General features: G+C 71.6%; 95 protein-coding genes, 2 tRNA genes, 3 pseudogenes and 1 riboswitch (2 of these 101 cut by a window edge). Of the genes and pseudogenes, 37 read left to right on the top strand and 63 right to left on the bottom strand.

What is annotated here, in order from left to right; translation table 11 throughout:
* Window positions 1-1,093, bottom strand: partial view of a 4-hydroxybenzoate 3-monooxygenase gene (locus ACZ7DL_RS06550; protein WP_470771879.1) — the 5' portion only. Its footprint begins 107 nt before the window's first position; 1,093 of the gene's 1,200 nt are visible here — the first part of the coding sequence; it begins with the start codon at window positions 1,091-1,093; its stop codon lies off the left edge, out of view.
* Between the two features lie 38 nt (window positions 1,094-1,131).
* Between ACZ7DL_RS06550 and ACZ7DL_RS06545 the strand changes: the two are divergent.
* Window positions 1,132-1,311, top strand: a pseudogene (locus ACZ7DL_RS06545) (HD domain-containing protein); the annotation flags it as partial.
* Window positions 1,312-1,335: 24 nt separating this feature from the next.
* On the opposite strand, the gene ACZ7DL_RS06540 reads toward ACZ7DL_RS06545, so the two are convergent.
* Window positions 1,336-1,419, bottom strand: a tRNA-Leu gene (locus ACZ7DL_RS06540).
* Between the two features lie 390 nt (window positions 1,420-1,809).
* Here ACZ7DL_RS06540 and ACZ7DL_RS06535 point away from each other — a divergent pair.
* Window positions 1,810-2,580, top strand: a complete 771-nt coding sequence (locus ACZ7DL_RS06535) for an ABC transporter ATP-binding protein (protein WP_470771878.1) — start codon at window positions 1,810-1,812, stop codon at window positions 2,578-2,580.
* Window positions 2,580-5,108: an ABC transporter permease gene (locus ACZ7DL_RS06530; protein WP_470771876.1), complete on the top strand. Its 2,529-nt coding sequence runs from the start codon at window positions 2,580-2,582 to the stop codon at window positions 5,106-5,108. Before ACZ7DL_RS06535 ends, ACZ7DL_RS06530 begins: the two co-directional genes overlap by 1 nt.
* A 73-nt stretch (window positions 5,109-5,181) precedes the next feature.
* Here the strand turns inward: ACZ7DL_RS06530 and ACZ7DL_RS06525 are convergent, their stop codons facing one another.
* From ACZ7DL_RS06525 to ACZ7DL_RS06460, 14 genes are all read right to left on the bottom strand, one after another.
* Window positions 5,182-6,474 (bottom strand): class I SAM-dependent methyltransferase, encoded by a 1,293-nt coding sequence (locus ACZ7DL_RS06525; RefSeq protein ID WP_470771874.1) that lies wholly within the window; start codon window positions 6,472-6,474, stop codon window positions 5,182-5,184.
* Between the two features lie 220 nt (window positions 6,475-6,694).
* Complete coding sequence (locus ACZ7DL_RS06520) at window positions 6,695-8,074, bottom strand: NAD(P)/FAD-dependent oxidoreductase (protein WP_470771871.1); 1,380 nt, start codon at window positions 8,072-8,074, stop codon at window positions 6,695-6,697.
* 445 nt (window positions 8,075-8,519) lie between these two features.
* Entirely contained in the window at window positions 8,520-9,512 is a 993-nt protein-coding gene (locus ACZ7DL_RS06515) for a Ppx/GppA phosphatase family protein (protein WP_470771870.1), read from the bottom strand.
* Window positions 9,509-10,045, bottom strand: a complete 537-nt coding sequence (locus tag ACZ7DL_RS06510; protein ID WP_470771869.1) for a DUF501 domain-containing protein — start codon at window positions 10,043-10,045, stop codon at window positions 9,509-9,511. The genes ACZ7DL_RS06515 and ACZ7DL_RS06510 overlap by 4 nt, the downstream gene beginning before the upstream one ends.
* A 48-nt stretch (window positions 10,046-10,093) precedes the next feature.
* Window positions 10,094-10,570: an FtsB family cell division protein gene (locus ACZ7DL_RS06505; RefSeq protein ID WP_470771868.1), complete on the bottom strand. Its 477-nt coding sequence runs from the start codon at window positions 10,568-10,570 to the stop codon at window positions 10,094-10,096.
* 99 nt (window positions 10,571-10,669) lie between these two features.
* Complete coding sequence (gene eno / locus ACZ7DL_RS06500; RefSeq protein WP_470771866.1) at window positions 10,670-11,950, bottom strand: phosphopyruvate hydratase; 1,281 nt, start codon at window positions 11,948-11,950, stop codon at window positions 10,670-10,672.
* A 305-nt stretch (window positions 11,951-12,255) separates the two neighbouring features.
* A complete protein-coding gene (locus tag ACZ7DL_RS06495) occupies window positions 12,256-12,939 on the bottom strand; it encodes a transglycosylase family protein (RefSeq protein WP_470771863.1) in 684 nt (227 codons plus the stop codon).
* A 4-nt stretch (window positions 12,940-12,943) separates the two neighbouring features.
* Window positions 12,944-13,119: riboswitch (cyclic di-AMP (ydaO/yuaA leader) on the bottom strand.
* Between the two features lie 183 nt (window positions 13,120-13,302).
* Window positions 13,303-14,349: a transglycosylase family protein gene (locus tag ACZ7DL_RS06490; protein WP_470771861.1), complete on the bottom strand. Its 1,047-nt coding sequence runs from the start codon at window positions 14,347-14,349 to the stop codon at window positions 13,303-13,305.
* 167 nt (window positions 14,350-14,516) lie between these two features.
* A complete protein-coding gene (locus tag ACZ7DL_RS06485) occupies window positions 14,517-15,785 on the bottom strand; it encodes a cytochrome P450 family protein (RefSeq protein ID WP_470771859.1) in 1,269 nt (422 codons plus the stop codon).
* Window positions 15,786-15,993: 208 nt separating this feature from the next.
* Entirely contained in the window at window positions 15,994-16,983 is a 990-nt protein-coding gene (locus tag ACZ7DL_RS06480; RefSeq protein WP_470771858.1) for a nucleoside triphosphate pyrophosphohydrolase, read from the bottom strand.
* Between the two features lie 301 nt (window positions 16,984-17,284).
* Window positions 17,285-17,935, bottom strand: a complete 651-nt coding sequence (locus ACZ7DL_RS06475; RefSeq protein ID WP_470771857.1) for a SurA N-terminal domain-containing protein — start codon at window positions 17,933-17,935, stop codon at window positions 17,285-17,287.
* A 287-nt stretch (window positions 17,936-18,222) separates the two neighbouring features.
* Window positions 18,223-19,713: a protein kinase domain-containing protein gene (locus ACZ7DL_RS06470; RefSeq protein ID WP_470771997.1), complete on the bottom strand. Its 1,491-nt coding sequence runs from the start codon at window positions 19,711-19,713 to the stop codon at window positions 18,223-18,225.
* A gap of 38 nt (window positions 19,714-19,751) precedes the next feature.
* On the bottom strand, window positions 19,752-20,390 hold the full coding sequence (locus ACZ7DL_RS06465) for a hypothetical protein (RefSeq protein WP_470771855.1): 639 nt from the start codon (window positions 20,388-20,390) through the stop codon (window positions 19,752-19,754).
* Between the two features lie 165 nt (window positions 20,391-20,555).
* On the bottom strand, window positions 20,556-22,997 hold the full coding sequence (locus ACZ7DL_RS06460) for an N-6 DNA methylase (RefSeq protein ID WP_470771854.1): 2,442 nt from the start codon (window positions 22,995-22,997) through the stop codon (window positions 20,556-20,558).
* 188 nt (window positions 22,998-23,185) lie between these two features.
* On the opposite strand from ACZ7DL_RS06460, the gene ACZ7DL_RS06455 reads away from it, so the two are divergent.
* On the top strand, window positions 23,186-23,875 hold the full coding sequence (locus ACZ7DL_RS06455) for a hypothetical protein (protein WP_470771852.1): 690 nt from the start codon (window positions 23,186-23,188) through the stop codon (window positions 23,873-23,875).
* A gap of 223 nt (window positions 23,876-24,098) precedes the next feature.
* Window positions 24,099-24,812, top strand: coding sequence for a hypothetical protein (locus tag ACZ7DL_RS06450; protein ID WP_470771851.1), 714 nt, complete (start codon window positions 24,099-24,101; stop codon window positions 24,810-24,812).
* Window positions 24,813-24,878: 66 nt separating this feature from the next.
* Here the strand turns inward: ACZ7DL_RS06450 and ACZ7DL_RS06445 are convergent, their stop codons facing one another.
* From ACZ7DL_RS06445 to ACZ7DL_RS06425, 5 genes are all read right to left on the bottom strand, one after another.
* Window positions 24,879-25,622, bottom strand: coding sequence for a GNAT family N-acetyltransferase (locus ACZ7DL_RS06445; protein WP_470771850.1), 744 nt, complete (start codon window positions 25,620-25,622; stop codon window positions 24,879-24,881).
* A 61-nt stretch (window positions 25,623-25,683) separates the two neighbouring features.
* The gene (locus ACZ7DL_RS06440; protein WP_470771848.1) at window positions 25,684-26,400 is read right to left on the bottom strand and encodes an HNH endonuclease family protein; all 717 of its coding nucleotides are present in this window, start codon (window positions 26,398-26,400) and stop codon (window positions 25,684-25,686) included.
* Window positions 26,401-26,605: 205 nt separating this feature from the next.
* The gene (mfd, locus tag ACZ7DL_RS06435; RefSeq protein WP_470771846.1) at window positions 26,606-30,136 is read right to left on the bottom strand and encodes a transcription-repair coupling factor; all 3,531 of its coding nucleotides are present in this window, start codon (window positions 30,134-30,136) and stop codon (window positions 26,606-26,608) included.
* A 315-nt stretch (window positions 30,137-30,451) separates the two neighbouring features.
* A complete protein-coding gene (locus ACZ7DL_RS06430) occupies window positions 30,452-33,034 on the bottom strand; it encodes an ABC transporter permease (protein ID WP_470771844.1) in 2,583 nt (860 codons plus the stop codon).
* Window positions 33,031-33,870, bottom strand: coding sequence for an ABC transporter ATP-binding protein (locus tag ACZ7DL_RS06425; RefSeq protein ID WP_470771842.1), 840 nt, complete (start codon window positions 33,868-33,870; stop codon window positions 33,031-33,033). Before ACZ7DL_RS06425 ends, ACZ7DL_RS06430 begins: the two co-directional genes overlap by 4 nt.
* A 445-nt stretch (window positions 33,871-34,315) precedes the next feature.
* Between ACZ7DL_RS06425 and ACZ7DL_RS06420 the strand changes: the two genes are divergently transcribed.
* Window positions 34,316-35,812, top strand: a complete 1,497-nt coding sequence (locus ACZ7DL_RS06420) for an MFS transporter (protein WP_470771841.1) — start codon at window positions 34,316-34,318, stop codon at window positions 35,810-35,812.
* A gap of 200 nt (window positions 35,813-36,012) precedes the next feature.
* Here ACZ7DL_RS06420 and ACZ7DL_RS06415 read toward each other — a convergent pair whose 3' ends face one another.
* Window positions 36,013-36,156 (bottom strand): hypothetical protein, encoded by a 144-nt coding sequence (locus ACZ7DL_RS06415; protein ID WP_470772011.1) that lies wholly within the window; start codon window positions 36,154-36,156, stop codon window positions 36,013-36,015.
* On the opposite strand from ACZ7DL_RS06415, the gene ACZ7DL_RS06410 reads away from it, so the two are divergent.
* Entirely contained in the window at window positions 36,137-36,541 is a 405-nt protein-coding gene (locus ACZ7DL_RS06410) for a DUF485 domain-containing protein (protein ID WP_470771839.1), read from the top strand. The two genes, ACZ7DL_RS06415 and ACZ7DL_RS06410, sit on opposite strands and share 20 nt — an antisense overlap.
* Window positions 36,538-38,184 (top strand): sodium/solute symporter, encoded by a 1,647-nt coding sequence (locus tag ACZ7DL_RS06405; RefSeq protein WP_470771837.1) that lies wholly within the window; start codon window positions 36,538-36,540, stop codon window positions 38,182-38,184. Before ACZ7DL_RS06410 ends, ACZ7DL_RS06405 begins: the two co-directional genes overlap by 4 nt.
* 45 nt (window positions 38,185-38,229) lie before the next feature.
* Here ACZ7DL_RS06405 and ACZ7DL_RS06400 read toward each other — a convergent pair whose 3' ends face one another.
* The 3 genes from ACZ7DL_RS06400 to ACZ7DL_RS06390 form a co-directional block, all read right to left on the bottom strand.
* Window positions 38,230-39,117, bottom strand: a complete 888-nt coding sequence (locus ACZ7DL_RS06400; protein WP_470771836.1) for a DivIVA domain-containing protein — start codon at window positions 39,115-39,117, stop codon at window positions 38,230-38,232.
* Window positions 39,118-39,341: 224 nt separating this feature from the next.
* A complete protein-coding gene (locus ACZ7DL_RS06395) occupies window positions 39,342-42,464 on the bottom strand; it encodes an SUKH-4 family immunity protein (protein WP_470771834.1) in 3,123 nt (1,040 codons plus the stop codon).
* Between the two features lie 10 nt (window positions 42,465-42,474).
* Complete coding sequence (locus ACZ7DL_RS06390; protein ID WP_470771996.1) at window positions 42,475-43,515, bottom strand: SMI1/KNR4 family protein; 1,041 nt, start codon at window positions 43,513-43,515, stop codon at window positions 42,475-42,477.
* Window positions 43,516-43,812: 297 nt separating this feature from the next.
* On the opposite strand from ACZ7DL_RS06390, the gene ACZ7DL_RS06385 reads away from it, so the two are divergent.
* Window positions 43,813-44,328, top strand: coding sequence for a YwqJ-related putative deaminase (locus ACZ7DL_RS06385; RefSeq protein ID WP_470771832.1), 516 nt, complete (start codon window positions 43,813-43,815; stop codon window positions 44,326-44,328).
* 76 nt (window positions 44,329-44,404) lie between these two features.
* The gene (locus tag ACZ7DL_RS06380) at window positions 44,405-44,896 is read left to right on the top strand and encodes an SUKH-3 domain-containing protein (RefSeq protein ID WP_470771830.1); all 492 of its coding nucleotides are present in this window, start codon (window positions 44,405-44,407) and stop codon (window positions 44,894-44,896) included.
* Window positions 44,897-44,905: 9 nt separating this feature from the next.
* Here ACZ7DL_RS06380 and ACZ7DL_RS06375 read toward each other — a convergent pair whose 3' ends face one another.
* Window positions 44,906-45,703 carry a TIGR04222 domain-containing membrane protein gene (locus tag ACZ7DL_RS06375; RefSeq protein WP_470771995.1) on the bottom strand — a complete coding sequence of 266 codons (798 nt, stop codon included), beginning with the start codon at window positions 45,701-45,703 and terminating at the stop codon, window positions 44,906-44,908.
* Between the two features lie 115 nt (window positions 45,704-45,818).
* A complete protein-coding gene (locus tag ACZ7DL_RS06370; RefSeq protein ID WP_470771828.1) occupies window positions 45,819-47,132 on the bottom strand; it encodes a sensor histidine kinase in 1,314 nt (437 codons plus the stop codon).
* A gap of 277 nt (window positions 47,133-47,409) precedes the next feature.
* Between ACZ7DL_RS06370 and ACZ7DL_RS06365 the strand changes: the two are divergent.
* The 6 genes and pseudogenes from ACZ7DL_RS06365 to ACZ7DL_RS06340 all read left to right on the top strand — a co-directional run.
* Window positions 47,410-47,649 (top strand): annotated as a pseudogene (locus tag ACZ7DL_RS06365) (hypothetical protein); the annotation flags it as partial.
* A gap of 141 nt (window positions 47,650-47,790) precedes the next feature.
* Window positions 47,791-49,239, top strand: coding sequence for a bifunctional UDP-N-acetylglucosamine diphosphorylase/glucosamine-1-phosphate N-acetyltransferase GlmU (glmU, locus tag ACZ7DL_RS06360; RefSeq protein ID WP_470771827.1), 1,449 nt, complete (start codon window positions 47,791-47,793; stop codon window positions 49,237-49,239).
* A gap of 154 nt (window positions 49,240-49,393) precedes the next feature.
* Window positions 49,394-50,374: a ribose-phosphate diphosphokinase gene (locus tag ACZ7DL_RS06355; protein WP_470771826.1), complete on the top strand. Its 981-nt coding sequence runs from the start codon at window positions 49,394-49,396 to the stop codon at window positions 50,372-50,374.
* A gap of 205 nt (window positions 50,375-50,579) precedes the next feature.
* The gene (locus tag ACZ7DL_RS06350) at window positions 50,580-51,173 is read left to right on the top strand and encodes a 50S ribosomal protein L25/general stress protein Ctc (RefSeq protein WP_470771824.1); all 594 of its coding nucleotides are present in this window, start codon (window positions 50,580-50,582) and stop codon (window positions 51,171-51,173) included.
* 76 nt (window positions 51,174-51,249) lie between these two features.
* Window positions 51,250-51,852, top strand: coding sequence for an aminoacyl-tRNA hydrolase (pth, locus tag ACZ7DL_RS06345; RefSeq protein ID WP_470771823.1), 603 nt, complete (start codon window positions 51,250-51,252; stop codon window positions 51,850-51,852).
* Window positions 51,853-51,930: 78 nt separating this feature from the next.
* The gene (locus ACZ7DL_RS06340; protein WP_470771822.1) at window positions 51,931-52,437 is read left to right on the top strand and encodes a hypothetical protein; all 507 of its coding nucleotides are present in this window, start codon (window positions 51,931-51,933) and stop codon (window positions 52,435-52,437) included.
* Window positions 52,438-52,513: 76 nt separating this feature from the next.
* On the opposite strand, the gene ppc is transcribed toward ACZ7DL_RS06340, so the two are convergent.
* Entirely contained in the window at window positions 52,514-55,246 is a 2,733-nt protein-coding gene (ppc, locus tag ACZ7DL_RS06335; protein ID WP_470771821.1) for a phosphoenolpyruvate carboxylase, read from the bottom strand.
* Window positions 55,247-55,550: 304 nt separating this feature from the next.
* Here ppc and ACZ7DL_RS06330 point away from each other — a divergent pair, with 304 nt between their 5' ends.
* Window positions 55,551-56,558, top strand: coding sequence for an acyl-CoA desaturase (locus tag ACZ7DL_RS06330; protein ID WP_470771819.1), 1,008 nt, complete (start codon window positions 55,551-55,553; stop codon window positions 56,556-56,558).
* On the top strand, window positions 56,555-57,229 hold the full coding sequence (locus ACZ7DL_RS06325) for a TetR/AcrR family transcriptional regulator (RefSeq protein ID WP_470771817.1): 675 nt from the start codon (window positions 56,555-56,557) through the stop codon (window positions 57,227-57,229). Before ACZ7DL_RS06330 ends, ACZ7DL_RS06325 begins: the two co-directional genes overlap by 4 nt.
* 4 nt (window positions 57,230-57,233) lie before the next feature.
* Here ACZ7DL_RS06325 and ACZ7DL_RS06320 read toward each other — a convergent pair whose 3' ends face one another.
* Complete coding sequence (locus ACZ7DL_RS06320) at window positions 57,234-57,593, bottom strand: VOC family protein (RefSeq protein ID WP_470771815.1); 360 nt, start codon at window positions 57,591-57,593, stop codon at window positions 57,234-57,236.
* Window position 57,594: 1 nt separating this feature from the next.
* Window positions 57,595-58,407, bottom strand: a complete 813-nt coding sequence (locus ACZ7DL_RS06315; RefSeq protein WP_470771813.1) for a trans-aconitate 2-methyltransferase — start codon at window positions 58,405-58,407, stop codon at window positions 57,595-57,597.
* 89 nt (window positions 58,408-58,496) lie between these two features.
* On the opposite strand from ACZ7DL_RS06315, the gene tamR reads away from it, so the two are divergent.
* Window positions 58,497-58,994 (top strand): MarR family transcriptional regulator TamR, encoded by a 498-nt coding sequence (gene tamR / locus ACZ7DL_RS06310; protein ID WP_470771811.1) that lies wholly within the window; start codon window positions 58,497-58,499, stop codon window positions 58,992-58,994.
* Here tamR and ACZ7DL_RS06305 read toward each other — a convergent pair.
* Entirely contained in the window at window positions 58,953-59,720 is a 768-nt protein-coding gene (locus ACZ7DL_RS06305) for a LuxR C-terminal-related transcriptional regulator (protein WP_470771809.1), read from the bottom strand. The two genes, tamR and ACZ7DL_RS06305, sit on opposite strands and share 42 nt — an antisense overlap.
* Window positions 59,721-60,030: 310 nt before the next feature.
* Here ACZ7DL_RS06305 and ACZ7DL_RS06300 point away from each other — a divergent pair, with 310 nt between their 5' ends.
* Complete coding sequence (locus tag ACZ7DL_RS06300; protein WP_470771993.1) at window positions 60,031-60,486, top strand: GNAT family N-acetyltransferase; 456 nt, start codon at window positions 60,031-60,033, stop codon at window positions 60,484-60,486.
* 7 nt (window positions 60,487-60,493) lie between these two features.
* Here ACZ7DL_RS06300 and galK read toward each other — a convergent pair whose 3' ends face one another.
* Genes galK through galT form a run of 3 tightly spaced genes read right to left on the bottom strand, consistent with a single transcriptional unit; the run spans window position 60,494 to window position 63,677 of the window.
* On the bottom strand, window positions 60,494-61,657 hold the full coding sequence (gene galK, locus ACZ7DL_RS06295) for a galactokinase (RefSeq protein WP_470771808.1): 1,164 nt from the start codon (window positions 61,655-61,657) through the stop codon (window positions 60,494-60,496).
* Window positions 61,657-62,619, bottom strand: a complete 963-nt coding sequence (gene galE / locus ACZ7DL_RS06290) for a UDP-glucose 4-epimerase GalE (protein ID WP_470771806.1) — start codon at window positions 62,617-62,619, stop codon at window positions 61,657-61,659. The genes galK and galE overlap by 1 nt, the downstream gene beginning before the upstream one ends.
* The gene (gene galT, locus ACZ7DL_RS06285; protein WP_470771805.1) at window positions 62,616-63,677 is read right to left on the bottom strand and encodes a galactose-1-phosphate uridylyltransferase; all 1,062 of its coding nucleotides are present in this window, start codon (window positions 63,675-63,677) and stop codon (window positions 62,616-62,618) included. Before galT ends, galE begins: the two co-directional genes overlap by 4 nt.
* A 180-nt stretch (window positions 63,678-63,857) precedes the next feature.
* On the opposite strand from galT, the gene ACZ7DL_RS06280 reads away from it, so the two are divergent.
* Both ACZ7DL_RS06280 and ACZ7DL_RS06275 read left to right on the top strand, forming a co-directional pair.
* Window positions 63,858-65,549 carry a sodium:solute symporter family protein gene (locus tag ACZ7DL_RS06280; protein WP_470771803.1) on the top strand — a complete coding sequence of 564 codons (1,692 nt, stop codon included), beginning with the start codon at window positions 63,858-63,860 and terminating at the stop codon, window positions 65,547-65,549.
* Window positions 65,550-65,570: 21 nt separating this feature from the next.
* Window positions 65,571-65,915 carry a hypothetical protein gene (locus ACZ7DL_RS06275; RefSeq protein ID WP_470771801.1) on the top strand — a complete coding sequence of 115 codons (345 nt, stop codon included), beginning with the start codon at window positions 65,571-65,573 and terminating at the stop codon, window positions 65,913-65,915.
* A gap of 122 nt (window positions 65,916-66,037) precedes the next feature.
* Here ACZ7DL_RS06275 and ACZ7DL_RS06270 read toward each other — a convergent pair whose 3' ends face one another.
* The 4 genes from ACZ7DL_RS06270 to ACZ7DL_RS06255 form a co-directional block, all read right to left on the bottom strand.
* Window positions 66,038-66,724 carry a helix-turn-helix transcriptional regulator gene (locus ACZ7DL_RS06270; protein ID WP_470771800.1) on the bottom strand — a complete coding sequence of 229 codons (687 nt, stop codon included), beginning with the start codon at window positions 66,722-66,724 and terminating at the stop codon, window positions 66,038-66,040.
* A 174-nt stretch (window positions 66,725-66,898) separates the two neighbouring features.
* Complete coding sequence (locus ACZ7DL_RS06265; protein ID WP_470771798.1) at window positions 66,899-68,680, bottom strand: outer membrane protein assembly factor BamB family protein; 1,782 nt, start codon at window positions 68,678-68,680, stop codon at window positions 66,899-66,901.
* Between the two features lie 73 nt (window positions 68,681-68,753).
* Window positions 68,754-70,565, bottom strand: a complete 1,812-nt coding sequence (locus ACZ7DL_RS06260; RefSeq protein WP_470771797.1) for an outer membrane protein assembly factor BamB family protein — start codon at window positions 70,563-70,565, stop codon at window positions 68,754-68,756.
* A gap of 235 nt (window positions 70,566-70,800) precedes the next feature.
* Window positions 70,801-72,609 carry an ABC-F family ATP-binding cassette domain-containing protein gene (locus tag ACZ7DL_RS06255; RefSeq protein WP_470771794.1) on the bottom strand — a complete coding sequence of 603 codons (1,809 nt, stop codon included), beginning with the start codon at window positions 72,607-72,609 and terminating at the stop codon, window positions 70,801-70,803.
* 170 nt (window positions 72,610-72,779) lie between these two features.
* Here ACZ7DL_RS06255 and ACZ7DL_RS06250 point away from each other — a divergent pair.
* Window positions 72,780-73,038 (top strand): annotated as a pseudogene (locus tag ACZ7DL_RS06250) (Uma2 family endonuclease); the annotation flags it as partial.
* A 30-nt stretch (window positions 73,039-73,068) separates the two neighbouring features.
* Here ACZ7DL_RS06250 and ACZ7DL_RS06245 read toward each other — a convergent pair.
* From ACZ7DL_RS06245 to rsmI, 6 genes are all read right to left on the bottom strand, one after another.
* Window positions 73,069-73,962, bottom strand: a complete 894-nt coding sequence (locus ACZ7DL_RS06245; protein WP_470771793.1) for a 4-(cytidine 5'-diphospho)-2-C-methyl-D-erythritol kinase — start codon at window positions 73,960-73,962, stop codon at window positions 73,069-73,071.
* Window positions 73,959-74,864 (bottom strand): 16S rRNA (adenine(1518)-N(6)/adenine(1519)-N(6))-dimethyltransferase RsmA, encoded by a 906-nt coding sequence (rsmA, locus tag ACZ7DL_RS06240; protein ID WP_470771792.1) that lies wholly within the window; start codon window positions 74,862-74,864, stop codon window positions 73,959-73,961. The genes ACZ7DL_RS06245 and rsmA overlap by 4 nt, the downstream gene beginning before the upstream one ends.
* A gap of 67 nt (window positions 74,865-74,931) precedes the next feature.
* Complete coding sequence (locus ACZ7DL_RS06235) at window positions 74,932-76,287, bottom strand: ubiquitin-like domain-containing protein (protein WP_470771789.1); 1,356 nt, start codon at window positions 76,285-76,287, stop codon at window positions 74,932-74,934.
* 114 nt (window positions 76,288-76,401) lie between these two features.
* On the bottom strand, window positions 76,402-77,280 hold the full coding sequence (locus ACZ7DL_RS06230) for a TatD family hydrolase (protein WP_470771787.1): 879 nt from the start codon (window positions 77,278-77,280) through the stop codon (window positions 76,402-76,404).
* Window positions 77,281-77,322: 42 nt separating this feature from the next.
* Window positions 77,323-77,724: a hypothetical protein gene (locus ACZ7DL_RS06225; protein ID WP_470771786.1), complete on the bottom strand. Its 402-nt coding sequence runs from the start codon at window positions 77,722-77,724 to the stop codon at window positions 77,323-77,325.
* Between the two features lie 283 nt (window positions 77,725-78,007).
* Entirely contained in the window at window positions 78,008-78,856 is an 849-nt protein-coding gene (rsmI, locus tag ACZ7DL_RS06220; RefSeq protein ID WP_470771784.1) for a 16S rRNA (cytidine(1402)-2'-O)-methyltransferase, read from the bottom strand.
* Window positions 78,857-78,983: 127 nt separating this feature from the next.
* Here rsmI and ACZ7DL_RS06215 point away from each other — a divergent pair, with 127 nt between their 5' ends.
* The 3 genes from ACZ7DL_RS06215 to ACZ7DL_RS06205 all read left to right on the top strand — a co-directional run bounded on the left by ACZ7DL_RS06215 (window position 78,984) and on the right by ACZ7DL_RS06205 (window position 84,247).
* Entirely contained in the window at window positions 78,984-80,741 is a 1,758-nt protein-coding gene (locus tag ACZ7DL_RS06215; RefSeq protein WP_470771782.1) for a dolichyl-phosphate-mannose--protein mannosyltransferase, read from the top strand.
* 107 nt (window positions 80,742-80,848) lie between these two features.
* Window positions 80,849-82,483 carry a penicillin-binding transpeptidase domain-containing protein gene (locus ACZ7DL_RS06210; protein WP_470771781.1) on the top strand — a complete coding sequence of 545 codons (1,635 nt, stop codon included), beginning with the start codon at window positions 80,849-80,851 and terminating at the stop codon, window positions 82,481-82,483.
* A gap of 96 nt (window positions 82,484-82,579) precedes the next feature.
* A complete protein-coding gene (locus ACZ7DL_RS06205) occupies window positions 82,580-84,247 on the top strand; it encodes a penicillin-binding transpeptidase domain-containing protein (protein ID WP_470771780.1) in 1,668 nt (555 codons plus the stop codon).
* Here ACZ7DL_RS06205 and ACZ7DL_RS06200 read toward each other — a convergent pair whose 3' ends face one another.
* A complete protein-coding gene (locus ACZ7DL_RS06200; RefSeq protein ID WP_470771779.1) occupies window positions 84,248-84,586 on the bottom strand; it encodes an SsgA family sporulation/cell division regulator in 339 nt (112 codons plus the stop codon).
* 148 nt (window positions 84,587-84,734) lie between these two features.
* Between ACZ7DL_RS06200 and ACZ7DL_RS06195 the strand changes: the two genes are divergently transcribed.
* The 6 genes from ACZ7DL_RS06195 to ACZ7DL_RS06170 all read left to right on the top strand — a co-directional run bounded on the left by ACZ7DL_RS06195 (window position 84,735) and on the right by ACZ7DL_RS06170 (window position 89,562).
* Window positions 84,735-85,778 (top strand): energy-coupling factor ABC transporter permease, encoded by a 1,044-nt coding sequence (locus tag ACZ7DL_RS06195; RefSeq protein ID WP_470771778.1) that lies wholly within the window; start codon window positions 84,735-84,737, stop codon window positions 85,776-85,778.
* A gap of 1 nt (window position 85,779) precedes the next feature.
* Window positions 85,780-86,541 (top strand): cobalt ECF transporter T component CbiQ, encoded by a 762-nt coding sequence (cbiQ, locus tag ACZ7DL_RS06190; RefSeq protein WP_470771777.1) that lies wholly within the window; start codon window positions 85,780-85,782, stop codon window positions 86,539-86,541.
* Entirely contained in the window at window positions 86,529-87,290 is a 762-nt protein-coding gene (locus ACZ7DL_RS06185) for an energy-coupling factor ABC transporter ATP-binding protein (RefSeq protein WP_470771775.1), read from the top strand. Before cbiQ ends, ACZ7DL_RS06185 begins: the two co-directional genes overlap by 13 nt.
* The gene (locus ACZ7DL_RS06180; RefSeq protein ID WP_470771773.1) at window positions 87,287-87,754 is read left to right on the top strand and encodes a MarR family winged helix-turn-helix transcriptional regulator; all 468 of its coding nucleotides are present in this window, start codon (window positions 87,287-87,289) and stop codon (window positions 87,752-87,754) included. The genes ACZ7DL_RS06185 and ACZ7DL_RS06180 overlap by 4 nt, the downstream gene beginning before the upstream one ends.
* A 119-nt stretch (window positions 87,755-87,873) precedes the next feature.
* Window positions 87,874-88,320 (top strand): organic hydroperoxide resistance protein, encoded by a 447-nt coding sequence (locus tag ACZ7DL_RS06175; RefSeq protein ID WP_470771772.1) that lies wholly within the window; start codon window positions 87,874-87,876, stop codon window positions 88,318-88,320.
* A gap of 72 nt (window positions 88,321-88,392) precedes the next feature.
* Entirely contained in the window at window positions 88,393-89,562 is a 1,170-nt protein-coding gene (locus tag ACZ7DL_RS06170) for a serine hydrolase domain-containing protein (protein ID WP_470771771.1), read from the top strand.
* 248 nt (window positions 89,563-89,810) lie between these two features.
* On the opposite strand, the gene ACZ7DL_RS06165 is transcribed toward ACZ7DL_RS06170, so the two are convergent.
* From ACZ7DL_RS06165 to ACZ7DL_RS06145, 5 genes are all read right to left on the bottom strand, one after another.
* Complete coding sequence (locus ACZ7DL_RS06165; protein WP_470771769.1) at window positions 89,811-90,089, bottom strand: DUF1876 domain-containing protein; 279 nt, start codon at window positions 90,087-90,089, stop codon at window positions 89,811-89,813.
* 136 nt (window positions 90,090-90,225) lie between these two features.
* Window positions 90,226-91,071 (bottom strand): EamA family transporter, encoded by an 846-nt coding sequence (locus ACZ7DL_RS06160; RefSeq protein WP_470771768.1) that lies wholly within the window; start codon window positions 91,069-91,071, stop codon window positions 90,226-90,228.
* Entirely contained in the window at window positions 91,068-91,583 is a 516-nt protein-coding gene (locus ACZ7DL_RS06155; protein ID WP_470771766.1) for a YbaK/EbsC family protein, read from the bottom strand. Before ACZ7DL_RS06155 ends, ACZ7DL_RS06160 begins: the two co-directional genes overlap by 4 nt.
* Before the next feature lie 144 nt (window positions 91,584-91,727).
* Complete coding sequence (locus ACZ7DL_RS06150) at window positions 91,728-93,950, bottom strand: MMPL family transporter (RefSeq protein ID WP_470771764.1); 2,223 nt, start codon at window positions 93,948-93,950, stop codon at window positions 91,728-91,730.
* 95 nt (window positions 93,951-94,045) lie between these two features.
* Window positions 94,046-94,699 (bottom strand): TetR/AcrR family transcriptional regulator, encoded by a 654-nt coding sequence (locus ACZ7DL_RS06145; RefSeq protein WP_470771762.1) that lies wholly within the window; start codon window positions 94,697-94,699, stop codon window positions 94,046-94,048.
* A 155-nt stretch (window positions 94,700-94,854) separates the two neighbouring features.
* Here ACZ7DL_RS06145 and ACZ7DL_RS06140 point away from each other — a divergent pair, with 155 nt between their 5' ends.
* A complete protein-coding gene (locus tag ACZ7DL_RS06140) occupies window positions 94,855-98,229 on the top strand; it encodes a S41 family peptidase (RefSeq protein WP_470771760.1) in 3,375 nt (1,124 codons plus the stop codon).
* A gap of 176 nt (window positions 98,230-98,405) precedes the next feature.
* Here ACZ7DL_RS06140 and ACZ7DL_RS06135 read toward each other — a convergent pair whose 3' ends face one another.
* From ACZ7DL_RS06135 to ACZ7DL_RS06120, 4 genes are all read right to left on the bottom strand, one after another.
* A complete protein-coding gene (locus ACZ7DL_RS06135; RefSeq protein WP_470771759.1) occupies window positions 98,406-98,639 on the bottom strand; it encodes a hypothetical protein in 234 nt (77 codons plus the stop codon).
* A 94-nt stretch (window positions 98,640-98,733) separates the two neighbouring features.
* Entirely contained in the window at window positions 98,734-99,618 is an 885-nt protein-coding gene (locus ACZ7DL_RS06130; RefSeq protein ID WP_470771757.1) for an SDR family oxidoreductase, read from the bottom strand.
* A complete protein-coding gene (locus ACZ7DL_RS06125) occupies window positions 99,615-100,589 on the bottom strand; it encodes an alpha/beta fold hydrolase (RefSeq protein ID WP_470771756.1) in 975 nt (324 codons plus the stop codon). Before ACZ7DL_RS06125 ends, ACZ7DL_RS06130 begins: the two co-directional genes overlap by 4 nt.
* A complete protein-coding gene (locus tag ACZ7DL_RS06120; protein WP_470771754.1) occupies window positions 100,586-102,142 on the bottom strand; it encodes a flavin-containing monooxygenase in 1,557 nt (518 codons plus the stop codon). The genes ACZ7DL_RS06125 and ACZ7DL_RS06120 overlap by 4 nt, the downstream gene beginning before the upstream one ends.
* A gap of 178 nt (window positions 102,143-102,320) precedes the next feature.
* On the opposite strand from ACZ7DL_RS06120, the gene ACZ7DL_RS06115 reads away from it, so the two are divergent.
* Window positions 102,321-102,959: a MerR family transcriptional regulator gene (locus ACZ7DL_RS06115; RefSeq protein ID WP_470771992.1), complete on the top strand. Its 639-nt coding sequence runs from the start codon at window positions 102,321-102,323 to the stop codon at window positions 102,957-102,959.
* Here the strand turns inward: ACZ7DL_RS06115 and ACZ7DL_RS06110 are convergent.
* A complete protein-coding gene (locus ACZ7DL_RS06110; protein ID WP_470771753.1) occupies window positions 102,956-103,759 on the bottom strand; it encodes an exodeoxyribonuclease III in 804 nt (267 codons plus the stop codon). The two genes, ACZ7DL_RS06115 and ACZ7DL_RS06110, sit on opposite strands and share 4 nt — an antisense overlap.
* Window positions 103,760-103,838: 79 nt before the next feature.
* Here ACZ7DL_RS06110 and ACZ7DL_RS06105 point away from each other — a divergent pair, with 79 nt between their 5' ends.
* Window positions 103,839-104,315, top strand: a complete 477-nt coding sequence (locus ACZ7DL_RS06105) for a GNAT family N-acetyltransferase (RefSeq protein ID WP_470771751.1) — start codon at window positions 103,839-103,841, stop codon at window positions 104,313-104,315.
* A 192-nt stretch (window positions 104,316-104,507) separates the two neighbouring features.
* Here ACZ7DL_RS06105 and ACZ7DL_RS06100 read toward each other — a convergent pair.
* The 7 genes from ACZ7DL_RS06100 to galU form a co-directional block, all read right to left on the bottom strand.
* A tRNA-Ala gene (locus ACZ7DL_RS06100) sits at window positions 104,508-104,581 on the bottom strand.
* Window positions 104,582-104,680: 99 nt separating this feature from the next.
* Window positions 104,681-105,901, bottom strand: a complete 1,221-nt coding sequence (gene sepX, locus ACZ7DL_RS06095) for a divisome protein SepX/GlpR (RefSeq protein ID WP_470771750.1) — start codon at window positions 105,899-105,901, stop codon at window positions 104,681-104,683.
* A gap of 178 nt (window positions 105,902-106,079) precedes the next feature.
* The gene (locus tag ACZ7DL_RS06090) at window positions 106,080-106,775 is read right to left on the bottom strand and encodes a GNAT family N-acetyltransferase (RefSeq protein WP_470771748.1); all 696 of its coding nucleotides are present in this window, start codon (window positions 106,773-106,775) and stop codon (window positions 106,080-106,082) included.
* Window positions 106,776-106,795: 20 nt separating this feature from the next.
* Window positions 106,796-107,299, bottom strand: a complete 504-nt coding sequence (locus ACZ7DL_RS06085) for a MogA/MoaB family molybdenum cofactor biosynthesis protein (protein WP_470771746.1) — start codon at window positions 107,297-107,299, stop codon at window positions 106,796-106,798.
* Complete coding sequence (gene moaC / locus ACZ7DL_RS06080; protein WP_470771744.1) at window positions 107,296-107,808, bottom strand: cyclic pyranopterin monophosphate synthase MoaC; 513 nt, start codon at window positions 107,806-107,808, stop codon at window positions 107,296-107,298. The genes ACZ7DL_RS06085 and moaC overlap by 4 nt, the downstream gene beginning before the upstream one ends.
* A gap of 83 nt (window positions 107,809-107,891) precedes the next feature.
* Window positions 107,892-109,214 (bottom strand): molybdotransferase-like divisome protein Glp, encoded by a 1,323-nt coding sequence (gene glp / locus ACZ7DL_RS06075; RefSeq protein ID WP_470771743.1) that lies wholly within the window; start codon window positions 109,212-109,214, stop codon window positions 107,892-107,894.
* A complete protein-coding gene (gene galU, locus ACZ7DL_RS06070) occupies window positions 109,211-110,122 on the bottom strand; it encodes a UTP--glucose-1-phosphate uridylyltransferase GalU (protein ID WP_470771742.1) in 912 nt (303 codons plus the stop codon). Before galU ends, glp begins: the two co-directional genes overlap by 4 nt.
* A gap of 134 nt (window positions 110,123-110,256) precedes the next feature.
* Between galU and ACZ7DL_RS06065 the strand changes: the two genes are divergently transcribed.
* Window positions 110,257-110,838 (top strand): 5-formyltetrahydrofolate cyclo-ligase, encoded by a 582-nt coding sequence (locus ACZ7DL_RS06065; protein WP_470771741.1) that lies wholly within the window; start codon window positions 110,257-110,259, stop codon window positions 110,836-110,838.
* A gap of 76 nt (window positions 110,839-110,914) precedes the next feature.
* Here ACZ7DL_RS06065 and ACZ7DL_RS06060 read toward each other — a convergent pair whose 3' ends face one another.
* Entirely contained in the window at window positions 110,915-113,773 is a 2,859-nt protein-coding gene (locus ACZ7DL_RS06060; protein ID WP_470771740.1) for a penicillin acylase family protein, read from the bottom strand.
* 192 nt (window positions 113,774-113,965) lie between these two features.
* Here ACZ7DL_RS06060 and ACZ7DL_RS06055 point away from each other — a divergent pair, with 192 nt between their 5' ends.
* Window positions 113,966-114,522, top strand: partial view of a potassium/proton antiporter gene (locus tag ACZ7DL_RS06055; protein WP_470771991.1) — the 5' portion only. Its footprint extends 970 nt past the window's final position; 557 of the gene's 1,527 nt are visible here — the first part of the coding sequence; the start codon lies at window positions 113,966-113,968; its stop codon lies beyond the right edge, outside the window.

Below are 114,522 nucleotides of genomic sequence, written 5' to 3'. Positions count from 1 at the left end.
GCTGGAGGCGGGCGTCGAAGGCGGTGGCGTCCGGGGCGCTGTGCAGCAGGGTCGTCATGTCGTAGGAGAACCGCTCGGCCTGCCAGACGCGGCGCAGACAGGTCGCGGAGTAGGCGTCGAGGAGGTCCGGGGAGCCGGTCTCCCGCTCGTGGACGAGAGCCCGGGCGAGGGTGACGACGTCGCCGACGGCGAGGTTCAGCCCCTTGGCGCCGGTCGGCGGCACGATGTGGGCGGCGTCACCGGCCAGGAGGAGCCGGCCGTGCCTCATCGGCTCGTGGACGAAGGAGCGCATGGGGGTGACCGACTTCTGGGTGAGGGGCCCGCGTTCCAGCCGCCAGTCGTCGTCCGTCTCGAACCGCCGCTGCAGCTCGTCCCAGATCTCCTCGTCGCTCCACTGCCCGGGCTCCGTGCCGGCGGGCACCTGGAGGTAGAGCCGGGAGACGGACGGCGACCGCATCGACAGCAGGGCGAAGCCGCGTTCGTGGTGGGCGTAGACGAGTTCGTCGTGGGAGGGGGCGACGTCGGCGAGGATGCCGAGCCAGGCGTAGGGGTAGGACCGCTCGAACACCCGGGAGACCCCGGCCGGGACGGCCTTGCGGGCCACGCCCCAGAAGCCGTCGCAGCCGACGGCGTAGTCGCATTCCAGTACGTCCGCGCGCCCCTGCTGCCGGAAGGGGATCCGCACCCGCTCGCTCTCCGCCCCCTCCACCGCCAGCGCCTCGGCCCCGAACAGCAGCGGCCCGCCCTCCTTCAGCTGGAGCGCGATCAGGTCCTTGCAGACCTCGGTCTGGGCGTAGACGGTGACGGACCGCCCGCCGGTGAGCGCGGGGAAGTCGACGCGGTGCCGGCGCCGGTCGAACCGCAGCTCGATCCCGTCGTGCCGCAGCCCCTCCCGGTCCATCCGCTCCCCGGCCCCGGCGGCGCGCAGCACGTCGACCGTGCCCTGCTCCAGGATCCCGGCCCGCTGCCGGCGCTCGACATAGCCACGGTCGCGACTCTCCAGGACGACCGAGTCGATCCCCGCTCGGTACAACAACCGCGCAAGCAACAGCCCGGCCGGCCCCGCTCCGATGATCCCGACGGTGGTACGCATCGGCAGTCCCCTTCTCCGCGGACACCGACCCTGCTCGACGTTCGGCCGGTGAACTCCGCATGATCCAGGGCATCGAGTAACGGGGCCAGGGCTACGCCGACGTGCGGCGGTGGATCGACAACAGTCGGGGCCGGATCGTCACGAAGAGCGGCCAGGTGCTCGCCGATGCCGTACCGGAGACGGGATCGCTGGACTGGCTCCGCGCAGCTCTCGGTGAGCAGCCGCGGCAAAGGGGAGGAAGGTGCCCGGAGCCGGACTTGAACCGGCACGCCCGCGAAGGGGCAGCGAGGTTTAAGCTCGCCGTGTCTGCATTCCACCATCCGGGCAGGCCATGGGCTCCGCTTCGAGGTTCGAGCCTATCGGGACCCATCCCCCGAACAGCGGACGGGTGGACCGATGTTGTCTTATTTTATTGGCGTCTGAGGGTGCATCAGCCGCCGGAACGCGCCATCCGCACTTGCCAATAGCGTGACGTGACGGCTGCGCGCGCGTACGTGAAATGACGGAATTTCACCGTCCGAACGAGGGTGTTCCACCTGTTCTCAACACGGCGGGAGTCAGGGTCGCCCGTCCTCCCCAGGTATGACACCGGGCCCCTGCGTCCGACCCGAGTCGCCCCCCGGAACCGGAACAGCGACTGACTACACGCGCCCCCCGCGCCGAGACGATGGAACGGTCCCCAGGAACACACGTCGTCCCGACAGGAGCACCGTCCCGTGACCACCACACCCACCGCCGGCCGGACCACCGCTGTGGCCGCACGCGCCACGGAGTTGTCGAAGATCTACGGGCAGGGTGAGACCCGGGTGGTCGCCCTGGACCAGGTCTCGGTCGACTTCCGGCAGGCCGAGTTCACCGCGATCATGGGGCCGTCCGGCTCCGGCAAGTCCACGCTGATGCACTGCGTGGCCGGACTGGACACCTTCTCCTCCGGGTCGGTGCGCATCGGCGACACCGAGCTCGGCAAGCTGAAGGACAAACAGCTCACCAAGTTGCGCCGGGACAAGATCGGCTTCATCTTCCAGGCGTTCAACCTGCTGCCGACGCTGACCGCCCTGGAGAACATCACCCTCCCGATGGACATCGCCGGCCGGAAGCCGGACAAGGCGTGGCTGGACCAGGTCATCCAGATGGTCGGGCTGTCCGGGCGGCTCAGCCACCGGCCATCGCAGCTGTCCGGCGGCCAGCAGCAGCGCGTGGCCGTCGCCCGCGCCCTGGCGTCCAGGCCCGACATCATCTTCGGTGACGAGCCGACCGGAAACCTCGACTCCCGCTCCGGCGCCGAAGTGCTCGGCTTCCTGCGCAACTCCGTGCGCGAGCTGGGCCAGACGGTGGTCATGGTGACCCACGACCCGGTGGCCGCCGCCTACGCCGACCGCGTGATCTTCCTCGCGGACGGACGGATCGTCGACGAGATGTACGGCCCCACCGCCGACTCCGTGCTCGACCTCATGAAGCAGTTCGACGCGAAGGGCCGTACCAGCTGATGTTCCGCACCGCCCTGCGCAACGTCCTCGCGCACAAGGCCCGGCTGCTGATGACCGTGCTCGCCGTCATGCTCGGCGTGGCGTTCGTCTCCGGGACGCTGGTCTTCACCAACACCATCTCCGACGCCTACCAGAAGAGCTCCGCCAAGGGCTTCGACCAGGTCGACGTCGCCGTACAGCCCGAGTACCAGGACTCCGAGGGCGACACGGTCGGCAAGAACCCCGAACTGACCCAGGCGCTGCTCGACAAGGCCGCCAAGGTGCCCGGTGCCGCCTCCGCCACCGGTGTCGTCACCGGCTTCACCGCCGTCGCCGGCAAGGACGGCAAGCTCGTCGGCGGCGACTGGCAGTCCGCCGGCGGCAACTACTGGGGCACCAAGGACCCCCGCTACCCGCTGGTCAGCGGCCGCGCCCCGCACGGCAGGGACGAGGTGCTGATCGACTCCGCGACCGCGAAGCGCGCCGGCTACCGGGTCGGCGACACCGTGCGCCTGTCCGTCGACGGCCCGGTCCTCACCCCCGTCATCAGCGGCATCTTCACCACCGACGACGGCAACGTGGCCGCCGGCGGCAGTCTCACCCTGTTCGACACGCCCACCGCACAGGCCCTGTTCGGCAAGAAGGGCACGTACGACGAGATCGACGTGCGGGCCGCGGCCGGCACCAGCCAGACGGCGCTCAAGTCTGCGCTGGACAAGGCCCTGCCGGCCAGGCTCGTGGAGACCACCACCGGCAAGCAGCTCGCCGACGACCAGGCCGAGGTGATCTCCTCGTCCATGAGCGGCCTGAAGCAGACCCTGCTGGTGTTCGCCGGCATCGCCCTGTTCGTGGGCACGTTCATCATCGCCAACACCTTCACCATGCTGGTCGCCCAGCGCACCCGGGAACTGGCCCTGCTGCGCGCGGTCGGCGCCTCCCGCCGCCAGGTCACCCGCTCGGTGCTCATCGAGGCGTTCGCGGTCGGTACGGTCGCCGGCGTGACCGGCCTGGCCGCCGGCATCGGCATCGGCGCGGGCCTGCGCTCCCTGCTGGGCTCGTTCGGCGCGAGCGTGCCCGACGGGCCGCTGGTGATCAGCCCCGGCACGGTGGTGACCGCCCTCGCTGTCGGCATCCTCATCACCATGCTGGCCGCCTGGCTGCCCGGCCGCCGGGCCGCGAAGATCCCGCCGGTGGCGGCGATGAGCAGCGTGCACGCCAAGGCCACCACCAAGTCGCTGGTGCTGCGCAACACGCTGGGCTCGCTGTTCACGGCGGCCGGCGTCGCGGTGGTCCTCGCCGGCACGAGGATGGACGCCGACACCGGCCAGGGCGCGATGGGCATCGGCGCGGTTCTGCTCATCGTCGGCGTGTTCGTCCTGACCCCGCTGCTGTCCCGCCCGCTGATCGCCGCCGCCGCACCGGTGCTGCGCGCCTTCGGGGTGTCGGGCAAGCTGGCCCGCCAGAACTCGGTGCGCAACCCGCGCCGCACCGCGGCCACCGCCTCCGCGCTGATGATCGGCCTGACCCTGATCACCGGCATGACGGTGATGGCGGGCAGCCTCCAGACGTCCATCGACAAGATGGCCAGCTCGGCGATCCGCGCCGACTACGTCGTCTCGATGGCCAACCGCGGCCCGCTCTCCCCCGATGTGGAGAAGAAGGTCGCCGCGGTCGACGGGGTCACCGCGAGCAGCCCGCTACGCAACGGTGAGTCCCGCATCGACGGCAGGACGGAGTTCCTGACCGGCGTCAACGGCGCGGCGATCGGCGAGCTGACGGACCTGAAGGTGACCGACGGCTCCTTCGCGGTGGGCGGCACGCGGGTTGTCGTGGACGAGGAGCGGGCCGAGGACTTCGGCTGGAAGGCCGGTTCGCGGTTCACCGCGCACTTCGAGGACGGCAAGGCGCGGCGGCTGACGGTCGCGGGGGTGTACGAGGGCAACGACATGTTCAACGGGATCATCCTCGACAACAAGGTGCTCACCCCGCACCTGACCGACCCGGCCGACATGCAGGTCATGGTCAAGACCGCCGACGGCGCCTCGGACGCGGCCAAGGACGGGCTGGAGAAGGCCCTCGGCTCCAACCCGGCGATCAAGGTCCAGGACAAGCAGGACATCTCCCATGAGATCGGGAAGATGTTCACGCAGGTGCTGAACATGGTCTACGGCCTGCTCGGCATGGCGGTGATCGTCGCGGTGCTCGGCGTCATCAACACCCTGGCCATGTCCGTCTTCGAGCGCGCGCAGGAGATCGGCATGCTCCGCGCGATCGGCCTGGACCGCAGGGCGATCAAGCGGATGGTCCGCCTGGAGTCCCTGGTGATCTCCCTGTTCGGCGGCGTGCTGGGCATCGGCCTGGGCGTGTTCTTCGGCTGGGCGGCCGGTGAGCTGCTGGGCACGAAGATGCCGACGTACGAACTGGTCCTGCCCTGGGGTCGGATGGCGGTCTTCCTGCTGCTGGCGGGCGCGGTCGGCGTCCTGGCCGCCCTGTGGCCGGCCCGCCGCGCGGCCCGGCTGAACATGCTGGCGGCCATCAAGGCCGAGTAGCCGTACGGCACCGGCCCGTACGGCACCGACAGGGGCCCCGCGGTTGCGGGGCCCCTGTCGTCGCACCGGCCCGTCAGGCGTTCCAGGTGCGGGTGCGCAGTGGGAGTCCGGAGGCGCCGGACTCGGGGGTGCGGACCGCCAGGACCTGGTTGACGCCGATGCGGTTGCGTTCGAAGGCGAGCGCGGAGGCGGCCATGTACAGCAGCCAGACCCGGGCGCGGCCGGGGCTGGTGAGCTCGACCGCGCGGTCCCAGTCGGCCTCCAGGTTGGTCACCCAGCGGCGCAGGGTGCGGGCGTAGTGCTCGCGGATGGACTCCACGTCCCGGACCTCGAAGCCTGCCCGCTCCAGCTGGGTGACGGTGGTTCCGATGGGGGCGAGTTCGCCGTCGGGGAAGACGTAGGCGTCGATGAACTCGTCCACCTCGTACGCCGTCTCGTCGCGCTGCGGGCGGCGGGCGATCTGGTGGTTGAGCAGCCGGCCGCCGGGGCCCAGCAGGGCGTACAGCCGACGGGCGTACTCCAGGTACCGTTCGGCGCCGACGTGTTCGGCCATGCCGATGGAGGAGATCGCGTCGAAGGGGCCGTCCGCGACGTCCCGGTAGTCCTGGACCCGGATCTCCACCCGGTCGGTCAGTCCCTCGTCGGCGACGCGCTTACGGGCGTAGGCGGCCTGTTCCTGGGACAGGGTGACCCCGACGACGCTCACGCCGTGCTCGCGGGCCGCGTGGATGGCCATGGAGCCCCAGCCGCAGCCGACGTCCAGCAGTCGCTGACCCTCTCTCAGGCCGAGCTTGGCGCAGACGAGTTCGAGCTTGTCGCGCTGGGCGGTCTCCAGGGTGCCGTCCTGCTCCCAGTAGGCGCAGGAGTACACCATGGAGGGGCCGAGGACGAGCTCGTAGAAGTCGTTGCCGACGTCGTAGTGGTGGCTGATGGCCCGCTTGTCGGTGCGGCGGGTGTGCAGAGCCCGGCGCGGTCTGCGGACCTCCTCGCGCGGCGGGGCGGGCGGGATGGGCGGGCCGGCCAGTTTCAGCAGGTCGCGGACGGCGGCCCGGACGACGGGGTCGCGGACGGCTTCGAGCAGACCGCGGGCGTCCTCGTCGCGCTCCCAGACCAGACTGGCCATCACCTCGAGCGTGGTGTACAGGTCGCCCTCGACCTCCAGGTCGCCGGAGACCCAGGCCCGGGCGAGCCCCAGCTCGCCCGGTTTGAACAGCATGCGGCGCAGGGCGCGGCGGTTGCGCAGGACGAGCGCCGGTGCCCCCGGCGGCCCGGCCTGCGATCCGTCCCAGGCCTTCACGCGCATCGGGAGCGGGGCTCCCAGCACCTGTTCGGCAAGACTCCTCAGCCGCGACGCGGCGTCGGCCATGGCGCACACCTCCAAGACGAGATCCCGGATGCCGGTAACCACGTAAACACCGTCTGCTGTTCCGCACAGTCCCGCAAAGGAGTTACAACTCGGCAAAGCAGATGTAGAGGCCATGCAGATAAGGGTCCGGGGAACGCCGAAGGACCTCCCGCACCACGGATGGCGGGAGGTCCTTCGGATGGTCTCGCGACCGGAGGTGGAAAGGGTGCCGACCGGAAGGTCAGGAAGCCTTGGCCTTCTCCTCGGCCTTCGGGGCGGCGACCGGCGCCGGCTTCGCGGCCTCGTAGAACTCCTCGCGCGGGTTCTCCATGGCGCCGAGGGAGACGACCTCGCGCTTGAGGAACATGCCGAGGGTCCAGTCGGCGAAGACGCGGATCTTGCGGTTCCAGGTCGGCATCGCCAGACCGTGGTAGCCACGGTGCATGTACCAGGCGAGGCGGCCCTTGAGCTTGATCTTCATCTTGCCCATGACGATCATCGCCACGCCCTTGTGCAGGCCGAGACCGGCCACCGCACCCTTGTTGGCGTGCTCGTACTCCTTCTGCGGGAAGCCCCGCATACCGGAGATCACGTTGTCGCCGAGGACCCTGGCCTGGCGCAGCGCGTGCTGGGCGTTCGGCGGGCACCAGGCGTTCTCGTTGCCCGCCTTGCGGCCGACGAGGTCCGGGACCTGTGCGTTGTCACCGGCGGCCCAGATGTAGTCCGTGCCCTTGACCTGGAGCGTGGGCTCGCAGTCGACGTGGCCGCGCGGGCCGAGCGGCAGACCGAAGCGGGCGAGGGCCGGGTTCGGCTTGACGCCGGCCGTCCAGACGATCGTGTTGGAGTCGACCTCCAGGCCGTTCTTCAGCACGACGTGACCGTCGACGCAGGAGTCCATGGAGGTGGAGAGGTAGATCTCCACGCCCCGGCTCTCCAGGTGCTCCTTGCCGTACTGGCCGAGCTTGGGGCCGACCTCGGGAAGGATCTTGTCGGCGGCGTCGACGAGGATGAAACGCATGTCCTCGCGCGACACGTTCTTGTAGTACTTGGCCGCGTCCCGGGCCATGTCCTCGACCTCGCCGATGGTCTCCGCGCCCGCGAAGCCACCGCCGATGAAGACGAAGGTGAGCGCCTTGCGGCGGATCTCCTCGTCGGTCGTGGAGTCGGCCTTGTCCAGCTGCTCCAGGACGTGGTTGCGCAGGCCGATGGACTCCTCGATGCCCTTCATGCCGATGCCCTGCTCGGCGAGGCCGGGGATCGGGAAGGTGCGGGAGACCGCGCCCATCGCGATGACCAGGTAGTCGAAGGGCAGCTCGTACGCCTCGCCCACCAGCGGGGCGATCGTGGCGACCTTGCGGTCCTGGTCGATGGTGGTGACCCGACCGGTGAGGACCTCCGCCTTCGGCAGCACGCGTCGCAGCGGGACGACGACGTGGCGAGGGGAGATGTTGCCGGCGGCGGCTTCGGGGAGGAAGGGCTGGTAGGTCATGTACGACCGGGGGTCGACGACCGTGACGGTCGCCTCGCCGTAGCGCATCTTCTTGAGAATGCGCCGAGCTGCGTACAGGCCTACGTACCCACCGCCTACTACGAGGATCCTGGGACGCTCCGTGGTGCTCATGCCATCGAGTATCCACCCGCCCGGAGGGGGTCGCTCGTGCGCCCCTTCACAAGCTCCGACAGGGCCTGTGTTAAACTCCGCGGCTCGCGTGACTCAGGTCATGCGGGCGAGGGGGAACCGCGGGGCGGTTCGCCCCGTTGTCAAGGGCGCGTGAGCTGCCTCTCCGGGCCCGCGGGGGGCTCGTGAGGAGCCGGTGACCCCCTCGGAACAACCCCTTCCGGAGCCCTTCCACGCCCCTCGCCTGAACACGTTCAAACGGCCCTTGACCCCCCGGAGGGGGGCGCGGGCCCGGTTCCGGGGTGCGGCGCGAGGGAAATCCTTGTGAAGAACTTCACGAAGCTTTCCGCGCGGCAGGGCCGAAGGGCCCCTTGAAGGGGCCCTCGACACCGCTCAAACGTTATCCAACCTGCTCAGCAGACGGCTACCGGCGAGTAACAAAAGAGAGCTACGCCACCGACCAGGCGATGCCGTCGAGGATGTCGTGCTCGCTGACGACGACCTCCTCGGCGCCGATCCGCTCCATGATCGCGAGCAGGACGAGGGCGCCCGCGCCGATGACGTCGACCCGGCCCGGGTGCATGGACGGGGCCGCGGCGCGCTCGGCGTGCGTGGAGCGCAGCAGCCACTCGGTGATCTCGCGGACGCGGTCGCGGGAGATCCGGGAGTGGTGGATGCGCGTGGAGTCGTACTCGGGCAGCTCCTGGGCGATCGCGGAGACCGTGGTGACGGATCCGGCCAGGCCCACCAGGGTGTGCGCCTCGCGCAGCGGCACGGTCTCCTCGGCGAGGTCCAGGGCGGCCTCGATGTCGGCCCGTATGGCGGCGATCTGCTCCTCGGTGGGCGGGTCGCTCACCTTGCCGTCGAGCACCAGGTGCCGTTCGGTCATCCGCACACAGCCGACGTCCACCGACCGTGCGGCGCGCACGTGGTCGTCGCCGACGACGAACTCGGTGGAGCCGCCGCCGATGTCCACGACCAGGTAGGGCGGGGTCAGGTCGCCCACCCGGCGCCCACCACTCTCGGTCGAAGGGCGCTGCGCGCCCCCCTGGTTCTGGCCCGTCAGCTCCTTGGTCGCCCCGGTGAAGGAGAACTCGGCCTCCTGGTCGCCGGTGATGACCTCGGGCTCGACACCGAGGATGTCGAGGACGCCGCGCACGAAGTCGTCCCGGTTCTCGGCGTCGCGGGAGGCGGAGGTGGCAACGAAGCGGAGGTGCTCGGCGCCGTGCTCCTTGATGACGGCCGCGTACTCGCGGCAGGCGGCGAAGGTGCGCTCCAGCGCCTCGGGGGCGAGCCGGCCGGTGCGGTCGACCCCCTGGCCGAGCCGCACGATCGTCATGCGGCGGTCCAGCTCGGTGAGTTCGCCCGTCTCCGGGTCGGCGTCGGCGACCAGCAGACGGATGGAGTTGGTGCCGCAGTCGACGGCGGCGACGCGGGTCACTGCTCGTCCCCCTCGGTGTCGTCGGACGTCACGCACGGTCCCTTGGCCCACCACTCCGGCAGCATCGCGATCGCCTCGTCGCCGAGCGGGTTCACACCCGGCCCCGCGGCCAGCGAGTGGGCCACCAGGACGTGCAGGCACTTCACCCGGTCCGGCATGCCGCCCGCGCTCGGGAAGCCCGCCAGGACCTCGATCTCGTCCCGGCGCCGGATGTAGTCCTCGTGCGCGGCCCGGTAGGCGGCGGCCAGCTCGGGATCACTCTGGAGCCGCTCGGTCATCTCCTTCATGACGCCGTTCGCCTCCAGCGTGCCGATCGCCGAGGCGGCGCGCGGACACGTCAGGTAGTACGTCGTCGGGAAGGGCGTGCCGTCGGGCAGGCGCGGTGCCGTCTCCACGACGTCCGGCTGACCGCACGGGCAGCGGTGCGCGATGGCCCTCAGGCCCCGCGGCGGACGGCCCAGCTGCTGCTTGAAGGCCGCTACGTCCGCGTCGGTGGGCTCGGTGCGCGGAGTGGGCGGCGGAGGCGTTTCCATGACTGCTTTCAGACTGGCTTTCTGTCGGTTACCGGCCCGGCGGACCGGTCACTGGTCGGAGGCGTCGGACTTGTCGACACCGTCCCAGACGTTCGCGTACCAGGGCCGGCGGGCGGCCCCGAACTCGGCGCGGGACTGCTTGGCCGCGCCCGGGTCGACGACCACGTACCCGGTCTCGCCGGGCATCACGTAGTGCAGCCGGCGCCGGATCTGCTGCTCGGCGTAGGCGTCGTCCTGCCAGCGCGCCTTGAGGTCACGCAGTTGTTCGACGCGTCGGCGGGCCTGCTCCTGCTGCCGCTGGAGGTCGGCGATCTCCGCACGCTGGGAGACGTACTGCCGCATGGGGTAGGCGAGGGCGACGACCAGCGAGCACAGCACCAGCGCGAGCAGTGCCGCGCGGCCGGTGAGCCGGGAGCGGCGGGCCTGCCGCTTGGTCTGGGAGCGGTAGACCCGGGCCGCGGTCTGCTCGCCGAGCAGCCTGAGCCTGGTCGCGGTGGAGAACCGGTCCCGGTCCTTCACGGCCATCTTCCCGCCTCCCGTCACACGCGCGTACGTCCCCGGACACGGTACGGGACCGGGTACGGGGACGTACGTACGACTGGCTACGACTTAGCCCGGGAAGGCTCAGCCCTTGAAGCGCGGGAACGCGCTGCGGCCGGCGTACACCGCGGCGTCGTCGAGGATCTCCTCGATGCGCAGCAGCTGGTTGTACTTGGCTACGCGCTCGGAGCGGGCCGGGGCGCCGGTCTTGATCTGGCCGCAGTTGGTGGCGACGGCCAGGTCGGCGATGGTGACGTCCTCGGTCTCGCCGGAGCGGTGGGACATCATGCACTTGAAGCCGTTGCGCTGGGCCAGCTCGACGGCGTCCAGGGTCTCGGTCAGCGAACCGATCTGGTTGACCTTGACCAGCAGGGCGTTGGCCGCGCCCTCCTCGATGCCGCGGGCCAGGCGCTCGGGGTTGGTGACGAACAGGTCGTCGCCGACGAGCTGGACCTTGTCACCGAGCTTGGCGGTGATGGTCTTCCAGCCCTCCCAGTCGTCCTCGAACAGCGGGTCCTCGATGGAGACGAGCGGGTACGCCTCGACGAGCTCGGCGTAGTACTCGGTCATCTCGGCGGCGGAGCGCTCCTTGCCCTCGAAGACGTAGGAGCCGTCCTTGTAGAACTCGGACGCGGCGACGTCGAGCGCCAGGGCGACCTGCTCGCCGGGGGTGTAACCGGCTTCCTTGATGGCCTCGAGGATGAGGTCGAGGGCCTCGCGGTTGGAGCCCAGGTTCGGGGCGAAGCCGCCCTCGTCGCCGAGGCCGGTGGACAGGCCCTTGCTCTTCAGGACCTTCTTCAGGGTGTGGTAGACCTCGGTGCCCCAGCGCAGCGCCTCGGAGAAGGACTCCGCGCCGATCGGGGCGATCATGAACTCCTGGATGTCCACGTTGGAGTCGGCGTGCGAACCGCCGTTCAGGATGTTCATCATCGGCACCGGCAGCAGGTGCGCGTTCGGGCCGCCCAGGTAGCGGAAGAGCGGGAGGTCGCTGGCCTCGGAGGCGGCGTGGGCGACGGCGAGCGAGACGCCGAGGATGGCGTTGGCGCCGAGGGAGCCCTTGTTGTCGGTGGCGTCCAGGTCGAACATGGCCTGGTCGATCAGGCGCTGCTCGGTGGCGTCGTAACCGACCAGCTCCGGGCCGATCTGCTCGATGACGGCGAGGACGGCCTTCTCGACACCCTTGCCCTGGTAGCGGTTCGGGTCGCCGTCGCGGAGCTCGATGGCCTCGAAGGCGCCGGTCGAGGCGCCGGACGGAACGGCGGCACGACCCGTGCTGCCGTCGTCGAGGCCGACCTCGACCTCGACCGTGGGGTTGCCTCGGGAGTCCAGGATTTCCCGGGCTACGACGACGTCGATGGACGGCACGAGCATCTCCTTCTTGGATGTGACGCTGGAAGTGCGGGGCTGGTGTGCCTTGCGACTAGAGCCTAACCGTCCCGTGGGCGTCGGCCACCGACCGACCGCCCCGTGGACAAGCTGACCGTACCTTTTGTTTTGACCCGAAACAAAGGGCTCCGCGTCGACGGACGCAAAAAAGCCCCGTCCCGGTGCGTACGGGGGAACACGCACCGGGACGGGGAGCCCGTGGGGACGGGGGTGGCCCGCACGGGGGCCTTCAGCGTGGCCCGCACGGAGGTGCGGGCCCTGCGGCTTGCGCTCGGAGCCGGCTGTTACTTCAGGTGCAGCTGCTGGCCCGGGTAGATGAGGTTGGCGTCCTCGACGATGTCCTTGTTCAGCTCGAACAGCTTCTCCCAGCCGCCCTTGACGCCGTGCTTCTCGGCGATGGTGCTGAGGGTGTCGCCGGTGACGACCTTGTACTCGCCGTCACCCTTCTTGACCTTCTTGCCGGTCGGGGTGGTGACGGTCTTGCTCGCGGACGCGGCCGGACGCTCGGCGGAGCGGGAGGCGGCCTGCTGGTCGGTGGAGCGGGTGGTGGTGCCGCCCGAGGTCGAGGGGGTGCTCGGGGCGGAGCCGTTGTAGGGGGTGCCGGACAGGCCCGTGCCGCAGACCGGCCAGGCACCCTTGCCCTGCGCGGCGAGGACCTTCTCGGCGACCGCTATCTGCTGCGCCTTGGAGGCCTTGTCGGCGGTCGAGGCGTAGGCGGTGCCGCCGTACGCGGCCCAGGTGGAGGCGGAGAACTGGAGACCGCCGTAGTAGCCGTTGCCGGTGTTGATGGCCCAGTTGCCGCCGGACTCGCACTGGGCGACCGTGTCCCACTCGGCGGCGGTGGCGGCGGAGGCGTTGCCGGCCGCCATCAGCGGGGCGGCGACGGCGGCGCCGGTGACACCGGCGAGCGTGATGGCGCGGACGGCCTTGGACGGGCGACGGTGCTTGCCCTTGCCGGAAAACAGCATGGATCGATCCCCTCACCGACGCCTGCGAGGTGAGCTGTCGGGTTCGGGCCGGTTGAGTTGCCCGGCCACACCTCACGCTGTGCGTGAGGCGCGGCTTCACCCCCAGCCGGTTCCAGCCTCAACTGCTGGTCCCGGCACTTACCTTGGGTCCCCCGCTCCTGCCTGCGGCGCTTGACGCGACGACTGTTCCCGGGCAGCCGCTGGCAGGATTCGGCGTTGCGGATGCCGGGGCTCGCGGTGACGAGCGGCCTCGACCGTAGACACGCGATCCGCGGAATTTCAAAGACGATCAGGGCTTCTGAGACTCATCCCACACTTTCGCCAAATCGGACATTAGGGCGTTAAGTGGGGCGTCAACTCCCGCTACTCCGCGCCCGTTTCGTCCTCGACTTCCAGGGTCTGACCGGCGGTGATGCGGTTCGGGTCGGACCCGATGGCGTTCCTGTTGTCGGCGTAGAGCGCGTGCCACCCGCCGTCGACGTCAAGGGAGTCGGCGATGGAGGCGAGGGAGTCACCCTGACGGACGGTGTAGGTACCCGGTTCGCGCGAGGCATGCCGACCGGACGAGGCGGCTTCCTGACCGTTTGTCACGCTTTCGTCCGCGCTCACACCCCGGTGACGTCCGCCCCCTCCGAGAGCTCCGGTGTCGACCAGGCTCCAGGAACCGGCGGCCTGCTGGGGGTTGTCCGTATTGCCGGTGGCCGGAGCGGCCGGGGACGCACTGTCGGCGCCCTGCGAGCTTCCCCGGTCCGGCGTGGCGGACTTGTCGGACTTGGGGGTGTTGGTCCCGGTGGAACCGGTGGCCGTACCGGCGTCCTTGCCCGGCTTCGTGCTCGGCGTGTCCGTCGTGCCCGAGGAGGAACCGGTACCGGAGCCGGTGTCGGAGTCGGCGCCGTCGGAGGACGGCGAATCCGGCTTGCCGGACGACTGGGAGGTACCGGAGCTGTCGGACTTGTGGCCCGATCCGGACGCGTCACCCGAACCCTCGGCGTCATCGGATTCGCCGACACCCGTGTCGACGTCCACCGAGCCCGAGTCCGTGGTCAACCCGGACAGCAGGGCACAGGTGGCCCAGGGGGCGGTGCCCTTGTCGGCGAGGATCTTCTCGGCGACGGCGATCTGCTGCGAACGGCTGGCCTGGTCGGCGCTGTCCGCGTACTGGGTGCCGCCGTACGTGGCCCAGTCCTCCTGCGAGATCTGGAGACCACCGTAGTAACCGTTGCCGGTGTCCGCACTCCAGGAGCTGCCGCTCTCGCACTCGGCGACCTTGTCCCACGTGGTGCCGTCGGCCGCGTTGGCGCTCGCCGCACCGAGGAGCGGGATGGCGATGGCGGAGCCGGTCACGCCGGCCGCGACGAGGAGGGCGGGAGCCTGGCGGGGGCGACGGTGTCGACCGTTCCCGGAGAGCATGCAGAAGCCTTTCGAGCGACAGCAGGGCCGGCGCGGCGGATGGTGCCCGTCGCCGCGCTGATGGGTGAACGTATCGGCAGACGATCACTTGTCACAAGTTAATGCCGCACAGATCACGTGAAGATCACAGAGTTGAACGTCTGTCATGTCCGCTGGCGAGGCTGTGTTCAGGCGGTGGGGGTGAACTCGACCGGCAGGGTGCGCAGGCCGCGCATGATGAGTCCGCCGCGCCAGCGCAGGTCGGCAGGGTCCGCGGCGAGCCGCAGGTCGGGCAGGCGGGTGAGCAGCGTGGCGAGCGCGGCCTGGCCCTCCAGGCGGGCGAGCGGCGCGCCGAGGCAGTAGTGGATGCCGTGGCCGTAGCCGAGGTGCTGGTTGTCGCGGCGGGCGAGGTCGAGCACGTCCGGGTCGGCGAACCGATCCGGGTCCCGGTCGGCGGCGGCGAGTACGACGAGCACCGGATCGCCCGGCGCGATGTCCTGCCCGCCGATGGTGAGCGGCTCGGTGGCGAACCGCCAGGTGGCCAGCTCCACCGGGCCGTCGTAGCGGAGCAGTTCCTCGACGCCGGTCTCCAGCAGGCCGCGTTCGCCGCGGGCGAGGGAGTCCTGGAGGCGGTGGCGCTGCTCCGGGTGGGTCAGCAGGGCGTAGGTGCCGTTGCCGATGAGGTTGACGGTCGTCTCGAAGCCGGCGAAGAGGAGGATGAAGGCCATGGCGGCGGCCTCGTTCTCGGTGAGGTGCTCGCCGTGGTCGGAGGCGCGGATGAGTCCGGAGATGAGGTCCTCGCCGGGCACGGGCGCGGCGGGCAGCGCCTCGCGCTTCTTGTGGATCAGCTCGGCGAGGTAGCCGCGCATCTTCTTCACCGACCGGGCGACCCCGCCCCGGGGCCCGCCGCCGTGCCGGATCATCATCCCCGCCCAGTCCCGGAAGTCGTCCTGGTCCTCGCGCGGGACGCCGAGCAGGTCGCAGATGGCGTAGATGGGCAGCGGGAAGGCGAACTCGTGGATGAGGTCGGCGGAACCCGCCTTCGCGAACTGGTCGATGAGGTGGTCCGTCAACTCCTGCACCCGGGGCGCGAACTCGGCGACCCGCCGGGGCGTGAACGCCTTGCTGACGAGCCTCCTGAGCCGGGTGTGGTCCGGCGGGTCGATGTTCAGCAGGTGCGTCATCAGCTCGGCCTTGCGCTCGCCGGGGATGCCGGTCTTGCCCTTGGCGTGCGCGGGCTCGTCGTGATGCGCCGGGTTCTTGCTCAGCCGCTGGTCGGCCAGGGCCTGCCGGGCATCGGCGTACCGGGTGACCAGCCATGCCTCGACGCCGCTCGGCAACCGCGTCCGGTGCACGGGGGCGTGCTCGCGCAGCCAGGCGTAGGCGGGGTAGGGGTCGGTGGCGAACTCCCACGTGAAGAGAGCGGGAGCGGTCGGGGGCTGGGGCTGGTCGGTCACTCCTCGACGGTATCGGGAGTGCCTCGGGGGGACCCGGGCGGCCACCGGGGGCGGACCCGGGCGGCTACGGCGGAGACCTGGGCGGCCACCGGGGACGGACCCGGGCGGGCACGAGGGCCGGGCGGCCGCGGGGCGTTGCGGTTACCGGTGATCGAGGGCCGGGGACCGCTGCGCTCCCGCCGGTGCCGGGCACGCTTCTCGGATGCCCCTAAGCGCCCACTCCCTCGGCGGCTCGCACCGCGTCCCGGTACACCCGGGCCGCCGCCCGCAGCGCCGCCTCCGGGTCCACGCCGTCCGCCTCGGCACGGACGGCCAGCGCGAGGAGTTCGTAGCCGATGCCCTCCCCCTTGGGCAGGGGGACTTCCAGGCCCGCCGTACGGACGCGGGAGGCGAGCTTGGCGGCGAGGGCCAGGCCGGGCTGGCCGAGCGGGACGCCGTCCGTGACCGAGGTGCGCCGCTTCTCCTCGGCCTTGGTGCGCAGCCAGTGCTCCTTGACGTCCTCCGGGGTCTCGGCCTTCTCGTCACCGAAGACGTGCGGGTGCCGGTGGATGAGCTTGGCGACGATGCCGCCGGCCACGTCGTCGACGGAGAAGGGCGCCTCCTGGTCCTCCTCGGCGATCCGGGAGTGGAAGACGACCTGGAGGAGAACGTCGCCCAGTTCCTCGCGCAGCTCCGCGCGGTCGCCGGCCTCGATCGCCTCGACCAGTTCGTACGCCTCCTCGATGCCGTACTTCGCCAGGCCCTCGTGGGTCTGCCGGGAGGACCACGGGCACTCGGCGCGGATGCGGTCCATGACCTGCACGAGGTCCAGCAGGCGGGCGCCGGGCAGGTCGTAGGAGGCGGGGAGCAGCTCCAGCTCCGGCATGGCGACCCGGCCGGAGCCGGCGAGCCGGGCGAGGCCGTCGGTGAGCGCGGGCTCGCCCTCGCCCGTCGCCACGACCACCACCGTCCGCCCGCCGGTGCAGGCGTCGACCACTTCCTGCGCGGTGGGGGACGCCTCGGCCACCGCTATCCCGGCCTCGCGCAGATACGGCAGCTGTGGATGCGTGCCGTCCGCGCACAGCACGGCATCGGCGGTGCGCAGGGCCTGCCAGGCGGGCCAGGAGAGCAGACCGGGGGCGACGCGGTGGCTGGTGGTGAGCAGGACGATGCGGCCGGGGGCGGTCTCGGGGCCGGTTGCGGGGCTGGTTTCGTTCACGGTCCGAACGTAACCCACGGCGCGCGGGAGCGGATCGCGTTATCCACAGGGCCGAGGGGGCCGTGTGATCGTATGACCGGAAGGCGCTGCGGATCCGCCGCCGGACCCCTCCGGGACCCCTGCCGGACCGCTACGGACCCCTCCGGGACCCCTGCCGGACCGCTACGGACCCCTGCCGGACCCCTCCGGGACGCTACGGAACCGATGCCGGACCACTGCCGAACCACTGCCGAACCCCTGCGGGACCGCTGCCGTACCGTTCCGGCAGCGGCGCCCGGACGAGCGCGCGCCGCCGGCGGGGCTACGCCGTCAGCGGGTCTCCGCCCGCCGCCGTGACCTCCCGTACCCAGGGCGTCTTGGCGTCCACGCGGCTGCTCTTCTGCACGTCCCAGGAGCCGTAGCGCGGGTTGAGGTCGACGTGGAGTTCCTCGGACGCCTGGGACAGGGCCTTCCAGAAGGCGGGCCGGCTGGTGTCGGTGCCGAGCTTCTCGGCGAGCTTCTGCGCCTCCAGCTGGAGCCGCAGGTTGTCGTCGAGGTGGGCCGGGGCGATGCCGTACTTCTGCAGCCAGGCCGTCTCCAGACCCTTGCTGCCACCGGCCTGCTGTTCCAGGTCCCCGCGCATCTGCTGGATCTCCTTGCGGGTGACCGTGACGCCCGCATCTTGGGCGGCGCGGTGCAGCACCCGGTCGAGCACCATGTTGTGCAGGGTGTCGCGGGTGAGGCTGCTGGTGGAGGAGACGACCTGCTGGTACTGGCTCTCGTCCGGCACCGCGGCCCGCTGAGCCTTGCGGACCTCGCCGACCCGGCTCTCCAGCTGGGCAACGGTGATCCGCTGCCCGCCGACGACGGCCGCGGCGCCCGGATGCGCATCGTTTCCGCAGGCGGTCAGCAGGGGTGCCGCGGCGGCGATCGCGGCGGTGAGGACGAGCGCGGTGCGACGGCGGCGGTGCAAGGAAACCTCCAAGGGAGATTGCAATGACAGGTGCGGCGCGCCAGCGCCTCCGCCGGGGGTGGTGGTCGGGCGACGGGCGGGCGCACAAAGTCTTGCGGTGATCGATGGTAGGCAGTGGGCAGGCCGCGGCCAACCCATTCGACCAACGATTCGCGCGCGCTTCGGGCACCGCCGCGCCGCTCCGGGAGGCGGGCCCCGGCTGTGGCCGGTGAGCTGTCCGGCCCCACGGGCGGTGTGCGGCGTCTGCGCTTCCCGGCTGCCGACGACCGGCCGGGGACCGACGGGAGCTAGCCGCGGACCTGCCCCAGCCACTGGAGGGTCCGCCGGACCTCCACGGCCAGCGGATGACCGGGTCCGTGCAGCCGCTCGACGTCCACGACCAGGCGCGCGAGCGTGTCGTGGGCGGCCGGCCGGTCCCCCAGGGCGAGCAGCAGATGGCCGATGCGGCGGCGGACCTCGTGGGCGAGCTGCGGGTCCCCGGAGACGTACTGGTTCTCGTAGTACGGCAGCAGCGCGCGGTACTCGGCGAGCGCCGCCGCCGGTTCGCCCAGCTGCTCCAGGCACTGCGCGGCCTCGTAGCGGTAGCGCAGGGACTGCGGGTCGGCCTGGCCGGCCTCGGCGGCGCGTTCGTCGGCGAGACGGCGTAGTTCGGGCAGCGCGCGCCGGTACTGGCCGTCGTCCATGAGCGTGGCCGCGTACTGCTTGCGCAGGGTCCGTACGACCGGGGAGTGCGTGCCGTGCTGTTCCGCGGCGGCCGGCAGGATCGCGCCCAGGATGTCGACGGCCTGCGTGATGCGGCCCTCCCCGAGCAGGCGCTTGACCTCGTCCACGGCGGCGGCGACATCGGGCTTCTCGGCCGGCGGCGCCGGGGCGACGGGGGCGGGCTGGGGCGCGGGCGTCCGCGCGCGGTCCGGCCAGGGGGCGTGCGGGCGCAGGAAGGGGCGCGTGGGGTCCAGGGGCGCCCCGGTGGGTGTCCCGCGCGCGGGAAGGAGCAGCGCCAGGTCCTCGTACACCTCCTGCGCGGACGCCGGCCGGTGCTGCGGATCCTTGGCGAGCAGCCGCAGCACCAGGGTTTCGAGCGCCTCGGGGACCTCGGGGCGGATCCGGCGCACGGGCAGCGGAGGCTCGTACAGGTGCCGGTGCAGCACGCCGAGCGCCGTGGAGCCGGCGAACGGCACCTCGCCGCTGAGCAGTTCGTGCATCAGCACGCCGAGCGCGTACAGGTCGGTGTACGGGCCGACCGCACCGCCCATCGCCTGCTCCGGCGCCATGTAGGCGGGCGAGCCGATCGGGGAGCCGGTGTGGGTGAGGCGGGTGGTGTCGGTGTCCATCACCGAGGCCACGCCCAGGTCGAGCACGGTCACCGTGCCGTCCTGCTTCACCATGACGTTGCGGGGCTTCAGGTCGCGGTGCACGATCGGCACGGCGTGCACCGCGCTCAGTACGGCGCACAGTTGCGCGGCCACCGCGACCGCCCACTGCCACGGGTAAGGGTCGTGCTCGGCGAGATGGTCGGAGAGGTCGGCGCCGTCGACGTACTGCATGACGAGGAACAGCTCCTCGCCCTCGCTGCCCGCGTCGTGCACCGTCACCAGGCCGGGGTGGTCCACCTGCGCGGTCACCCGGCACTCGCGCAGGAACCGGCGGCGCAGCTCGTCCGCCTCCTGGCCGGCCACCTTGTCGGGGCGCAGCAGCTTCACCGCCACGCGCCGGTCGAGCCGCCGGTCGTACGCCGTCCACACCTGGCCCATCCCGCCCTGCCCGATGAGCGTGGACAGTTCGTACCGGTCGGCGACGAGACGTCCTGTCGCCACGCTCACCGTCCGCCCTCATGGCCGTCCTGCTTGCGCAGGTAGTCGCTCAGCTCGTCCAGCTCGGCCCGCACCTGGTCGATCCGCGCGGGCGCCGGACGCCGGGGCGGCGGGGTGGCCAGCGGGGGCTGCGGCACGGGTGTGTGCGGCACCGGGGGCGGGGTGTGCGGCCCGGTCGGGGCTGTCGGCATCGGGGTCGGTGTCGGGGTCGGCAGGGTCGGTACGGTCGTCGCGGTGTACGGCGTCGCGGGCGCCGGGTAGCCGTACGCCGGGGCCTGCCGCTGCGCCGCGTACGCCTGCTGCTGGAGCAGGAAGTGCCGGATGTCCGCCGCGAGGTAGTACGCGATCGCGGCCACGAGCGTGCCGAGCAGGAGCAGGATGCCCACATAGCCGCCGGTGGTGTGGATCTCGTCGCCGGGCTCGATCGCCACCAGCGTGATGCTCAGGACGTCGGCGGCGAGCACCGCCACGAACAGGCCCCAGTCCAGCGACCGGCGCGTGACGGCCGCCAGTCGCAGCATCATCGCCCAGGCCAGGAAGCCGATGGTGAGGATCCCGAGCGCCACGAACAGCACACGCAGGAAGACCAGCCACGCGGTGTGCGGCGGCTGCTTCACCGGCTGTCCGTAGCCGTGGCCTTGCATGGCTGCTCCTGATCCTGAAGGGGGCGTCCCCGCCCGTCCGGCGTGGTCCGCGGGGGCGGACAACGCCGGTCGTGCGATTGTCGCTTCGAGCATATGGCCCGGCAGGGACAAGCGGTCCGGGTTGTACCGAACCGTTGTCCGGGGGCCGGTGCGGGACCAGCGGGATCAGTCGGGGGCGACCGTACCGTCCGTCAGTCCGTCGTACATCCCGCGCACGAGCTGCTCCCCGAGCCGGCTCGCGTGCCTGAGCGCCCGCTCGAACTCGTCGAGTGCGCGGAAACGCGCGCCGTAGCGCCGCTGTTCCTCCAGCGGGAGCCGGGGCAGTTGGAGCCGGCGCACGTCCAGGCGGGTCGCCGTGGAGGCGTAACTGCTGGCCTGCCGGTTGTTGGCGGTACCGCGCAGGAACCCGGCGAGGAACCATGGGTCGAGTGCCGTGCCGTCGGGGCGCAGCAGCACGAGGCTGCGCCCCAGGGCGGCGCCCCCCGTCGCCTCGTCGATCACGCGCGCCACCGAGCCCCCGCCGAGCACCGGTACGACGACATCGCCCGGCTCGGTCAGCACCGCCTCCTCCTCGCTCTCGGGAAGCGTGCCCGAAGGCGCCGTTCCGGCCAGCACGTCATGGTCGGTGAGCACCGGCACGCGCGCGTGGCCGCCGTTTCCGCCGGTACGCATCACCAGCGCGCCCCCGCGCGCGAGTTCGCCGACGGTGGTGAGCGGCCAGCGCGCGGGCGGCGCCGGGTCGGCGGGGGGCGGGGTGAGGTCGGCGGTCAGGCGCAGGGTGGCACCGAGCCGCTCGCGCACCTGCGTGAGCTGTTCCGCGCCGTCGGCGACGGCGGCCGGCGGCAGGTGGCGGGCGGGGGCCAGGTCCACGTCGTCGTCGAGGAGGTCGATGACCGGCAGGGAACGGGCGAGTCCCGGCCGCTCGTCCAGGCCCCCGGTGCGCGCGAAGGCGCGCCAGGCGTCCATGACGGCGTCCCGTACCGCCTCCCAGTCCGGGCCGCCCCGCCCTTCCCCGGCGAACCTCCCCGTGTCCACGAGCAGCACCTCGGGCGTGACGGGTGTCCGGTCGGGCCGGCGCAGCACCCACAGGTGCAGCGGGATGTTGTACGGCGGCGCGGCGCCGACCGGCAGCGCGACCACGGCCCGCAGGGCGCCCCGGCGCAGCAGGTCGGCGCGGATCCGGCGCCCGGAACGGCGGGAGGCGGCGGCCGGCGGCATGAGCAGCACGGCGGTACCGCCGTCGGTCAGCCGGGCCAGCGCGTGCTGCACCCAGGCCAGCTCGGACTCGGTGCGCGCCGGGAAGCCGTACTCCCAGCGGGGGTCGTAGGCGAGTTCGTCGTGGCCCCAGTTGCGCTCGTTGAACGGCGGATGGCACAGGACCGCGTCGGCGCGCAGCTCCGGGTGGGCGTCGGCGCGCAAGGTGTCGCCGGCGGCGGCGCGCACGGTGGCCCGGCTGTGCAGCGCGAGCCGCAGCGCGCTGAGCGCGGCGAGGTCGGGAGCGCTGTCCTGGGCGTACATCTCCTGGTCGGGGCGGGTGTCCACGGCGCGCAGCAGGGCGCCGGTGCCGCAGGCGGGGTCCAGGACGGTACGGGCCGGACCGGCGAGGTCGGCCATGAGACCGGCGAGCTCGGCCGGGGTGAGCGTGTACTGGCGCGGGTTGGCGTCCAGGTGCCGGCCTAGCAGGAACTCGAACGTCTGCCGCGCCCCCACCTCGGCGGCGAGTTCGGCGGCACCGCGGAGGAGGGGGACGGAGGGGAGGAGTTGGGGGCCGGTGGGGGTGGGGACGGCTGGGGCGGGGACGGCGGGGGTGCTTGGCGCGGTTGGTGGGGCTGGAGTGGTTTCTGGGGCTGAGGTGGCCCACGTGGCTGATGCGGCTGGCGTGAGCTGTGGGGCTTCTGGGCCACTTGTGGTCGGCGCCGTCGGCGCGTTGTGAACGGTCGAGGCGCTGTGAGCGGTTGGCGCGTTGTGAACGGCCGATGCACCGTGAACGGTCGGCGAGGTGTTCACGCCCGGCGGTGTCGGAGACGAGTTCACAGCGGAAGCCGTCCGCGACGGGTTCACACCGCTGCTCCTGGCGCCGGTGTCGCCACTGTCGGCGGGGTTGCCGCTGTCGCCGGTGTTGCCCCTGTCTCCGGTATTCGCAGAAAGCGGCCCGTTCACAGTCGCCGCGGCGGTCCGCGACCGCCCGCTGTGAACCGCGTGCCCGCGCGCGCCGCCGAAACGCGGTGTCAGCACCTCCTCCAGCGCACCGGGCAGGATCGCGGCCAGCCGTGCGTCGGAACCGGCGCTCGCGTCGAGCCAGACGGTGGGGCGCTCATGGATCAGCAGCAGCGCGCAGCCGGTGTGCACCAGCGCCGTCAGCGGCCCGTCCGGGTGGCCCGCGAGCTGCTGCCAGACCCGCTCGCGCAGCGGGACCTCGGCGAGTTTGCCCTGCTTGCGCAGCCATGCCTCGACCTCGGCGAGCGCGAAGGACGGACTGGTCTCGGTGCCGCCGACCGGCTTGGGGAAGTCGGCGTGCCGGCGGCGCCAGTTGCTGACGGCGGCACGGCCCACTCCGGCGAGCCGCGCGATACCGGCCGCGGTCACCTCTGTCGCGTTGTCCTGCACCGGCCTCGCTCCCCTCGTCCCATGTGTGCACAGAGCATACCGGCGTACACAAGACCGCCGGATTCACGGGCGTGTACTAGTCCGAAGCTGTGAACCGTGTTGACTCGGTTCACAAGCTCTGGTCTTATTGACCCAGCGAACGAGCGGCCACCGGAGGGGGAGGCCGCCGCATTCGGGAGGGTTTTGCCATGGGCATGAAGGCCAAGGTCGCGCTCGGTGCCGTTGTGGGAATCGTCGTCATCGGAGCCGTGTCCGCGAACGCGGGCAGCGACGGCAAGGACGGCGGTTCCGGCGGCAGCGGCAAGGGCTCCTCGGCGTCGGCCGAGCACAAGTCCGGTGGCAAGAAGGACGCGGGGGGCGCGAAGGCGGCCGAGGAGAAGAAGGCCGCCATCGACGGTGACGGCGAGTACCAGGTGGGCTCCGATGTGAAGCCGGGGACGTACCGCACGACCGGCAACACGGACGACATGTGCTACTGGGAGCGCGCCAAGGACGCCTCGGGCGAGATGGACTCGCTGCTGGCCAACGACAACGTCACCGGCACGAGTTACGTCACCGTCAAGGCCACCGACAAGGTGTTCAAGTCCAGCGACTGCAAGGGCTGGGAGGCCGTGGACCCGAAGGCGAAGGGCGCGCCCGGCTCGTCGATGGACGGCGACGGAGGCATGTTCAAGGTCGGCACGGACATCGCGCCGGGCACCTACAAGTCGACCGGGAACGCCGACGACTCCTGCTACTGGGAGCGTACGAAGGACGCCGACCACGGGCTGAACTCGATCATCGCCAACAACAACGTCACCGGCACGGCCGTCGTCACCATCAGCCCGTCGGACGCCTACTTCAAGACCACCGGCTGCGGTGACTGGAAGAAGGCCTGACCCGTCCGGTCGTCCCGGGCGCGGGGTGTGCGGTCCCCCACCGCACGCCCCGGCCCACCCCGCTCCCCCCGCTTCTCCCGCTCCCCCCACCACCCCACCGCGTCCGGACGGGCCTGACCGGCTCCCGGCCGTGGGACCTGCGCCCGGGCGGCGAACTCCGTCCCGGACGCCGTACGGCCTGCCGTACACACTCCCCTGTTTCACCCACCTCTGAAGGACTGTCATGCGTCTCTCGTCCCGTGCCGCCACGCTGATCGCCGTCGCGGCGCTCCCGCTGGCCCTGTCGGCCTGCTCCTCTTCCTCCGACTCGCCCTCCGACACCGGTGCGAGCGCCAAGGCGAAGGACCCCAACGCCGGTCTGTTCACCGGCACGCAGCTGAAGAAGGCGCTGGCGCCCGCGTCGGCCTTCCCGGCCGGGCTCACCGTCGAGGCCGACGGCGCCTCGGACAGCGGGGCCAAGTTCCTCGCTCCGTCGAGCAGGAAGACCGCGAAGCCGGACTGCACCCGGCTGGAGGGCACCTCCTGGATCCAGGTGACCGGTTTCGAGGGAGGCGTGTCCTTCGCGCAGAACGACTACGTGAACCAGGACAAGACCGAGGAAGTGGCCCAGGAGATCGACGCGTTCCAGGGCACCACGGCGAAGACGGTGATGAAGCAGCTGGAGTCCGTCGCGGGCGGGTGCGCCACCTTCACGGACACGGACACGCACGCCAAGGTGAAGGTGACGGGCCGGTCCACGGCCGGGCTCGGCGACGAGGCGTACACGATGACGCTGTCGAGCGGCGCCTGGGAGACCGGCACCACCCTCATCGCGGCCCGTTCCGGCAACAACGTGGTCACCGTGCTGTCCACCGCGGGCAGCGACGACGGTGCCGCCGCCGCGAAGAAGGTGACGACCCGGATCCTGGGCTCCCTGAAGAACGGGTCGGCCGCGTGACCCGCGGGACGGGCGGGCCGGCCTGATCACTGTGACCTGGCGCCGGGGCGGGAGCCGCGGGTCAGGTCACAGCGGGTGCCGCATCCATACGTTGGGTTCCACGTAGACGGCGTAGTCGCGCTCCGGTTCGCAGCGCACCGGGACGAGTGCGCCGGGCACCTCGACGTCGCCCGCCGTGTCGAAGGGCAGCCCGGTCCAGCGGCGCCACTCCTCCAGTGAGCCGCTCACGGTCATGGAGGCCGGGGCGATGGAGTCGATGGCGGCGCCGGCCCGGGCGTGGACGCGCAGCCACGGGTCCTCGGGCAGTCCGTCGGGGCGGACCCGGTGGGCGTACTCGGTGATCGGGGTGTGCGGCTCGCGGTGCTTGGCGTTCGGGCGGACGGGGGCGACGACCTCACGGAAGCCGCGGGCGCGGGCGTTGTCGCGCATCGCCGAGAGCATGGCGGCGGACAGACCGTGGCCCTGGGCGTGCGGGGCGATGGTGACCGAGATGGCGCTCACGGTGTCCGGGCGGGTGCCGCGGCGCAGATCGGCGAAGGCCCACGCGAGGACCTGGTCCCAGCCCCGTGCGGGCAGGGTGCGCCGGCCGTCCGTATCGAGGGCGAACGGCACGCTCCAGGCGTGGGCGACGACCTGACCGTCCTCGTCCTCGGCGAACAGGGCGTACTCCGGCAGTTCGGTGGGGATGCGGCCGTAGTGGGTGTCGCCCACGGGGTCGTTGGTGACGAACTCGGGCCATGTGTCGGTCATGCCGAGCACCGCCGACAGCCGGTCGGGCCGCTCGGCGAGGCTGCTCACCTTGATGTCCATACCGGTCACGGTAAGCGGTGCGCACCCGGCGAGACAGCGCTGCACCTGGCCGCCGGGCGGGTCACCGGGCCCGGAAGCGCTCGGGGGCCTTCGTCGGGTTGCCGCCGGTGGGGAGCTTCTGGCCGGGGCAGCCGGCGAGGACCTTCTTCATGGCGGCCTGCTCGGCGGCGGTGACCCACAGGCCGTACTTCTTCTTGACGGCGACCTGGGCGGCGACATAGGTGCACCGGTACGACTTGTCGGGCGGCAGCCAGGTGGCCGTGTCGCCGTCTCCCTTGCCGCGGTTGGTGCGCGCGTCGACCGCGAGGAGGTTGAGGGGGTCGTTGGCCAGCGCTATGCGCTTGCTGGGATCCCAGTATTTGGCGCCCTTCTGCCAGGCGTCGGAGAGGGCGACGATGTGGTCGATGTCGACCTGGCTGCGGCCTCGCCGGTAGGTGATGTCCTTGCCGGAGTAGGGGTCGTGTTCCAGCAGGCCGGAGGAGACCTTGCAGGTGCCGCCGGTGAACTTCACCTGCCTCAGATCGCGTTTGAGGATGTCGTCGCGGGTGTCGCAGGAGTTGGAGTCGGTGTCCGCCCAGGCGGTGCCGAACCGGGCCCGGGAGTAACCGGTCTTCGGGGCCCGCCCCTTGACGGTCAGTGAGCCGGCGGCGGCCAGGGCCGCGCCCCCGCCGCCGGTCTCCTCGGGCCCCGAGGTTCCCTCAGTCTGCTCGGCCGTGCAGCCGGTGACGGCGACCAGCATGGCCACGGCGGTGGCCACGCCGCCCCTCAGACGCCTCACGGTGCGCCCCCCTCTCGCCCTGGTCCGCCCTGGCCCGCTCTGCGGTACGGCGGATCGTTCCGCTCCCCACGGTAACTCCCCTTCGGCGCCCACCAGATGGTGCATAAAGGGGCAATTACCGGGCAAGCCGGGCGGGAGTGGGAGAACGCGAGTCGACCGGTCCCCGCACCCGGGCACCGCCGGCCCCGCCCCCGGGCACCGCCGGCTAGCCCAGGATCGAGGTGAGGAACTCGCCGACCCAGGCCAGCAGCTCGCGGCCGACCAGCGGCTTGCCGCCGACCTTCGCCGTCTTCGGGCGCGGGACCAGCACCTGGTGCGCGGCCGGCTTGATGACCGTGCCCGGGTAGAGCCGCTTGAGGCGCAGCTCCTGCGACTCGCGCAACTCCACGGGTGCGAAGCGGATGTTGGTGCCCTGGAGCACGATCTCGCCCACGCCGCACGCGCGCGCGAGCATCCGCAGCCCGGCCACCAGCAGCAGGTTCTCCACCGGTTCGGGCAGCTTGCCGTAGCGGTCGGTGAGTTCCTCGCGGACGGCCTTGACGTCCTCCTCCGAGTTGGCGGAGGCGATGGCCCGGTACGCCTGGAGGCGCAGCCGCTCGCCGGGGGCGTAGTCGTGCGGGACGTGCGCGTCGACCGGCAGCTCGATCTTGACCTCGAGCGGCGGCTCCTCCTCGATCCCGCCGGTCTCCAGCTGGCGCCGGTAGTCGGCGACGGCCTCGCCGACCATGCGGACGTACAGGTCGAAGCCGACGCCCGCGATGTGCCCGGACTGCTCGCCGCCGAGCAGGTTTCCGGCGCCGCGGATCTCCAGGTCCTTCATCGCGACGTACATGCCCGCGCCCATCTCCGTGTGCTGGGCGATCGTCGCCAGGCGCTCGTGCGCGGTCTCCGTCAGCGGCTTCTCCGGCGGGTACAGGAAGTACGCGTAGCCGCGCTCGCGGCCCCGGCCGACGCGGCCGCGCAGCTGGTGCAGCTGGGACAGGCCGAAGGTGTCGCCGCGCTCCACGATCAGCGTGTTGGCGTTGGAGATGTCGATGCCCGACTCCACGATCGTGGTCGACACCAGCACGTCGAACTTCTTCTCCCAGAAGTCGACGACCACCTGCTCCAGCGCGGATTCCGACATCTGGCCGTGGGCCGTCGCGATGCGCGCCTCGGGCACGATCTCGCGCAGCCGCGCGGCCGCGCGGTCGATGGACTCGACCCGGTTGTGGATGTAGAAGACCTGGCCCTCGCGCAGCAGCTCGCGGCGGATGGCCGCGCCGATCTGCCTCTCCTCGTAGGGCCCGACGAAGGTGAGCACCGGGTGGCGCTCCTCCGGCGGAGTGGTGATCGTGGACATCTCGCGGATGCCGGTGACCGCCATCTCCAGGGTGCGCGGGATCGGGGTCGCCGACATGGTCAGCACGTCGACGTTGGCGCGGAGCTTCTTCAGCTGCTCCTTGTGCTCGACGCCGAAGCGCTGCTCCTCGTCCACGATGACCAGGCCGAGGTCCTTGAACCTGGTCTCGGACGAGAAGAGGCGGTGGGTGCCGATGACGATGTCCACCGAGCCCTCGCGCAGGCCCTCCAGGACGGTCTTCGCCTCGGTGTCGGTCTGGAAGCGGGAGAGCGCCTTCACGCTCACCGGGAACTGCGCGTACCGCTCCGAGAACGTCCCGAAGTGCTGCTGCACCAGCAGGGTCGTCGGGACGAGGACGGCCACCTGCTTGCCGTCCTGTACGGCCTTGAAGGCGGCGCGTACGGCGATCTCGGTCTTGCCGTAGCCGACGTCGCCGCAGACCAGCCGGTCCATCGGGACCGACTTCTCCATGTCCTCCTTGACCTCGGCGATGGTGGTGAGCTGGTCGGGGGTCTCCGCGTAGGGGAAGGCGTCCTCCAGCTCGCGCTGCCAGGGCGTGTCGGAGCCGAACGCGTGGCCGGGGGCGGCCATGCGCGCGCTGTACAGCTTGATCAGGTCGGCGGCGATCTCCTTGACGGCCTTCTTCGCGCGCGCCTTGGTCTTCGTCCAGTCGGCGCCGCCGAGGCGGTGCAGGGTGGGGGCCTCGCCGCCGACGTACTTGGTGATCTGCTCCAGCTGGTCGGTCGGGATGTAGAGGCGGTCGCCGGGCTGGCCGCGCTTGGCGGGCGCGTACTCGACCACCAGGTACTCGCGTGTGGCGCCCTGCACGGTGCGCTGCACCATTTCGATGTAGCGGCCGACGCCGTGCTGTTCGTGGACGATGTAGTCGCCCGGCTCCAGGGTGAGCGGGTCGATCGTCTTGCGGCGGCGGGCCGGCATGCGGGCGCCGTCGCGGCTCGCGGTGCGCTGGCCGGACAGGTCGGTCTCGGTGAGCACGGCGAGCTTGAGCGCCGGGTCCACGAAGCCGTACTCGATCGATCCGCAGGAGACGTGCACCACTGAGGGGCTCAGCTCGCCGAGGTCGGAGTCGAGGCGGGCCGCGATGCCCTCGCCGCCGAGCACCTCCACCGTGCGGGCGGCCGGGCCGTGGCCCTCGGTGACGAACACCGTGCGCCAGCCGTCGGCGAGCCAGCCCTTGGTGTCGGCGAGCGCCCGCGCGGTGTCGCCGCGGTAGGTCTCGGGGGCGTGCATGCCGAGCTTGAGGGTGTCCGCCTCGAGTTCGAGATCGGCCGCGAACGGCGACACGGACCACCACATCATGTCCAGCTCGCGCGCGCGGTCGCGGACGTCGGCGATGGACCACAGGGAGGCCGCGCCGACGTCGATCGGAGCCTCGCCGCCGCCGGCGGTGGCCGCCCAGGACGCCTGGAGGAACTCCTGGCTGGTCGCCACCAGGTCGGCGGCGCGCGTGCGGACCCGCTCGGGGTCGCAGACGACGGCCATGGCGCCCTTGGGCAGCACGTCGAGCAGCAGCTCCATGTCGTCCACCAGGACCGGGGCGAGGGACTCCATGCCCTCCACCGCGATGCCCTCGGCGATCTTGCCGAGCAGTTCGCCCAGCTCCGGGTGGTCTTCGGCGAGGGCACGCGCGCGTGCGCGTACGTCGTCGGTGAGCAGCAGTTCCCGGCACGGGGGCGCCCACAGGCCGTGCTCGGCGACTTCCAGGGAGCGCTGGTCGGCGACCTTGAAGTAGCGGATCTCCTCGATCTCGTCGCCCCAGAACTCGATGCGCAGGGGGTGTTCCTCGGTGGGCGGGAACACGTCCAGGATGCCGCCGCGTACGGCGAACTCGCCGCGCTTCTCGACCAGCTCCACGCGCGCGTAGGCGGCCGCCGCGAGGGCTTCCACGACCTCGTTCAGATCGGCGGTCCGGCCGGTCTTCAGGGATACCGGTTCCAGGTCGCCCAGGCCCTTGACCTGTGGCTGGAGCACGGAGCGCACGGGGGCGACGACGACGGAGACCGGGCCGGTCTCCGGGTCGTCCGGGCTGGGGTGGGCCAGCCGGCGCAGGACGGCGAGACGACGGCCCACGGTGTCGCTGCGCGGGCTGAGCCGCTCGTGCGGGAGGGTCTCCCAGGAGGGGTACTCCACGACGCCCTCTTCGGGCAGCAGGGAGCGCAGGGCGGCGGCCAGGTCCTCGGCCTCCCGGCCGGTCGCCGTGACCGCCAGCACCGGGTGACCGGCATCGCGGGCCAGGGCGGCGACCGCGAAGGGGCGGGCCGCCGGGGGGCCGACCAGGTCGACGTGCGGGCGGTTGCCGTCCGCTGCCGCCTTGATCGCTTCCGCGAGGGCGGGGTCCTTGACGACGGCGTCGAGCAGACCGTGCAGGCTCATGGAGGGGCTTTCCGTCCAGGGGGTCGGCAACACGAAGGGCCCGACTCGTGTGACGGGCCGGGGGTGTCCAGCGTACGACTCCGTCGGGGTTGCCGTCGGAGCCTGTGGACAACTCCGCTTCCTGGTGCCCGGTGCCGCAGCCGGCCTCCCAGTGCGCTTCGCCCTCCGCACCCCGGCCCATGCCACCCGCCACCCGACTCGGCCGGGCCGAGACCGGCCAAGCAGAAACCCGGTGCCGGAAGTCCCAGGACTCCCCGGCACCGGGTCCTCCCCCGCAACCCCCGTATGCGGTGGTCGTCGGCCCGGCCCGCGCGGCTAGTCCGTCGCGATGGCGTTCAGGACGTTCATCCTGCCCGCCCGGAACGCCGGGATCAGCGCGGCGAACAGGCCCACGAAGGCCGAGCCGGCGAAGACGGCGATGATCGTCGGCCAGGGGATCTCCAGGACGTGCAGGCCCTCCAGCGCGAGGAGCTTCTGGGCGGTCGCGCCCCATCCCATGCCGAGGCCGAGGCCGAGCAGGGCGCCGAAGACGGCGATCACCACGGACTCCAGGCGGATCATGCGGCGCAGTTGGCGGCGGGAGAGGCCGATGGCCCGCATGAGGCCGATCTCCCGGGTCCGCTCGACCACCGACAGGGCGAGGGTGTTCACGACACCCAGGACCGCGACGATGATCGCGAGGGCCAGCAGGCCGTAGATCATGTTGAGCAGCTGGCCGATCTGGTCCTTCAGCGCCTTCTTGTAGTCGGTCTGGTCGCGCACGGTCAGGGCCGGGTCGTCGCGCAGCGCCGACTTCAGCGCCTGGTAGGCGGCCGCCTGCCGCCCGTCCTCGGCGGTGGCGAACACCAGCTGGTCGAGGGGCATCCGGTCGGCCGGCACGTACCTCGCGGCCGTGGCGATGGAGGCGTACATCGCGCCCTTGTCGACCACGACGTCGTCGCTGGTGATCGCGCGGACCGTCAGCTTCGCCGTCCTGCCGTCCGCGAAGTCGACCGCGACCGTGGAGCCCAGCTTGATGCCGTGCTTGTCGGCGAAGCCCTCGAAGACGGACATGGAGTCCGGCTTGTAGGCGTCGGCGAGGTTGCCGGCGACCGTCTTGGTGCGCACGTCCTGCGCGTAGGTCGGGTCGGCCGCGTTGATCGTCTCGTCCTTGGAGACACGACCGTCCGGCGTGGTCAGGGACGCTTTCAGGATCTTGTACTCGGTGACCCGCGCCAGGCCGGGCGTGTCCTTGATCTTCCGCACCATCTGCGGGTTGACCATCTTGTACTCCTGGTCGCCCCGGATGATGAAGTCCGTGCCGACGGTCTTGTCCAGCTGGTCGGTGGCGGAGGCGACCATGGAGGAGCCGACCACCGACAGGCAGGCCACCAGGGCCAGGCCGATCATCAGGGCGGCACCGGTGGCGCCGGTGCGGCGCGGGTTGCGCAGCGCGTTGCGCTCGGCCATCCGGCCCACGGGCCCGAACATCCGCAGCATGACCGCGGCGAGGACGCGGACCACGCCGGCGGCGAGCAGCGGCCCGATGACGACGAAGCCGATCAGGGAGAGCACCACGCCCGCGCCCAGCCAGCCCGAGCCGGCCTTGGCCTTGTCGGCGGTGGCGGCGACGTACAGGCTCCAGCCGCCGGCGGCGGTCAGGAGCAGGCCGAGGACGGCCCGGACTGCTCCGGCCCTGGCGTCGGCCGGGGCACCCGCGTCGCGCAGGGCGGCCATCGGTGAGACCTTGCCGGCGCGCCGGGCGGGCAGGTAGGCCGCGAGGACGGTGACGATCACGCCGAGGAGCAGGCCGGCCGCCGGGGTGGTCCAGGCGACGGTCAGGTCGTCGGTGGACAGGTTCATGCCCATCCGGCCCATGAGCTTCATCAGGCCGATCGCGATGCCGACGCCCGCGCCGACACCGAGCACGGAGCCGAGGACGCCGAGCAGCAGCGCCTCGACCAGCACGGACCGGTTGACCTGCCTGCGGGAGGAGCCGATGGCGCGTATCAGGCCGATCTCGCGGGTGCGCTGGGCGACCAGCATGGAGAAGGTGTTGATGATCAGGAAGATGCCGACCAGGAAGGCGATCCCGGCGAAGCCGAGCATGGCGTACTTCATGACGTTCAGGAAGCTCTGGACGTCCTTCTGGTTGGCGTCGGCGACCTCCTTGGCCGTCTGCACCTTGTAGCGGTGGCCGAGGGCGGCGGTGACGTTCTGCTTGAGCCGGGCGTCCGGCACGCCCGTGGCGGCGGTGACGTTGATGTTGGTGTAGACGCCGGTCCGGCCGACGAGGGTCTGCTGGGCGGTCCGGGTGTCCAGGTAGAAGATCGCCGCGCCGGGGTTGGTGACCTTGAAGGCGGCGACGCCGGACACGCGCGCGTGGTGCGTACCGACGGCCGTGATCACACCGATCTCGTCACCGAGCTTCAGGTCGTGCTTGTCGGCGGTGTCGGCGTCGACCATCACCTGGTCGGGGCCCTTGGGCGCGTTACCGGAGGTGATCTCCATGGTGCGGGCGTCGTTGCCGTTCCAGCTGCCCACGATGGTGGGCGCGCCGCTGCTGGGCGACAGCTTGTCCCTGTCGGCGTCGATGACGGTCACCGCGGTGGAGAACACGGTGCCCTCGGCCGACCTGACACCGTCGGCCGTGCGGACCTCACCGAGCACCGAGGCCGGCACGACCGGCGGCTTGCCGGTGCGGGAGATAGTCTGCCCGGTGTCGGAGGAGCCCTTGGCGCTGACCGTCACGTCCGAGGCGGTCGCCTGGAACAGCTTGTCGAAGGTGGTGTTCATCGTGTCGGTGAACACGAGCGTGCCGCACACGAACGCCACCGACAGCAGCACCGCCGTCGCCGACAGCGCCATGCGCCCCTTGTGCGCGAGGAAGTTGCGCAGCGAGGTCTTCAGGACGGTCATGACGTACGCCCCCGGGCGTCGAAGTCCTTCATGCGGTCCAGGACCTGATCGGCCGTCGGGTGGTGCATCTCGTCGACGATCCGGCCGTCGGCGAGGTAGAGCACACGGTCGGCGTAGGAGGCGGCCACGGGGTCGTGGGTGACCATGACGATGGTCTGGCCGAGTTCGTCCACCGAGCGGCGCAGGAAGCCCAGCACCTCGGCACCCGCGCGCGAGTCGAGGTTTCCGGTCGGCTCGTCCCCGAAGATGATCTCCGGGCGGGCGGCGAGCGCACGGGCCACGGCGACGCGCTGCTGCTGGCCGCCGGAGAGCTGGGTGGGCCGGTGCTTGAGGCGGCCGGCGAGCCCGACGGTCTCCACGACCCGGTCCAGCCAGGCCCTGTCCGGCTTGCGTCCGGCGATGTCCATGGGCAGCGTGATGTTCTCGATCGCGTTGAGCGTCGGCAGCAGGTTGAACGCCTGGAAGATGAAGCCGATCCGGTCCCGGCGCAGCTGGGTGAGCTTCTTGTCCTTCAAGCCGGTGATCTCGGTCTCGTCCAGGTGGATGTGACCGCTCGTCACCGTGTCGAGCCCGGCGAGGCAGTGCATCAGGGTGGACTTGCCGGACCCGGAGGGGCCCATGATCGCGGTGAACTGGCCGCGGGCGATGTCCACGTCGACGTGGTCAAGGGCCACCACCCGGGTCTCGCCGGACCCGTACGCCTTCACGACCTGCCGCGCCCGCGCGGCAACGGCCGCACTCCCTCCCGCCGCCCGACCACCGCTCCTCATCGAGGCGCTCCGCGCCACACCTTCTGAATCGCCCCCGTGCCTGGGAATGCCTACAGCCGATGTCACGGTATGTCTCCTATGTCGGTCAGCAAGTCGGTGGTGAGTGCCCCGGGATGCCGGGTGTCGTCTGGGTACGTCGATGAGTCTGGCGGGAGGCCGGGGTGCCGCGCGCTGGTGCGAAGCCCCGTCTTTCCGGGGGGAAAACCCCACCTCCGCCGGTGCGGCCCGCCGCCCCCCAGCGGCGTAAAGCCAGGTTAAGGAGCGCACCCGGCCGGTCTCGTCCTCCGCCGGGAGGAACCCGCCCCGAGCCGTAGTACGGAGGTACCCCTAGGGGCGCTCCACCGCCGGGTGGAGCGGTTCTCGGGGTCGCCTCCACCCTTCGGTGCGGAAAGCCTCCACCCTGCCGCCGCGTCAGGGTCAAGCCCGGGATGCCGTGGGAAGCTGTCGTTCCGAAGACAGGTGCAGGGGGCACCGAGATGGCTTCCGGCGGGAAGCACGGGAGGGGTGTGCGGTGGGGAGTACGACACCGGCGATACGCGGCGGCGCCGCCCGGCGGCAGGGCACCGGGCGGCGGGGCGCGGTGGTCGCCGCGCTCATGCTGACGATGGCACTGGCGGCGCTCGACTCCACCGTCGTCTCCACGGCCGTACCGCAGATCGTCGGCGACCTCGGCGGGTTCTCCGTCTTCTCGTGGCTGTTCTCCGGCTATCTGCTCGCCGTCACCGTCTCGCTGCCCCTCTACGGCAAGCTGTCCGACACCTTCGGCCGCAAGCCGGTGCTGGTGGTGGGCGCGGCCGTGTTCCTGCTGGGTTCGCTGCTGTGCGCGGCGGCCTGGAACATGGGCTCGCTGATCGCGTTCCGGATCGTGCAGGGCCTGGGCGGCGGGGCGCTGCAGGGCACGGTCCAGACGCTGGCCGCCGATCTGTATCCGCTGGCCGAGCGCCCGAAGATCCAGTCGAAGCTGTCCACGGTGTGGGCGGTGGCCGCGGTGGCCGGTCCGGGGCTCGGCGGCGTGCTGGCCGCCTACGCGGACTGGCGCTGGATCTTCCTGGTCAACCTGCCGATCGGCGCCGCCGCGCTGTGGCTGATCGTCCGTCACCTGAAGGAGCCCGAGCGGGAGAACGTCGGCCACGCGCGCGTGGACTGGGCCGGCGCGCTCGCGGTGTTCGCGTGCGGCGGGGTGCTGCTGACCGCGCTGGTGCAGGGCGGGGTCGCCTGGCCGTGGCTGTCGGCGCCGTCGCTGGCCCTGTTCGGCACGGGCCTCGCCCTGGCCGCGGTGGTGGTCGTGGTGGAACGGCGGGCCGCGGATCCGGTCATCCCGGGGTGGGTGTGGCGGCGCCGGACCATCGCGGCCGTCAACCTGGCGCTCGGCGCGCTGGGCCTGCTGATGGTGGCGCCGTCGGTGTTCCTGCCGACGTACGCGCAGTCGGTGCTCGGCCTCGCGCCCGTGGCCGCCGGGTTCGTGCTGTCGGTGTGGACGCTCAGCTGGCCGGTATCGGCCGCGCTCAGCCAGCACATCTACCGGCGGATCGGCTTCCGGGACACCGCGCTGCTCGGCATCGGCCTGGCGGCGCTGGTCCTGTGCGCGTTCCCGTTCCTGCCGTATCCCGGGTCGTGGTGGCAGCCGACACTGCTGATGCTGCTGCTGGGCGGGGCACTGGGGCTGTTCCAGCTGCCGCTGATCGTCGGGGTCCAGTCGACCGTGGGCTGGTCGGAGCGGGGAACCACGACCGCGTCGGTGCTGTTCTGCCGGCAGACCGGCCAGACCGTCGGCGCGTCCCTGTTCGGCGCCGTCGCCAACGGGGTGCTGGCCGCGCGGCTGGGCGGTGCGGGCGACCTGGACTCCGTCACGCGCGCGCTGGACGGCGGTACGGCTCCGGAGGCGACCCGGCGGGCGATCGCCGAGGCGGTCCACGCGGTGTACCTCGGCGCGGCGGCCTCGGCGGCACTGGCGTTCATGGTGCTGCTGGTGGTGGCGCCTCGTCGGTTCCCGGTGCTCCAGGAGTGAATCCCGCTCTCACCGAGGGGCGTTGACGCGGGTAGCACGCCAGTCGGACCCCTTTTCGCGGGGAAAGCGCATACCGACCGGCCAGTTCGGTGAAAACGCCGCGCGTCCGGCGACCCGCGAGTAGCGTGCGTGGCTCCGCTCCCCACCTCCCTGCGGTCCGCCGCCACGGACCCGAGCCGCGCAAGGAGCCCCGGGATGTCCTACGACCCGCCGCACCCGTCGCATCCGTCGCAGTCGCCGTACCCGCCACGATCGCCGTACCCGCCACCGTCGCCGTACCCGCCGTACACCGCACACCCGTCGTCCGCATCGTCCGCGTCGTCCATGTCGTCCATGTCGTCCATGTCATCCGCGTCGTACCCGACCTACCCCTGGCAGCCGCCCGCGCCGCCCGAACCGGTCCGTCGGCCGCCGCGCGAACCCCTCGGCCACCACAGCGACCTGCGGCTGCTGCGCAGCGCCTACCGCTGGCAGCGGCGCACCGCCACACTCACCGCGCTGGGCTACTTCACGCTGTTCCTCCTGCTGTCCGCGTACGCGCCCGGCTTCATGACGAGCACTGTCACCGACGGCATCCCGGCCGGCCTGCTGCTCGCCCTGCTCCAACTCCCGGTCACCTTCCTGGCGATCGCCCTGTACGAGCACACCGCGCGCCGGCAGGTCGATCCGCTCGCCGAGCACATCCGCAGGCAGGCCGAGCTGGACGCGCGCCGGGGAGCGACGCGATGACCGGCGCCGCGGGCTCCCCGGCCGGCCCGATGTCCACCGGCTTCAGCGACTCCGCCCAGACCATGTCCCTGGTCGCCTTCTCCGCCGTCGCCACGCTGACCCTGCTGCTGTGCGTGATGACCGGCCCCGACCGGGACGATCTCGACGAGTTCTACACCGGCTACGGCTCCCTGTCCCCGCTGCGCAACGGCCTCGCCATCGCCGGCGACTACATCTCCGCCGCCACCGTCCTCGGCACCGGCGGGGTGATCGCCCTGTGCGGCTACGACGGGGTCGTCCTCGCCCTCAGCACGGCGCTGTCGCTGATGCTGCTGATGTTCCTGCTGGCCGAACCGCTGCGCAACGCCGGCCGGTTCACCATGGGGGACGCGCTCGCCCGCCGGCTGCCCGGCCGCGGTGTCCGCATCACGGCGTGCGCGGTGACCATCGCCGCGCTGCTGCCGCTGATGCTGGTCCAACTGGCCGCGACCGGACAGCTGATGGCGTTCATCCTGGGGTTCCGCGGCGAGTCCCTGCAGACCGGGTGTGTCCTGGGACTCGGCGTCCTCATGATCGCTTACGCGGCGATCGGCGGGATGAAGGGCACCGCGCTCATCCAGATCCTGAAGATCGTGATGCTGCTCGGTTCGGGCGCCGTGGTCGCCCTGCTGATCCTGCGCCGCTTCGACTGGGACCCGGGCGCCCTGTTCACCGCCGCGGCGGCCCGGAGCGGGGCCGGACAGGACTTCCTGCGCTCCGGGCTGGAGTTCGGCACCACACCCGGATCCCGCGCCGACATGATCGCCTCGGAGCTGACCGTCGTGCTCGGCGGCGCCTGCCTGCCCCACGTCACCATGCGCATGTACACCGCCTCCAGCGCCCGCCAGGTACGCCGCTCGATGTCCTGGGCCGTCTCCCTCGTCGCCCTGTTCGTGCTGGTCATCACGGTGGTGGGATTCGGCGCCACGGCGCTGCTCGGGCGTACGGCGATCGCCGCGGCCGACCCGCAGGGCAACACGGCGTATCTGCTGGGCACGCGCGCGGTGTTCGGCGCCGACGTGTCGGCGGCGGAGACCGTCCTGTTCACCACGGTCACCACCGCGATCTTCCTGACCCTGCTCGCCTCGGTGGCCGGGATGATCCTCGCCTGCGCCAACTCCCTGGCGCACGACGTGTTCGCGGCCCGGGTCCAGGAGATGCCGGCCCGTCGCGAGATGGCGCTGGCCCGCGCCTCGGCGCTCGCCACCGGAGTGCCGACGATCCTGCTGGCCACCCTGGTGCAGCACCACAGCCTCCAGCCCCTGGTGACGCTCTCCTTCTGCCTGGGGGCCTCGGCCCTGGCGCCCGCCCTGGTCTACGGCCTCTTCTGGCGCCGCTACACCCGCGGCGGGCTGCTGGGCACGCTGATCGGGGGCTCGCTGACCGTGCTGCTGCTCATGCCGGGCACCAAGCTCGTCTCCGGGTCGCCCGTCTCGGCGTTCCCGCACGCCGACTTCAACTGGTTCCCCTTCACCACGACCGGCATCGTGTCCATCCCGGCCGGCTTCTTCTTCGGCTGGCTGGGCACGGTGCTGTCGGACCGCGCCGAGGCGGCGCGGCAGCGACGCCAGTACGAGGCGGTGGAGGGGTGGATTCTGGCAGGGGCGGTACGCAAGAGGAGTTGACGGGGCGTCCGGGCTGCCCGACGGGGTGTCCGCCGCGTTCGGCGGCTACTCCAGGGCCGCCCTGCCCGTCAGCGAGATGAGGCTGTCGCGCACGGAGTCCATGTGCGCCTGGACGTCGTCCCATGTCTCGCCGTGCTCGCGCAGCACCCGCTCCGTCTCGCGGGCGATGCGCTCCTCGCGCACGCGCGCGTCGGCGACGATTTCGGCGGCCCGCGCCTGTGCCTCCTCCTGGCGGCGGCATGCGGACTCCCCGGCCTCCTCCAGGGCGCGCTTGGCCTCGGACAGCGCGGTCTCGGCCCGGCTGATCCGTTCGGCGTGCAGGGCGTCCAGCGCGGCGATCCGCTCGGCCTCCTCGCGTTCGGCCGCGGCCCAGCGTTCGGCGTGGTCCCGGGACTGTTCGGCGAGCAGGCCGGTGGTGCGCTGGCGCACCTCGCGCAACGCCGCGAGCTCCTCCCCGCGCCCTGCTTTCACCTCGCGCCGGGCGCCGACGCGGAGGTCGTCGGCCTCGGCCTGCGCGGCGAGGAGATGCTGGCGGGCGCGGTCGTCGGCGTCCGCGCGGAGCGCGTCCGCCGCTTCCTGCGCCTCCCGGCGCAGCCCCTCGGCGCGCGCCTGGGCCTGCGCGATCTGCTCCGCGGCTTCGCGCCGTGTGCGCTCCCGCAGGTCAGCCGCCTCTTCCAGCACGATCTGGAAGAGACGGTGGGCGCTCTCCCCGAGCGTCTCGTACATCTGCGGCGTGAGCCGGGCGACAGCCTCGCGCAACCGTACGACCTCGGCCTCCATGTCCTTGGCGAGCACGGTGAGCCGGGCGGCGCGCACCCAGGCGGCGTCCCGGTCCTCGGACAGCGCCTCCAGGAACGCGTCGACCTGCTCGGGGCGGTAGCCGCGCCCCCGGACCGTCACGAAGCCGTGCGGCGACATCGATGCGCTGCTCACCCTGGAATCCCTCTCCACCGGACATACACGACAGATTTCGCGCACATCTTGATGGATCGGACGTAAGTGTTCATAACGCGACACTCCGCAGTCACGTCACGGCCGGGATCCCGCACTTCGCGATCGGCGTGGCGGACAGGCCCTCCGTGCAACGCATCGGGCCCTTCACGCGTGCGCGTGAAGGGCCCGAGGGGGTCACACCCGGCCGGCGGGCGCGGGGGGCGTCACAGCAGCCCGTCCCACATCTGTTCCAGCAGCACCGACCACCAGCTCTCCGGCGAACCGAGCGCCGCCGGGTCCAGGGAGGCCAGCTGCGCCTGGAAGTCGACGGTCCAGCGGCCCGCCTGCTCCTGGTTCAGCCCGAACCGCAGACGCCACATCCGGCCCAGCAGCGCCAGGCACCGTGTGAACTCCGGCAGCCCGGTGTTCACGAACTGCGGCGGCACCGGCGCACCGCCCGGCCCCGCCTCCACGGGCACGGCCACGATGTTCGCCGTCCCGTACTGCACACAGAGCGCCTTGCCGAAGTCGGTGCCCATCACCAGGTACGAGCCCGCGTCCGCCGCCGGCTGCACCCCGCGCTCGGCCGCCAGCTCCGCCAGCGTCGGCACCGGACGGCCCGGCTGCGCCTGCGCCCAGAAGAACGGGCCCAGGTCCAGCGGCAGCCCCGCCACCACCAGCATGTGCGCCACGATCGGCGGCACCCCCTGCCGGGACACCGCCTGCTGCTCGAACCGGAAGATCCCCGGGCCGAACGCCGCGGCCAGCTCCTGGGCGATCCCCTCCGGCGGGACCGGCGGCGCGGCCTGCACCGGCGGCAGCGGCGCCCGCACCGGCCCGGGCCGCGCGGGACCGTCGGCCACCTGGTGCAACTCGCCCTGGTGGGCCAGCAGCTGCTGCATGCCCTGCTGCCGGCTCGCATGGTCCGTGCCGTACGGCGCGATGCTCGTGATCCGCGCCTGCGGCCACTGCTCACGGATCATCCGCGCACAGTAGGCGCCCGGCAGCGCGCACGACTCCAGCTCCGTGTGCAGCTCCAGCACGGTCTCCGGCGGCACGTTCATGGCCCGCAGCTCGTGGAAGATCTGCCACTCCGGGTGTGGCGTACCCGGCGCCGAACGCCGGATCAGCTGCTGCTCCGAGCCGTCCTGCGCGCGGTAGCGCAGCACGGCCTGGTAGCCGGGCCCGACCGTCGGCTGCCCCTGCTGCGGATAGCCGTACGCCGGAGCCTGCCCCGGCAGGGGCCCGCCCGGCGGCGGCATCGCACCCGGCGGCATCGGCGGCGGGGTGCCGGGAGCGCCCGGCATGCCGACCGCCCCGGGGGCGGGCGGCGGCGGGGGCGCGCCCGGGCCGGCCACCGGCGGAGCGGACAGCATGGTCTCGGCCTGGTGCACGGCACCGCCGCGACCACCGCCGGGGACGCCGGGAGCGCCGGGAGCGCCGGGACCGTTCGGTGCGGCGGGGGCTCCGGGCATGCCCGGGGCTCCCGGCGGTTGCGGTGCGCCCGGCACCGGGGGCATCCCCGGGGCGCCCGGGGCCGCGGGGGCGCCGGGCGGGTGCGGCATGCCCGGAGCGCCCTGTGCGCCCGGGGTACCGGGAACACCCGGGGCGCCGGGCGGCTGCGGCGCGCCTCCGCCCAGCTGGCTCGGGTCGGCCAGCACGGTGGCCGCGTGATGCACATGGCCCGGGGGCGTACCGCCCGGAGGCGCGGCAGGCGGGTTGGGGGCACCCGGAGCATTCGGCGCGGCAGGCGGGTTGGGGGCACCCGGAGCATTCGGCGCGCCCGGCACCTGCGCCCCCTCCGGGCTCCCCGGGCTCTGTCCTTCAGGCCCCTCCGGCCCGAGCGCCGACACGAGCTGCGTCGGCACGTACCCGCCCGCGGCCGCACCCGGCGCGGGCGGCGGCGTCGCACTCCCCGGGCGGGCGCCCGGCGTTCCAGGGGCGCCCGGCGGCGCAGGCGGCGCGCCCACTCCCCCGCGCGCCTTCTTCGGCGGCGGAGCAGCCTTGCTCGTCGCGGCGTCCGCGATGTCCCCGGCGTTCGGCGGCAGCCGTCGCGCCGGCCCACCCGGACCCGCCGGAGGCTGTGCCGCGTCCGGCGCACCACCCGGCGCCTGCGGATAGCCGTACCCCGGAGCACCCTGCGGAACGCCGGGGTCCTGCGGGTAGCCGTACGACGGAGCGCCCGGCGGCACAGGCGGCGGCGTGCTGCCCTGCGGAGCGCCCGGCGCGCCAAGAGCCGTCGGGGGCGCGGGCGGAGTGCCGTGCGCCGGAGGGTAGGGCTGTGCGCCCGGCGGAGGCGTGCCCGGAGCCGCCGGCGCCTGCGGATGACCGTACGCCGGCGTGCCCGGTGGCGGCGGGGGCGTGCCGCCCTGCCCCCCACCCGGCGCACCGTGACCGCCGGGCGCACCCGGCGCGAAGCCCTGCGCACCCGGCGCGCCCGGCACATCCAGCGCCGGCGCGACCGCCGTCGGCGGCAGCTGACTGCCGCCCGACATCAACGCCGTCGGCGCGTCCGGCGCGACGGCCGGCGGGCGCGGCGCCTCACGGTCCACATCGCTCAACGGGGGCGCGAACACCGTCGCGGGCAGCGGCACCGAGCGGTCGTCCTCACCGGTGTCCGCGTTCGTGTCGGTACCGGCCCAGGGCGTGGCACCCGGAGGCACGTCCACCGGAGCAGGCACCCCCGGCGCACCGGACGCGCCCGGCGCACCGGAACCACCGTGCGCTTCTCCGGACGCCCCCATCGGCACCCCGGCCTGCGTCTCGGCCGGCCCGCCCCCGCCGAAGGCAGCGGTGCCCCCGGCAGAACCACCGTCCGACGCCGACGCCCCATCAGAAACCGACGGCGCCTCAGAACCCGGCAAACCCGGCACCCCAGCCGAAACACCCGAAGGAACCGAAGCCGCCGCAGCCTCTGAAGCGGCCGAAGCCGCCGGATCCGCGCTCTCCGCACCCTCCCGGCGCCGCTCCCCGATACCCAGCTTGTCCGCCGCCTCCTGCAGCCACTCCGGCGGAGTCAGCAGGAACGACGTCTGGTTCAGGTCCACGCGGGCGGCGGGCGCCGGGACCGCGTCCTGCGGCTCATCGGCACGGCCGTACTCCTCCTCGTACCGGCGGATCACCTCACCCACCGGCAGAGCGGGCCACAGCGTCGCCTCCCCGCTGTCCCGGGCGATGACCAGCCGCTGGCCACCCGCGTCCGAACGCGGGCCCTCCGGCCGATCCTCACCCCACACCACGAACCCCAGCTCGAACTCCCGCACCCGCACCTCACGATGCTGGTACGCGGGCACGTCACCGTTGATCCACTCCTCGGCGCGCTCCTGCGCCTGCGCGTAGGTCACCATCGCCTGAAGCTCACTCCCCCACCGGGCCGGACGACGCCGAGCCGGAAGACACCGGGACGACACGGGCGAAACCGCCGTCCACCATCAGATGGGCCACCGTCTCCAGCTCCGGCGGACTACCCGCCAGCCGGGACAGGAAGGCATCGAAGTCGTCACCGCACGGCAACAGCAGACGCTCCACCCGCTCCGCCGGCGACCAGGACGGATCCACGTCCCGCACATCGTCGTACGCACAGAACCACACCGAACCGACCCGCTCGCCCCTCACCTTCACCGCGAGCAGCCCGCCCTGCACAAAGGTCACCCCGAGGTAATCCTTCGTCAGGTGGTCACGCAGGCACTTGTTCACATACACCAGGTCATTGACCGCGGCCTCGTCCCGCACCGTGAAGAACGGCTGATCCAGCAGCAGCCCCAGCCCGGCGTCCAGCGCCGTACCGACCGGCGCACACCCACCCGCCGCCTTCAGGAACGAGCGGTAGGCACCGGGAAGCCGGTAGCCGAGATCCTCCTCGACCCCCTGCACCTGCGCCTCGGAGACCGCCGCACCCGACTTCGGCAGACCGAAATGCGCCGGCCGTGCCTCCTGCAGCGGCCGCGTACCACGCTTGCCGTGGTCCACCGGCGACGTCGCCACACCACCGTGATGCCTGAGGAGCGCCTTCACCTCGACCGGCACCAGCTCCAGCCGCCGCGTACCCGCCACGTGATGCCACGTCCAGCCGTGCGGCGTCGCCACCTCCGCCACCGTGTCCCACAGCGCGTGCCCCGACGCCGCCAACGCGGCGTTCGCCGACACATAATCCGTCAGCCGCAACTCGTCGACGCCGAAGCCCTCCGGCGGCTCGGCGATTTCCACCGCCACGCGCGCGTACGGCGAGAAATCCGGATAACCGCCCTCATCGACCCGTACCCCTCTCGGGTGACGTGCCGCCCGGACCGGATCCGGGAAGTGCACGACCTGCCCGGCGTAGGCCGCATTCGGCGGCGCGGCTTGTCCCCCAGCGTGGCCGCTGGGCGGTGTCCCCAGCCCGAGCCGACCTGTCGTCATGGCGGTTGCCCCCTGCGGCGTTCTCTCTGGCCTGAACGGCGGTGTCGATCGCGAATGACGACAGCCTATGCGGTACACGAACCCCGGTCACCGGCCCACCGCATCCCCGCACCCGGCACCCTCCCGGCAGCGACCCGCACACCGAGCGGAACCCACCCCCGGCTCCGTGACCAGCCGTCACCCCAGCGTCACGGCACGCCTCCGCACGGGCGTGTCATCCCGCCCCAGCTTCCGCACCAGCCACGGCATTTGGCACCCTGTGTCCTTCGGGGGATGCCCGGGGAGGGAAGAGCGATCATGAATACCTTGCAGACCGGAGGTAGCGACGTGCGGGCCGGCGACCCTCGCATCGACTGGAGCGGCACCGACACACCCCCCGCCCCCGCCCTCCGCCACCGCCGCGACGGCATCCTGCCCACCGTCGCCGCCGCCCTCTCCGTGCGCGGCGCCACCCTCACCGGCACCGCCGCCCGCAGCGACCAGCCCCCCGCCCTGCACCCCCTCGTCCAGGACTTCCTCGACACCCTCACCAGCGCCCAACGCGACCGCTTCACCGGCCGCTGCGCCGAAACCATCCTCATCTCCCGGCACATCGCCACCGCCGACGCCGCCCGCAGCAAACGCGCCGCCCGCAGACCCATGACCAACGGCGAAGCCCGCAAAGCCCTCAAGCACGCCAAACTCACCGCCCGCCGCATACGCGAGGACGGCGACCCCCTCCACGGCAGCTTCGCCGCCCCCTGCCGCGCCTGCACCGCCCTCAGCGCCCACTTCGGCGTCCGCATCGTCGACCCCACCGCAACCGACGGCTGACCCACCCCGTCAACACCGACACCCGCACCACCCCACCAGCACGCGCACGCGTCCACGCACGACGAACGAAGGGCAGATGCACCCCGACCGCACCACCACCCGCTTCCCCGTACCCGTCGACGCCGCCCTGCGCGCCGCCGGCTGGCAACCCGGACGCTGGGACATAAAACAAGCCGAGATCTGGGCCGACACCCTGCGCGACCACACCTCACCCGCCGGACACCGGCACACCGTCTTCCCCGCCGCCGTCGAAGCCTGGGCCGAATTCGGCGGCCTGACCATCACCCCCACCGGCCCCGGCCGCCAGATCGCCCCCGCCACCCTCCACCTCGACCCCCTGCACGGCCTCCACCTCGCCCGCACCCTCGGCGACCTCGGCCGCGCCCTCGGCACCGACCTCTGCCCCCTCGGCGAGGAAACCGACACCGCCGCCCTCCTCGCCGTCGACGCCGAAGGCCGCGTCTACACCATCGACCACACCGGCGACTGGTACCTCGGCCCCGACATCGACCACGCCCTCGCCACCCTCATCACCGGCATCCCACCCGTACGCCTCACCGCCGGCTGACAGCACCCCCTAAAGGCCGCCCAACCCCGGAGGATCGTCGAAACCCACACCGACGGACCCCGACGAAGGCCAGGACGTCGCCTCGCTCAGCGACCGCAGCCCGGGCAGGAGCCAGCCACGAGCGGCATCCCCCAGGAGCACGGCCTCCCTCCCGCACAGGCCGTCGTTCCCGGCAGGCGCCCACACCTTCCTCGGAAAGCGGGCCTCGTGCGCGGCAAGCACCGCACGCCCCGCCTCCGTCGCATCCGGCCCCGGCACATACTCACGGCGACGAGCGAGCCCACCGGCCACCATCACCGCCACCACAACCACCACGGCGAACCACACCGGCCCGTCCTGCGCCCCGACGACACCGACAGCCACCACCCCCAGCACCCCCGACACCCAGTGCGCCACCCACAACAGGAAGTCGGCCAGATCCAGCACGCGACGCCGGGACGGAGCACCACCGACCAAGCCCCGCTCCGCCAGACGATCACCCACCGCATCGATCTCCGGACGCCTCGCCAACCGGTCCATCCGCCGCCACATCCGGCGCCGCGGCCGCAGACCGACGACCTCGATCACGGCAGCCTCCACCTCGTCACGCGGCACCGGATCCACCACCGTGACCACGTCGTCCCGCACCGAAAGCCGCCCACCCAGCACCATCGACGCCATGGCCGTCCGGGCGACACCCCCACCCCTGCCCGACAGAAACGCCACCTCGTACAGGTCCAGCTCACGACCCGGCGGCCACCCACCCACCCGCGCACCGGCACACCGCCGGTACGCCCGGCGAAACCACCGGACAGCGACCCCGGTCACCGCACAACAGACACCCAGCAGAACCCCCCACACCACGGCTCCCCCCTCCGCCCCGGCCCCGCGAACCCAGCGACGCGCCCACTGGATGCCCCCCGCGAGCCAAGGTCACCCACCCCTACGCCGCCGGAATCACCGCCGACACCCGAAATCCCCCCGCATCCGTGGGCCCCGACACAAACACACCACCCAGCGCCACAACCCGCTCCCGCATCCCCACCAGGCCGTTCCCACCCGACGGCAAACCCGCCGCCGACGCCGACGCCGGCTCCGGAGGCGGCCCGTTCTCCACCTGCATCGCGATCTCCGACACCCGATGCGCAAGCCGCACACGCGTCTTGGCACCCGCCGCATGCTTATGGACGTTCGTCAACGCCTCCTGCACCACCCGGTACGCCGTCTGCTCGACCTCCGCCGCATACGACCGCACCTCCCCCTCCACCGACAGATCCACCACCATCCCCGCCGCAGCCGACTGCCCGATCAACTCGTCCAACTCCGACAGACACGGCCCCTCCGCCGTCCCCACCTCCTGAGCAGCCCGCGACGCCGCCTCCGCAGCCGCCTCCCGCACCGCCGCCAACGGCACCCCCGCAGCACGCCGGCCCGCACCCTCCCCCGCCCGCAACACCCCGAGCATCTCCCGCAACTCCGTCAACGCCTGCCGCCCCATGTCCCCCACCAGAGCCGCGTTCTTCACCGCCTTCTCCGGATCCTTCCGAGCCACCGCCTGAAGCGCAGCCGCATGCACCACCATCAGACTCACCCGATGCGCGACCACGTCATGCATCTCCCGGGCAATCCGCGTCCGCTCCTCGTTACGCGCCCACTCGGCCCGCTCCTCCGCCCGCTCCGCAAGCAACTGAAGCTCCCGCTCCAGACTGTCCGCCCGCTCCCGCAAGCTCTCCATCAACCGCCGCCGCGCCCCCACGTACAAACCCAGCAACACCGGTGGAGCCGTCAGCCCCAACGCGGTCGTCACCGCCGCGAACGGCACGAACCAGTCACCCAGCGTCAGATCCCCGCGCGCCATGTCCTGCCGCACCCGTACGAACGTCACCACCGCCGTCCCCAGCAGCGACATCCCCGCCAACGCCCCGATGATCCGCCGCGGCAACTCACACGCCGCCAGCGTGTACAGACCCACGACGCCCATCAGAAAACCCATCTCCGCGGGCGTGATCGCGATCGACACCAACACCACGGCGATCGGCCACTTCCGGCGCACCAGCAGCACCGCACCGGCGATCAACCCGAACACGATCCCCAGCGACGCGGGAATCCCCGCCTCCCGGGCGAACGGAACACCCTCCGCCGCGCACTCCACGGCGGACACCAGCGCCAGCGCCCCGTCGAGCACCGCACTGCGCCACCTCACCCACCACCAAGGGCCGGTCAGCGCCCTGTCGTGGTCTTCCCCCGTCGTGGTCATGCCTCCAGCCTACGGGCGACAGGTACGGCTTTTCCGGTGACTTTCACCTACCGCCACACACCACACCCCGTAACCGAACGGCCTCGAAACCCACCGGTTTCCCTCGAACTGGCGAGCCCTTCCCGTTCCCCCCTGGAACCCAGCATTCCGGCCGGACGGTATGCGCATGACACATTCACTCGCCAAGTGCGCCCACCAGAGGGACCGCGAGAGCAGGCGGCCGCTTCCGCGCCGAACGAGCTGCAGCCTCCGCGGGATCCGCGACGAGCTGAAGATCTTCAACAGGACGACCCTCAAGAGACACAACCCGAAGACCGGCCGCAGGAACGCCGGTGACGACCACCACGGCTGCCTCGTGATCAAAGTCCCGAAAGGTGCCGACTTGTACCGTCGCATCGAAGGCTCTTGGTACGGCATAGTGTTGGGTGCCGACTCGGCGACCCAACCGAATGTCCGGTTAGTCGAGTTTGATCCCCCATGGTGTAATCAGGCAGCACTGAGGGTTTTGGTCCCTTAAGTTCAGGTTCAAATCCTGATGGGGGAGCTGCACACCACCGGGCCCTGACTGCGCAGTCAGGGCCCGTATTCGTCTCCCCCCGAACCCACCCCGGTATCCTGCGGCTGTCACCCCCACCCTCCACAGCCGAAGGGCAACCCCGTGAGCGCCATCCGCCCGGCCGCCGTCGTCGTTCTCGCAGCGGGTGAGGGCACCCGTATGAAGTCGGCCACACCGAAGGTCCTGCACGACATCTGCGGCCGTTCCCTGGTGGGCCATGTGCTGGCCGCCGCCCGCGAGTTGGACCCGCAGAATCTGGTCGTCGTGGTCGGGCACGCCCGTGAGCAGGTCGGTGCCCACCTCGCCGAGATCGACCCGGCCACCAGGACGGCCGTACAGGCGGAGCAGAACGGCACCGGGCACGCCGTACGGATGGGGCTGGAGGAGCTGGGCGGGGCCGTGGAGGGGACCGTGGTGGTGGTGTGCGGTGACACGCCGCTGCTGACCGCCGACACGCTCAAGCAGCTCACCGAGACGCACGGCGCCGACGGCAACGCCGTGACCGTGCTCACCGCCGAGGTGCCGGACGCGACCGGTTACGGCCGGATCGTGCGGGACGATGCGACGGGTGCCGTCACCGCGATCGTGGAGCACAAGGACGCGACCGAGGTGCAGCGGGCGATCCGGGAGATCAACAGCGGGGTGTTCGCGTTCGACGGGCGGCTGCTGGCGGACGCGCTGAAGAAGGTGCGGACGGACAACAGCCAGGGCGAGGAGTACCTCACGGATGTGCTGGGGATCCTGCGGGAGGCCGGGCATCGGGTGGGTGCGTCCGTGGCGGCCGATCACCGGGAGATCGCGGGGATCAACAACCGGGTGCAGCTGTCCGAGGCGCGGCGGATTCTGAACGACCGGTTGCTGACCCGGGCGATGCTGGACGGGGTGACGGTCGTGGATCCGGCGACCACGTGGGTCGATGTGACGGTGACCTTCGAGCGGGACGCCCTGGTGCATCCGGGGACGCAGCTGACCGGGTCGACGCACATCGGCGAGGGTGCCGAGGTGGGGCCCAACAGCCGGCTGAAGGACACCAAGGTGGGTCCGGGGGCCCGGGTGGACAACACGGTGTCGGACGGGGCCGTGGTGGGCGCTCAGGCGTCGGTGGGGCCGTTCGCGTACCTGCGGCCGGGGACCCGTCTCGGGGCCAAGGGGAAGATCGGGACGTACGTCGAGACGAAGAACGCCTCGATCGGGGAGGGCACGAAGGTGCCGCACCTGTCGTACGTCGGGGATGCGACGATCGGCGAATATTCGAACATCGGCGCGGCGAGTGTGTTTGTGAACTACGACGGTCAGGACAAGCACCACACGACGGTGGGGTCGCACTGCCGGACGGGTTCGGACAACATGTTTGTGGCTCCTGTCACGATCGGGGACGGTGCCTACACGGCCGCCGGGTCGGTGATCACGAAGGATGTGCCGCCTGGTTCGCTGGCCGTGGCCCGTGGTCAGCAGCGGAATATCGAGGGTTGGGTGGCCCGGAAGCGTCCGGGGAGCACGGCGGCGAAGGCGGCCGAGGCGGCGTCCCGGCAGGGTGAGAGCGAGGACTGACCGGAAACCGGTGCGCCAAACACGGCGTACCGTGATAAGTGCACATCCGCACGTGTGCACCTGCACCCTTACCAGCTGATTCGGCCTCTCATCGCCCAGCCGAGAGGTCGCCGAGCAGCCCGCTGGCTGAGACAACCTCTGAGGAGACTGTGCTGTGACCGGGATCAAGACGACCGGCGAGAAGAAGTTGATGTTCTTCTCCGGCCGCGCCCACCCCGAGCTTGCCGAGGAGGTCGCCCAGCAGCTGGGTGTCGGGGTCGTCCCGACGAAGGCCTTCGACTTCGCGAACGGTGAGATCTACGTCCGTTACCAGGAGTCGGCTCGTGGTGCGGACTGCTTTCTGATCCAGAGCCACACGGCTCCGATCAACAAGTGGATCATGGAGCAGCTGATCATGATCGACGCGCTGAAGCGTGCGTCGGCTCGCTCCATCACGGTGATCGTGCCGTTCTACGGTTACGCGCGGCAGGACAAGAAGCACCGGGGTCGTGAACCGATTTCGGCGCGTCTGATCGCGGATCTGATGAAGACGGCGGGTGCCGACCGGATTCTGACGGTGGATCTGCACACGGATCAGATCCAGGGTTTCTTCGACGGGCCGGTGGATCACCTGTTCGCGCTGCCGCTGCTGGCGGACTACGTGGGCAAGAAGGTGGACCGGCAGAAGCTGACGGTGGTGTCGCCGGACGCGGGCCGGGTGCGGGTGGCGGACCGGTGGTGCGACCGGCTCGGTGCGCCGCTGGCGATCGTGCACAAGCGGCGTGACAAGGACGTGGCGAACCAGGTGACGGTCCACGAGGTCGTGGGCGAGGTCAAGGGCCGCGTGTGTGTCCTGGTGGACGACATGATCGACACGGGTGGCACGATCTGTGCGGCTGCGGACGCGCTGTTCGCGCATGGTGCGGAGGACGTCATCGTCACCGCCACGCACGGTGTGCTCTCGGGTCCGGCCGCCGATCGGCTGAAGAACTCCCGGGTGAGTGAGTTCGTGTTCACGAACACGCTGCCGACGCCGGGGGAGCTGGGCCGGGACCTGGACAAGATCACGGTGCTCTCGATCGCTCCGACCATCGCGAGTGCGGTGCGTGAGGTGTTCGAGGACGGGTCTGTGACCAGCCTCTTCGACGAGCAGTAAAGTTTCCGCACGGCCCTGATGCGGGCTAATTGAAGATCCTTTTGGGTGCGGCCTCCCCTGCGAGTAAACTGCTGAAGTTGCTCGGCGAGGGAGGCCGTACTCGTGTCTGCGAATACGGCGGTCCGTTATCGACGCGCTCTTCGTAGCAGGCCGTTCGTGGCCGGGTGACCACGTCCGTTCCGAGTTCCTACGAGGAGTGATCCACATGTCCGAGGTGAAGCTCACCGCCGAGACCCGCACCGAGTTCGGCAAGGGTGCCGCCCGTCGCATCCGCCGCGACAACAAGGTGCCCGGTGTCCTGTACGGCCACGGCTCCGACCCGCTGCACCTGACCCTGCCGGGCCACGACCTGCTGCTGGCGCTGCGTACGCCGAACGTCCTGATCTCCCTGGACATCGACGGCAAGACCAACGAGCTGGCGATCCCGAAGGCCGTGCAGCGTGACCCGCTGAAGGGCTTCCTGGAGCACGTGGACCTGCAGCTGGTCAAGCGTGGCGAGAAGGTCACGGTCGAGATCTTCGTGCACACCGAGGGCGAGCTGGCGCCGGGCGGCAACCTGCTGGAGCACGTTCTGAACGCGCTGCCGGTGGAGACCGAGGCCACGCACATCCCCGAGTCGGTCACCGTCTCCGTCGAGGGCCTGGAGGCCGGTGCCTCCATCCTCGCCAAGGACATCCCCCTCCCGTCCGGCACCACGCTGGCCGTCGACGAGGACACGGTCGTCCTGCAGGTCCTGGCCGCGCAGGCCGAGGAGACCGAGGGCGAGGCCGCCGAGGGCGAAGAGGCCGCCGAGGCCTGATCCTCGCCGTCGTCATCATCTGGTCAGCCGCTGCCTCCCTCGCCGGGGGCGGCGGCTGGCGCGTATCCAAGGAGACATGGACGTGACCACCTCGGCCGGTGACCCCTGGCTGATCGTCGGGCTCGGTAACCCCGGGCCGGAGTACGCCATGAACCGGCACAACGTCGGTTTCATGGTGGCGGACCTGCTCGCGGAGCGGATCGGGGGGAAGTTCAAGCGGGCGGGCAAGGCGCAGGCGCAGGTGCTGGAGGGGCGGATCGGCCCTGCCGGGCCGGCGAGCCGTCGGGTGATCCTGGCGAAGCCGATGTCGTACATGAACCTGTCCGGCGGTCCGGTGAACGCGCTGCGGGAGTTCTACAAGGTGCCGGTGGCGAACATCGTGGCGGTGCACGACGAACTGGACATCGACTACGGGGTGCTGCGGCTGAAGCTGGGCGGCGGTGACAACGGGCACAACGGTCTGAAGTCGATGACGAAGGCGATGGGACCGGACTACCACCGGGTGCGGTTCGGGATCGGGCGGCCGCCGGGGCGGATGCAGGTGGCCGACTTCGTGCTGAAGGACTTCTCCTCGGGGGAGCGCAAGGAGCTGGACTACTTCGTGGACCGGGCGGCGGACGCGGTGGAGGCTTTGGTGATCGAGGGGCTGGAGCGGGCGCAGAGCACGTACAACTCCTGAGGGTGCGGGGGTCGCACAACTCCTGACTTGTCCGCCCAGGACGCCCACGCGAGTTGACCTGCCGTAGGAGTATGGCCAATGATCCCGGCCATGCCTGCCACAGCCAGTACCGCTCGTCAGGCGTCCGTGACCGCGTTGCGGTTCGGGCGGGTCGCGGCGACGGGTGCGGTCGCCGCGCTGATCCTGTTCGCCGGGGTGTGGGGTTCCTGGGGGACCGCACAGCACGTGATGCTGACCAAGGGGCGTGAGCGGGGCACGGTCCGGGTGACGGGGTGTGCGGGGGATGTGTGCAGCGGTCCGTTCACGCCGGCGTCGGCGGGGGCGCGGACACGCGCGCGTGTGGAGATCGAGAACTCCGTCGCGGTGCATACGGGGACGACGTACGACGTGGTGCTGAAGCCCGGTACGGGGGATGCGGTGCGTTCGGGTCCAGCCGGGATGCTGTACGCCTGGGTGCCGTTGGGCGGGGCGCTGCTGCTGGCGGCGGTGGTGGTCGCGGGCGGGATGCGGCTGGTCCGGCCGGCGTGGGTGCTGGGGCTGTGCGGGGCCGGGCTGCTGACGGCGGCGTTCGTGGCGCTGCAGTGAGCGCGACAGGCGTGTGAACGAAGGGTGCCCCCTGGGTCGTAGGACCTCGGGGGCACCCTTTCGGTGTTTCCGCGGGTCAGCCGGTGTTGCGCAGGCCGGCCGCCACACCGTTGACGGTGAGGAGCAGGGCGCGGGAGAGCAGCGGGTCGGGGCTCACGCCGGCCGCGGCGGCGTCGCGTTGCCGCTTGAGCAGGGCGACCTGGAGGTAGGAGATCGGGTCCAGGTAGGCGTCGCGGATGGTGAAGGTCTGCTTGAGGACGGGCTGGGCGTCGAGCAGTTCCTGTTCGCCGGTGACCCGGAGGACCTCGCGGACGGTCAGCTCGTGTTCGGCCTTGATGGTGTCGAAGACGTGCTTGAGGTCGTCGGGGACGAGGGTGTCGACGTAGTGCTGGGCGATCCGCAGGTCCGTCTTGGCGAGGGTCATCTCGACGTTGGAGATGAAGTTGCGGAAGAAGTGCCACTGCTGGTGCATCTCGTCGAGGACGGTGTCCAGGCCGGCCTCGCGCAGGGCCTTCAGGCCGGAGCCGACGCCGAACCAGCCGGGGACGATCTGCCGGGACTGAGTCCAGCCGAACACCCAGGGGATGGCGCGCAGGCCGTCGAGCGAGACGCCCGAGCCGGGGCGGCGGGAGGGCCGCGAGCCCAGGTGGAGGTCGGCGAGCTGGTCGACCGGTGTGGAGGCGAGGAAGTACGTCGGCAGGTCGGGGTCCTCGACCAGGCGCCGGTAGGCGGCGTGGGCGGCGTCGGAGACGACGTCCATGGCCGCGTCCCAGCGGGCGAGGGCCTCGTCGGACTGGCGGGGCGCGGTGTGCAGGGCGGAGGCCTGCAGGGTGGCCGCGACCGTCAGTTCCAGGTTCTCCCGGGCCAGGGACGGGATGAGGTACTTGTCGGAGATGACCTCGCCCTGCTCGGTGACCTTGATCTCGCCTTCGAGGGTGCCCCAGGGCTGGGCGAGGATCGCGTCGTGGGAGGGGCCGCCGCCGCGGCCGACGGTGCCGCCGCGGCCGTGGAAGAGGCGCAGGCGTACGCCGTAGCGGTGGGCGACGTCGCGCAGCCGGCGCTGGGCGCGGTGGATCTCCCACTGGGAGGTGGTGATGCCGCCGAACTTGGAGGAGTCGGAGTAGCCGAGCATGACCTCCTGGACGTCGCCGCGCAGCGCGACCAGGCGCCGGTAGGACGGGTCGGAGAGCATGTCCTCCAGGATCGTGTCGGCGGCCTTCAGCTCGTCCGTCGTCTCCAGCAGCGGGACGATGCCGATCTTGGCCCAGCCGGCGTGCAGGTCGACGAGGCCGGCCTCGCGGGCGAGGACGGTGGCGGCGAAGACGTCGTCGGCGCCCTGGCACATGGAGATGATGTAGGACTCGATGACCTCGGGGCCGAAGACCTCCAGGGCCTTCTTGACGGTCTCGAAGACGCCGAGGGTCTTCCGCCCGGCCGCGTCCACGGGTGCGGGGGTGGGGGCCAGCGGCCGCCTGGAGCGCAGTTCCTTGGCGAGGAGCTTGGCCCGGTAGTCGCGGGGCATGTCGGCGTAGCGCCAGGACTCCTCGCCGAGCCGGTCGAAGAGCTGGCCGAGGGCGTGGTGGTGGGCGTCGGCGTGTTCGCGGACGTCCATGGTGGCGAGCTGGAGGCCGAAGGCGGCCAGGGTGCGGATGGTGCGGGCGAGGCGGCCGTCGGCGAAGAGGCCGCCGCGGTGCTCGCGCAGGGATGCCTGGATGATCCGCAGGTCCTTCAGCAGCTCGCCGGTGCCGAGGTAGTCGCGGCCTTCCTCGTGCGGGGTGCCCTTGGCGAGGCGCTGCTTGGTGTTCTCCAGCTTCTGCCGGATGCAGGTGGCCTTGAGCCGGTAGGGCTCCTCGGCGTTGAGGCGCTTGTAGCGGGGGCTGATCTCGGGGAGCAGCTCCAGGTCGGTCTTGAGGGAGTCCAGCAGCTCTTCGGTGGCTCCGGCGTAGCGGATGGAGTTGGAGAGCAGGCCGCGCAGTTCGTCGATCGTCTCCAGGGCGTCGTTGATGCCGTGCTCGTGCTGGAGGATGAGGACGTCCCAGGTGACCTGGGGGGTGACGTTGGGGTTGCCGTCGCGGTCGCCGCCGATCCAGGTGCCGAAGGTGAGCGGGCGGGTGTCGTCGGGGAGCTTGACGCCGACCCGCTCCAGCTCGGCCGTGAGGTCCTCCAGGACGTCACCGACCGCGCCGGCGTGCAGCTCGTCCAGGTAGTAGATGGCGTTGCGGGCCTCGTCGGCCGGTTCGGGCCGGACGACGCGCAGCTCGTCGGTCTGCCAGACGAGGTCGATGTTCTCGGCGAGGCGGACGTCGTGGCGGCGCCGGTCGGAGTCGAGGACGGGCTCCTCCAGGAGCGCGGCGATGCGCCGGAGCTTGTTGAGGACCGACCGGCGCGCGGCCTCGGTGGGGTGGGCGGTGAAGACCGGGCGGACGTTGAGGTTCCGGACCGTCTGCTGCAGGTGCTCGGGGTCGGCGTCCTTGAGGCGGTCGGCCGTCCGGGCGAGCAGGCCGCCTTCGGCGGCGCGCTTGGCGCGCAGCTCGCGGCCGCGGTGTACCTGTTCGGTGATGTTGGCGAGGTGGAAGTAGGTGGAGAAGGCGCGGACCAGCTTGGCCGCGGTCTCCAGTTCGGTGCCGCGCAGCAGCTCGGCGGCGGCTTCGCCGTCCTCGCGGGTGAGGCGGCGGACCTTCTCGACCAGTTCGAGGAGCTCGGGGCCTTCCTGCCGTACGAGGGTCTCGCCCAGGAGGTCACCCAGCCGGCGGATGTCGGCGCGCAGCTCACTGCTGGTCATGGTGGTCTGGTCGTCGGCACTGCTCACAGGTGCGGCTCCTTGCAGTGTTGAAGCTCGTCTGGAGGGGAACCCGGCCGGCTGCCACGCGGCGAGCGCCGCATAGGGGCCGGAGCGTCCGGGAAGGGAAACTTCAGCGGACCGCGCTGTCCGACCGAGTCCAAGGATAGGTGGCGATGCGGACGCGCAGGCTCTGGGGCTCTTGCCGCGGCACGACACGCTGCCATACTTACGACGCCGTAGGTTACGGAACCGTAGGGAAGGAACCGCCGAGTCCCCCTCGGTTCCCGCGGCCCGGCATCGTCTCGACCCTCGAACCCCACAGGGGACGCGCATGACCTCAAGTTCCGATGTGATCGAAGAAGCCCGTAAGGCCACCGACACACGCCCTCCCTCCGCCACGCTGGGCGGCGAGCAGAAGCGTTCGATCGAGCAGATCACGCTGCTCCTGTTCATCACCGTGCCGTTCTTGGCACTGGTGGCGGCCGTGCCGCTGGCCTGGGGCTGGGGGGTGAGCTGGCTCGATCTGGGCCTGCTGGTCTTCTTCTACTTCCTGGGGTGCCACGGCATCACGATCGGTTTCCACCGGTACTTCACCCACGGTTCGTTCAAGGCGAAGCGGCCGCTGCGGATCGCGCTGGCGATCATGGGTTCGCTGGCGGTCGAGGGGCCTTTGGTGCGGTGGGTGGCCGATCACCGCAAGCATCACAAGTTCTCCGACGCGGAGGGTGATCCGCACTCTCCGTGGCGGTTCGGCGAGACGGTTCCGGCACTGATGAAGGGCCTGTGGTGGGCGCACATCGGCTGGATGTTCGACGAGGAGCAGACCCCGCAGGAGAAGTACGCGCCGGATCTGATCAAGGACCCGGCGATCCGGGCGATCTCGCGCCAGTTCGTGCTGTGGACGGCGCTGTCGCTGGCGCTGCCGGCGCTGATCGGCGGTCTGGTGACGATGTCCTGGTGGGGCGCGTTCACCGCGTTCTTCTGGGGTTCACTCGTGCGAGTGGCTTTGCTGCACCATGTGACGTGGTCGATCAACTCGATCTGTCACGCGGTGGGCAAGCGGCCGTTCAAGTCGCGGGACCGTTCGGGCAACGTGTGGTGGCTGGCGATCCTGTCCTGCGGCGAGTCCTGGCACAACCTGCACCACGCCGACCCGACCTCGGCGCGGCACGGGGTGATGCGCGGCCAGCTCGACTCGTCTGCCCGTTTCATCCGTGTCTTCGAGCGGCTCGGCTGGGCGTACGACGTGCGCTGGCCGTCACGCTCGCGTATCGATTCGCGCCGTGCCACCGGAGATGACCGCTCCCGGCGCCGGAGGGAGACGGCCGAGGCGGCATGATTGACGCCGTGGCGACCGATTCCAGCAGCACTCCCAGTGACAAGCCTCGGCGGACCCGCCGGACCCGTATGACCGGTGCCGAGCGCCGCCAGCAGCTGCTGGAGATCGGTCGCACCCTCTTCGCGGCGAAAGGTTTCGAGGGCACGTCGGTGGAGGAGATCGCGGCGAAGGCCGGGGTGTCCAAGCCGGTGGTGTACGAGCATTTCGGTGGCAAGGAGGGGCTGTACGCGGTGGTGGTCGACCGCGAGATGCGGCGCCTGCTGGACATGGTGACCAGCTCGCTGACCGCCGGCCACCCCCGCGAGCTGTGCGAGCAGGCCGCGTTCGCGTTGCTCGACTACATCGAGGAGTACACGGACGGTTTCCGCATCCTGGTCCGGGACTCTCCCATTCCGCAGTCGACGGGCTCTTTCGCCTCGCTGATCTCGGACATCGCCACCCAGGTGGAGGACATCCTGGGCCGCGAGTTCAAGTCGCGCGGTTTCGACCCGAAGCTCGCTCCGCTGTACGCCCAGGCGCTGGTCGGCATGGTCGCGCTGACCGGCCAGTGGTGGCTGGACGTGCGCCGGCCGAAGAAGGCGGAGGTGGCGGCGCATCTGGTGAACCTGGCGTGGCACGGCCTGGACGGGCTGGAGCCGAAGCCGCGGCTGATAGGTCACCGCAAGAGCTGAGAGGTCAGCGCGGCTGCAGGAATTCCAGCCGGTTGCCGACGGGGTCCTCGGAGTAGAAGCGCAGCTGGCCGGGCAGGTTGTCATCCCAGGTCACCGGTGCCCCGTGGGCGGTGAGCCGGGCGGCGTACGCCTCGATGTCCGGCACCCGCAGCCCGGGGTGGGCCTTTCTCGCGGGCCTGAAGTCCTCCTCGATCCCCAGGTGGAGCTGCACGGCCCCCGCCCGGAACCAGCATCCGCCGCGCGCCGCGAGCACCGGTGGTTTGGGGATCTCCGTCATGCCGAGGGCGTCGGCGTAGTACGCCCGCAGTGTGTCTTCCGAGCCGGGCGGTGCGGCCAGCTGGATGTGGTCGAGGGCGACGAGCATCTCACTCTCCCTTCACGGCGACGGCGAACAGCCGCCGAAACGGCAGGACCGTGCCATGGGGCGTTGCCGGGTAGGCCGTCCGCAGCAGGTCCCGGTACTCGGTGAGGAACGCCTCCTGTGCCTCGGGGTCGTCGGCGAGCGCGGTCAGGGCGGGCCGCAGGCCGGTGCCCTTGACCCAGTCGAGCACCGGGTCCTCACCCTGAAGGACATGGAAGTACGTCGTCTGCCACACGTCGGCCGCACAGCCGAGGCGGATGAGGCGGTCCAGATAGGCGCCGGGGGTGTGCACGGAGTCGGTGCGGCGCAGGACGTCGGCGAGGCGGGCTCGCCAGCGGGGGGTGGCGGCGAGGCCGCGCATCAGGACGTGCAGCGGGGCGTCGAGGTTGTCGGGGACCTGGAAGGCGAAGGTGCCGCCGGGCTCCAGGGCGGCGATCCAGTCGCCGAACCGGTCGGCGTGGCCCGGCACCCACTGGAGGGTGGCGTTGGAGACGATCAGGTCGTACGGCTCTTCGGGCGTCCAGGTGCGCAGGTCGGCGTGGGTGAAGTCCAGCCGGCCGCCGCCCGCGGTGGGGCCCTCGTGGTCGACGTGGGCCTTGTCGAGCATCTCGGGCGCGTTGTCGTAGCCGGTGATGTGTGCGGTGGGCCAGCGGTCGGCGAGCAGGGTGGTGACGTTGCCGGGGCCGCAGCCGAGGTCGGCGATGCGGGGGCGGTCGCCGGGCGGCGGGGGGACGCGGGCCAGGAGGTCGGCGAAGGGGCGGGCCCGGTGGCCGGCGTGGCGGAGGTACTGGGCGGGGTCCCAGGTGGGGGTCGTCATGTCCTCCACTCTCCCCGCCCATTTCTCTCGATGTCAAGAGACTTGATATCAAGAGACTTCATGTCGACACAACCACTACACTGATCTCCATGGAGGACGAGGTCGATCGGCTGGTCGCAGCGTGGCGCCGGGAGCGTCCGGACCTCGACGTGGATCCGCTGGAAGTGCTCAGCCGGGTGAGCCGACTCGCCCGGCACCTGGACCGCGCCCGCCGGCTCGCGTTCGCCGAGCACCAGCTGGAGCCCTGGGAGTTCGACGTCCTGACCGCGCTGCGGCGCGCGGGCACGCCGTACCAGCTCTCCCCCGGTCAGCTGCTGACGCAGACCCTGGTCACCTCGGGCACGATGACCAACCGGATCGACCGGCTGGCGAAGAAGGGCCTGGTGGAGCGGCTGCCCGACCCGAGCGACCGGCGGGGCGTGCTGGTCCGGCTGACCGACGAGGGCCGGGACCGCGCGGACCAGGCGCTGGCGGGGCTGCTGGAGCAGGAGAGGGCGATCCTCGCCGAGCTGTCCCGCGCCCAGCGCGCCGAGCTGGCGGGGCTGCTACGCCAGCTGACCGCCCCGTTCGACAACATCCCCGGCTAGGTCCACCGGCCCCACCCCGGCCCGCCGGGCGAGCGCGACGGCGGCCAGCGTGGAGTGGACGCCCAGCTTGCCGAGGACGTTCTGCATATGGGTGCGGACGGTGTGCGGGGAGAGGAACAGCCGCTCGGCGACGGCCTTGCGGCCGAGGCCGGCGACCATGCACCGGAGCACCTCCCGCTCCCGCGGGGTGAGGGACTCCACCAGCCGCTCGCTCTCGGTGCGGTGCTTGCGCGCGGCCGTCAGCTCCTTGAGCACCCCGGTGAGCAGCGCGGGCGGCAGATGGGTCTCGTCCCGCAGCACGCCGCGGATCACCGTCAGCAGCCGGGACAGCGAGCAGTCCTTGGCGACCCAGCCGCAGGCTCCGGCCTGGAGCGCGAGGGCCGCGCGGCGCGGGTCGTCCTTCTCGGCGAGGACGACGATCCGTACCGCGGGCTGCGCGGCCCGGACCCCGGCGACCAGCGAGATCCCGTCGACCAGGCCGTCCTCGTTGCCCTCCTGCACCGGTACGGCCGGGCGGACGCCGGGCAGGTTTCCGCCCAGGTCGGCGTCGACCAGCAGGACGTCGTAGCGGCGGCCCTCGCCGGCCGCCCGCTCCAGGCAGCGCAGCGCGGCCGGGCCGCTGCCGGCGGCGAAGACGTCGACGTCGGGCTCGGCGGCCAGGGCGGCCGCGAGCGACTCGGCGAAGATCCGGTGGTCGTCCACGACCAGGACTCGGATGCGAACCACGAAACCCCCTTCCCCAGGCTCCACGCGGAGCAGGGGATACCCAAGGTCCGGAAGGCTCCGGAACTGGCCGGTCCGGACAAGCCCGGAAAAGGTTCGGGGAACGACGACCCGCACGGATACGACACCCACGGACAAGGACGCGCAACCGCTCGGCCGCCGCCGTCGCGGAAACTGCTGCCCCCACCGCAGGCGTCGTATCCGCCTGTCTCGCCCCCTGAGCGGCACCGGCCCCCACCGGTGCTGTTCCACAGAGTACGGATGGGAGCACGCAGCGGAAGGAGATTTGCAGAACTGGCCGTCCGGGGCGTTTATGGTGTGCCGCATGTTTCGTATTGAGGCGGAAGTCGACAAAGTCCGACGTGATCTGCTCCGCTCGCGGCTGCGGGACACCAACACGGCGGCGTCCCCGGTGCTGGCCGCCCTGCGCGGCACCCCCGGCGAACGCGAGGCACCCCTGCACGTCTGGGCACTGGACGCCGCCGGCGACCTCGCGGGCGGCCTGGTCGGTCACACCTGGACGAGCTGGCTGCACATCACCTACCTGTGGGTCGACGCCGTCCATCGCGGCACCGGCCTCGGCGCGCGTCTCCTCGCCGAGGCCGAGCGCATCGCCACGGCCGACCGCGGCTGCACGGCCTCCCGCCTGGAGACCTGGGACTTCCAGGCCCCGGAGTTCTACCGCAAGCAGGGCTACGAGGTGGTGTGCGTGATCCCCGACTACCCGCCGGGGATCACCGAGTTCACTCTGACGAAGAGGCTGGGCTGACCGAGGATCAGGCGATGCGGCGGGCGCCCGCCGACGGCACCGCCTCGAAGACGCGCGGGGCGGCGAATCCGGCCCCGGCGAAGGACTCCTCGATCGCCTTCGTGAGGCTGTCCACGTCCGTGGCCTCCGCCAGGACGATCGCCGAGCCGCCGAAGCCGCCGCCGGTCATCCGGGCGCCGAGCGCGCCGTTCGCCAGGGCGGTGTCGACGACCAGGTCCAGCTCCGGGCAGGAGATGCGGAAGTCGTCGCGCAGGGAGGCGTGGCCCTCGGTGAGGACGTGGCCGATCGCGCGGGCGTCGCCGGCGTGCAGCAGGTCGACGACGCGTTCCACCCGGCGGTCCTCGGTGACGACGTGCCGGACCAGGCGGACGACCTCCTCCTCGTCGCCCAGGCGGGCGAGGGCCGCGTCCAGGCCGGCGTACTCGACGTCCCGCAGGGCGTCGACGCCGAGCAGGGCCGCGCCCTTCTCGCAGCCGGCCCGGCGCTTGCCGTACTCGCCGCCGCTGTGGGCGTGCTTGACCTGGGTGTCCACCACCAGCAGGCGCAGTCCCTCGGCCGCGAGGTCGAAGGGGATCTGCCGCTGGGACAGGTCTCGGGTGTCCAGGAAGAGCGCGTGGCCCTGCTCGCAGCAGGCCGAGGCCGTCTGGTCCATGATGCCGGTCGGGGCACCGACGTAGACGTTCTCGGCGCGCTGGCACAGGCGGGCCAGCTTCCAGCGCTGGAGACCGAGTCCGTACAGGTCGTTCAGCGCGAGGGCGATCACGACCTCCAGGGCGGCGGACGAGGACAGGCCCGCGCCGGTCGGGACCGTGGAGGACAGGTGGACGTCGGCGCCGGTGACCGGGTGCCCGGCCTCGCGCAGCGCCCAGACCACGCCCGCCGGGTACGCCGTCCAGTGCGCGTCGCTCTGCGGCGCGAGGGCGTCCAGCCGCAGTTCGGTGATCTCCGCGGACCCGCCCTCGATGTCCGCCGAGTGCAGGCGCAGGACGCCGTCGTCCCGGCGGGAGACGGCCGCGGCCGCCTGGTGCGGCAGCGCGAACGGCATGACGAAGCCGTCGTTGTAGTCGGTGTGCTCGCCGATCAGGTTGACCCGGCCCGGCGCCGCCCACACGCCCTCCGGCTGCGCCCCGTACAGCTCGGCGAAGCGCTCCGCGACCTGCTGTGCCCCCACTAGTGCTCCCTTGTGATGCTCTGCGCGAACTCCCACGCGTCCGCGACGATCCCCGCGAGATCCGCGCGGGACGGGTTCCAGCCCAGCTTCTCGCGGGCGGTGTCCGCGGAGGCGACCAGGACCGCGGGGTCGCCGCCCCGGCGCGGGGCCACCACCTCGGGGATCGGGTGTCCGGTGACCTCGCGGACGGTCTCGATGACCTGCCGGACGGAGAAGCCGTTGCCGTTGCCGAGGTTGCAGATCAGGTGCTCGCCCGGCCGTGCGGCCGTCAGCGCGAGCAGGTGGGCCTCGGCGAGGTCCGCGACGTGGATGTAGTCGCGGATGCAGGTGCCGTCGGGGGTGGCGTAGTCGTCGCCGTAGATCGAGATCGCGTCGCGGCGGCCCTGGGCGACCTGGAGGACCAGCGGGATCAGGTGCGACTCGGGGTCGTGGCGCTCGCCGTGGGCGCCGTACGCGCCGGCCACGTTGAAGTAGCGCAGCGACACCGCGGCCAGGCCGTGGGCGTTCGCCTCACTGGTGATCATGTGGTCGACGGCGAGCTTGGAGGCGCCGTAGGGGTTGGTGGGCTTCGTCGGCGCGCTCTCCACGATCGGGACCTGCTCCGGCTCGCCGTAGGTGGCCGCGGTGGAGGAGAAGACCAGCTTGCGGACGCGGGCCTCGCGCATCGCGGAGAGCAGCGCCATGCTGCCGGCGACGTTGTTGTCCCAGTACTTCTCCGGCTTCACCACCGACTCGCCGACCTGCGAGGACGCGGCGAAGTGCAGCACGCCGTCGAAGGAGGGGTCGAGCCACTTGGCGGCGTCACGGATGTCGCCCTCGATGAACGCGGCACCGGCGGGCACGCCCTCGCGGAAGCCGGTGGAGAGGTTGTCGAGGACGATGACCTCGTGGCCGGCCTCCAGCAGATGCTGCGCCACGACGCTGCCGACGTATCCCGCGCCACCCGTCACCAGGTACTTCATGAACTCGCTACCTCTCGCAGTCGCTCGGCCGCGCGCTCCGGCGGCACGTCGTTGATGAACACGCTCATGCCGGACTCGGAACCCGCGAGAAACTTCAGCTTGCCGGAAGTGCGGCGGATGGTGAAAAGCTCGAGGTGGAGCGCGAAGTCGTCCCGCGTCACACCGTCGAACTCCGCCAAGGCGCCGAACGGGGCCTGGTGCCAGGCCGCGATGTACGGCGTCGGAGGCTCACCCGTGCCGAAGATCCGGTCGAAGCGCCTCAAGAGTTCCAGATAGACCTGGGGGAATTCTGTGCGCGCCGCCTCGTCGAGCGCGAGCAGATCCGGGACCCGGCGCTTCGGGTACAGGTGGACCTCGTACGGCCAGTGCGCGGTGTACGGCACGAACGCCGCCCAGTGTTCACCCTCAAGGACGACCCGCTCACCGGCGAGTTCCCGCTGGAGGACCGCGTCGAACAGGTTCTCCCCGCCGGTCGCCTCCTTGTGGGCGGCGAGCGAGCGGAGCATCAGCGCGGTGCGCGGAGTGGTGAACGGGTAGGCGTAGATCTGTCCGTGCGGGTGGCCCAGGGTCACACCGATCTCGGCACCACGGTTCTCGAAACAGAACACCTGCTCGACGGAGGGCAGATGCGACAGCTCCGAGGTGCGGTCCGTCCAGGCGTCCAGCACCAGCCGGACCTGGTCCTCGGTGAGGTCGGCGAAGGAGGCGTCGTGGTCGGAGGTGAAGCAGACGACCTCGCAGCGGCCGGAGTCGCCCGCCAGCGAGGGGAAGCGGTTCTCGAAGACGGCGACGTCGTAGGAGGAGTCCGGGATCTCGCTGAGCCGATCGCCCCGCGTCGGGCACAGCGGGCACTCGTCGGCCGGCGGGTGGTAGGTGCGGCCCTGCCGGTGCGAGGCGACCGCGACCGAGTCGCCGAGCAGCGGATCACGGCGGATCTCGGACGTGGTGACCGTACGGTCCAGCGGGCGGCGGTCGACCGCGCCCCGCACGGTGTCGTCCCGAAGGTCGTAATAGATCAGCTCACGACCGTCGGCCAGCCGTGTCGAGGTCTTCTTCAACGCCGGACTCCTCTACGTCCCGCACCCAACCACTCAACACAATCAAACATAACAGACCACAACCCGACAACATCTGGGTTCATCACAATCAAACAAAGAACACCAACAGAAGTGTTCAATTACTGAACGCGGAGGCGTAGGTTCCGCTCTGATCAGTTCGCGCAAAGAAGCGAGTTCTTCATGCAAACCCCCACATACGGCTCCACCTACCTGGCGGCGGAGCTACGGCTCCCCACCAACTGGCTGGACTACACGATCCTGGTGATCTACTTCGTGGTCGTCCTCGGCATCGGCTTCGCCGCCCGCCGGTCGGTGAAGACCAGCCTCGACTTCTTCCTCTCCGGACGCTCGCTGCCCGCCTGGATCACCGGCCTGGCCTTCATCTCCGCGAACCTGGCCGCCACCGAGATCCTCGGCATGGCCGCCAACAGCGCCCAGTACGGCGCCTACACCGTGCACTGGTACTGGATCGGCGCCATCCCCGCCATGGTCTTCCTGGGCCTGGTGATGATGCCCTTCTACTACGGCAGCAAGGTCCGCTCGGTCCCCGAGTTCCTGCTGCTGCGCTTCGACCGGGCCGCCCACCTGCTCAGTTCGATCCTGTTCGCATTCGCCGCCATCCTGATCGCCGGTGTCAACCTCTACGCCCTCGCGATCGTCGTCGAGGCCCTCCTCGGCTGGCCGCAGTGGGTCGCCATCGTCGTCGCCGGCGCCTTCGTCCTGGCGTACATCACCCTCGGCGGCCTGTCCTCGGCGATCTACAACGAGGTGCTCCAGTTCTTCGTGATCCTGGCCGCGCTCATCCCGATCACCGTGCTCGGCCTGAAGAAGGCCGGCGGCTGGGGCGGCCTGACCGACAAGCTCACCGCGCAGCACGGTGCCGACTTCACCACGGCCTGGGGCGGCACCGGCATCGGCCAGGCCAACCCGCTCGGCGCCAACTGGCTCACCATCGTCCTCGGCCTCGGCTTCGTGCTCTCCTTCGGCTACTGGACCACCAACTTCGCCGAGGTGCAGCGCGCCCTGTCCGCGAAGAACCTCTCCGCCGGCCAGCGCACCCCGCTGATCGCCGCCTACCCGAAGATCTTCATCGTCTTCCTGGTGATGATCCCGGGCCTGGTCGCCGCCGCGCTCATCCCGAAGTTCGGCACGCCCGCCTCCGGCTACCAGTACAACGACGCCATCCCCTACCTGATGCAGGAGCTGCTGCCCAACGGTGTGCTCGGCATCGCCGTCACCGGTCTGCTGGCGGCCTTCATGGCGGGCATGGCGGCGAACGTGTCGTCCTTCAACACCGTGTTCACCAACGACATCTGGGCGAAGTACGTGGTGCGGGGCCGCGAGGACGCGTACTACGTGCGGTTCGGCCGCCTGATCACCGCGATCGGCGTCTGCGCGTCCGTCGGCACGGCGTTCCTGGCGTCCTCGTTCTCGAACATCATGAGCTACCTCCAGACGCTGTTCTCCTTCTTCAACGTGCCGATGTTCGTCGTCTTCATCGTCGGCATGTTCTGGCGGCGCGCGTCCGCGAAGTCCGGCTTCTGGGGGCTGCTCGCCGGCACCGTCACGGCGATGATCAACTACTTCGTCCTCTACAAGAGAGACATCATCTCCATCCCCTCCGACCAGGGCGCCAATTTCGTCTCCGCGATCGCGGGCTTCGTCGCCGGCGCGGTCGTGATGGTCGCGGTGTCCCTGTTCACCCGGCCGAAGCCGGACGCGGAGCTCCAGGGCCTGGTCTACGGCACCCGCTCCCCCGGCATGTCCGAACCGCCCGCGCCCGGTGACGAGGCCTGGTACCGCAAGCCGGCCCTGCTGGGCTGGGGAGCGGTCATCCTGGCCGCCGCCTGCTACATCCCGTTCTCGTTCTGACGCGGGAGGACCGAGGAAACCATGACCGAGCACCCCGAACACCCGCACCGTCCCCCGCACTACACCGAGGAGGACGTCCAGCGCGAGGTCTCCGAGCTGGAGACCAAGTCGGCGACCGCGGCCCGCATCTTCGACCTGCGCCGCATCATCGGCGGCCTGTTCGTCGTCTACGGCGTCATCGTCACGATCACCGGCATCACCGACTCCCAGGCCGCGATCGACAAGGCCGAGGGCGTCAACATCAACCTGTGGACCGGCATCGGCATGCTGCTGCTGGGCCTGTTCTTCCTGGCCTGGCTGAAGCTGCGGCCGACGCCCCCGCCGCTTCCTCCGGAGGGTCTGCCGGAGGAGCGGGAGAAGGAGTAAGCGCCGAGGGCCGGCAGGCCGTGGGCCCAGTGCGGGCGCGTGGGGGCTGGTCGAGCAGTTCCCCGCGCCCCTTCGGGGCGCCCCACGCCGTCGTAGCCGCGCCCGGCCGCAGCCCCGGGTGCCTACTCGGGGCCGGCGCCCCGCACGGGGCCCGCCCGGTCCAGCAGCCCCGTCCGCGCGGCCAGTGCCGCCGCCTCCAGGCGCGATCCGACGCCCAGCTTCATCAGCACCCGCTGCACATGCGTACGCGCGGTGCTCGGCGCGATGCCCATCCCGGCCGCGATCAGCCGGGTGTCCTCCCCGTCGGCGACCCGCACCAGCACCTCCACCTCCCTCGGCGTCAGCATCTCCAGCAGCCGCTGAGCCTCGTCGTCGGGCTGCGCGGCGGGGTTCAGCAGATCGCTGAAGGCGCCCTGGAGCAGTTGCGGGGCCACCGCCGCCTCACCGGCGCGGGCCTTCATGATGGCCCGCTCGACCCCCTCGATCCGCTCGTCGTGCCGCACGTACCCCGACGCCCCCGCGGCGAAGGCCGCCGCGATCCCGCGCGGCGACGGCACCGGGCCCAGCACCAGCACCGCGACCTGCGGACGGTCCCGTTTGATCTTCACCACCGGGTCGAAGATCCCCGGCTCGGCCGGTGCCGCCGTACCCAGCAGGCACACCTCCGGCGACCGCGCGATCACCAGATCCGCCGCGCCCGCGGCCGGTGCCGCCGCGGCCAGCACCCGGTGCCCGCGCAGCTTGAGCGCCGACGCCAGCGCCTCCGCGAGCAGGCGATGGTCGTCGACGACCATGAGCCGCACTCCCATAGAGCAACCCCCCAGTCCCCCCGGCACCCCCGCCCTTCATGCCCCCGGAAGCTACACGCTTGTTCGACGTCGCGCTGCCCCTCTCGATGAGAAGTGCCCCGGATCGATGAAATCCGGGGCACTTCTCGGCAAGTCACCCATTCGGGCGAGGCCGGCGCGGGGGCGGAAAACCGGTCAGTCGCCGGTGCCGAACGCCACCACCAGGTATTCCCTGCCGTACGACGAGCTGCTCTTGTGGGCGTAGACGGCCGACATGTACAGGCGACCCTTGCCGAAGAGGAGTTCCGCGTACTCGGGCAGCAGGCGCGTTTCCGCCTCGTGCACGTTCCGCGTGCCGGGGTTCTCCAGCAGCTTGACCGACTTGAACGAACCGCCGTCGATGCTGACGACCTGCCCGCCCTTGTTGTACGGCGGCGACTTGTAGGCGAGGAGGTTGCCGCCGTCCATGCGCAGCGGCGAGAGCGTGTAGCCGTCGCCGGCCTCGGCGCGCTGGCCGGTCGGCTTGCCGGTCTTCAGGTCGAAGGCGACGATCTCGTTGGTCTTGCTGTACTCGCCCGAGCCGTCGTGCTCCTCGGTCGCCAGGTACAGCCTGCCGTCGCCGGCGACGATCTGCGAGCAGCCCTCGATCCGGGTGAGGCCGTCGCAGCGGCCCTTGTAGGTGTCACCGGGCGCGGAGATACGGGCGAGCAGCTTGCCGGTCTTGCCGTCGATGGAGAAGTAGTCCGAGACACCGCTGCCGTCGCCCGCGCTGTCGCCGACGTCGGCCGCGACCACCAGCGGGTCGGTGGAGAGGACGGCGGCGTACTGGATGCCGTCGGGCATCTTGTACTCGGAGATCACCTTCCCGCTCTTCGGGTCGATGGTCTGGATGTGCAGCTGGCGGTTGTCGTACTGGCCGCACTTGCGGACCGCGACCAGCCGGCTGCCGCCGCCGTACCCCGCGTCGTAGCAGGTGTCGTCCGGCTTGGGCTGCCACAGCGTCTTGCCGGAGTCGATGTCGAACGCGGCGCCGCCGTCGGAGCTGCCGACCGCGACGGTGTGCTGAGCGACCGTCACGTTCTGGAAGGTGATCGGGTAGTCACCGGACTTGAGCGACTGTGTCCACAGCTTCTTCCCCGCGGCGAGGTCGATCGCCGCGACCTGGCTGCACCCCGCGGAGGAGTCCTTCGTGGGCATCTTCGGCTGGAAGGCGACCGCCGTGCGGCCGTCCTCGTTGACGTGGCTGCTGACCGCGCAGACGGGGCCGGGCAGCTTGACCGTCCACAGCTCGGTGCCCTTGGCCGGGTCGTAGCCGACGATCTCCGCGATGCCGCTCTTGGCGTACACCGTGTCCGTCAGCCACGAGCCCGAGGTGACGACCGTTTCGTCCGTCTTGGGCAGCGGCACCTGGAAGAGCAGCTTGGAGGCCGGGTCGGCCGGCGCCTTCTCCTTGCCGCCACCACCGGTCGAGCCCCCGGAGCCGCCCGAGCCACCGGTGCCGCCGCCGGAGGAGACCTCGTGGTGCTGCTTGCCGTCGTCACCCGACGAGGCGTACCAGACGCCGCCGACGACGATCAGCGCGATGGCGACGACCGCCGCGACGACGATGAACAGCACGGTGTTGTTCCGCCCGCCGCCGCCCGGAACCGGCTGCGGCTGCATCGGCACGGTCGGCGGCTGCCCCTGGCCCGGGTAGCCGTAGCCCGGCGGCACCGCCTGCATGGGCTGGGTGGGCTGGGCGTAGGGGTTCTGCGGCTGGGCGCCGTAGCCGACCGGCTGCTGGCCGTACGCCGCGGTCTGCTGGGCGTACGGGTTCTGCGGCTGGGCGCCGGGGTAGCCGTAACCGGGCTGCGGCGGCTGGGCCGGCTGCTGCTGAGGCGGGACCGGCGGGTAGCCGTAGCCGGGCTGCGGGGGCTGCGGGGGCTGGGACGGCGGCTGGGGCGGCTGGTTCGGGGGCGGCGGGGGCGGCTGGGTCATGGCGCGGGTACCTCGGGACGGCGTAAGGGTCTCGGAAGGGGACGGGATGGAAGCCGGGAGCGGTGCGCCGGGCTCAGTCGCCGAAGGCCATGATGAGCTTCTCCTTCGCGTCGTCGTCACCGGACAGCCGGCCCTCGGAGATGAAGAACCGCCCGCCGGTCCACTCGACGACACCGTCGAAGAAGGAGTTCTCGACCTCGGCCGCGCTCTGCGGGTGCCGAAGCAGTGCGGTCGCCTTGTGGGAGGAGCCGGTGACCGGGATCGACACCACCTGGCCGCCCGTGTCGTACGACGGCTTCACGTACGCGATGAGCTTGCCGCCCTCGACCTTCACCGGCGACATCGGCTCGTCCGCCGGGGACTTCACCCGCCACTTCGCCTTGCCGTCGGAGAGGCTGATCGCGACGATCTCGTTCGCGCTGATGGTGGCGTCCGTGGGCAGGTAGAGCGTGTCGGCGTCGACCGCGACACCCTGGCAGCCCTGGAGCTCGCGCTCCAGGATCGCCCAGCCGCAGCGGGGCGCGAACTTCTCGTCGACCTTCACCTCCGAACGGAACTTGCCGTCCTTGGTGAAGGTGGAGATGTTCCAGGCCTTCTTGTCCCGGTTGGTCAGGTAGACCACGAGCGGGTCGACCGAGTACGCCCGGCTCACCTCCCAGCCCTTCTTGACCTGCTGGGTCCAGCGCACCTTGCCGGTGGCCGGGTCGAGTTCCTGGATCTCCTCGTGCTCCTTGCCGGTGCCGACACCGCAGGAGGCCACCTGGATCAGCCGGTCGGTGCCGCCCGCGTAGGCGGCCGGGAAGCAGGCCGCGCCGTACCTCTTCTTGTCGTACAGCTTCTTGCCGCTGTCCATGTCGTACGCCGTGCCCGACTGCGAGCGGCCCACCATCAGCGTCTTGCCGCTCACCGTCAGTTCGATGTTGAGCGCGCTGTCGAACAGCCCGCCGTCGGCGACCTCGCCGCTCCAGCCCTTCGTGCCGGTGCGCAGGTCCAGCTGCTGGAGCTGGTTGCACTTGGCACGGTCGCCGCCGCTGTTCATGTACGCCACGACGACCTTGTCGTCGGCCGACTTCTGCGGGGTGACCGCGCAGATCTTCTGCGGGAAGTCGACCGGCCCCCAGGCGGTGCCGCCGTCACCGGTGCTGAAGGCGAAGACCTGCTTGTACGCCGCCTTCACCGCCGTGTCGCCGGTGATCCACATGCCCGGCGCGTCGGCGCCCGACGCCGGGGCGTCCGGTGCCGGCTTGTACCAGAGCACCTTGGCCTCGCCCGCCTGGCGGCCCCCGTTGAGGTTCTCCGGGTCCGCACCGCCGCTGGACGCGGTCGGCGAACCGGAGGCGGAGTGCTTGGGGTCGTCGCTCGGCCCGGCGACGGGCTTCTTCTTGCCGCCACCGTCATCGCCGCCGGTGAACGCGAACACCGCGCCGCCGATGACGAGCAGCGCGGCCACCGCGGCACCGATGATCAGCGCCGTCTTCTTCCGGGAGCCCTGCCCGCCCGGGACGGACCCGCCGGGCACGGCGCCGGGCATGCCCGGGTACGGCGGCTGCTGCGGGTGGCCGTAGCCGGGCTGCGGGCTGCCGTACGGGCCCGGCTGCTGCGGGGGTTGCTGCGGATGGCCGTAGGGGCCCGGGGTGGCGCCGTACGGACCCGGCTGCTGCGGCGCCTGCGGGTAGCCGTAGCCCGGCTGGGGCTGCTGCGGGGGCGCGGCGGGCGGCTGGGGTGCGCCGAAACCGCCCTGCGCCGGCGGCGTCTGGGGGGCGGCACCGAAACCGCCCTGTGCCGGTGGCGTCTGCGGGGCGGGGCCGAAACCGCCACCCTGCGGCGGCTGGTCCTGCGGTGCTCCGAACCCGCCCTGCGGCGGCTGGTTGGGCGGCTGAGTCATCAGCGCTCTTCCCCCTCGTTCACTGATTTTTAGCCACACCCTGAGGTTCGTGACGGACCCAAGGTCGTTCTGAAGACAGTTCTCAGACGGCTCTTTCTATCACCCGGCACAGACAGCACAGGGGGCCGCGTCCTCCCCTGTTCCCAAGGGAGGACCGGCCCGTGATGCCGTCGTTATGCGCCTTCACGCCCCCTTCACGCGGCGCACGCGCCCCCTCCGTGCGAGGAGTGAGTGGTCAGGCGTCCTCCGCCAGTTCCAGCCAGCGCAGCTCCAGTTCCTCACGCTCCCCGGCCAGATCCCGCAACCGGGCGTCCAGTTCGGCCACCTTCGCGAAGTCGGTGGCGTTGTCGGCGATCTGGGCGTGCAGCTTGGACTCCTTCTCGGAGATCTTGTCCAACTGGCGCTCGATCTTCTGGAGTTCCTTCTTGGCGGCACGCTGGTCGGCGGCGCTCTTCTCCTGCGTGGCCGGCTTGGGCGCCGCGACGGCGGCCTGTGCGGCGACCGCCTCCTCCATCCGCTGCCGCCGCTCCAGGTACTCGTCGATGCCGCGCGGCAGCATCCGCAGGGCGCCGTCGCCGAGGAGGGCGAACACCCGGTCCGTCGTGCGCTCCACGAAGAACCGGTCGTGGGAGATGACGATCATCGAGCCGGGCCAGCCGTCGAGGACGTCCTCGAGCTGGGTGAGGGTCTCGATGTCGAGGTCGTTGGTGGGCTCGTCCAGGAAGAGGACGTTGGGCTCGTCCATGAGGAGCCGCAGCAGCTGGAGCCGCCGCCGCTCACCACCGGACAGATCACCCACCGGCGTCCACTGCTTCTCCTTGGTGAAGCCGAACGTCTCGCACAGCTGACCGGCGGTCATCTCGCGGCCCTTGCCGAGGTCGACGCGCTCCCGGACCCGCTGTACGGCCTCCAGCACCCGCCAGGTGGGGTCGAGTTCGGCGACCTCCTGGGAGAGGTAGGCCAGCTTGACGGTCCTGCCGACGGCGATGCGGCCGCCGGCCGGCTGCTCCTCGCCCTCGGTTCGCGCGGCCGCGGCCATGGCGCGCAGAAGGGACGTCTTTCCGGCGCCGTTGACGCCGACCAGGCCGATCCGGTCGCCCGGCCCGAGCTGCCAGGTGACGTGCTTGAGCAGCACCTTCGGGCCGGCCTGCACGGTGACGTCCTCGAGGTCGAAGACCGTCCTGCCGAGCCGCGAGGAGGCGAACTTCATCAGCTCGCTGCTGTCCCGGGGCGGCGGTACGTCCGCGATCAGCTCGTTGGCGGCCTCGACGCGGAAGCGCGGTTTGGACGTACGCGCGGGGGCGCCGCGCCGCAGCCAGGCCAGCTCCTTGCGGATCAGGTTCTGCCGCTTGGCCTCCTCCGTGGCGGCGATCCGCTCGCGTTCCGCGCGCGCGAAGACGTAGTCCGAGTAGCCGCCCTCGTACTCGTACACATCGCCGCGCTGCACGTCCCACATGCGGGTGCAGACCTGGTCCAGGAACCACCGGTCGTGCGTCACGCACACCAGCGCCGAGCGGCGGTTGCGCAGGTGCTCGGCGAGCCACGCGATGCCCTCGACGTCGAGGTGGTTGGTGGGCTCGTCCAGGACGATCAGGTCCTGTTCCTCGATGAGCAGCTTGGCGAGCGCGATCCGGCGCCGCTCGCCACCGGAGAGCGGTCCGATGACGGTGTCCAGCCCCTTCGGGAAGCCCGGCAGGTCCAGCCCGCCGAACAACCCGGTCAGCACGTCCCTGACCTTGGCGTTGCCCGCCCACTCGTGGTCGGCCATGTCACCGATGACCTCGTGGCGGACGGTGGCCGCGGGGTCCAGGGAGTCGTGCTGCGTGAGCACGCCGAGCCGCAGGCCCCCGGAGTGCGTGACCCGCCCGGTGTCCGTCTCCTCCACCTTGGCGAGCATCCGGATGAGGGTGGTCTTGCCGTCGCCGTTGCGCCCGACGACCCCGATCCGGTCCCCTTCCTGCACACCGAGCGAGACGCCGTCCAGCAGGGCACGGGTGCCGTACACCTTGCTGACGTTCTCGACATTGACCAGGTTGACGGCCATTTCACTCCTGTGCGCGCGGCTGTATCGATGTGCGGCTCCGCCGCGGGGGTCAGCCTTCTAGCGTAGGGCTTCGGGGGTGAGAGGCGGGGCGCGAGGGGGTTGTCACTCTTTGTGATGATGTGATCGGGATGCGGCCGCTACCGTGGAGGGCAGGCAGCAGGATCCCGTCCATGGGGGAAACCATGACCGCCGAGTCCGTAGAGCACCGCCACCACTGGCCGGTGCCCCCCCCCGGACGGCTACACCGTGGACGACCTGTTCACGCTGCCGGATCTCCCGCCGCACACAGAGCTGATCGACGGGAGCCTGGTTTTCGTGAGTGCCCAGCGGGACTTCCACAGCGTCGTCATCGACCTGCTGGTGAGCGAGTTGCGTCGTACCGCGCCACGAGAACCGAGAGTCCGCAGGGAAATGACCGTCGTCATCGACCTGACCGCCATCGACACCCTCTGAGCCCCCTCAGAGAACCGTCGCCCCCGCCACCGGCCCCGCCGCGGTCCGCACCGCCCTGCACGTCCCCGACGCCCGCAGCACCTGGGCCGCCTTCTCCGCCGACTCGGCATCCCGCGCGAGGAACGCCGTCGTAGGCCCGGAACCGGAGACCAGCGCGGCCAGCGCACCCGCCCCCCGCCCCGCCTCCAGCGTGTCCGCCAGCTCCGGGAACAGGGACAGGGCGGCGGACTGGAGGTCGTTCGAGACGGTGGCGGCCAGCGCGTCGGCGTCCCCCTTCGCCAGCGCCTGGAGCAGCTCCGCCGAAGCCACCGGCTCCGGAATGTCCCGCCCCTCCGCCAGCCGGTCGAACTCCCGGAAGACCGCCGGGGTGGAAAGACCCCGCTCGGCCATCGCGAACACCCAGTGGAAGGTGCCGCCGACCTCCAGGGACGTCAGCTGCTCGCCCCGCCCGATGCCCAGCGCCGCCCCGCCCACCAGGCTGAACGGCACATCGCTGCCCAGCTCGGCGCAGATCGCGAGCAGCTCGGCACGCGAGGCGCCCGAGCCCCACAGCGTGTTGCACGCGAGCAGCGCGCCCGCGCCGTCCGCGCTGCCGCCCGCCATGCCGCCGGCGACCGGGATGTCCTTGGCGATGTGGATGTGGACGTTCGGCTCGATGCCCCGGCGTCCGGCGAGCGCGAGGGCCGCGCGGGCGGCGAGGTTGGTGCGGTCCAGGGGGACCTGGCCGGCGTCCGGGCCCTCGCAGGTGATCCGGAGTTCCTCCGCGGGGGTGACGGTGACCTCGTCGTACAGGCCGACGGCGAGGAAGACGTTGGCGAGGCCGTGGAAGCCGTCGGGGCGGGCGGCGCCGACCGCGAGCTGGACGTTGACCTTGGCCGGCACCCGTACCGTGACGCTCACTTGCCGCTCTCCTGGTTCGGGGCTGCGGGGGTCGCCCCCCGCGATGACGCAGCCTCGGCGATCCGCGCGAACTCCTCCACCGTCAGCGACTCCCCGCGCGCCTGCGGCGAGACCCCGGCCGCGACCAGGGCCGCCTCGGCGGCGGCGGCGGACCCGGCCCAGCCGGCGAGTGCGGCCCGCAGGGTCTTGCGGCGCTGGGCGAAGGCCGCGTCGATCACCGCGAAGACCTCCTTCTTGGAGGCCGTCGTCTTGATCGGCTCCGTCCGCCGCACCAACGACACCAGCCCGCTGTCGACGTTCGGCGCGGGCCAGAAGACGTTGCGGCCGATGGCCCCGGCCCGCTTCACCTCGGCGTACCAGTTGGCCTTCACGGACGGCACGCCGTAGACCTTGTTGCCGGGTGCGGCGGCGAGCCGGTCGGCGACCTCGGACTGCACCATGACGAGGGTCCGCTCGATGCTCGGGAAGGTGTCGAGCATGTGCAGCAGCACGGGTACGGCGACGTTGTAGGGGAGGTTCGCCACCAGGGCCGTCGGCGGGGGGCCGGGCAGCTCGGCGACGTGCATCGCGTCGGAGTGGACCAGCGCGAACCGGTCGGCGCGCTCCGGCATGCGCGCGGCGATGGTCGCGGGCAGCGCGCCGGCCAGGACGTCGTCGATCTCGACGGCGGTGACCCGGTCGGCGACCTCCAGCAGCGCGAGGGTGAGCGAACCGAGCCCCGGGCCGACCTCGACGACCACGTCGTCGGGGCGCACCTCGGCGGTACGGACGATACGGCGGACCGTGTTGGCGTCGATCACGAAGTTCTGGCCGCGCTGCTTGGTGGGTCGGACACCGAGCGCTGCCGCCAGCTCACGGATGTCGGCCGGGCCGAGGAGGGCGTCGGGGGTGGGGCTGCTCACGGGACAAGGGTACGGGGGTGTGACCGCCGGGATCGCCGGGGTGCCCGGCAGCCACGCCTGCCCGCGGTCACTTGCGCAGCCGCGCCCCGCAGTGCGGCCAGGGGCTGGCGCCGCGGCTCACGTACAGCTTCTTCGCGCGGTACGTCTGTTCCTCCGCCGGTGCGTCCTGGGGGCGGCCCTTGCCGCCGAGGCTGTGCCAGGTGCGTGCGTCGAACTGGTAGAGCCCGCCGTAGGTGCCGGACGGGTCGACCGCGTGCGGCCGGCCGCCGGACTCGCAGGCGGCGAGCGCGCGCCAGTTCAGGTGGTCGGCGCCATGCACGGAGCGGGGCCGGGGCTTGGTGCCCACCTTCATCACCCGCTTGCGCGGCTTGCGCACCACCTCGGACCTCTCCCGGCGCGGCTTGTCCCGGACCCCGTTGACAGTGCGCACGAAGTAGGTGATCCGCCGCAGTCCGGGCTGCCCGGGCTGTGCGACGACCTCGGTGCCCTTGAAGAGGGTCGGATCCTCGGTCCGCTCGGTCTCGAACGGGATCTGCTCCTCGCGGATCTCCCGGGCGCCGCTCACCCGGAGCACGGTCACCGTCTGCCCGTCGCGCGGGAAGCTCTCCGGCGGGACGGACGTGGTGTCCTGGCCGTGCAGGGAGATGCCGGCCTCCTCGACCGCTTCGCGTACGGTGGCCGCGTTGGTGCGGATGGTGCGGGTGCGGCCGTCCGCCATGACCGTGACCGCGCGCTCGGTGCGCACGTCGAGCGCGAGCCCGGCGCGTCCGATGCGCTGGGAGCGTGAGGTCGACAGGTAGGCGCCCTCGGCGCGCACCCCCAGCTCGTGCAGCGCGCCTTCCACCGTGGGTGCCGTCGTCCACACCTCGCGCCGCAGGCCGTCCAGGGTGAGCCGGACGGGGCGCCCGTACCGCACCGCGACCGGGTCACCGCTCTTGAGCGCCGTGCCGGGGGCGGGCGCGACCATGTCGTGCGCCCCCACGCGGACGCCCTCCTCGGCGAGCAGCTCCCGTACGTCGTCGGCGAAGGTGTGCAGGGCGCGCTGCCTGCCGTCGACACTCAGCTCGACCGCCTTGTCCTCGGCGACGAAGGCGGTGGTGCCGCCGGCCAGGAAGGCGACGACCAGTGCCTGCGGCAGCAGCCGGCGCATGGTGGAATCCGGGCGCTCGGCGTACCGCGCCCTGCGTCGGCGCGCGGCCCGCCCGCCGGCCTCCGCGGGCGGCTCCGGCTCGGGGATCACCGTCTCGGGGGCGCCGGTCGTCTGCCGCGGCAGCGGGGGCACCGGCTCGGTGACGAAGTACGCCTCGGCCTCGTAGGCGGGCCGGTAGGTGTCCTCGTACAGGCCGTACGGCAGCGTCTCCGCCGTGTGGACGGAGGCGTCATGGCCGTAGGGGTCGTACGTCTCGTACTGCGACGTGCTCACGCCGACACGCTCCAGGGGGCCAGATGGGTCCGGATCGGGCCCCCAGAACCTAGCGGAGCGTCGGTCACTCTCCAAAGCGGCTCGACTACGTACTGTTGCGCCCCGAACGGGTGATCAGTAGTCGAAGGCGCGGGCGGTGTTGGCGCCCAGGGCGGTCGCCAGCGCGTCCTCGTCGATGCCCCGCACGGCGGCCATCGCGCGGACGGTGACCGGGACGAGATACGGCGCGTTGGGCCGTCCGCGGTACGGCGCGGGGGTCAGGAAGGGCGCGTCGGTCTCCACGAGGACCAGTTCCAGCGGGGCCACGGCGAGGGCGTCGCGCAGGTTCTGGGCGTTCTTGAAGGTGACGTTGCCGGCGAAGGACATGAAGTAGCCCTCGCGGGCGCAGATCGCGGCCATCTCGGCGTCGCCGGAGTAGCAGTGGAAGACGGTGCGCTCGGGGGCGCCCTCCTCCTTCAGGACGCGCAGGACGTCGGCGTGCGCGTCGCGGTCGTGGATGACGAGCGCCTTGCCGTGCCGCTTGGCGATCTCGATGTGGGCGCGGAAGGACCGCTCCTGGGCGGCCTTGCCCTCGGGGCCGGTGCGGAAGTGGTCCAGGCCGGTCTCGCCGACGGCCTTCACCTGCGGCAGCCCGGCCAGCCGGTCGATCTCGGCGAGCGCCTCGTCCAGGGCCGCGTCGCCGCCCGGCGCGCGGGCGCCCTGCCGGGACCAGCCGTCCGGGTCGCCGTGGACGATGCGCGGGGCCTCGTTGGGGTGCAGGGCGACGGCGGCGTGGACGGCGTCGTGGGCGGCGGCGATCTCCGCGGCCCACTGCGAGCCCTTGATGTCGCAGCCGACCTGGACGACCGTCGTGACGCCCACGGACGCGGCCTTCGCCAGGCCCTCCTCGACCGTGCCGGACTGCATGTCGAGGTGGGTGTGGGAGTCGGCGACGGGCACCCCCAGGGGAGGCGGGAGCGGGGGTGCCGCGTTCTTGTCGGCGTTCGAAGGCATGCCCCGATCCTACGAAAGGGGCATGCCAGGCCGCCGACCCGCTCAGCTCGTCCTGCGCTGGAACGGGTGCAGGAGATCGGACAGGTGCCAGTGGTGCGGCTCCTCGGCCTGCCCCGGCACCGGCGGCGCCTCGACCGTGCCCGCCTGCGGCACCCGGTGGGGCCGCTCGGCCGCGCCGCGCACCGCGGAGACCTGGCCCGCACGCATGATCCGCACGACATGGCCGTCGCAGTTCTGGCAGCCCGGCCGGCTCAGCGGCGACGGCACGACCCGGCCGTCGGCCACGTACAGCACGAACTCCTCCCCCTCGGCGTTCGTGTGGTGCTCTATCTCGTACGACTGCTCCCAGCCGTGCCCGCAGCGCATGCAGGCGAACGAATACGACTCGTGAACGACGGCTGTGGCCGTACCGCGGAGACCGGTCTGCCCTGCTATGTCACTCATGCCAGCTCCCTGTCGGGCGGGTGCGTCCCTTCTGGACGGGTGCGTCCCTTCGACCAGTGGACGCCCCGGCCCGGCGTGAATGCATCAGGCCTGTCGAGTGTTGGAGGCGATTTGGACGTCGCTTGCCGAAGTGGCGCGAATGAGACGGCTGGGCTTTGCCGACGACGCCAGCGCTTTGCTCTGCCATGGGGCATGGGGGCACCCGGAAGGGGCAGGCGGCTGCGCGGACTCCCCGTCACCCAGCGTCACTCAGCGGCACGCCTGCGGCTGCGCGGACTCCTCGTCACTCACCCACACGCTTGGCCGCGACCACGGCGTCGAAGACGACCCGCTTGGGCAGTCCCGCCTCCGCCGCCACGGCCGCGATGGCCTCCTTGCGGCGCTCGCCGGCCTCTTCCCGCACCCGCACCCGGCGGACCAGCTCCGCGGCGTCGAGTTCCTCGGGCCCGGCCTCGGGCGCGCCCTCGACCACCACGGTGATCTCCCCGCGCACGCCCTCCGCGGCCCACCGCGCCAGCTCGGCCAGCGGTCCGCGCCGTACCTCCTCGTACGTCTTGGTCAGCTCGCGGCAGACGGCGGCCCGCCGGTCCGCGCCGAAGACCTCGGCCATGGCGGCGAGGGTGTCGTCGAGCCGGTGCGGGGCCTCGAAGTAGACGAGGGTGCGCCGCTCGCCTTCGACCTCGCGCAGCCGGGACAGCCGTTCGCCGGCCTTGCGGGGCAGGAAGCCCTCGAAGCAGAACCGGTCGACGGGCAGCCCGGACAGGGCGAGCGCGGTGAGCACGGCGGACGGTCCGGGCACGGCGGTGACCCGGATGTCCTGCTCCACGGCGGCGGCGACCAGCCGGTATCCGGGGTCGGAGACCGAGGGCATGCCGGCGTCGGTCACCAGCAGCACACGCGCGCCGCCGAGCAGTTCCGTGACCAGCTCGGGGGTGCGGGCGGCCTCGTTGCCCTCGAAGTACGACACCACGCGGCCCTTGGGCGTGACGCCCAGCGCCTGCGTGAGCCGGCGCAGCCGCCGGGTGTCCTCGGCGGCGACCACGTCGGCGCCGGCCAGTTCCTCGGCCAGCCGGGGCGGCGCGTCCGCGATGTCACCGATGGGGGTACCTGCCAGGACAAGGGTTCCAGTCACACCCCCATCCTCCCAGGAGTTCCGGGGCCGCCTTCCGAGCGCCCGGAGGCGGGATGCGGCCGAACGTGTCCCGACCGGTACCGCACATGCACGGGACTCGCACAGCACGGTTCCCTACGATGGCGCGGTGACCAGTACCGCGTCCTCCATGGACCTCCGGCAGGGCCAGGCGCCGCACGACCAGCGGCCGTCGTGGCAGCGGCGGCTGCGCCGATTCGGGTACGCACCGGCGGCGGACGCGCCCACGGGCGACGTACGCGACCGTCTGGTGCCGCCGTACGCCGAGCCGAGTCCCCGGCTGTGGCGGGCGCTCGGCGTGCCGCCGGTCCTCGCCGAGCGGATCACCCGCTGGTCGGGGTGGGGCGGGCCGCTGCTGGTGACGCTGATGGCGGGCCTGATGCGGTTCTGGAATCTGGGCAGCCCGCGCGCGGTGATATTCGACGAGACCTACTACGCGAAGGACGCGTGGGCGCTCGTCCACCGCGGTTTCGAGGTCAGCTGGGACAAGTACGGCAAGAACGCCAACGACCTGGTCCTCCAGCAGCACGGCCACCTGGCGGTCCCGACGGATCCGGCGTACGTGGTGCATCCACCGGTCGGCAAGTACGTCATCGGGCTCGGCGAGCTGGTGTTCGGGTTCGACCCGTTCGGCTGGCGGTTCATGACGGCGCTGCTCGGGACGCTGAGCGTGCTGCTGGTGTGCCGGATCGGGCGCCGGATGTGCCGCTCGACGTTCCTGGGCTGTCTCGCGGGCGCGCTGATGGCGGTGGACGGCCTGCACTTCGTGATGAGCCGGACCTCGCTGCTCGACGGCGTGCTGATGTTCTTCGTGGTGGCCGCGTTCGGCTGTCTGGTGGTCGACCGGGACCGGGCGCGGGAGCGGTTGGCCGCCGCGCTGCCGGTGGGGCCGGACGGCCGGGTCCGGCCGGACGCGCAGGTCGCGGACGCCTTCCGCTTCGGGTGGCGCCCCTGGCGGTGGGGGGCGGGGGTGATGCTGGGCCTGGCCGTCGGCACGAAGTGGAACGGCCTGTACGTCCTGGCCGCGTTCTGTGTGATGACGGTCCTGTGGGACGTCGGCGCCCGCAAGGTGGCCGGCGCCCGGCACCCGTATGTCTCCACCCTCAAGTACGACACCGGCCTCGCCTTCGTGGCGACGATCCCGGTGGCGCTGGTGGTCTACGTGGCCTCCTGGACCGGCTGGATCCTGTCCCCGGCCGACGGCACCGGCGGCTACTACCGCAACTGGGCGGCCACCGACGGCAAGGGCGGCACCTGGTCGTTCCTCCCGGACTGGCTGCGCAGTCTGTGGCACTACGAGCACGAGGTCTACAACTTCCACGTCCACCTCGACCAGCCGCACACGTACCAGTCCAACCCGTGGAGCTGGATCGTGCTGGGCCGCCCGGTGTCGTACTTCTACGAGTCGCCTTCCCCCGGCGCCGACGGCTGCCCGGCGGACGCGGGACAGAAGTGCGCCCGGGAGGTGCTGGCGATCGGCACGCCGCTGCTGTGGTGGGCGGCCTGCTTCGCGATCGGCTACGTGCTGTGGCGCTGGGCGTTCCGCCGCGACTGGCGGGCCGGTGCCATCGCCTGCGGGATCGCGGCGGGTTATCTGCCGTGGTTCTTCTACCAGGAGCGGACGATCTTCCTCTTCTACGCGGTCGTCTTCCTGCCGTTCCTGTGTCTGGCGCTGGCGATGATGATCGGCGCGATCGTCGGCCCGCCGGGGTCGAGCGACACCCGCCGGGTGATCGGCGCGACGGCGGCGGGCGTCCTGGTGCTGCTGATCGCCTGGAACTTCATCTACTTCTGGCCCCTGTACACGGGCCAGGCGATCCCGGTCGACAACTGGCGGTCGCGGATGTGGCTGGACACCTGGGTCTGAGTCACGGTTCGACAACGCCTTTCCCGGCGAGCCCCGCCACCGCATACAGTGCCCCGGAATCCTGTTTTGAACGTGTTCAACAGGTCGAACGGGGAGGGATCCGCGCCATGCGCAACAGGGTCAAGGCGGTCGTCATCGGCGGTGTGTGCGTCACGATGCTGGGCGGAGCCGGTTACGGGCTCTACAACGTCGCGTCCGCACTGAACGGCGACGGCGGCACGGGGCACGCCGCTCCCGTGCGGACGGGCCCGCCCACCGGCTCCGAGGTGAAGCAGGCGACCAGCGCCTTCTTCACCGCCTGGGAGAAGGGCGACGCGGCGACCGCGGCGTCGTACACGAACTACCCGCAGGCGGCGCAGAGGTTACTGACGGCCTTCCACGGCGACGCGCACATCGGGAAGGTACGGATCACGCCCGGTGCGGCCACCGGCGACACGGTGCCTTTCACGGTGCGGGCAACGGTGTCGTACCACGGCGCGTCCCGGCAGCTCTCCTACCGGAGCACGCTGACGGTGGTGCGCGGCGAGACCTCGCACCGCGCGCTGGTCGACTGGCAGCCCTCGGTCGTCCACCCGCGCCTGCGCAAGGGAGACACGCTCGCCACCGGCGAGTCGGCCGCGCCGGAGATCGAGGCCGTGGACCGGGACGGAAAGGTGCTGACACGGAGGAAGTACCCCTCCCTCGGCCCCCTGCTGGACGAGTTGCGCAGACGGTACGGCGACAAGACCGGCGGCCGGCCCGGTGTGGAGCTGGTGATCCGCCGTCAGGCCGCGGCGGACGGCGGCCAGGCCGCGGACACCCCGCTCGCCACCCTGGTCAAGGGCAGGCCCGGCAAGCTCCCGACGACACTGAGCGCGAGCGCGCAGGCGGCGGCCGAGACGGCCGTACAGAAGTACGCCGAGTCCTCCGTCGTGGCCGTCAAGCCGAGCACCGGCGAGATCCTGGCCGTCGCCAACAACCGCGTGGACGGCTTCGACGCGGCCCTCCTCGGCGAGCGCGCCCCCGGCTCCACCATGAAGATCATCAGCGCAGCGACCCTCATCGACAACGGCCTGACCACCGCGGGCGGCCCGGCGCCCTGCCCGCCGTCGGCCGTCTGGCAGAGCCAGACCTTCCAGAACCTCAAGGGCCTGAAGCCGGACGAGCACGCCACCCTCGCCGACAGCTTCGCCCGCTCCTGCAACACGGCGTTCGTGAAGTTCGCGGACGAGGTGAAGGCCGACTCGCTCACCGAGGAGGCCGCGGAGCGGTTCGGGCTCGGGCGGAACAACTGGCAGGTCGGCGTGCCGACGTTCGACGGCCGGGTTCCCGCCTCCGGTGGCCCGGACACCGCGGCCCACCTCATCGGACAGGGCCAGGTCCAGATGAGCCCGCTGAACATGGCGTCCGTGACGGCGACCGCGAAGACAGGCACCTTCCGCCAGCCCGTGATCGTGCCGCTGCGGCTGGACGACCGCGAACCGGCCCGCGCGCGGGGGCTGTCGTCCAGCACGGTCCAGCAGTTGCGCGCCATGATGAACCGCACCGCGCGCAGCGGCACCGCGGCGGGCGTGATGGCCGCTCTGAGCGGGGACATCGGCGCGAAGACCGGGTCCGCGGAGGTCGACGGGGAGGCCAGGCCGGACAGCTGGTTCGCCGGTTACCGCGACGACGTGGCCGCGGCGGCGATGGTCCAGGACGGCGGGCACGGCATCGACGCGGCCGGGCCGATTGTCGCAAGCGTGCTACGGAACGCCGGCTGACGTCACCCGCAAAGGCGGGGACTTTAAGGTGATTGCCGTCGTTGGGGAGTGTGAGGGCTGTGGGGACCCTGGGGAAGGCGCGGAGGAACTGAGGCTGTGGGCAAGAGAAGGCGCGTCGCCGAGCGGCGCAAGACCCGACCCGCCGTGCTCGGCGGGATGATCGCCGTCGTGGTCGGCGGTGCCGGGTTCGGCGTCTACGCGCTGTACGGCGGCGGGGCCGCTGCCGACGAGGCGACCGCCGCCACGGCCGGCCACAAGCCGGTGAAGACCGGCCCGCTCAGCGCCACGGAGGTCCGCACGGCCGCCACCCGCTTCCTGACCGCCTGGCAGCACGGCAGGGTCACCGAGGCGGCGGCGGCCACCGACGACCCGTCCGCCGCCCGCACCCTGCTCACCGGCTACACCAAGGACGCCCACCTGAAGGACGTCACGCTCACCCCGGGAACGGCGAAGGGCGCCGAGGTGCCGTTCTCCGTCAAGGCGACGGTGGCCTACCGGAACCTCGGCAAGCCGCTCGCCTACGGCAGTTCGCTCACCGTCGTGCGCCGCGCGAGCGACGGCAGGCCGCTGGTCGACTGGCACTCCGCCGTGGTCCATCCGGACCTGAGGGACGGCGACACGCTGGTCACCGGCGAGTCGGGCACCCCGCCCGTCAAGGCGCTGGACCGCGACGGCGGCGAGCTGACGGCCGCCAGGTTCCCGTCGCTGGGCACGGTGCTGGACGGGCTGCGGGAGAAGTACGGCAAGAAGGCGGGCGGTACGGCGGGCGTCGAGCTCCGCGTGGTGCGCGGCAAGGCGGCCAAGGCCGCCAAGCTGTCGGACAAGACGCTGGTGGAGCTGAGCAAGGGCACTCCGGGGACGGTGAGGACGACGCTCAGCCCCACCCTGCAGGCGGCGGCCGAGCAGCAGGTGGCCCGGCGCGCGCGTGCCTCGGTGGTCGCACTGCGGCCCTCGACCGGGGAGATCCTCGCGGTCGCCAACAGCGGGCACGGCTTCAACACCGCCTTCCAGGGCTCGCTCGCGCCCGGCTCCACGATGAAGATCATCACCTCCTCGCTGCTCATCGACAAGGGTCTGGCCTCGGCGGACAAGGGGCATCCCTGCCCGAAGACCTCCAAGTACGGCGGCTGGACCTTCCACAACGACGACGACTTCCAGATCAAGGGCGGCACGTTCAAGGCGAGCTTCGCCCGCTCCTGCAACACGGCCTTCATCAGCCAGGCGAAGAAGCTGGAGAACGACGACCTCACCCGGCAGGCCCAGCAGGTCTTCGGGCTGTCGATGAACAACTGGGCGATCGGTGTGCCCAGCTTCGACGGCTCGGTGCCGGTGCAGTCGGCGGCGCAGATGGCCGCCTCGCTGATCGGTCAGGGCGGGGTGCGGATGAACCCGCTGAACATGGCCTCGGTGGCGGCCACCGTGAAGTCGGGCACCTTCCACCAGCCTTACCTGGTGTCCCCGTCCGTGGACCACCGCACGCTGGCCACCGCCTCGCGCACCCTGTCGCCCACCACGCTGTCCCAGCTGCGCGAGTTGATGCGGTACACGGCCGCGTACGGCACGGCCGCCGAGGCGATGTCCGGGCTCGGCCCGGACTACGGCGCGAAGACCGGCTCGGCGGAGGTCGACGGGCAGAAGAAGCCGAACGGCTGGTTCACCGCCTACCGGGGCGACCTCGCGGCGGCCGGCGTGGTCCAGGCGGGCGGACACGGCGGCGACACGGCCGGACCGATCGTGGCGAAGCTGCTGAAGCTCGGAAGCTGATCAGCTGCGCACGGGCTCGGCGGTGTAGGTCCGGCGCAGGAATCTGACCAGGGTCTTCGACTCGAACTGGACCACTTCGACGCCGTGGTCGGTGTGGAACTCGACCACGGCCTGGACGCGCCCGCAGGGCCACACCCGGACGGCGCCGCTCTCGGCCGGCGCCCGCAGCCCCCGTTCGAGGAGCGCGCGGGAGAAGGTCCACTCGTGCGGTCCGGGCAAGCCGACGCGGACCGACCGGGGATCGCTGTCGGGGTCGTACCGCAGCACGACGGGTACAGCCCCGGGGTCCTCCTCGTCCGTGACGATATGAGCGCGCGCATACTGCTCGACTACAGACATCGGACCGCCCTCTCACGCACCGTGACCTATGCGAAAGCCGTGCATCCGCTTTCCATCAAGCGTCGCATACTTTCCGGTTCGCGCCCGATGAGAGCCGAGACTCGATCTCTCTTGCAAAGGGTTCGCAACAAGGCTCTAAAATCGTACGGTGCACGTACCTGACGGATTCATCGACGCCCCGACCTCCGCGGTCACCGGAGTGGTCGCCGCCGGCGCCCTCGCGGTGAGCCTGCGCGGCGCCCGCCGCGAACTCGACGAGCGGACGGCCCCGCTGGCCGGCCTCGTCGCGGCGTTCATCTTCGCCGTCCAGATGCTGAACTTCCCGGTCGCCGCCGGGACCAGCGGGCATCTGCTGGGCGGTGCGCTCGCCGCGATCCTCGTCGGCCCCTACACCGCCGTGCTGTGCGTGTCGGTCGTGCTGCTCATGCAGGGCGTGCTGTTCGCCGACGGCGGGCTGACCGCGCTCGGCGTGAACATCACCGACATGGCGATCGTCACCACCGTCGTGGCCTACGCCGTCTTCCGCGGTCTGCTCGCCGTGCTGCCCCGCAAGCGGCGCTCGGTGACCGTCGCCTCCTTCGTCGCCGCGCTGCTGTCCGTGCCGGCCGCCGCGGTCGCCTTCACCCTGCTCTACGCGGTCGGCGGCACCACCGACGTCTCCATCGGCAAGGTCGCGACCGCGATGGTCGGCGTGCATGTGCTGATCGGTGCCGGTGAGGCGGTCATCACCGCGCTGACGGTCGGCGCCGTCATCGCCGTACGCCCGGACCTGGTGTACGGGGCACGCGGCCTGCGGCAGCGGCTCCGGTTGCGGGTGAACGGCGCACTGGTGGACGCCCCGGCTCCCACGGTGCCCGTGGCGGCGCGCACCTCGCGGCGCACGCTGTGGGTGACCGGCCTCGTCACCTCCCTCGTCCTGGCCGGCTTCGTCAGCTTCTACGCCTCCGCGAACCCCGACGGCCTGGAGAAGGTCGCGCACGACAAGGGGATCGACAAGAAGGCGGAGAAGCACGCGGCGGCCGACTCGCCGCTGGCCGACTACGGCGTCAAGGACGTCTCCGACGCCCGGCTGTCCGGCGGCCTCGCGGGCGTGATCGGCGTCGGCGTCACGGTCGTCGCGGGCAGCGCGGTGTTCTGGGCGGTGCGCAGGCGGCGCACCGACGACGTGTCTCCCGTGAACACCGGCGTCTGACGTGGGAGCGGGACACGCGCACCGGCTCTACCGGCACGGGCACTCGCCCGTGCACGCCCTGCCGCCGCACACCAAGCTCGCCGCCGCCTTCCTGTTCGTGGTGGTCGTCGTGTCCACCCCGCGCGCGGCGATGTGGGCGTTCGCGCTGTTCGCCGTGCTGCTCGCGCGCGTCGCGCAGCACGCGCGCGTGCCCGCCGGTTTCCTGCTCAGGCGGCTGCTGATCGAGGTGCCGTTCGTCGCCTTCGCGGTGCTCATGCCGTTCGTCGCGGAGGGCGAGCGGGTGGATGTGCTGGGGCTCTCGCTGAGCGTGAACGGGCTGTGGGGCGCCTGGAACGTGCTCGCCAAGGGCACCCTCGGTGTCGCCGCCTCGGTGCTGCTGGCCGCCACCACCGAGCTGCGCGAACTGCTGCTCGGGCTCCAGCGGCTGAAGCTGCCGCCGCTGCTGGTGCAGATCGCGTCCTTCATGATCCGCTACGGCGACGTCATCACCGACGAGATGCGCCGGATGCGGATCGCCCGCGAGTCGCGCGGCTTCGAGGCGAAGGGCGTGCGGCACTGGGGCGTCCTCGCCAAGTCCGCCGGCGCGCTGTTCATCCGCTCCTACGAGCGCGGGGAGCGCGTGCACCTGGCCATGGTGAGCCGGGGGTACGCCGGCGCCATGCCGGTCATCGACGAGGTGACCGCGTCCGCCGCCCAGTGGCGGCACGCCCTCGCACTGCCCTGCGCCGCCCTCGTCGTCTGTCTGCTGGGATGGATCCTGTGAGTACTGCTTCCCTGGAGGTCTCCGGCCTCGCCTTCGCCTACCCCGACGGCCACCAGGCCCTGTTCGGCGTGGACTTCTCCATCGCGCGCGGCGAACGGGTCGCCCTGCTCGGCCCGAACGGGGCCGGCAAGACGACGCTGGTGCTGCATCTGAACGGCATCCTGGGCGGTGGTACCGGCACGGTGACCGTGGCCGGGCTGCCGGTCGGCAAGCAGCACATGGCCGCGATCCGGCAGAAGGTCGGCATCGTCTTCCAGGACCCGGACGACCAGCTGTTCATGCCGACCGTGCGGGAGGACGTGGCGTTCGGTCCGGCCGCCGCCGGGATCAAGGGGACGGCGCTGGAGGAGCGGGTGCGCTCCGCGCTGGAGCGGGTCGGGATGCAGGACTTCGCCGACCGGCCGCCGCACCACCTGTCCTTCGGCCAGCGCCGCCGGGTCGCGGTGGCCACCGTGCTCGCGATGGAGCCGGAGATCCTCGTCCTGGACGAGCCGTCCTCCAACCTGGACCCGGCCTCCCGCCGCGAACTCGCCGACATCCTGCGCTCGCTGGACGTCACCGTCCTCATGGTCACGCACGACCTGCCGTACGCCCTGGAGCTGTGCCCGCGCTCCCTCGTCCTCAGCGACGGCGTGATCGCCGCGGACGGCCCGACCGGCGCGCTGCTCGGCGACGAGGAGCTGATGCGGGCGCACCGGCTGGAGCTGCCGTTCGGCTTCGACCCGAAGTCCGTGACAATGGGCGCGTGACGAACCAGGACCCCGCCGTCGAGGGCTCGCTGCTGCTGGACGACCAGCTGTGCTTCGCGCTGTACGCCGCACAGCGGGCGGTGACCGCCGCGTACCGTCCCCTTCTGGACGACCTGGGGCTCACCTATCCGCAGTACCTCGTGCTGCTGGTGCTGTGGGAGCGCGGCGAGACCAGCGTGAAGGAGCTGGCGCGCGCCCTCCGGCTGGACTACGGCACCGTCTCGCCGTTGCTGAAGCGGCTGGAGGGGGCGGGCCTGGTGCGCAGGGAGCGCGCGGCGGACGACGAGCGCTCGGTGCTCGTCGCCTGCACCGGGCGCGGAGAGGAACTCCGGGAGCGTGCGGCCCGCATGCCCGGCGCGCTGCTCACCGCGACGGCGCTCGACGCGTCGGAGGTCGCGCGGCTGCGCGAGGAGTTGTGGCAGCTCGCCGAGAGGGCGGGAAGCGCGGCGAAGCGCACCCGCTGACCTGGTGCGCCGGGGTGTTACCCCCGGTCGCTACCCCCCCACCGGCCCAGCCCGTACCTACCAGCCGGTACCTTGTGCACGATGGACTTGTGCGCCACTTGTTTCGGGGGAGGCCGGTCATGACCGAGGGCACCGCTGTCGACACGCGTCCGACGAAGATCATGTACGTCGCCGAGGCCACCGCCCACGGCGGCCGCGACGGCTACGTCACCAGCCAGGACGGCCAGATCCGGCTGAAGGTCGCGATGCCTCCCGGGCTGGGCGGCGACGGCAACGGCACGAACCCGGAGCAGCTGTTCGCGGCCGGCTGGAGCGCCTGCTTCCACAACGCGCTGATCCTGGTCGGCAACCGCGCGGGCTACGACCTGACCGGCTCCACCGTGGCCGCCAAGGTCGGCATCGGCCCGAACAAGCACCACGGCTACGGCCTCGCGGTCGCGCTCAGCGTCTCGTTGCCGGTACTGGACCGACAGATCGCCGAGAAGCTGGTGGACGCCGCCCACGAGGTGTGCCCCTACTCGAACGCCACGCGCGGCAACATCGACGTAACGATCCTGCTGGGCTGATCCGCCGAGGAATCGCAGGCACGCAGCCGGTGTTGCACCCACTGTCGCAGGCGATGGGAAGGGACGGCGAGCGTGGACGTGAACGGCACTGTGGCCGAGGGCTTCGAGCCGGTCAGGGAGGCGTTCGCCGCGAACTTCGCGCTGCTCGGCGAGCGCGGCGCGGCCGTCGCCGTCTACCGGGACGGGCACCGGGTGGTGGAGCTGTGGGCCGGCGCCCGGGACATCGACGGCTCGGCCGGCACGGCGCCCTGGGAGCCCGGGACCGCGCAGATCGTGCGCTCCGCCACCAAGGGCGTCGCCGCCGCCGCGCTGCTGCTCCTGCACCAGCGCGGCGAGCTGGACCTGGACGCCCCGGTCGGCTCGTACTGGCCGGAGTTCAAGGCGGCCGGCAAGGACCACACCCGCGTACGGCACCTGCTCGCGCACCGCGCGGGCGTGCCCGTGCTGGACAGCCCGCTGACCCCCGCGGAGGCCGCCGACCCCGACCTCGGCGCCGCCGCCGTCGCCGCCCAGGCGCCGGTGTGGGAGCCGGGCACGGACCACGGCTACCACGCCCAGACCTACAGCTGGCTCACCGGCGAACTGCTCCGCCGGGTCACCGGCCGCCCGGTCGGCGAGTGGATCGCGGACGAGATCGCCGGGCCGGTCGGCGCGGACCTGTGGCTCGGCCTGCCGGAACCGGAGCACGCGCGCGCGGGGCGCGTCGGCCCGCTCGACGCCCCTCAGGCCGCGGGCGGTCTGCGGACCCGGCCCAAGCGTGCGGTCGCCGAGGCCTACGCCGACCCGGGCTCCCTCACCCGCCGCGCGTTCGCCGCGATCACCCCGCTCCCCGACGAGAACGCCACCGCCTACCGCGCCGCCGCCCTGCCCGCCTCCAACGGCATCGCCACAGCCGACGGACTGGCCCGCTTCTACGCCTCGCTCATCGGCGAGGTGGACGGCGGCACCCGCCTGTTCACCCCGCAGACCATGGAACTGGCCCGCGCCGAGCAGTCCGCCGGGCCGGACCGGGTCCTGGTGGTGAACACCCACTTCGGCCTCGGCTACATGCTGCACGGCGCCGCGTCGCCGCTGCTCTCCCCCGGCTCCTTCGGCCACCCCGGGCGCGGCGGCGCCCTCGCCTTCGCCGACCCGGAGAGCGGCATCGCCTTCGGCTATGTCACCAACGGCTTCCGCTCGGGCGTGACGGCGGACCCGAGGGCGCAGGCGCTGATCCGCGCGGTCCGCACGGCGCTCGCCTAGGGGGTTTCGTTTGGATCAGGTCGGATCAGGCCGCGGCGCATGGTGCGGTGCATCGCAAGGCGGAGGATCACCCGCGTACTGGGCGTACTCGGGTGGTCCGACAACGCGGCGAGGTGCCGTGCCGGGCGTCGCGGACCCGGGCTGATCCAAACGAAGCCCCCTAGGTCCTTGTCGTCACACTCGCGGGGCAGGCGGGTGTGACGACAGGGCCGAGACCGCCTACGCCCCGGGCGCACGGCGCGGTGGTGTCACACGTGGATCGGATGCGAGGTCCGTCCGGACTCCGTGTCGATCTCGTCGTGGGCCTTGGTCAGCAGTTGCATGGCCAGTTCGTTGAGGGCACGGGCGCCGGCGATCTCCTCGCCGACCCGGGGCTGGTTCGCGTCGATGCTGTGCCTGCTGGCGTGGCCGCGCGACCGGACCTCGGTACCGTCCGGCAAGCGCACCAGGGCCACCGCCTGCGTGTGCTGGTCGTCCTCCTCCTTGAACTCCAGCTCGACGTGCCATCCGACAGCGGTGTGCGTCATGACGATCACCTCCGAAAACCGCTGCTTCCAGGGTGCGCCTCAGCACCCCGGCCCGTCATGTCGGCACCGGCACGGCGGCACGCCCCGGGCACCACCGGGCCCGCGGCACCCCTCGCGCGCGCTGCCCGTGCCGCTCTCACCCCGCCCGCAGCATCAACCCGATCCCGAGCACGAGCAGCGCCGCCGCCGCGATCCGGGGTGCGCCGAAGCGCTCCTTGAAGAACAGGGCGCCGATGGCCGCGCCGACGATGATGGACGACTCGCGCAGCGCGGCGACGGGGGCGAGCGCGGCCCGGGTCTGGGCCCACAGGACCAGGGCGTACGCGGAGACGGACAGGGCGGCGCCGAGGAGTCCGAGGCCGGCGTACGGCCGGAGCAGCCGTACGGTGTCGCCCCGAGCGCGTACGTACATGTACGCGGGAACGGCGGACCCCTGGATGGCCATGAGCCAGGCGATGTACCCGAGGGGTGTGTGCGCGGCACGGACGCCCAGACCGTCGATGACCGTGTACGCGGCGATGGTCAGGCCGGTCGCCAGGGCCGCGCCGATCGCCGCCCAGTCGGGCCGGTTGCCGCGCAGGCCCCACAGGCTGACGCCGGTCAGGCCCAGGCAGGACACGGCGATACCGGCGCTCGCCCAGACGCCGGGCACCTCGTGCGCGAAGACGGCGGCGAGCACGGTGACCACGAGCGGGGCGCTGCCGCGCGCGAGGGGATACGCCTGCCCGAAGTCGCCCAGCCGGAACGAGGTCATCAACAGGACGTAGTAGACGATGTGCACGGCCGCCGAGGCCAGCAGCAGCGGCCAGGCCGGCCCCGCCGGGAAGGCCACGAACGGGGTGAGGGCGAGCCCGATCAGCAGCCCGCCGCCGGAGATCAGGGTGAAGCCGACCAGTTTGTCGCTGATGCGGTGGGCGATGGCGTTCCAGCTGGCGTGGGTGACGGCGGCGAGCAGGACGGCCGCGGCGACGAGCGGTGTCACGCCTTCGGCTCGCGTACGTCCACCAGCGTCGCGCCCGCGTGGGCGACGAGATCCCGCGGCGCGATCGGGAAGACGGTGTGCGGGGTGCCGGCCGCCGCCCACACCACGTCGTGCGCGAGCAGCGAGCGGTCGGCGAGGACACGCGTGCGCGTGCGGTGCCCGAAGGGCGGTACCCCGCCGATGGCGTACCCCGTCGTCTCACGGACGAGGCCGGCGTCGGCCCGGGTGACCTTCCCGGCGCCGAGTTCCTCCCGCACCCGCCGCACATCCACCCGCGAGGCCCCGTCCATCAGCACCAGCACCGGCACGTCGTCGGCGGCGAAGATCAGCGACTTGCAGATCTGGCTCAGCTCGCATCCGATCGCGGCGGCGGCCTCGGCCGCGGTCCGGGTCGCGTCCGGGAACCGCCGGGTGCGTGGGAGGACGTCGTCCAGTCCGAGCGCCCGCAGCGCTTCGGCGAACTGGGGGTGGGCTGCGGAACCTTCGGCGTCAGTGGCGGCTGTCGTCGTCATGGACGGCACGGTACGGCATCGCCCGAACGGCCCTCACCAGGGTTTTCCCCACCCGGTGCGGGCCCCCGTACACGCGAAAGCCGGTGAGGGTGCAAGCCCCGTCCCCACGGGCACCCTCACCGGCCGCTCAGAGGAACCGGTACCTCAGGCGCGTACCAGCTCCCGCTCGTCGTCCGTGCCGTCCGTACCGTCCGCCGAGGACTGCCTGCGCAGACCCTCGCCCTCGACGTCCACGTTGGGCAGCGCGCGGTCCAGCCACTTCGGCAGCCACCAGGCCCGCTTGCCGAGCAGGGCGAGCACCGCCGGGACGATGGCCATGCGGACGATGAACGCGTCGAAGAAGACGGCGATCGCGAGGCCGAAGCCGATCATCTTGATCATCGACTCGCTGGAGCCGATGAAGCCGGAGAAGACGGCGATCATGATGACGGCGGCGGCGGTCACGACCCGGGCGCCGTACTTGAAGCCCGTCACCACCGCCTGGCTCGGCTTCTCGCCGTGTACGTACGCCTCCCGCATCCGGGTCACGAGGAACACCTCGTAGTCCATCGCGAGGCCGAAGACGACACCCACCATGAAGATCGGCATCATCGACATGACCGGGCCGGTCTGCTCGACGTTCATCAGGCCGGACAGCCAGCCCCACTGGAAGACCGCGACGACGGCGCCGAGCGCGGCGAGCACCGACAGCAGGAAGCCGAGGGCCGCCTTCAGCGGGACCAGCACCGAGCGGAAGACCACGATCAGCAGCAGGAAGGCCAGGCCCACCACGAGCGCGAGGTAGGGCAGCAGGGCGTCGTTCAGCTTCTGCGAGACATCGATGTTCATCGCCGTCGAGCCGGTGACCAGGACCGTGGAGTCGGTGTCCCGCGCGATGTCCGCGCCCTTGTCCCGGATGGCGTGCACCAGGTTCTCGGTCGTCGCCGAGGACGGCTTCGACCGGGGGACGACGGTGATCGTCGCGGTGTCGCCGGTCTTGTTGGGCGTGGCCGGGGTGACGGTGACGACGTCCTTCAGGCCCTTGATCTCGTCGCCGACCTTGCTGAAGGCGGCCTTCGGGTCGGCGCTGTCCTTGGCGTCCACGACGACCATGAGCGGACCGTTGAAGCCGGGACCGAAGCCCTCGGACAGGAGGTCGTAGGCGCGGCGCTGGGTGGTGGAGACGGGCTGGGAGCCGTCGTCGGGCAGGCCCAGCTCCAGGGAGGCGGCCGGGACGGCCGCCGCGCCGAGGCCGAGCACACCGAGCAGGAGGACGGCGACCGGACGGCGGACGACGAAGCTGGCCCAGCGGGTGCCCATGTTGGGGCGGCCGGGCTTCTTCGGCGTGCGGCCGCCGCCGAGCAGCTTGCTCTTCTCGCCGGCCGGCTTGACCTTGCGGCCCGCGTAGCCGAGCAGCGCCGGGATCATCGTCAGGGCGATGAGGACGGCGATGGCGACCGTGCCCGCCGCCGCGACGCCCATCTTGGTCAGCATCGGGATGTTGACGACGGAGAGACCGACCAGGGCGATGACGACGGTCAGGCCGGCGAAGACCACCGCCGAGCCCGCCGTGCCCACGGCCCGTCCCGCGGCCTCCTCGCGCTCGCGGCCCTCGGCGAGTTCCGCGCGGTAGCGGGAGACGATGAACAGGGCGTAGTCGATGCCGACGGCGAGGCCGATCATCGTCGCCAGGGTGGAGGTGGTGGAGCCCAGGTCCAGCGTGCTGGCGAGCGCCGTGATCGAGGAGACGCCGATGCCGACGCCGATGATCGCGGTCAGCAGCGGCAGCCCGGCGGCGAGCAGGGAGCCGAAGGTGATGACGAGGACGACGGCGGCGATCGCGATGCCGATGACCTCGCTGGAGCCGGTCTCGGGCGTCGCGGTCAGCGCGTCACCGCCGACCTCGACCCGCAGCCCGGCGTCCCGCGCGTGCTGCGCGGCCTCCTTCAGGGCGTCGCGGGAGGAGTCCTCCAGCTCCATGCCGGAGACCTTGTACTTCACCGAGGCGTAGGCGATGGTGCCGCTCTTGCTGACGGCGTGTCCGGTGTAGGGGTCGGCGACGGAGGCGACCTCGGAACCGCTGCGCAGCTCCTTGACGGTCTTCTCGACGACCGCCTTGTTGCCGGCGTCCGTCATCTTCTCGCCGCTCGGCGCCTTGAAGACGACCCGGGCGGTCGCGCCGTCGGCGCTCATTCCGGGGAAGCGCTGTTCCAGCAGGTCGAAGGCCTTCTGTGCCTCGGTGCCGGGGATGGAGAAGGACGTGTTGCCGGCCGCCGGCGCGGAGGCGGCACCCACCCCGGCGAGGGTGAGCAACGCGACCCACATCAGGGCGACGAAGTGCCGTCGCCGGAAGGCGAGCCGGCCGAGTTTGTAGAGAAACGTGGCCACGGAGGCGTACTCCCGGTCAGTCGTGGGTTATGGGCAGGGGCGATCAGCCCGACGACGTGAGCGGTGACGTCAGGTGGTGGGCTTACTGGGGAGAATCAGGCGATTCGGGTGGTGGTGACGCCAAGGGCGGGGAGGACCACGGCGTCGATGTACGAGGTGAGGAAGGCCCGGGTGGGCGGCTGGTCGTCGAGCAGGGCCCGGGTGGCGAAGCCGCCGACCATCATGTGCAGCAGGAAGTCGATCGCCGGGCAGTCCGCGCGGACCTCGCCCCGGTCGATCGCCCGCTGGAGGACCTGCCGGAACCCGCCCATCTCGGGGTCGACGAGCTGCTCCCGGAAGGCCTGGCGCAGATCGTCGTTGTGGTGCATCGCCATGGCGACGCCCCGCATGAGCGCGGAGTTCCGCTCCATGGTGCAGTCGTCCTCCAGCGCCACGAGGGCGTGCAGGTCACCGCGGAGGGAACCGGTGTCGATGTCCTCCGGATGGCCCCGCTTGCTGTGCCGCAGCGCCATCACCACCAGCTGGGCCTTGCCGCCCCACTGGCGGTAGAGCGTGGCCTTGCTGGACCGGGTGCGGGCGGCCACGGCGTCCATGGTGAGGGCGTCGTAGCCGACCTCTCCGAGCAGGTCGAGCACGGCCTCGTACAGCTCGGCCTCGCGCTCGGGCGTGATCCGGCTGCGACGCCCCGGTGCGAGCACCGGCTCCGCGGGGGCGGCTGACGCCGCGCCCTTGGATGCGGCTTCGGTCATGCCCGTCACCTTCCCGCTCCAGAGCCTTCGTCTTCGTACATCCATGAAGATACCCCGAGGACATGCGAAACGAAACGGTTTCGTACGTGCCTTGGGTCACGAAGATGAAGAGCCCATAAGTTGCTGCGGCCCTTCGAGCGGAAAAGCATGGGGAGGTGAGCTATCTGCGCCTTCCCCACCTCAGCGACGACCTGCTCTGCTTCGTGGCCGAGGACGACCTCTGGCTGGCCCCGCTCGACGCCCCGGGCCGCGCCTGGCGGCTCACCGCGGACCGCACCAAGGCCGGCCACCCCCGCTTCTCGCCCGACGGCCGCCGGATCGCGTACACGACCTGGCGCAGCCTCGCCCCCGAGATCCATCTGGTCGACGTCGACGGCGGTCCCGCACGTCAGCTGACGTACTGGGGCAGCGCCGACACGCAGGTGTGCGGCTGGACACCCCCCGACGGGGACGGCCACGCGGACATCCTGGCCGTCGCCTCCCACGGCCAGCCCTTCTCGCACTTCTCCTGGGCCTACAAGGTCCCCGCCGACGGCGACCCGGGCGGGCGGCTGCCCTGGGGCCCGGTCGCCGACATCCAGGTCGCCGAGATCGCCGGCGAGCGCAAGACCCTGCTGCTCACCGGCACCCCGCCGCACGAGCCCGCCGCCTGGAAGCGGTACCGCGGCGGCGCCATGGGCCGGCTGTGGCTGCACGGACAGCGGCTTCTGCCGGACATCGAGGGCCATCTGTCCTGCCCCATGTTCGTCGCCGGCCGGATCGCCTTCCTCTCCGACCACGAAGGCGTCGGCAACCTCTACTCCTGCGCCTACGACGGCACCGACCTGCGCCGCCACACCGACCACGACGCCTTCTACGCCCGGAACGCCGCCGGCGACGGCACCAGGGTGGTCTACCAGTGCGGGGGCGACCTGTGGCTGGTGGACGACTTCTCCCCGGGCGGTGTACCGCGCCGGCTCGACATCCGGCTCGCCGGACCGCGCACCGGCCGCCGCCCCTACCAGGTGCCGGCCGCGCAGAACGTCGACGGCATCTCCGTGGACGAGACCGGCCGGGCCAGCGCGGTCGTCGTCCGCGGCAGCCTGTACTGGCTCACCCACCGCGACGGTCCCGCCCGTACGATCACCGACACGCCCGGCGTCCGGGTACGGCTGCCGGAGATGCTGGGCAGCACCGGCCAGCTCGCCTACGTCACCGATGCCGAGGGCGCGGACGCCGTCGAGATCGCCCATCTGCCCCGCGCGACCGGCGACCGCGCGCCCCGCCGGGTGGCCTCCGGCGAACTGGGCCGGGTCCTGGAGATGGTCTCCGACCCGCTGGGCGAACGCCTGGCCGTGGCCTCGCACGACGGGCGCTTGCTGCTGATCGATGTGACGGAGGAGGAGGGAGCGGCGGAAGGAGAGGCGGAGGCCGGAGAGACCGGGGAGACGGCCCGGCCGGCAGCCGGTGCCGCCGAGGGGACCGGCGCGGATGCGGCCGCCGGGGAACCGGGTGCCGCCGGCTCGCACGGCGGCGTGACCGAGCTGATCCGGTCCGTCAACGGCCCGGTCCGCGACCTCGCCTTCTCCCCCGACGGCTCGTGGCTCACCTGGTCGCACCCCGGCATCGGCCGCACCCTGCGCCAGATCAAGCTGGCCCGGATCAAGGACCGGCTGATCGTGGACGTGACGAACGGCCGCTTCGAGGACGAGAACCCGGTCTTCACCCGCGACGGCCGCTACCTCGCCTTCCTCTCCTGGCGCGGCTTCGACCCGGTGTACGACGTGCACACCGGCGATCTGTCCTTCCCGCTCGGCTGCCGCCCCTACCTCGTCCCGCTCTCCTCGGCGACCCCCTCCCCCTTCGCCCTCAGCCCCGAGGGACGCCCGGCCGCGGGCGGCCTCGACCCGCTGGAGGAAGAGGAGACCGGCGAGGCCGGCACGGTGACGGTCGAGGTGGAGGGGCTGGCGAACCGGGTCACGCCGTTCCCGGTCATCGCCTCCAAGTACTCCGCGCTGTACCCGGTCGCGGGCGGCGGCCTGGTCTGGCTGCGCTGGCCGATCTCCGGCGCGCTCGGCGAGACCTTCGTCAATCCGGCCGACACCAGCGGACGCCCGACCCTGGAGTACTTCAACATCACCAAGGCGAAGAAGTCCGAACTGGTCGACCATCTCGACTGGTTCGCGGTGAGCGGCGACGGCACCCGGCTGGTCGTCGTGGACGAGGGCGACCTGCGCGCGGTCCCCTCCACGGAGATCGGCGACAGCGACTCGACCGTCTGGATCGACCTGCGCCGCATCCTGCACAAGGCCGACCCGCCCGCCGAGTGGCGCCAGGCGTACGACGAGGCCGGGCGCCTGATCCGCGCCCACTTCTGGGACCCGGGCATGTGCGGCATCGACTGGGACGCGGTGCTCGACCAGTACCGTCCCCTGGTCGAACGCATCGCCTCCCCCGACGAGTTCGCCGACCTGCTGCGCGAGGTCCTCGGCGAACTCGGCACCTCCCACGCCTACGTCACCGCCGCCCGCCGCAACGAGGGCCCGCCCCACTACCAGCGCTGGCAGGGCCTCCTCGGCGCCAACTTCGTGCGGCGCGACGGCCGCTGGATGGTCAAGCGCATCCTGCCCGGCGACTCCTCCGACTCCAAGGCCCGCTCCCCGCTGGCCGGCACGGGCATCCGCGAGGGCGCCGTGCTGACCCATGTCGACGGCCGCCCGGTCGACCCGGTGGCCGGCCCCTATCCGCTGCTCGCCGGCTCGGGCGGTACGACGGTGGAGCTGACGTTCCTCCCGGCGGAGGGCGATGCCGGGCACGCCCGACGGGTCGCCGTCGTCCCGCTCATCGACGAACGGCCGCTGCGCTACCAGGACTGGGTGGCCAAACGCCGGGAGGTCGTACGGGAGCTGAGCGGCGGCAAGTGCGGCTATCTGCACATCCCCGACATGGGCGGCTCCGGCTGGGCCCAGTTCAACCGCGACCTGCGCATGGAGGTGTCCCGGCCCGCGCTGATCGTGGACGTGCGCGGCAACGCGGGCGGGCACATCAGCGAACTCGTCATCGAGAAACTGACCCGGACGATCCTGGGCTGGGACCTGACCCGGGACGCGCAACCGGTGTCGTACACCTCGAACGCGCCGCGGGGCCCGGTGGTCGCCCTGGCCGACGAGGCGACGTCCTCGGACGGCGACATGATCACCGCGGCCTTCAAGCTGCTGAAACTCGGTCCGGTCGTCGGCCAGCGCACCTGGGGCGGGGTCGTCGGCATGACCGGACGGCACCGCCTGGGCGACGGCACGATCATCACCGTCCCGATGAACGCGGCCTGGTTCGACGCCTACGGCTGGTCCGTCGAGAACCACGGCGTCGCCCCCGACCTGGAGATCCAGCGCACTCCCCTGGACTGGGCGGAGGGCCGCCACGCCCAACTGGCCGACGCGGTCGAGCTGGCCCTGGAACTCCTGGAGTCCAACCCCGCGGCGGTACCCCCGAACTGCACCGACATCCCGAACAGGTCCCGCCCGAAGCTGCCACCGAGGGCGACGCCATGACGAGGGACGCGCATCGTCAGGGGCACGGGGACCTGCGCGGGCAACCACCGCGCACCCGCACCCGCACCCGCACCCGCACCCGACAATCCGCCTGAACCACCCCGGCGAACAACGCGGGGCGCCCTCCTGGAAGAAGGGCGCCCCACGCCGAGATCAGCCAAGGCCGAGCGCAGTGGCTAGGCGTCGTAGTCCCGGTCGAACCGGTCCTCCACCTGCTGCTCCGTGTCCTCGATGTCACGGAAGTTCTGGCTGCCGCCCCGCTCGGACTGCTGCTGGCCCTGGCGGTTCTGCTGACCCTGGCGGCTCTGCTGACCCTGGCGGCTCTGCTGACCGCGCTGGCCGGCCTTCTCGCGGGCCTGGTCCATCTTCTCCTTGGCCTGGTTCTGCACCTGGCTCGACTTGTCCTTCATACCCATATGGGTTCACTCCCGTAGTGAGTGGGGGATTGGCCCCTCGGTGGGGCCTCGACCAGATTCACACGGGCGAACACGGAGTGCATGTCGATCAGTTACGGTGCGTGACCCGGGCCGCCTCGTCGGCCGCCCCACCTGCGCCGACGAGTCCGGACCGCATTCCCTTCAGGCGCGGCGCGAACCGCTTCATCTCGCGCTGCCCGACCGTCCCGATGAGCGCCGGCAGATAGCCGCGCACGCCCTGCATGCCGCGCAGCCACCACTGCCCGTACACGTGCGCCGAGCGCCGTTCGATCCCCGCGACGAGCCGGTCCACCGCGGGGCCCAGGGGGTACGTCTTGTTCGACGGCCACGGCAGCCGCTGCCGCAGCTCGCGCATGACGTCGTCCTGGTCGGCGCCGCGCACCATGTCGGTGTCGGTCCAGGACAGGTACCCGACGCCGACCCGCACGCCCTGGTAGCCGACCTCGGCACGCAGGCTGTGCGCGTACGCCTCCACGCCCGACTTGGACGCGCAGTACGCCGTCATCATCGGCGCCGGAGTGATCGCGGCGAGCGAGGCGATCTGGAGCAGATAGCCCCGGCTCTCGACCAGCACCGGCAGGAACGCGCGCGCGGTCACCGCCGAACCGATCAGGTTCACCTCGATCACCCGCCGCCACGCCTGCGGATCGGAGTCGGCGAACGGACCGCCCGTCGCCACACCGGCGTTGGCGACCACGATGTCGACCTTCCCGAACCGCGCCTTCACCTCCTGCGCGACCCGGCTCATGGCCTCGTGGTCGGTGACGTCGGCGTACCAGTGGGCGCTGTCGCTGTGCAGCCGCCCGGAGACCTCCTTGAGCGCCTCCTCCTCCAGTCCGACCAGCGCGACCTTCGCCCCGCGTGCGGACAGCTTGCGCGCCAGCAGTTCGCCGACGCCGCGCGCCGCTCCCGTGACGACGGCGACCTGCCCCTCCAGGCTGACCCTGCTCATGCGCCCTCCTTGATCTGCGCGGGGGTGGAACGGTGCTCGTGCGCGTCCCCGGGGCCGGTCCCCGTGACGTACGTGGTGACAAGCTCCCGGATCCTGGCGGTCACCAGCTCGGGAGCCTCGATCGGGGTCATGTGGCCGATGCCGGGCAGTTCGGTGAGGCCGACGCAGTGCGGCAGCGCGGCGACCAGCGCCTGGGCGTGCACGGGGGGCGTGAGCCGGTCGGACGCGCCGTGCAGCACGGCGGTGGGTGCGTGCAACTCCCGTACGCCGTGGTCGAGATCGAGCGCCGCGAGTACGGCCGACCACGCGTGGCGTACGGCGCGCGGACAAGCGTGCACGATCCGCGCGCACGCCTCCACCCGGTGCGGGGCGGAACCGGCGCCCATGGTGGCGTACTTGAGGATGCGTGTGGCGACCGGGGTGACCGGTCCGAGAGGAGCGCGCGAGCCGAGGATGCGCCCGGTGATCCAGGTGCGCACGCGCCCGGCACGCCACGGCAGCACACGCGCCTCGGCGACCAGCCGCGAACTGCCCGTGCTGCACAGCAGGACGGCGGCGGCGTGTTCCCGGAACCGGGGACGCCCGGCCGCGGCCATGACCGTCATGCCGCCCATGGAGTGGCCGGCGATCAGTGCCTTCTCCCCGCGCGTGAGCGTCTCCGCGAGCACCGCTTCGAGATCGTCCGCCAGCGCGTGGGTGGTGCACGCGGGGCTCGCCGGACTGCGCCCGTGCCCCCTCTGGTCGTAGGCGATCACCCGGTGATCGGCGGCGAGCTCGCGGATCTGGGCCGCCCAGAACGCCGTGGAACAGGTCCAGCCGTGGGAGAGGACGACGGGGGGTGCGTCCTCGCGGCCATGCACCTCGACGTGCAACCGCGCGCCGTCGGCGGAGACGACGGTGAGGGTGCGGGACGGGACGGGCGGGGCGTACGGACCGGAGGTGACGGCCGTGACGGAAGAGCGGCGGCTCATGCGGTGGCCTCGCTCGGCTTCCGGACCGCCGCGTCCTGCTGGACCGCACCGCCCCGCTGGACCGCCGCGTCCTGCTCCCCCGCCGGCGCCCGGATGACCTCGTACTCGGCCAGGTCCACCCGCCGGGTCGCGCGCCGGAACTCGGTCGTGGTGCCGGGCCAGATGGTGGTGTTGCGGCCGTTCGCGTCCAGGTACCAGCTCGTGCAGCCGCCGGTGTTCCACACGGTCCGCTTCATGCGCTCCTGGACCCTGCGGTTCCAGGTGTCGACGGCGGCGGGCCGGGCGACGAGGGCGGCCCGCCCGCCGAGGACGTCGAGCTGGCGCAGGTAGTCGGCCATGTAGTCCAGCTGGGACTCGATCATGAGGATCATGGAGGAGTTGCCGAGGCCGGTGTTGGGCCCGATGATCGTCATCCAGTTCGGGAACCCGGCCGCCGAGGCACCGCGCAGCGCCTGCATGCCGCTCTTCCAGGACTCCGCGAGCGTGATGCCCTCCGCGCCGACCACGCGCTCGGCGATGGGCATGTCCGTGACGTGGAAGCCGGTACCGAAGATGATCGCGTCGACCTCGGCCTCGGCGCCGCCGGCCGCGACGACCGTCGATCCGCGTACCTCGCCGAGCCCGCTCGCCACGACGTCCACGTTGGGCCGGGCCAGCGCCGGGTAGTACGTGCTGGACAGCAGGATCCGCTTGCAGCCGATGCGGTAGTCCGGGGTGAGCTTGGCGCGCAGGGCGGGGTCCTTGATGGAGCGGGCCATGTTGCGCTTGGCGAGCCGCTCGACCAGACCGAGTTCGTCCGGGCGCTTGGTGAACGCCTGCACCTGAAGCTCCCGGATGCCCCACAGCAGGCCGCGCCGGGCCTGGGCGGTGACGGGCAGCCTCCGGTGCAGCCACCGTTCGGCGCCGCTGATGGCGCGGTCGACGCGGGGCATCACCCACGGCGGGGTGCGCTGGAAGAGGGTGAGCCGGCCGACCTGCGGCTGGATGGCGGGCACGATCTGGACGGCCGAGGCGCCGGTGCCGACCATGGCGACCCGCTTGCCGCGCAGATCGTAGTCGTGGTCCCAGCGGGCGGAGTGGAACACCTTGCCCGGGAAGGACGCGAGGCCCGGGATCTCGGGGATCTTCGGGTCGGACAGCGGCCCGGTGGCGGAGACGACGACGTCGGCCGAGAGCGTGCCGCGCGTGGTCTCGATGTTCCACCGCAGGTTGGCGTTGTCCCAGGTCATCAGCTTGACCTCGGAGTCGAAGCGGATGTGCGGGCGCAGTCCGAACAGGTCGGTGACGTGCTCCAGGTAGGCGCGGATGTGCCGCTGCCCGGAGAAGGTGCGCGGCCACTCGGGGTTGGGCGCGAAGGAGAAGGAGTAGAGGTGCGAGGGCACGTCACAGGCGCACCCGGGGTAACTGTTGTCCCGCCAGGTGCCACCGACGCTGTCGGCCCGCTCCAGGACGACGAAGTCCGTGATCCCCTCGCGGCGCAGCCGCACGGCGGCCCCCAGCCCGCCGAACCCGGACCCGATCACCGCCACCCGTACATGCTCGTGCTCGGCCATCCCGAAGCCTCCACGCATCACCTAGGAACTCTGCCAGTGAACACTGGCGCAATGGGAGCGTAGAGCAGCTCGCTACCGAGCGGTAGGGGGCGGAGGAGGGAAAGTTACCGGCGGTACACCATAGGCTTCGGGCGTGGCAGAGGACGCAGAACACCCCGGAGCCAGGCGCGAGTACCGCATGGAGGAACTGGCCCGGCTGGCCGGCATCACCGTGCGCACCCTGCGCTTCTACCGCGAGCGGGGGCTGCTCCCGCCACCCCGCCGCGAGGGCCGTATCGCCTGGTACGACGACCACCACCTGGCCCGGCTGCGCACCATCGCGGCCCTGCTGGAGCGCGGCCACACGCTGAACGGCATCGCGGAACTCGCGGAGGCCCTCGACCAGGGCCGGAACGTCGCCGATCTGCTCGGCGTCGGCACCCCCTCCGAGGAGGAGCCGGTCCGCCTCACCCCCGAGGAGCTCGCCGCCCGCTTCGAGGGCGAGGTCACTCCGGAGAACCTCGCCGCCGCCATGGAACTGGGCTACCTCGGCACCGACGGCGACGAGATCGTCCACATCAGCCGGCGCCTGCTGGACGTCTCCTCCGCGCTGGTCCGTGAGGGCATCCCGCTCGCCGAGGTCCTCAAGGCCGCCGCCCGCGTCCGCGAACACGCCGACGCCCTGGCCGAACTCTTCGCCGACGTGATCCTGCGCCACGCCCCCGAGGAGGACCTTCAGCGCCTGCGCCCGCTGGCCCGCAGCGTGGTGGAGGCGGAACTCTCGCTGGCCCTGGACCGCCGGCTGAACAAGCGGGACCAGCCGGCCAAGCGGGGCTAGAGGTCGTAGACGACCGTGACCGGCGCGTGGTCCGACCAGCGCTCGGCGTGCGTGGCCGCGCGCTCCACGAAGCCCTTGACCGCCTTGCCGGCGAGGCCGGGGGTGGCGACGTGGTAGTCGATGCGCCAGCCGGAGTCGTTGTCGAAGGCCCGCCCCCGGTACGACCACCAGGTGTACGGACCCTCGGCGTCCGGCTGCAGGGCGCGGACGACGTCGACGTACCCGCCCTCCTCGGCCGCGAACACCCGGCCGAGCCAGTCCCGTTCCTCGGGCAGGAAGCCGGAGTTCTTGGTGTTGCCGCGCCAGTTCTTGAGGTCGGCCTGCCGGTGGGCGATGTTCCAGTCGCCGCAGACCAGGACCTCCCGCCCGTCGGCGGCTGCCCGCTCCCGCAACTCCTTCAGATGGGCGAGGAACTCGCCCATGAAGCGGACCTTCTCGTCCTGCCGTTCGGTGCCGACCTCGCCGGAGGGCAGATAGAGGGAGGCGACGGTGACGCCGGGCAGCTCGGCCTCGACATAGCGCCCGCTGCCGTCGAACTCGGCCGAGCCGAAGCCGACCCGGACCCGGTCGGGCTCGCGCCGGGTGTAGAGGGAGACGCCCGCGCGGCCCTTGGCGGCGGCCGGGGCGTGCACCACGTGCCAGCCGTCCGGCTGCCGGACCTCCTCGGGCAGCTGGTGCGGCTCGGCGCGCACCTCCTGAAGGCAGACGACCTCCGCCTCGGTCGCGGCGAGCCACTCCACGAAGCCCTTCTTCGCGGCGGCCCGCAGTCCGTTCACGTTCACCGAGGTCACAGTCAGCACCAGGGCACGATACCGGCACACTGGTCGGGGTCCGCAAAATCCAGGACCCCGCCGACTGCATAGAAGTACGATGCCTAGCATGATTATACGCCGTGTTCGTTTCGATCACCCCGACGCCGTGAAGCTCAACGACGAGGTCCAGGCCGAGTACCACCTGCGCTACGGCGACGGTGGCGACGCCACGGTCCTGGACGCCGCCGACTTCCTCCCGCCCCGGGGCGTGTATCTGATCGCGTACGACGAGCACGACCGCCCGGTGGCCACCGGCGGCTGGCGCAGCCAGGACGAGAACGGCGAGGGTCACGAGGACGGGGACGCCGAACTCAAGCGGATGTTCGTCGTCGCGGAGATGCGCGGCCGGGGTCTGGCGCGCCGCATGCTCGCAGCCCTGGAGGAGGACGCCCGCACGGCCGGGCGGATCCGCATGGTCCTGGAGACGGGCACCAAACAGCCGGAGGCCATCGCCCTGTACACCTCCAGCGGCTACACGCCGTGCACGAAGTTCGGCTTCTATCGCGACTACGAGGACAGCCGCTGCTTCGCCAAGCGGCTCTGAACATCCCCCGGCACAGGCACCGTGCAGGCCACGACCTCCGCCTGCACGGTGTGATCTGCGCCACCTGCCGGGCGGGGCGAGCCCGGACACCGCCGACAGGCTTCCCCGGAAACGACGAAGATCCCGACCGATCGTGATGATCGGCGGGATCTTCGCTCACCGCTCCCGAGCTGACTCGGGGACAGTCGTGCGTGGACCTGAGGGGATTTGAACCCCTGGCCCCCTCGATGCGAACGAGGTGCGCTACCGGACTGCGCCACAGGCCCTTGCAACGAGTGAAACTTTAGCATCCCGATCGGGGTGCTTGGAAATCCGCTCCCTGACTGGTCAGGGCGGGGGTTGCCGGAGCGGGCACGGGCGGGGGGTCACTCGTTGGCCGCGCGCGGGCGGTCGCCGTCCTCGTACTGGTCGAAGAGGGGCGTGCGTCCGCGTTCCCGGGCCCGGCGCGCCGAGGCCGCGTTGGGGGCGCCCCCGCGGGAGCGCATACGCGCGCGGGGCAGCGCGCCGCCGCGGCCGTCCGCCGGCTTGTCCCCGGACGCGGTCTCCGGCTCGCCGGCCTCGGCCTCCGCCGCACGGCCCGCCTCCTGTTCCGGCACGACCGCACTGGAACGCGCCGAGCTCCACGTGTCGGGCGCTCCCAGGTCCACATCGGAGGTGGCGCGCGGTGCGACCGGCGCGGTCACGTACGTCGGCAGCGGCACCGGCACCGGGTCCCAGCTGTCCCCGTGCCCGGGACGTCGCTGCCGCTCGCGCTGCTGATCGACCCACTCGGCGTGGTCGGTCTGCTCGACGAGGGCGCGCCGGTCGGCGGCGAGCACGGAGAGGCCGGTGTCGGTCTCGGGGCCCGCACTCTCGTCCGGTTCGTCCGCGGCGGGACTCGCGTCGAGGGGCGCGCGCCGGCGCGGCTGACGCTCCCGCAGACGCTGGGCCGCGACCTCCGCCTGCCGGCGGTCCATCTGGTACGCGAAGCGGCGGCGCTCCTGCGCACGCAGGTAGGCGATGTACGCGCTGAGCAGCACGGCGGGCGCGGCGGGCGCCCACAGGAAGGCGAGTCCGCCGACGGCGGCCACGATGGCGCCGAGCGTGAAGGCCAGGAAGAGCATCACGGTGGTACGCCGGCGGCGCGCGAGCACCTTCGAACGCCGGGCGCGCGCCGCGGCCGCCTGGGCGGAGGGCTCCCGCCGCTCGACCGGCTCACGCTGCTGCGCGGGCACGGCCCCGGATCCGTGCCCCGGCGCGGAGCTCTGGTCAGGTGCCGGTTCCGCCCCGCTGGGTGCCTCGGGCCCGGTGTCCGCGTCGACCTGACGGCGGGTCGGAGGCACGGCGAAGGCCCGGACGTCCACCGTGTCGGTGACGGCGTCCGGATCGCCGGCGTCCGGCTCCCCCTCCTGGGCGGAGCGCGCCCGCAGGTCCCTGGCGTACCGTCGCTCCATGCCCGCCCGTCCGGACAGCAGCCGGATGGCTGTGCTGAAGCGTTCCGTCGGACGGGCCTCGTTCAGCTCGTCCTGCCTACGGAGCCACATCGGCACCAAGTAGGCGGCCCAGGCCCCGACGATGACTGCGTAGATGAGGCCGCTGCTGCTCACGCCTCACACGGTAGAGGGGTTTGCATGAGGCCATCCGCCAATTGGGCCGGTGTGTCGCACGATCTGGCTGATATTTCCAGCATTTTTTGCGACCGATGCGATCACTGGGCGGCCACAGCGGCGAATTTCAACGCTCCGAGACAGTCGACAGCCGATCAATTTCGAACACGTATTCCATTTACGGGCGCTCGGCGGGATTCCCCGGCGCGTTCCGCGGATTCCGCGGCGCGTCCGGTGTTCCCGGCACGTCCCCGCCACCCGCCGCCGGCTCTGCGTGCCGGGCCCCGCGAGAGCGTGCCCGCTGCCACCGCGCCAGCAAACCGTCGGGTACCTCTTCCGCGGTGAGCGCGTAGACGAGATGGTCGCGCCAGGCGCCGTCGATGTGCAGATAACGCGGCCGCAGCCCCTCCTCGCGGAATCCGAGTTTCTCCACGACCCGGCGGCTCGGCCGGTTCTCGGGGCGAATGCAGACCTCGATGCGGTGCAGGCCGACGGTACGGAAACAGTGGTCCACCGCGAGCGCCACGGCCGTCGGCATCACCCCGCGTCCGGCCACCGCCTCGTCCACCCAGTAGCCGACATGCCCCGAGCACATCGAGCCCCAGGTGATCCCGGCAACCGTCAACTGCCCGACGAGCCGCCCCTGGTACTCGATGACGAACGGCAGCATCCGGCCCGCGCCCGCCTCGGAGCGCAGATGCCGGACCATCTGGCGGTAGGTCGGCCGGTGCGCGATCGGCCCGCTCGGCGTGGGCGGCGGGATCGTCGCCTCCCAGGGGCGCAGCCAGTCGCGGTTGCGCCGGTTCACCTCGCGCCAGGCCCGCTGATCGCGCAGCTTTATGGGGCGGAGGACGACATCGCCGTCCGCCAGCACGACGGGCCAGGAAGGGCTGTTCAGCTCGCACCCCCACTGCTGCCGGGTCTGGGGTGGTCACCGCCGCGGATCTGGTCGACCGCGTGGATCAGCAGCGGCTCCAGCACGGCGAGGCCGTCCCGCACGCCGCCGGTCGACCCGGGCAGATTGACGATCAGCGTCCGCCCGGCCACTCCCGCCAGGCCTCTGGACAGCGCGGCGGTCGGCACCTTGTCGCGTCCGTACGCGCGGATGGCCTCCGCGACACCCGGCACCTCGTAGTCGATCACCGCGCGGGTCGCCTCGGGGGTGCGGTCGGTGGGCGAGACACCGGTACCGCCGGTGGTGACGACGGCGTCGTATCCGGACGCGACGCCCGCGCGCAGGGCCGCTTCCACGGGAGCGCCGTCGGGGACGACCCGGGGGCCGTCGACCTCGAAACCGAAGCTCCTGAGGCCGTCGGCGACCAGCGGGCCGCCCTTGTCCGCGTAGACACCGGCGGCGGCCCGGTTGGAAGCGGTGATCACCAGAGCGCGGTAGCTCATGCCCGGCTCCAGTCGCCCGACTTGCCGCCCGTCTTCTCCTCCACCCGTACGTCCGTGATGACGGCCCCCTTGTCGACCGCCTTGACCATGTCGATCACGGTGAGCGCGGCGACCGTCACCGCGGTGAGGGCCTCCATCTCGACACCCGTGCGGTCCGTCGTCTTCACGGTGGCCCGGATCTCCACGGCGTCGTCCGCGACCGACAGATCCAGTTTCACACCGGACACCGACAACGGGTGACACAGCGGGATCAGATCCGGGGTCCGCTTGGCGCCCATGATCCCGGCGATCCGGGCCGTGGCGAGGGCGTCCCCCTTGGGCACCCCCTCACCGCGCAGCAGCTCGACCACGCGCGGTGACACGAGGACGCGGCCGCTGGCGCGGGCGGTGCGCGCGGTCACGTCCTTCCCGGACACGTCGACCATGCGGGCCGCACCCGCCTCGTCGATGTGTGTCAGACGGTCCTGCACAGGGCGTCCGGGGGTCTCCCCCCGGGAAGGCACAGTCATGGTGTGGCGCTCCCGGTCCGGGCCCGGCGCGGTGCGGAGCGCGGGCTTGCTGTGCGCGACACGGTACCGCCAACCAGGAGGGCTCAGGCGAGCAGGACCACCTCGACCTCGCTGCCGGGCTCCACGGACTCCGCGTCCTCCGGGACGACGATCAGCGCGTCGGCCTGCGCCAGCGCCGCGACCAGGTGGGAGCCCGCACCGCCCACGGCGGTGACCTCCCCGTCGGCGTACGTCCCGCGCAGGAACTGCCGGCGTCCCTTGGGCGAGCGGAGCGCCGCGTCCGCCTTGAGGGCGGCCCGCACGCGGGGCCGGTGGAGGTCGGTGAGGCCCATCAGGGCGCGGATGGCGGGGCGGACGAACAGCTCGAAGGAGACGTACGACGACACCGGGTTGCCGGGCAGGGCCAGCAGCGGTGTGTGGTCGGGGCCGATGGAACCGAACCCCTGGGGCTTGCCGGGCTGCATGGCCAGCTTGCGGAACTCGACGCCGCTGCCCGGCTCGTCCGCGTCGCCGACGTACGACAGCGCCTCCTTGACGACGTCGTACGCCCCGACGCTCACTCCGCCGGTGGTCACCAGCAGGTCCGCGCGGATGAGCTGGTCCTCGATGGTGGAGCGCAGTGTCTCGGCGTCGTCGGCGACGGCGCCCACCCGGTAGGCGATGGCGCCCGCGTCCCGCGCGGCGGCGGTGAGGGCGAAGCTGTTGGAGTCGTAGATCTGGCCGGTGGCCAGTTCCTCGCCGGGCTGGACGAGTTCGCTGCCGGTGGACAGCACGACCACGCGCGGGCGCGGGCGCACCCGTACCGTGCCGCGGCCGATCGCGGCGAGCAGCGCGATCTGCGGCGGGCCGAGGACCTTCCCGGCCTCCAGGGCGAGGTCTCCGGCCTTCACGTCGCTGCCCCTGGCCCGCACGTGCGCGCGTGCCTCGGCCGGGCGGTACACGTGCACGTGCCCCTCGGCGCCCTCGGGAGCCAGGCTGCGCGCCCGCATGCCGCTCACCGGGCCCTCGCCGAGCCCTCCGTCGGTCCACTCGACGGGGACGACGGCCTCGGCGCCGGGGGGCAGCGGCGCCCCGGTCATGATGCGGGCGGCCTGTCCGGGGCCGACCCGCACCGGATCGGCCGCGCCCGCCGCGACGTCCCCGACGACCTCGAGGGCCGCGGGGAACTCCTCGCTCGCGCCCGCGACGTCCGCGACCCGTACCGCGTACCCGTCCATCGAGCTGTTGTCGAACGGCGGCAGGGACACCGGCACCGTGACGTCCTCGACCAGGACGCAGCCCTGGGCGTCGAGCAGCTGAAGCTCGATGGGTTCGAGGGGGCGGACGGTCGAGAGGATGTCCTCCAGATGCTCGTCCACCGACCACAGGTCGTCCGGGCCGGCGGGACGGGGCGCGGCGCTGCTCAAGATTGCTGCATCTCCTCGGCTACGTAACTGCGAAGCCAGGTCCGGAACTCCGGGCCCAGGTCTTCACGTTCGCATGCGAGTCTGACAATGGCACGCAGATAGTCGCCACGGTCCCCGGTGTCGTAGCGGCGGCCCTGGAAGACGACGCCGTGCACGGGGCCGCCGACCTTCTCGTCCTGGGCGAGCTGCTGGAGGGCGTCGGTGAGCTGGATCTCGCCGCCGCGACCCGGCTCGGTCTTGCGCAGTATGTCGAAGATGTGCGGGTCGAGGACGTAGCGGCCGATGATCGCGTAGTTGGACGGGGCGTCCGCCGGGTCCGGCTTCTCGACCAGTCCGGTCACCTTCACGACATCGCCCTCGGCGGTGGCCTCGACGGCGGCGCAGCCGTAGAGGTGGATCTGCTCCGGCGCGACCTCCATGAGGGCGACCACGCTGCCGCCGTGCTGCTCCTGGACCTCGATCATGCGCTGCAGCAGCGGATCCCGCGGGTCGATCAGGTCGTCACCGAGGAGGACGGCGAAGGGCTCACGGCCGACGTGCGGAGCGGCGCACAGCACCGCGTGGCCGAGGCCCTTGGGGTCGCCTTGGCGCACGTAGTGCATGGTGGCCAGATCGCTGGACTCCTGCACCTTCGCGAGCCGGCCCGCGTCGCCCTTCTTCTGAAGGGCCGACTCCAGCTCGTAGTTGCGGTCGAAGTGGTCCTCGAGGGGACGCTTGTTGCGTCCGGTGATCATGAGCACGTCGTCGAGCCCCGCCGACACGGCCTCCTCGACCACGTACTGGATCGCGGGCTTGTCGACGACCGGCAGCATCTCCTTGGGAGTGGCTTTGGTGGCCGGCAGGAACCGGGTGCCGAGGCCGGCCGCGGGAATGACAGCCTTGCTGATCCTGGGGTGGGACTGAGTCATGTCCGCAACCCTATCCGGTGCCTTTGTTGGGAATCTGGGGCTCCGGTTGCTTGACCCTCATATGACCTGCATTGAGAAGGGTGCGAGAACGACCAGTGGAACACGTCGGACGTACGGGCGAGCCTGACAAGCGCATGTTGCGGCGAGAGTTCCTCGCGGTGAGGAACAGGTTGACGGCGGATGACGTCGAGGAGGCGAGCCGCGCGCTGGCGGAGCGCGCCCTGGAGTTGCCCGAGCTGGCCGTTGCGCGCACGGTGGCGGCGTACGTCTCCGTCGGGAGCGAACCCGGCACGCTCGCCCTGCTGGACGCGCTGCGCGCGCGAGGCGTACGCGTCCTGCTCCCCGCCCTCCTGCCCGACAACGATCTGGACTGGGGCGAGTACGCCGGCCCGGACTCCCTCGCCCGGGTGCAACACGGCGGAAAGATGGCGCTGTTCGAGCCCTCCGGCGCCCGCCTCGGCCCGGACGCCGTGACGGCCGCGGACGTCGTCCTGCTGCCCGGTCTCGCGGTGGACGCGCGCGGGATGCGGCTGGGCCGCGGCGGAGGGTCGTACGACCGCGTGCTGGCCCGTCTGGAACGCGCGGGCGCCCGCCCCCGGCTCGTGGTGCTGCTGTACGACACGGAGGTCGTCGCGCACGTCCCGGCGGAGGCGCACGACAAGCCGGTGCACGCGGTGGTGACGCCGTCGGGACTGCGCCGCTTCCCGAGTCCCTGACCCGGCAGCGCCCTGACGCGAAACGGCCCTCCACGCGCGCGTGGAGGGCCGTCTGCCGGGGTGTGCCGTCAGCGGGTCACGGCTTGAGGACGAGCGTGTCGCTCGTGCTCCCGTCCACCGCCTTGTCCGTGAACGACCAGGGCAGCAGCTCGCCGTCGGCCCACTTGCCGGTCTGGTCCGTGTAGTGAGCGCTGAAGGCGTGCCCGGAGGCACCCGACAGGTTGATCCACCGGGACTTGTCGAGGTCGGCGAGGTTGACGACCATCCGCATGGACGGCACCCAGACGACGTTGTAGCCGCCCGCGGCGTTCCAGCCGGACGCGTTCACCGCGGCCTCGCCGCCGCTGAGCTTCCAGGGGCCGCGGTTGAGGATGTACTGGAGAGCCTTGGGCCCCTCGGTGCCGAGCGTCTGGTTCTTCAGGAACAGCCGGTGCAGACGGCCCCAGCTCCAGGTGTCGATGTCCTTGCCGAGCTTGGCGGTCAGCTCCCAGCGGGCGTCGATCATGGCCCGGGCGAAGAGCTCGTCGCGGTTCTCGGCGCCGGGCCGGGTGCCCGACTTGGGCGTCTTCCACCAGTCGCTGTCCGGCTTCTCCATCAGGGTGCGCACGACCTCGAACCAGCGGTCGCCGCCGTCCGGCTGCGCCTGCTCGGCATCGCGCTGACCGCACTCGCGCACCTTGGTGTCGTCGTCCACCGGGCCGGTGCTGTCGATCTTGTCGACCCACAGGCACTGCCCCTTGACGCGCAGCTCCTTGGGGAGCTTGTTGCCGAACGCGAGCTTGAGGATGTTGCGCCAGACGGCGTTGAAGTACGCGGCCGCGGCGGAGTCGGCCTCCTGGGTGTAGTCCCAGCCCTCCAGCAGCTTCTGCGCCTCGCGTACCTCCGGGTCGTCGAGGTTGATCTTCAGCAGCTTGGGCACCAGAAGCTTGGCGATCTCGCTGCTGTTGTCCAGCTGCATCTGCCGCATGTCGTCGGTGGAGATCTTGCCGCCGTCCTTGATCTTGGACTCGATCAGGTCGGCGATGCGCTGGCTGCGGGTGCCGTAGCCCCAGTCGGTGGTGAGCGTGTACGGGTACTTGGCCGGGTCGACCGCGGCCTGGTTGGCGGTGACGATGTAGCCGCGCTCGGGGTCGTACTCGTAGGGCAGCTCATCCTGCTTGATGAAGCCCGTCCAGCGGTACTTCGACTCCCAGCCCGGCGCCGGGATGGCGCCGGCGTCCTTGGCGGAGCGCGTGGGGATCCTGCCGGGCAGCGTGTAGCCGATGTGGTTGTCCGTGCTGGCGTAGACGAGGTTCTGCGAGGGCACGTCGAACTTGGCCGCCGCCGCGCGGAAGCCGCTCCAGTCCGCCGCCTTGTCGAGGGCGAACACGGCGTCCATGGTGGTGCTTGGGTCGAGCGCGGTCCACCTCAGGGCGATGCCGTAGCCGTCTCCGCGGTCGGGTGCGGCGGTGTTCACGGCGGCCTTCTTGCCGACCTGGACGAGTTCGTCGTCACGGTCGGACAGCAGCGGCATCCCGTCCTGCGTCTGGCGGACGACGATCGTCTTGGCCGTGCCTCCGGCGACCTTGATGGTCTCCTCGCGGGTCTTGAAGGGCCGCATCTTGCCGTCGTACAGGTAGCCGTTCGCGCTGACCTTCTCCAGGTACAGGTCCGTGACGTCGACGCCGGAGTTGGTCATGCCCCAGGCGATCTTCGCGTTGTGGCCGATGATCACACCCGGCATGCCGGCGAACGTGTAGCCCGTGACGTCGTACTGGCACTTGGCGGAGACGGTCCGGCAGTGCAGGCCCATCTGGTACCACACGGACGGCAGGGACGCCGACAGGTGCGGGTCGTTGGCCAGCAGCGGCTTGCCCTTGACGGTGTACTTCCCGGCGACGACCCAGGAGTTGGAGCCGATGCCCTGGCCGTTCACGCCGACGGCCGTGGGCAGGTCGTCCAGGACCTTGTACAGGCCCCCGAGCTGGCTGGTGAGGGCCGACCCCGTCCCGGTGGAGGCGGAGGAGCCGGTCGTGCCCGTCGTGCCCTGGGAGCCGCTCGTGGCGCCGCCGGTCGTGCCCGTCGTGCCCTGGGAGCCGCTCGTGGCGCCGCCGGTCGCCCCCTGGACGGAACCAGTGGTGCCGCCCTGCCGGAACGCCTTGGTCAGCTCGTCGTACCGGCCTTCCTGCACGATCGGCTTGTGGCGGCCGGCGGGGTACTGCGGGTACAGGTCCTGGATCTGCTGCGGGCCGAGGCGGCTGGTCATCAGGGCGCGGTCGATCTCGTCCTGCATGTTGCCGCGCAGGTCCCAGGCCATCGCCTTCAGCCAGGAGACGGAGTCGACCGGGGTCCACTGCTCCGGCTTGTAGTCGTTGGTGAAGCCCAGGGCGGCGTACTCCAGGGAGATCTCCTTGCCGTCCTTGCCCTGAAGGTAGGCGTTGACTCCCTTGGCGTACGCCTGGAGGTACTTCTTCGTGGAGGCCGACAGCTTGGTGTCGTACTCCTGCTTGGCGATCCGGTCCCAGCCGAGGGTGCGCAGGAACTCGTCGTTCTCGACCTGGCCCTTGCCGAACATCTCCGACAGGCGCCCGGAGGTCATGTGCCGGCGCACGTCCATCTCGTAGAACCGGTCCTGCGCCTGGACGTAGCCCTGCGCCATGAACAGGTCCTCGTCGGACGAGGCGTAGATCTGCGGAATGCCGTAGCCGTCCCGCTTGACGTCGACCGGTCCGGAGAGGCCGTCGAGAGTGATCGAACCCGTGGTCTGCGGGAAGGAGGCGCGCACGGTGCTGATCGACCAGTACGCCCCGTAGGCGATGCCTCCGATGATGGCCAGGACCAGCACCAGCACGATCAGTCGGGCTTTGCGCCCCTTCTTCCTGCCGGACTTGCCGGGCATGGCACTCGCACCCGTGGTGGCGGTGTCACCCGTTGTGGCGGTGGTGTTGGGGGGCATCGCTGTCCTTGCTGTCCTAACGCGAGCGGCAGGTCGGGCTGTGACTTTGAATGAGCGCTGGAGCAACCATAGGCGCAGGGCCCTGTCGGGCTTGACGCGGAGTCGGGAACCAGCGCGCACGAGCGTTCGATCTTGCCTCGGCAAACGTCAAGAAAGCGTCAAGAGTTAGGTAAGGTAACGAAGTAACCGGAGATCTCGGAGGAGGGACGCCCACTGACTGTCCACCACCTCAACCAGCTCCTGCTCGTCTGCTCCGTCGTCCTGCTCGTCGCCGTCGCGGCCGTCCGGATCTCCTCGCGCAGCGGGCTCCCCAGCCTGCTCGTGTACCTGGGAATCGGCGTCCTGATGGGCCAGGACGGCATCGGCGGCATCCACTTCAACAGCGCCGAAGTGACCCAGGTCATGGGATACGCGGCCCTGGTCGTGATCCTCGCCGAGGGCGGCCTCGGCACGAAGTGGAAGGAGATCCGGCCGGCTCTGCCGTCCGCCTCCGTGCTGGCGACGGCGGGGGTCGCGGTCAGCGTGGGGGTCACGGCGGCGGGCGCGCACTACCTGGTCGGGCTGGACTGGCGGCACGCGCTCATCATCGGTGCGGTGGTGTCGTCGACGGACGCGGCGGCGGTCTTCTCGGTGCTGCGGAAAATCCCCCTCCCCGCGCGCGTGACCGGCACGCTGGAGGTGGAGTCCGGCTTCAACGACGCCCCGGTGGTCATCCTGGTCGTGGCGTTCTCCACGGCCGGCCCGGTCGA

The organism is Streptomyces sp. NPDC036984 (genome assembly GCF_055607665.1).
This window is presented reverse-complemented; position numbering and strand designations above follow the sequence as displayed.

What these genes read in the sequence shown, in the direction of transcription:
- ACZ7DL_RS06530 (WP_470771876.1), top strand. Translation starts at nt 2,580, where the DNA reads ATGTTCCGCACCGCCCTGCGCAACGTCCTCGCGCACAAGGCCCGGCTG.
- ACZ7DL_RS06525 (WP_470771874.1), bottom strand. Translation starts at nt 6,474, where the DNA reads ATGGCCGACGCCGCGTCGCGGCTGAGGAGTCTTGCCGAACAGGTGCTG.
- ACZ7DL_RS06520 (WP_470771871.1), bottom strand. Translation starts at nt 8,074, where the DNA reads ATGAGCACCACGGAGCGTCCCAGGATCCTCGTAGTAGGCGGTGGGTAC.
- ACZ7DL_RS06510 (WP_470771869.1), bottom strand. Translation starts at nt 10,045, where the DNA reads ATGGAAACGCCTCCGCCGCCCACTCCGCGCACCGAGCCCACCGACGCG.
- ACZ7DL_RS06505 (WP_470771868.1), bottom strand. Translation starts at nt 10,570, where the DNA reads ATGGCCGTGAAGGACCGGGACCGGTTCTCCACCGCGACCAGGCTCAGG.
- ACZ7DL_RS06495 (WP_470771863.1), bottom strand. Translation starts at nt 12,939, where the DNA reads ATGCTGTTTTCCGGCAAGGGCAAGCACCGTCGCCCGTCCAAGGCCGTC.
- ACZ7DL_RS06490 (WP_470771861.1), bottom strand. Translation starts at nt 14,349, where the DNA reads ATGCTCTCCGGGAACGGTCGACACCGTCGCCCCCGCCAGGCTCCCGCC.
- ACZ7DL_RS06465 (WP_470771855.1), bottom strand. Translation starts at nt 20,390, where the DNA reads ATGCAAGGCCACGGCTACGGACAGCCGGTGAAGCAGCCGCCGCACACC.
- ACZ7DL_RS06455 (WP_470771852.1), top strand. Translation starts at nt 23,186, where the DNA reads ATGGGCATGAAGGCCAAGGTCGCGCTCGGTGCCGTTGTGGGAATCGTC.
- ACZ7DL_RS06450 (WP_470771851.1), top strand. Translation starts at nt 24,099, where the DNA reads ATGCGTCTCTCGTCCCGTGCCGCCACGCTGATCGCCGTCGCGGCGCTC.
- ACZ7DL_RS06445 (WP_470771850.1), bottom strand. Translation starts at nt 25,622, where the DNA reads ATGGACATCAAGGTGAGCAGCCTCGCCGAGCGGCCCGACCGGCTGTCG.
- mfd (WP_470771846.1), bottom strand. Translation starts at nt 30,136, where the DNA reads ATGAGCCTGCACGGTCTGCTCGACGCCGTCGTCAAGGACCCCGCCCTC.
- ACZ7DL_RS06430 (WP_470771844.1), bottom strand. Translation starts at nt 33,034, where the DNA reads ATGACCGTCCTGAAGACCTCGCTGCGCAACTTCCTCGCGCACAAGGGG.
- ACZ7DL_RS06410 (WP_470771839.1), top strand. Translation starts at nt 36,137, where the DNA reads ATGTCGTCCATGTCGTCCATGTCATCCGCGTCGTACCCGACCTACCCC.
- ACZ7DL_RS06415 (WP_470772011.1), bottom strand. Translation starts at nt 36,156, where the DNA reads ATGGACGACATGGACGACATGGACGACGCGGACGATGCGGACGACGGG.
- ACZ7DL_RS06405 (WP_470771837.1), top strand. Translation starts at nt 36,538, where the DNA reads ATGACCGGCGCCGCGGGCTCCCCGGCCGGCCCGATGTCCACCGGCTTC.
- ACZ7DL_RS06395 (WP_470771834.1), bottom strand. Translation starts at nt 42,464, where the DNA reads ATGGTGACCTACGCGCAGGCGCAGGAGCGCGCCGAGGAGTGGATCAAC.
- ACZ7DL_RS06390 (WP_470771996.1), bottom strand. Translation starts at nt 43,515, where the DNA reads ATGACGACAGGTCGGCTCGGGCTGGGGACACCGCCCAGCGGCCACGCT.
- ACZ7DL_RS06385 (WP_470771832.1), top strand. Translation starts at nt 43,813, where the DNA reads ATGAATACCTTGCAGACCGGAGGTAGCGACGTGCGGGCCGGCGACCCT.
- ACZ7DL_RS06380 (WP_470771830.1), top strand. Translation starts at nt 44,405, where the DNA reads ATGCACCCCGACCGCACCACCACCCGCTTCCCCGTACCCGTCGACGCC.
- ACZ7DL_RS06370 (WP_470771828.1), bottom strand. Translation starts at nt 47,132, where the DNA reads ATGACCACGACGGGGGAAGACCACGACAGGGCGCTGACCGGCCCTTGG.
- ACZ7DL_RS06350 (WP_470771824.1), top strand. Translation starts at nt 50,580, where the DNA reads ATGTCCGAGGTGAAGCTCACCGCCGAGACCCGCACCGAGTTCGGCAAG.
- pth (WP_470771823.1), top strand. Translation starts at nt 51,250, where the DNA reads ATGGACGTGACCACCTCGGCCGGTGACCCCTGGCTGATCGTCGGGCTC.
- ACZ7DL_RS06340 (WP_470771822.1), top strand. Translation starts at nt 51,931, where the DNA reads ATGATCCCGGCCATGCCTGCCACAGCCAGTACCGCTCGTCAGGCGTCC.
- ACZ7DL_RS06330 (WP_470771819.1), top strand. Translation starts at nt 55,551, where the DNA reads ATGACCTCAAGTTCCGATGTGATCGAAGAAGCCCGTAAGGCCACCGAC.
- ACZ7DL_RS06325 (WP_470771817.1), top strand. Translation starts at nt 56,555, where the DNA reads ATGATTGACGCCGTGGCGACCGATTCCAGCAGCACTCCCAGTGACAAG.
- ACZ7DL_RS06320 (WP_470771815.1), bottom strand. Translation starts at nt 57,593, where the DNA reads ATGCTCGTCGCCCTCGACCACATCCAGCTGGCCGCACCGCCCGGCTCG.
- ACZ7DL_RS06315 (WP_470771813.1), bottom strand. Translation starts at nt 58,407, where the DNA reads ATGACGACCCCCACCTGGGACCCCGCCCAGTACCTCCGCCACGCCGGC.
- tamR (WP_470771811.1), top strand. Translation starts at nt 58,497, where the DNA reads ATGGAGGACGAGGTCGATCGGCTGGTCGCAGCGTGGCGCCGGGAGCGT.
- ACZ7DL_RS06300 (WP_470771993.1), top strand. Translation starts at nt 60,031, where the DNA reads ATGGTGTGCCGCATGTTTCGTATTGAGGCGGAAGTCGACAAAGTCCGA.
- galE (WP_470771806.1), bottom strand. Translation starts at nt 62,619, where the DNA reads ATGAAGTACCTGGTGACGGGTGGCGCGGGATACGTCGGCAGCGTCGTG.
- ACZ7DL_RS06280 (WP_470771803.1), top strand. Translation starts at nt 63,858, where the DNA reads ATGCAAACCCCCACATACGGCTCCACCTACCTGGCGGCGGAGCTACGG.
- ACZ7DL_RS06275 (WP_470771801.1), top strand. Translation starts at nt 65,571, where the DNA reads ATGACCGAGCACCCCGAACACCCGCACCGTCCCCCGCACTACACCGAG.
- ACZ7DL_RS06270 (WP_470771800.1), bottom strand. Translation starts at nt 66,724, where the DNA reads ATGGGAGTGCGGCTCATGGTCGTCGACGACCATCGCCTGCTCGCGGAG.
- ACZ7DL_RS06265 (WP_470771798.1), bottom strand. Translation starts at nt 68,680, where the DNA reads ATGACCCAGCCGCCCCCGCCGCCCCCGAACCAGCCGCCCCAGCCGCCG.
- ACZ7DL_RS06260 (WP_470771797.1), bottom strand. Translation starts at nt 70,565, where the DNA reads ATGACTCAGCCGCCCAACCAGCCGCCGCAGGGCGGGTTCGGAGCACCG.
- ACZ7DL_RS06255 (WP_470771794.1), bottom strand. Translation starts at nt 72,609, where the DNA reads ATGGCCGTCAACCTGGTCAATGTCGAGAACGTCAGCAAGGTGTACGGC.
- ACZ7DL_RS06230 (WP_470771787.1), bottom strand. Translation starts at nt 77,280, where the DNA reads ATGCCTTCGAACGCCGACAAGAACGCGGCACCCCCGCTCCCGCCTCCC.
- ACZ7DL_RS06225 (WP_470771786.1), bottom strand. Translation starts at nt 77,724, where the DNA reads ATGAGTGACATAGCAGGGCAGACCGGTCTCCGCGGTACGGCCACAGCC.
- ACZ7DL_RS06210 (WP_470771781.1), top strand. Translation starts at nt 80,849, where the DNA reads ATGCGCAACAGGGTCAAGGCGGTCGTCATCGGCGGTGTGTGCGTCACG.
- ACZ7DL_RS06200 (WP_470771779.1), bottom strand. Translation starts at nt 84,586, where the DNA reads ATGTCTGTAGTCGAGCAGTATGCGCGCGCTCATATCGTCACGGACGAG.
- ACZ7DL_RS06185 (WP_470771775.1), top strand. Translation starts at nt 86,529, where the DNA reads ATGGATCCTGTGAGTACTGCTTCCCTGGAGGTCTCCGGCCTCGCCTTC.
- ACZ7DL_RS06175 (WP_470771772.1), top strand. Translation starts at nt 87,874, where the DNA reads ATGACCGAGGGCACCGCTGTCGACACGCGTCCGACGAAGATCATGTAC.
- ACZ7DL_RS06165 (WP_470771769.1), bottom strand. Translation starts at nt 90,089, where the DNA reads ATGACGCACACCGCTGTCGGATGGCACGTCGAGCTGGAGTTCAAGGAG.
- ACZ7DL_RS06155 (WP_470771766.1), bottom strand. Translation starts at nt 91,583, where the DNA reads ATGACGACGACAGCCGCCACTGACGCCGAAGGTTCCGCAGCCCACCCC.
- ACZ7DL_RS06145 (WP_470771762.1), bottom strand. Translation starts at nt 94,699, where the DNA reads ATGACCGAAGCCGCATCCAAGGGCGCGGCGTCAGCCGCCCCCGCGGAG.
- ACZ7DL_RS06135 (WP_470771759.1), bottom strand. Translation starts at nt 98,639, where the DNA reads ATGAAGGACAAGTCGAGCCAGGTGCAGAACCAGGCCAAGGAGAAGATG.
- ACZ7DL_RS06130 (WP_470771757.1), bottom strand. Translation starts at nt 99,618, where the DNA reads ATGAGCAGGGTCAGCCTGGAGGGGCAGGTCGCCGTCGTCACGGGAGCG.
- ACZ7DL_RS06125 (WP_470771756.1), bottom strand. Translation starts at nt 100,589, where the DNA reads ATGAGCCGCCGCTCTTCCGTCACGGCCGTCACCTCCGGTCCGTACGCC.
- ACZ7DL_RS06120 (WP_470771754.1), bottom strand. Translation starts at nt 102,142, where the DNA reads ATGGCCGAGCACGAGCATGTACGGGTGGCGGTGATCGGGTCCGGGTTC.
- ACZ7DL_RS06115 (WP_470771992.1), top strand. Translation starts at nt 102,321, where the DNA reads ATGGAGGAACTGGCCCGGCTGGCCGGCATCACCGTGCGCACCCTGCGC.
- ACZ7DL_RS06105 (WP_470771751.1), top strand. Translation starts at nt 103,839, where the DNA reads ATGATTATACGCCGTGTTCGTTTCGATCACCCCGACGCCGTGAAGCTC.
- ACZ7DL_RS06085 (WP_470771746.1), bottom strand. Translation starts at nt 107,299, where the DNA reads ATGAGCTACCGCGCTCTGGTGATCACCGCTTCCAACCGGGCCGCCGCC.
- moaC (WP_470771744.1), bottom strand. Translation starts at nt 107,808, where the DNA reads ATGACTGTGCCTTCCCGGGGGGAGACCCCCGGACGCCCTGTGCAGGAC.
- galU (WP_470771742.1), bottom strand. Translation starts at nt 110,122, where the DNA reads ATGACTCAGTCCCACCCCAGGATCAGCAAGGCTGTCATTCCCGCGGCC.
- ACZ7DL_RS06065 (WP_470771741.1), top strand. Translation starts at nt 110,257, where the DNA reads ATGTTGCGGCGAGAGTTCCTCGCGGTGAGGAACAGGTTGACGGCGGAT.
- ACZ7DL_RS06060 (WP_470771740.1), bottom strand. Translation starts at nt 113,773, where the DNA reads ATGCCCCCCAACACCACCGCCACAACGGGTGACACCGCCACCACGGGT.